General features: G+C 63.3%; 101 protein-coding genes and 1 tRNA gene (2 of these 102 only partly in view). 36 read left to right on the top strand and 66 right to left on the bottom strand.

Annotation, left to right across the window (positions count from 1 at the left end; translation table 11 throughout):
• The 4 genes from RFM52_RS07485 to RFM52_RS07470 form a co-directional block, all read right to left on the bottom strand.
• On the bottom strand, window positions 1-1,002 hold the 5' portion of the coding sequence (locus RFM52_RS07485) for an ABC transporter ATP-binding protein (RefSeq protein WP_320294858.1). The gene continues 618 nt to the left of window position 1, outside the view; the window shows 1,002 of its 1,620 coding nt (coding positions 1-1,002); its start codon is at window positions 1,000-1,002; its stop codon lies off the left edge, out of view.
• 1 nt (window position 1,003) lies between these two features.
• A complete protein-coding gene (locus tag RFM52_RS07480; protein WP_320294857.1) occupies window positions 1,004-2,128 on the bottom strand; it encodes an ABC transporter permease in 1,125 nt (374 codons plus the stop codon).
• Window positions 2,121-3,044: an ABC transporter permease subunit gene (locus RFM52_RS07475; protein WP_320294856.1), complete on the bottom strand. Its 924-nt coding sequence runs from the start codon at window positions 3,042-3,044 to the stop codon at window positions 2,121-2,123. The genes RFM52_RS07480 and RFM52_RS07475 overlap by 8 nt, the downstream gene beginning before the upstream one ends.
• 174 nt (window positions 3,045-3,218) lie before the next feature.
• Window positions 3,219-4,811, bottom strand: a complete 1,593-nt coding sequence (locus RFM52_RS07470) for a peptide ABC transporter substrate-binding protein (protein WP_320294855.1) — start codon at window positions 4,809-4,811, stop codon at window positions 3,219-3,221.
• A 374-nt stretch (window positions 4,812-5,185) separates the two neighbouring features.
• On the opposite strand from RFM52_RS07470, the gene RFM52_RS07465 reads away from it, so the two are divergent.
• Together RFM52_RS07465 and RFM52_RS07460 are read left to right on the top strand one after the other, a co-directional pair.
• Window positions 5,186-5,551: a TadE family protein gene (locus RFM52_RS07465; RefSeq protein ID WP_320294854.1), complete on the top strand. Its 366-nt coding sequence runs from the start codon at window positions 5,186-5,188 to the stop codon at window positions 5,549-5,551.
• 146 nt (window positions 5,552-5,697) lie between these two features.
• Window positions 5,698-7,440, top strand: a complete 1,743-nt coding sequence (locus RFM52_RS07460) for a TadG family pilus assembly protein (RefSeq protein WP_320294853.1) — start codon at window positions 5,698-5,700, stop codon at window positions 7,438-7,440.
• A 7-nt stretch (window positions 7,441-7,447) separates the two neighbouring features.
• Here the strand turns inward: RFM52_RS07460 and bglA are convergent, their stop codons facing one another.
• The 10 genes from bglA to RFM52_RS07410 all read right to left on the bottom strand — a co-directional run bounded on the left by bglA (window position 7,448) and on the right by RFM52_RS07410 (window position 23,667).
• The gene (gene bglA, locus RFM52_RS07455; RefSeq protein ID WP_320294852.1) at window positions 7,448-9,103 is read right to left on the bottom strand and encodes a beta-galactosidase BglA; all 1,656 of its coding nucleotides are present in this window, start codon (window positions 9,101-9,103) and stop codon (window positions 7,448-7,450) included.
• On the bottom strand, window positions 9,103-11,100 hold the full coding sequence (gene glgX / locus RFM52_RS07450; RefSeq protein WP_320294851.1) for a glycogen debranching protein GlgX: 1,998 nt from the start codon (window positions 11,098-11,100) through the stop codon (window positions 9,103-9,105). The genes bglA and glgX overlap by 1 nt, the downstream gene beginning before the upstream one ends.
• Before the next feature lie 199 nt (window positions 11,101-11,299).
• Complete coding sequence (locus RFM52_RS07445; protein ID WP_320294850.1) at window positions 11,300-12,928, bottom strand: alpha-D-glucose phosphate-specific phosphoglucomutase; 1,629 nt, start codon at window positions 12,926-12,928, stop codon at window positions 11,300-11,302.
• 3 nt (window positions 12,929-12,931) lie between these two features.
• Complete coding sequence (gene glgA, locus RFM52_RS07440) at window positions 12,932-14,377, bottom strand: glycogen synthase GlgA (RefSeq protein WP_320294849.1); 1,446 nt, start codon at window positions 14,375-14,377, stop codon at window positions 12,932-12,934.
• 58 nt (window positions 14,378-14,435) lie between these two features.
• Entirely contained in the window at window positions 14,436-15,701 is a 1,266-nt protein-coding gene (gene glgC / locus RFM52_RS07435) for a glucose-1-phosphate adenylyltransferase (protein ID WP_320294848.1), read from the bottom strand.
• Between the two features lie 63 nt (window positions 15,702-15,764).
• On the bottom strand, window positions 15,765-17,978 hold the full coding sequence (gene glgB / locus RFM52_RS07430) for a 1,4-alpha-glucan branching protein GlgB (protein ID WP_320294847.1): 2,214 nt from the start codon (window positions 17,976-17,978) through the stop codon (window positions 15,765-15,767).
• 104 nt (window positions 17,979-18,082) lie between these two features.
• Window positions 18,083-20,545 (bottom strand): glycogen/starch/alpha-glucan phosphorylase, encoded by a 2,463-nt coding sequence (locus RFM52_RS07425; protein WP_320294846.1) that lies wholly within the window; start codon window positions 20,543-20,545, stop codon window positions 18,083-18,085.
• Window positions 20,546-20,687: 142 nt separating this feature from the next.
• Window positions 20,688-21,470 carry an ATP-binding cassette domain-containing protein gene (locus RFM52_RS07420; protein ID WP_320294845.1) on the bottom strand — a complete coding sequence of 261 codons (783 nt, stop codon included), beginning with the start codon at window positions 21,468-21,470 and terminating at the stop codon, window positions 20,688-20,690.
• Between the two features lie 2 nt (window positions 21,471-21,472).
• Window positions 21,473-22,534, bottom strand: coding sequence for an ABC transporter permease (locus RFM52_RS07415; RefSeq protein ID WP_320294844.1), 1,062 nt, complete (start codon window positions 22,532-22,534; stop codon window positions 21,473-21,475).
• A 155-nt stretch (window positions 22,535-22,689) separates the two neighbouring features.
• Complete coding sequence (locus tag RFM52_RS07410; protein WP_430699240.1) at window positions 22,690-23,667, bottom strand: sugar ABC transporter substrate-binding protein; 978 nt, start codon at window positions 23,665-23,667, stop codon at window positions 22,690-22,692.
• Between the two features lie 268 nt (window positions 23,668-23,935).
• Between RFM52_RS07410 and RFM52_RS07405 the strand changes: the two genes are divergently transcribed.
• From RFM52_RS07405 to RFM52_RS07390, 4 genes are all read left to right on the top strand, one after another.
• Entirely contained in the window at window positions 23,936-25,159 is a 1,224-nt protein-coding gene (locus RFM52_RS07405; RefSeq protein WP_320294843.1) for an ROK family transcriptional regulator, read from the top strand.
• Between the two features lies 1 nt (window position 25,160).
• Window positions 25,161-25,607, top strand: coding sequence for an RbsD/FucU family protein (locus tag RFM52_RS07400; protein WP_320294842.1), 447 nt, complete (start codon window positions 25,161-25,163; stop codon window positions 25,605-25,607).
• Window positions 25,604-26,527 carry a carbohydrate kinase family protein gene (locus tag RFM52_RS07395; protein WP_320294841.1) on the top strand — a complete coding sequence of 308 codons (924 nt, stop codon included), beginning with the start codon at window positions 25,604-25,606 and terminating at the stop codon, window positions 26,525-26,527. The genes RFM52_RS07400 and RFM52_RS07395 overlap by 4 nt, the downstream gene beginning before the upstream one ends.
• Window positions 26,528-26,781: 254 nt before the next feature.
• Window positions 26,782-27,951, top strand: coding sequence for a DegT/DnrJ/EryC1/StrS family aminotransferase (locus tag RFM52_RS07390; RefSeq protein WP_320294840.1), 1,170 nt, complete (start codon window positions 26,782-26,784; stop codon window positions 27,949-27,951).
• A 217-nt stretch (window positions 27,952-28,168) separates the two neighbouring features.
• Here the strand turns inward: RFM52_RS07390 and cysQ are convergent, their stop codons facing one another.
• Genes cysQ through cysD form a run of 3 tightly spaced genes read right to left on the bottom strand, consistent with a single transcriptional unit; the run spans window position 28,169 to window position 31,804 of the window.
• The gene (gene cysQ / locus RFM52_RS07385; RefSeq protein ID WP_320295037.1) at window positions 28,169-28,948 is read right to left on the bottom strand and encodes a 3'(2'),5'-bisphosphate nucleotidase CysQ; all 780 of its coding nucleotides are present in this window, start codon (window positions 28,946-28,948) and stop codon (window positions 28,169-28,171) included.
• A gap of 10 nt (window positions 28,949-28,958) precedes the next feature.
• Complete coding sequence (cysN, locus tag RFM52_RS07380; RefSeq protein WP_320294839.1) at window positions 28,959-30,896, bottom strand: sulfate adenylyltransferase subunit CysN; 1,938 nt, start codon at window positions 30,894-30,896, stop codon at window positions 28,959-28,961.
• A 2-nt stretch (window positions 30,897-30,898) separates the two neighbouring features.
• Window positions 30,899-31,804, bottom strand: coding sequence for a sulfate adenylyltransferase subunit CysD (gene cysD / locus RFM52_RS07375; RefSeq protein WP_320294838.1), 906 nt, complete (start codon window positions 31,802-31,804; stop codon window positions 30,899-30,901).
• Window positions 31,805-32,261: 457 nt separating this feature from the next.
• On the opposite strand from cysD, the gene RFM52_RS07370 reads away from it, so the two are divergent.
• Window positions 32,262-33,554: an O-antigen ligase family protein gene (locus RFM52_RS07370; protein WP_320294837.1), complete on the top strand. Its 1,293-nt coding sequence runs from the start codon at window positions 32,262-32,264 to the stop codon at window positions 33,552-33,554.
• 144 nt (window positions 33,555-33,698) lie between these two features.
• On the top strand, window positions 33,699-34,496 hold the full coding sequence (locus RFM52_RS07365) for an NAD-dependent epimerase/dehydratase family protein (RefSeq protein ID WP_320294836.1): 798 nt from the start codon (window positions 33,699-33,701) through the stop codon (window positions 34,494-34,496).
• Between the two features lie 74 nt (window positions 34,497-34,570).
• On the opposite strand, the gene RFM52_RS07360 is transcribed toward RFM52_RS07365, so the two are convergent.
• The 3 genes from RFM52_RS07360 to RFM52_RS07350 all read right to left on the bottom strand — a co-directional run bounded on the left by RFM52_RS07360 (window position 34,571) and on the right by RFM52_RS07350 (window position 38,148).
• Window positions 34,571-35,107, bottom strand: coding sequence for a sugar transferase (locus RFM52_RS07360; RefSeq protein WP_320294835.1), 537 nt, complete (start codon window positions 35,105-35,107; stop codon window positions 34,571-34,573).
• Window positions 35,108-35,110: 3 nt separating this feature from the next.
• Window positions 35,111-36,022, bottom strand: a complete 912-nt coding sequence (locus RFM52_RS07355; RefSeq protein ID WP_320294834.1) for a glycosyltransferase family 2 protein — start codon at window positions 36,020-36,022, stop codon at window positions 35,111-35,113.
• 92 nt (window positions 36,023-36,114) lie between these two features.
• Window positions 36,115-38,148, bottom strand: coding sequence for a UDP-N-acetylglucosamine 4,6-dehydratase (locus tag RFM52_RS07350; RefSeq protein ID WP_320294833.1), 2,034 nt, complete (start codon window positions 38,146-38,148; stop codon window positions 36,115-36,117).
• A gap of 594 nt (window positions 38,149-38,742) precedes the next feature.
• Here RFM52_RS07350 and RFM52_RS07345 point away from each other — a divergent pair.
• The 4 genes from RFM52_RS07345 to RFM52_RS07330 are packed head-to-tail and all read left to right on the top strand — an operon-like array spanning window position 38,743 to window position 42,132.
• Entirely contained in the window at window positions 38,743-39,873 is a 1,131-nt protein-coding gene (locus RFM52_RS07345; RefSeq protein ID WP_320294832.1) for a DegT/DnrJ/EryC1/StrS family aminotransferase, read from the top strand.
• Complete coding sequence (locus RFM52_RS07340; protein WP_320294831.1) at window positions 39,870-40,808, top strand: glycosyltransferase family 2 protein; 939 nt, start codon at window positions 39,870-39,872, stop codon at window positions 40,806-40,808. Before RFM52_RS07345 ends, RFM52_RS07340 begins: the two co-directional genes overlap by 4 nt.
• Complete coding sequence (locus tag RFM52_RS07335) at window positions 40,805-41,749, top strand: WxcM-like domain-containing protein (protein WP_320294830.1); 945 nt, start codon at window positions 40,805-40,807, stop codon at window positions 41,747-41,749. Before RFM52_RS07340 ends, RFM52_RS07335 begins: the two co-directional genes overlap by 4 nt.
• Entirely contained in the window at window positions 41,746-42,132 is a 387-nt protein-coding gene (locus RFM52_RS07330) for a hypothetical protein (protein WP_320294829.1), read from the top strand. Before RFM52_RS07335 ends, RFM52_RS07330 begins: the two co-directional genes overlap by 4 nt.
• A gap of 289 nt (window positions 42,133-42,421) precedes the next feature.
• On the opposite strand, the gene RFM52_RS07325 is transcribed toward RFM52_RS07330, so the two are convergent.
• The 12 genes from RFM52_RS07325 to RFM52_RS07270 all read right to left on the bottom strand — a co-directional run bounded on the left by RFM52_RS07325 (window position 42,422) and on the right by RFM52_RS07270 (window position 55,651).
• Window positions 42,422-43,225, bottom strand: coding sequence for a glycosyltransferase family A protein (locus tag RFM52_RS07325; RefSeq protein WP_320294828.1), 804 nt, complete (start codon window positions 43,223-43,225; stop codon window positions 42,422-42,424).
• Between the two features lie 70 nt (window positions 43,226-43,295).
• The gene (locus tag RFM52_RS07320; protein ID WP_320294827.1) at window positions 43,296-44,060 is read right to left on the bottom strand and encodes a sulfotransferase family protein; all 765 of its coding nucleotides are present in this window, start codon (window positions 44,058-44,060) and stop codon (window positions 43,296-43,298) included.
• 21 nt (window positions 44,061-44,081) lie between these two features.
• Window positions 44,082-45,620 carry an ABC transporter ATP-binding protein gene (locus RFM52_RS07315; RefSeq protein ID WP_320294826.1) on the bottom strand — a complete coding sequence of 513 codons (1,539 nt, stop codon included), beginning with the start codon at window positions 45,618-45,620 and terminating at the stop codon, window positions 44,082-44,084.
• Complete coding sequence (locus RFM52_RS07310; RefSeq protein WP_320294825.1) at window positions 45,610-46,410, bottom strand: ABC transporter permease; 801 nt, start codon at window positions 46,408-46,410, stop codon at window positions 45,610-45,612. The genes RFM52_RS07315 and RFM52_RS07310 overlap by 11 nt, the downstream gene beginning before the upstream one ends.
• A 66-nt stretch (window positions 46,411-46,476) precedes the next feature.
• Window positions 46,477-47,313, bottom strand: coding sequence for a methyltransferase domain-containing protein (locus RFM52_RS07305; protein ID WP_320294824.1), 837 nt, complete (start codon window positions 47,311-47,313; stop codon window positions 46,477-46,479).
• Between the two features lie 2 nt (window positions 47,314-47,315).
• Window positions 47,316-51,182: a glycosyltransferase gene (locus tag RFM52_RS07300; protein WP_320294823.1), complete on the bottom strand. Its 3,867-nt coding sequence runs from the start codon at window positions 51,180-51,182 to the stop codon at window positions 47,316-47,318.
• A complete protein-coding gene (rfbD, locus tag RFM52_RS07295) occupies window positions 51,179-52,087 on the bottom strand; it encodes a dTDP-4-dehydrorhamnose reductase (protein ID WP_320294822.1) in 909 nt (302 codons plus the stop codon). The genes RFM52_RS07300 and rfbD overlap by 4 nt, the downstream gene beginning before the upstream one ends.
• Entirely contained in the window at window positions 52,084-53,238 is a 1,155-nt protein-coding gene (gene rfbB / locus RFM52_RS07290; RefSeq protein WP_320294821.1) for a dTDP-glucose 4,6-dehydratase, read from the bottom strand. The genes rfbD and rfbB overlap by 4 nt, the downstream gene beginning before the upstream one ends.
• Window positions 53,239-53,252: 14 nt before the next feature.
• Window positions 53,253-53,807: a dTDP-4-dehydrorhamnose 3,5-epimerase gene (gene rfbC, locus RFM52_RS07285; protein ID WP_320294820.1), complete on the bottom strand. Its 555-nt coding sequence runs from the start codon at window positions 53,805-53,807 to the stop codon at window positions 53,253-53,255.
• Entirely contained in the window at window positions 53,800-54,690 is an 891-nt protein-coding gene (rfbA, locus tag RFM52_RS07280) for a glucose-1-phosphate thymidylyltransferase RfbA (RefSeq protein WP_320294819.1), read from the bottom strand. Before rfbA ends, rfbC begins: the two co-directional genes overlap by 8 nt.
• Before the next feature lie 222 nt (window positions 54,691-54,912).
• Window positions 54,913-55,503 carry a biotin transporter BioY gene (locus tag RFM52_RS07275; protein ID WP_320294818.1) on the bottom strand — a complete coding sequence of 197 codons (591 nt, stop codon included), beginning with the start codon at window positions 55,501-55,503 and terminating at the stop codon, window positions 54,913-54,915.
• A gap of 22 nt (window positions 55,504-55,525) precedes the next feature.
• The gene (locus RFM52_RS07270) at window positions 55,526-55,651 is read right to left on the bottom strand and encodes a hypothetical protein (RefSeq protein WP_320294817.1); all 126 of its coding nucleotides are present in this window, start codon (window positions 55,649-55,651) and stop codon (window positions 55,526-55,528) included.
• 73 nt (window positions 55,652-55,724) lie between these two features.
• Between RFM52_RS07270 and RFM52_RS07265 the strand changes: the two genes are divergently transcribed.
• Entirely contained in the window at window positions 55,725-56,633 is a 909-nt protein-coding gene (locus RFM52_RS07265) for an MBL fold metallo-hydrolase (protein WP_320294816.1), read from the top strand.
• A 3-nt stretch (window positions 56,634-56,636) separates the two neighbouring features.
• On the opposite strand, the gene RFM52_RS07260 is transcribed toward RFM52_RS07265, so the two are convergent.
• Entirely contained in the window at window positions 56,637-57,422 is a 786-nt protein-coding gene (locus tag RFM52_RS07260; RefSeq protein WP_320294815.1) for a DUF1499 domain-containing protein, read from the bottom strand.
• A gap of 82 nt (window positions 57,423-57,504) precedes the next feature.
• On the bottom strand, window positions 57,505-59,133 hold the full coding sequence (locus tag RFM52_RS07255; protein WP_320294814.1) for a fatty-acid--CoA ligase: 1,629 nt from the start codon (window positions 59,131-59,133) through the stop codon (window positions 57,505-57,507).
• Between the two features lie 190 nt (window positions 59,134-59,323).
• On the opposite strand from RFM52_RS07255, the gene RFM52_RS07250 reads away from it, so the two are divergent.
• The gene (locus RFM52_RS07250; RefSeq protein WP_320294813.1) at window positions 59,324-59,680 is read left to right on the top strand and encodes a hypothetical protein; all 357 of its coding nucleotides are present in this window, start codon (window positions 59,324-59,326) and stop codon (window positions 59,678-59,680) included.
• Window positions 59,681-59,795: 115 nt separating this feature from the next.
• Window positions 59,796-60,185 carry a DUF427 domain-containing protein gene (locus tag RFM52_RS07245; RefSeq protein WP_320294812.1) on the top strand — a complete coding sequence of 130 codons (390 nt, stop codon included), beginning with the start codon at window positions 59,796-59,798 and terminating at the stop codon, window positions 60,183-60,185.
• A gap of 260 nt (window positions 60,186-60,445) precedes the next feature.
• Here RFM52_RS07245 and RFM52_RS07240 read toward each other — a convergent pair whose 3' ends face one another.
• From RFM52_RS07240 to ppdK, 3 genes are all read right to left on the bottom strand, one after another.
• Window positions 60,446-61,156 (bottom strand): polysaccharide deacetylase family protein, encoded by a 711-nt coding sequence (locus RFM52_RS07240; protein WP_430699239.1) that lies wholly within the window; start codon window positions 61,154-61,156, stop codon window positions 60,446-60,448.
• A 150-nt stretch (window positions 61,157-61,306) separates the two neighbouring features.
• On the bottom strand, window positions 61,307-62,404 hold the full coding sequence (locus tag RFM52_RS07235; protein ID WP_320294810.1) for a glycosyltransferase family 9 protein: 1,098 nt from the start codon (window positions 62,402-62,404) through the stop codon (window positions 61,307-61,309).
• A 524-nt stretch (window positions 62,405-62,928) separates the two neighbouring features.
• Window positions 62,929-65,616: a pyruvate, phosphate dikinase gene (gene ppdK / locus RFM52_RS07230; protein ID WP_320294809.1), complete on the bottom strand. Its 2,688-nt coding sequence runs from the start codon at window positions 65,614-65,616 to the stop codon at window positions 62,929-62,931.
• Between the two features lie 218 nt (window positions 65,617-65,834).
• Here ppdK and RFM52_RS07225 point away from each other — a divergent pair, with 218 nt between their 5' ends.
• The 5 genes from RFM52_RS07225 (at window position 65,835) to RFM52_RS07205 (ending at window position 70,028) form a co-directional block, all read left to right on the top strand.
• The gene (locus RFM52_RS07225; RefSeq protein WP_320294808.1) at window positions 65,835-66,179 is read left to right on the top strand and encodes a VOC family protein; all 345 of its coding nucleotides are present in this window, start codon (window positions 65,835-65,837) and stop codon (window positions 66,177-66,179) included.
• Window positions 66,180-66,281: 102 nt separating this feature from the next.
• Entirely contained in the window at window positions 66,282-67,706 is a 1,425-nt protein-coding gene (locus tag RFM52_RS07220) for a phosphomannomutase (RefSeq protein WP_320294807.1), read from the top strand.
• Window positions 67,707-67,804: 98 nt separating this feature from the next.
• Window positions 67,805-68,785, top strand: coding sequence for a GDP-mannose 4,6-dehydratase (gmd, locus tag RFM52_RS07215; protein ID WP_320294806.1), 981 nt, complete (start codon window positions 67,805-67,807; stop codon window positions 68,783-68,785).
• A complete protein-coding gene (locus tag RFM52_RS07210; protein WP_320294805.1) occupies window positions 68,782-69,765 on the top strand; it encodes an NAD-dependent epimerase/dehydratase family protein in 984 nt (327 codons plus the stop codon). Before gmd ends, RFM52_RS07210 begins: the two co-directional genes overlap by 4 nt.
• Before the next feature lie 188 nt (window positions 69,766-69,953).
• Window positions 69,954-70,028: transfer RNA gene (locus RFM52_RS07205), tRNA-Gln, on the top strand.
• Window positions 70,029-70,053: 25 nt separating this feature from the next.
• On the opposite strand, the gene RFM52_RS07200 is transcribed toward RFM52_RS07205, so the two are convergent.
• From RFM52_RS07200 to RFM52_RS07160, 9 genes are all read right to left on the bottom strand, one after another.
• The gene (locus RFM52_RS07200) at window positions 70,054-71,001 is read right to left on the bottom strand and encodes an acetamidase/formamidase family protein (protein ID WP_320294804.1); all 948 of its coding nucleotides are present in this window, start codon (window positions 70,999-71,001) and stop codon (window positions 70,054-70,056) included.
• 135 nt (window positions 71,002-71,136) lie between these two features.
• Window positions 71,137-71,937 carry an ABC transporter permease gene (locus RFM52_RS07195; RefSeq protein WP_320294803.1) on the bottom strand — a complete coding sequence of 267 codons (801 nt, stop codon included), beginning with the start codon at window positions 71,935-71,937 and terminating at the stop codon, window positions 71,137-71,139.
• Window positions 71,934-72,806, bottom strand: a complete 873-nt coding sequence (locus RFM52_RS07190; RefSeq protein ID WP_320294802.1) for an ABC transporter permease — start codon at window positions 72,804-72,806, stop codon at window positions 71,934-71,936. Before RFM52_RS07190 ends, RFM52_RS07195 begins: the two co-directional genes overlap by 4 nt.
• Window positions 72,803-73,903 carry an ABC transporter ATP-binding protein gene (locus RFM52_RS07185; RefSeq protein ID WP_320294801.1) on the bottom strand — a complete coding sequence of 367 codons (1,101 nt, stop codon included), beginning with the start codon at window positions 73,901-73,903 and terminating at the stop codon, window positions 72,803-72,805. The genes RFM52_RS07190 and RFM52_RS07185 overlap by 4 nt, the downstream gene beginning before the upstream one ends.
• Window positions 73,904-73,979: 76 nt before the next feature.
• Window positions 73,980-75,005: an ABC transporter substrate-binding protein gene (locus RFM52_RS07180; RefSeq protein ID WP_320294800.1), complete on the bottom strand. Its 1,026-nt coding sequence runs from the start codon at window positions 75,003-75,005 to the stop codon at window positions 73,980-73,982.
• A gap of 51 nt (window positions 75,006-75,056) precedes the next feature.
• Entirely contained in the window at window positions 75,057-76,055 is a 999-nt protein-coding gene (gene araD1, locus RFM52_RS07175) for an AraD1 family protein (protein ID WP_320294799.1), read from the bottom strand.
• Window positions 76,056-76,087: 32 nt separating this feature from the next.
• A complete protein-coding gene (locus tag RFM52_RS07170; protein WP_320294798.1) occupies window positions 76,088-76,861 on the bottom strand; it encodes an SDR family NAD(P)-dependent oxidoreductase in 774 nt (257 codons plus the stop codon).
• An 8-nt stretch (window positions 76,862-76,869) separates the two neighbouring features.
• Entirely contained in the window at window positions 76,870-78,597 is a 1,728-nt protein-coding gene (locus RFM52_RS07165) for an IlvD/Edd family dehydratase (RefSeq protein WP_320294797.1), read from the bottom strand.
• Window positions 78,594-79,388 (bottom strand): FadR/GntR family transcriptional regulator, encoded by a 795-nt coding sequence (locus RFM52_RS07160; RefSeq protein WP_320294796.1) that lies wholly within the window; start codon window positions 79,386-79,388, stop codon window positions 78,594-78,596. Before RFM52_RS07160 ends, RFM52_RS07165 begins: the two co-directional genes overlap by 4 nt.
• 87 nt (window positions 79,389-79,475) lie before the next feature.
• Here RFM52_RS07160 and RFM52_RS07155 point away from each other — a divergent pair, with 87 nt between their 5' ends.
• Both RFM52_RS07155 and RFM52_RS07150 read left to right on the top strand, forming a co-directional pair.
• Window positions 79,476-79,664 (top strand): hypothetical protein, encoded by a 189-nt coding sequence (locus tag RFM52_RS07155; RefSeq protein WP_320294795.1) that lies wholly within the window; start codon window positions 79,476-79,478, stop codon window positions 79,662-79,664.
• Between the two features lie 162 nt (window positions 79,665-79,826).
• Entirely contained in the window at window positions 79,827-81,539 is a 1,713-nt protein-coding gene (locus tag RFM52_RS07150; protein WP_320294794.1) for an HAD family hydrolase, read from the top strand.
• A 38-nt stretch (window positions 81,540-81,577) separates the two neighbouring features.
• On the opposite strand, the gene smc is transcribed toward RFM52_RS07150, so the two are convergent.
• From smc to RFM52_RS07135, 3 genes are all read right to left on the bottom strand, one after another.
• Entirely contained in the window at window positions 81,578-85,039 is a 3,462-nt protein-coding gene (gene smc, locus RFM52_RS07145; RefSeq protein WP_320294793.1) for a chromosome segregation protein SMC, read from the bottom strand.
• A 117-nt stretch (window positions 85,040-85,156) separates the two neighbouring features.
• On the bottom strand, window positions 85,157-85,903 hold the full coding sequence (locus RFM52_RS07140; RefSeq protein ID WP_320294792.1) for a DsbA family protein: 747 nt from the start codon (window positions 85,901-85,903) through the stop codon (window positions 85,157-85,159).
• 154 nt (window positions 85,904-86,057) lie between these two features.
• Window positions 86,058-86,567 (bottom strand): DUF721 domain-containing protein, encoded by a 510-nt coding sequence (locus RFM52_RS07135; RefSeq protein ID WP_320294791.1) that lies wholly within the window; start codon window positions 86,565-86,567, stop codon window positions 86,058-86,060.
• Between the two features lie 33 nt (window positions 86,568-86,600).
• On the opposite strand from RFM52_RS07135, the gene mutY reads away from it, so the two are divergent.
• Together mutY and RFM52_RS07125 are read left to right on the top strand one after the other, a co-directional pair.
• Window positions 86,601-87,758 (top strand): A/G-specific adenine glycosylase, encoded by a 1,158-nt coding sequence (mutY, locus tag RFM52_RS07130; RefSeq protein WP_320294790.1) that lies wholly within the window; start codon window positions 86,601-86,603, stop codon window positions 87,756-87,758.
• Window positions 87,755-88,366, top strand: coding sequence for an HAD family hydrolase (locus RFM52_RS07125; protein WP_320294789.1), 612 nt, complete (start codon window positions 87,755-87,757; stop codon window positions 88,364-88,366). Before mutY ends, RFM52_RS07125 begins: the two co-directional genes overlap by 4 nt.
• 36 nt (window positions 88,367-88,402) lie before the next feature.
• Here the strand turns inward: RFM52_RS07125 and RFM52_RS07120 are convergent, their stop codons facing one another.
• On the bottom strand, window positions 88,403-89,536 hold the full coding sequence (locus RFM52_RS07120; RefSeq protein ID WP_320294788.1) for a site-specific DNA-methyltransferase: 1,134 nt from the start codon (window positions 89,534-89,536) through the stop codon (window positions 88,403-88,405).
• Window positions 89,537-89,827: 291 nt separating this feature from the next.
• On the opposite strand from RFM52_RS07120, the gene RFM52_RS07115 reads away from it, so the two are divergent.
• Window positions 89,828-90,517 carry an HAD family hydrolase gene (locus RFM52_RS07115; RefSeq protein WP_320294787.1) on the top strand — a complete coding sequence of 230 codons (690 nt, stop codon included), beginning with the start codon at window positions 89,828-89,830 and terminating at the stop codon, window positions 90,515-90,517.
• Between the two features lie 16 nt (window positions 90,518-90,533).
• Here the strand turns inward: RFM52_RS07115 and RFM52_RS07110 are convergent, their stop codons facing one another.
• Entirely contained in the window at window positions 90,534-90,995 is a 462-nt protein-coding gene (locus tag RFM52_RS07110; RefSeq protein ID WP_320294786.1) for a cupin domain-containing protein, read from the bottom strand.
• A 109-nt stretch (window positions 90,996-91,104) separates the two neighbouring features.
• On the opposite strand from RFM52_RS07110, the gene RFM52_RS07105 reads away from it, so the two are divergent.
• On the top strand, window positions 91,105-92,664 hold the full coding sequence (locus tag RFM52_RS07105) for a winged helix-turn-helix domain-containing tetratricopeptide repeat protein (protein WP_320294785.1): 1,560 nt from the start codon (window positions 91,105-91,107) through the stop codon (window positions 92,662-92,664).
• A gap of 60 nt (window positions 92,665-92,724) precedes the next feature.
• Here RFM52_RS07105 and RFM52_RS07100 read toward each other — a convergent pair whose 3' ends face one another.
• The gene (locus RFM52_RS07100; RefSeq protein ID WP_320294784.1) at window positions 92,725-93,474 is read right to left on the bottom strand and encodes a hypothetical protein; all 750 of its coding nucleotides are present in this window, start codon (window positions 93,472-93,474) and stop codon (window positions 92,725-92,727) included.
• Window positions 93,475-93,602: 128 nt separating this feature from the next.
• On the opposite strand from RFM52_RS07100, the gene thrC reads away from it, so the two are divergent.
• The 4 genes from thrC (at window position 93,603) to RFM52_RS07080 (ending at window position 99,913) form a co-directional block, all read left to right on the top strand.
• Entirely contained in the window at window positions 93,603-95,000 is a 1,398-nt protein-coding gene (gene thrC, locus RFM52_RS07095; RefSeq protein ID WP_320294783.1) for a threonine synthase, read from the top strand.
• A gap of 14 nt (window positions 95,001-95,014) precedes the next feature.
• Window positions 95,015-96,307 carry a M16 family metallopeptidase gene (locus RFM52_RS07090; protein WP_320294782.1) on the top strand — a complete coding sequence of 431 codons (1,293 nt, stop codon included), beginning with the start codon at window positions 95,015-95,017 and terminating at the stop codon, window positions 96,305-96,307.
• Between the two features lie 118 nt (window positions 96,308-96,425).
• Entirely contained in the window at window positions 96,426-97,022 is a 597-nt protein-coding gene (locus tag RFM52_RS07085) for a GNAT family N-acetyltransferase (RefSeq protein WP_320294781.1), read from the top strand.
• 2 nt (window positions 97,023-97,024) lie between these two features.
• Window positions 97,025-99,913, top strand: a complete 2,889-nt coding sequence (locus RFM52_RS07080; protein ID WP_320294780.1) for an EAL domain-containing protein — start codon at window positions 97,025-97,027, stop codon at window positions 99,911-99,913.
• A 132-nt stretch (window positions 99,914-100,045) separates the two neighbouring features.
• On the opposite strand, the gene RFM52_RS07075 is transcribed toward RFM52_RS07080, so the two are convergent.
• A complete protein-coding gene (locus RFM52_RS07075; protein WP_320294779.1) occupies window positions 100,046-100,654 on the bottom strand; it encodes a YqgE/AlgH family protein in 609 nt (202 codons plus the stop codon).
• A 125-nt stretch (window positions 100,655-100,779) separates the two neighbouring features.
• Between RFM52_RS07075 and RFM52_RS07070 the strand changes: the two genes are divergently transcribed.
• The 3 genes from RFM52_RS07070 to RFM52_RS07060 all read left to right on the top strand — a co-directional run bounded on the left by RFM52_RS07070 (window position 100,780) and on the right by RFM52_RS07060 (window position 102,669).
• A complete protein-coding gene (locus RFM52_RS07070) occupies window positions 100,780-101,586 on the top strand; it encodes a protein-disulfide reductase DsbD domain-containing protein (protein WP_320294778.1) in 807 nt (268 codons plus the stop codon).
• A gap of 87 nt (window positions 101,587-101,673) precedes the next feature.
• The gene (locus RFM52_RS07065) at window positions 101,674-102,156 is read left to right on the top strand and encodes a peroxiredoxin (RefSeq protein ID WP_320294777.1); all 483 of its coding nucleotides are present in this window, start codon (window positions 101,674-101,676) and stop codon (window positions 102,154-102,156) included.
• Between the two features lie 36 nt (window positions 102,157-102,192).
• Entirely contained in the window at window positions 102,193-102,669 is a 477-nt protein-coding gene (locus RFM52_RS07060; RefSeq protein ID WP_320294776.1) for a DUF2938 domain-containing protein, read from the top strand.
• 3 nt (window positions 102,670-102,672) lie between these two features.
• On the opposite strand, the gene RFM52_RS07055 is transcribed toward RFM52_RS07060, so the two are convergent.
• The 13 genes from RFM52_RS07055 to coxB form a co-directional block, all read right to left on the bottom strand.
• A complete protein-coding gene (locus RFM52_RS07055) occupies window positions 102,673-103,263 on the bottom strand; it encodes a histidine phosphatase family protein (RefSeq protein WP_320294775.1) in 591 nt (196 codons plus the stop codon).
• A 41-nt stretch (window positions 103,264-103,304) separates the two neighbouring features.
• The gene (gene rnhA, locus RFM52_RS07050; protein WP_320294774.1) at window positions 103,305-103,850 is read right to left on the bottom strand and encodes a ribonuclease HI; all 546 of its coding nucleotides are present in this window, start codon (window positions 103,848-103,850) and stop codon (window positions 103,305-103,307) included.
• A complete protein-coding gene (locus RFM52_RS07045; RefSeq protein WP_320294773.1) occupies window positions 103,847-104,809 on the bottom strand; it encodes a homoserine kinase in 963 nt (320 codons plus the stop codon). The genes rnhA and RFM52_RS07045 overlap by 4 nt, the downstream gene beginning before the upstream one ends.
• 6 nt (window positions 104,810-104,815) lie before the next feature.
• Complete coding sequence (gene ispH / locus RFM52_RS07040; protein ID WP_320294772.1) at window positions 104,816-105,820, bottom strand: 4-hydroxy-3-methylbut-2-enyl diphosphate reductase; 1,005 nt, start codon at window positions 105,818-105,820, stop codon at window positions 104,816-104,818.
• A 76-nt stretch (window positions 105,821-105,896) separates the two neighbouring features.
• Window positions 105,897-106,652 (bottom strand): SURF1 family protein, encoded by a 756-nt coding sequence (locus tag RFM52_RS07035; RefSeq protein WP_320294771.1) that lies wholly within the window; start codon window positions 106,650-106,652, stop codon window positions 105,897-105,899.
• Window positions 106,649-107,035, bottom strand: a complete 387-nt coding sequence (locus tag RFM52_RS07030; protein ID WP_320294770.1) for a DUF983 domain-containing protein — start codon at window positions 107,033-107,035, stop codon at window positions 106,649-106,651. The genes RFM52_RS07035 and RFM52_RS07030 overlap by 4 nt, the downstream gene beginning before the upstream one ends.
• Entirely contained in the window at window positions 107,032-107,538 is a 507-nt protein-coding gene (locus RFM52_RS07025) for a L,D-transpeptidase family protein (protein WP_430699236.1), read from the bottom strand. The genes RFM52_RS07030 and RFM52_RS07025 overlap by 4 nt, the downstream gene beginning before the upstream one ends.
• A 136-nt stretch (window positions 107,539-107,674) precedes the next feature.
• Window positions 107,675-108,556: a cytochrome c oxidase subunit 3 gene (locus tag RFM52_RS07020; RefSeq protein WP_320294769.1), complete on the bottom strand. Its 882-nt coding sequence runs from the start codon at window positions 108,554-108,556 to the stop codon at window positions 107,675-107,677.
• 1 nt (window position 108,557) lies between these two features.
• Window positions 108,558-109,187: a cytochrome c oxidase assembly protein gene (locus tag RFM52_RS07015; protein WP_320294768.1), complete on the bottom strand. Its 630-nt coding sequence runs from the start codon at window positions 109,185-109,187 to the stop codon at window positions 108,558-108,560.
• Window positions 109,187-109,378 (bottom strand): hypothetical protein, encoded by a 192-nt coding sequence (locus RFM52_RS07010; protein WP_320294767.1) that lies wholly within the window; start codon window positions 109,376-109,378, stop codon window positions 109,187-109,189. Before RFM52_RS07010 ends, RFM52_RS07015 begins: the two co-directional genes overlap by 1 nt.
• The gene (locus RFM52_RS07005; protein ID WP_320294766.1) at window positions 109,375-110,319 is read right to left on the bottom strand and encodes a heme o synthase; all 945 of its coding nucleotides are present in this window, start codon (window positions 110,317-110,319) and stop codon (window positions 109,375-109,377) included. Before RFM52_RS07005 ends, RFM52_RS07010 begins: the two co-directional genes overlap by 4 nt.
• Window positions 110,320-110,395: 76 nt before the next feature.
• Window positions 110,396-112,045 (bottom strand): cytochrome c oxidase subunit I, encoded by a 1,650-nt coding sequence (gene ctaD / locus RFM52_RS07000; RefSeq protein WP_320294765.1) that lies wholly within the window; start codon window positions 112,043-112,045, stop codon window positions 110,396-110,398.
• Window positions 112,046-112,083: 38 nt separating this feature from the next.
• Window positions 112,084-112,968 carry a cytochrome c oxidase subunit II gene (gene coxB, locus RFM52_RS06995; protein WP_320294764.1) on the bottom strand — a complete coding sequence of 295 codons (885 nt, stop codon included), beginning with the start codon at window positions 112,966-112,968 and terminating at the stop codon, window positions 112,084-112,086.
• Between the two features lie 328 nt (window positions 112,969-113,296).
• Here coxB and RFM52_RS06990 point away from each other — a divergent pair, with 328 nt between their 5' ends.
• The 3 genes from RFM52_RS06990 to tldD all read left to right on the top strand — a co-directional run.
• Entirely contained in the window at window positions 113,297-113,836 is a 540-nt protein-coding gene (locus RFM52_RS06990; protein WP_140681830.1) for an invasion associated locus B family protein, read from the top strand.
• Between the two features lie 72 nt (window positions 113,837-113,908).
• Window positions 113,909-114,376 carry a YbjN domain-containing protein gene (locus tag RFM52_RS06985; RefSeq protein ID WP_320294763.1) on the top strand — a complete coding sequence of 156 codons (468 nt, stop codon included), beginning with the start codon at window positions 113,909-113,911 and terminating at the stop codon, window positions 114,374-114,376.
• A gap of 163 nt (window positions 114,377-114,539) precedes the next feature.
• Window positions 114,540-115,343: the 5' portion of a metalloprotease TldD gene (gene tldD, locus RFM52_RS06980; protein ID WP_320294762.1), read on the top strand. Its footprint extends 609 nt past the window's final position; 804 of the gene's 1,413 nt are visible here — the first part of the coding sequence; the start codon lies at window positions 114,540-114,542; its stop codon lies beyond the right edge, outside the window.

Genomic DNA, 115,343 nt, shown 5'->3' with positions numbered 1-115,343 from the left:
CCTGAGTAGCGCGCGGCCGAGCGTCGACTTGCCCGAACCGGACTCGCCGACGATGCCGATCGTCTGGTTGCGCTTCAGCCGGATCGAGATCCTATCCACCGCGCGCAGCATCAGCGGCTCGCCGCCTAGGAAGCCGCCGCCGATCTTGAAGACGACTTCGACATTGCGGCCTTCCAGCAGTACCGGCGAACTGGCGGGCGCCGCCGCCTTGGTGCCGGTGGGCTCGGCCGCGAGCAGCATCCTGGTGTAAGCATGCTGCGGGTTGGCGAAAAGCGCTTCCGCATCGCCCTCCTCCACCACCTCGCCCTGGCGCATGACATAGACCCGGTCGGCGAAGCGCCGCACGATACCTAGATCGTGGGTGATGAAGACGATCGCCATGCCGAGCTTGCGCTGCAGTTCGGCCAACAGCATCAGGATCTGCGCCTGGATGGTCACGTCGAGCGCCGTGGTCGGCTCGTCGGCGATCAGGATATCGGGGTCGTTGGCCAGAGCCATGGCGATCATGACGCGCTGGCGCTGGCCGCCCGACATCTCGTGCGGATAGGATTTCATCCGCCGTTCGGGATCGGGGATGTGCACCAGCCGCAAGAGCTTCAGCGCTTCTTCGCGCGCGGCGGCCGCGGAAAGTCCGCGATGCCGGCGGATCGGCTCCATAAGCTGGTTGCCGATGGTGTAGAGCGGGTCGAGCGAGGTCATCGGCTCCTGGAAGATCATGCTGATCTTGCGGCCGCGCACCTTGTTGAGATCGCTCTTCGACATGGCCAGAAGGTTCCGGCCGCGATAGTCGACCTGGCCCGTCGCCTCGCCGTTGGAAGACAACAGGCTCATCGCCGCCATCATCGTCTGGCTCTTGCCGGACCCGGATTCGCCGACGACGGCGACCGTCTCGCCGGCATTGACCTTGATGTTGATGCCCTTGACCGCTTCGACGGTGCCGTCGAGGGTCTGGAAGCGGACGCGCAGGTCCTTGACGCTGAGGATCGTTTCGGAAGCGGTCATCTCAGCGGTCCTTGGGGTCGAGCGCGTCGCGCAGGCCGTCGCCGACGAAATTCAGCGCGAACAGCGTCGAGACGAGAAAGAAAGCCGGGAACAACAGAAGCCAGTTGGCGTAGCCGATGTTCTTGGCGCCGACCGAGATCAGCACGCCCCAGCTGGTCATCGGCTCCTGCACGCCGAGACCGAGGAAGGAGAGGAAGCTTTCCAGGATGATGACCTGCGGCACCAGCAGCGTCATGTAGATGACGACCGGCCCGAGCAGATTGGGAATGACATGGCGCAACAGGATGCCGCGCTGGCCGACGCCCATGGCTTCCGCAGCCTGGACATATTCCTGCCTGCGGATCGACAGCGCCTGGCCGCGCACGATGCGCGCCATGTCGAGCCACAGCACGGCGCCGACAGCGAGGAACATCAGCACGAAGTTGCGGCCGAAGAACACCACCAGCATGATGACGAAGAAGATGAAGGGCAGCGAATAGAGCACGTCGACGATGCGCATCATCACCTCGTCGACCCTGCCGCCGGAGAAGCCCGCTGTCGCGCCGTAGATGACGCCGATGACGCCGGCGACGACGCCGGCGAGCAGGCCGATGGCCAAGGAGATGCGTCCGGCCATCAGCGTGCGCGAGAGCAGGTCGCGGCCGGTGTTGTCGGTGCCGAAGAAGAAATATTGCTGCTTCACGGCCGAGCTCATCGTCACTTCGAGGCCGTCGGGCGACTTGCTCTCGATCCTGGTGTCGTCGAAGGCGTCGGAGCGGTCGAGATAGCGGATGTTGCGGTCGTCGATCGGCTTGGTCGAGGTGACGGTGACGATGACGCGGTTGCCGTCCTGGTGCCACTCCTTGATGTCGGCGCGCATGCGCTTGATGGCGTCGCCCAGCGCACCCTGGATCATCTCAGGCTTCGGATAGGCCGAAACGCTCGGCGGCATGCGCACATAGTCGCCATAGATGGTGGTGTACTCATGCGGCACGACCCACGGACCGCAAATGCTGATGACGGCGATGAAAGCCAGGTAATAGAGGCTGAGCATCGCGGCGCGGTTGCGCTTGAGCCGCGCCCAGGCATTGCCCCAGAGCGAGCGGCCGACGATCGGCTCGGGTACGGCGACGGCGAGGTCAGTCATAGCGGACCCTCGGGTCGACGACCGCATAGAGCAGGTCGACGATCAGGTTGAAGACGATGGTGAAGAGCGCGATCACCACAACGGTTCCCATGACCAGCGTGTAGTCGCGGTTGAGCGCCGCATCGACGAAGTAGCGGCCGACGCCGGGGATGGAGAAGATCGTCTCGACGATGATCGAGCCGGTGAGCAGCGCGGCGGCCGCCGGGCCGGTGAACGAGACGATCGGCAGCACGGCGCCGCGCAGCGCGTGCTTGACCACCACCGACCAGTCGGACAGGCCGAGCGCACGCGCCGTGCGGATATGGTGCGAGCGCAGGCTCTCGATCATCGAGCCGCGCATCAGGCGGGCGACGATGGCGATCTGCGGCAAGGCCAGCGTCAGCACCGGCCCGACCTTGTTGATGAAGGCGCCGTCGCCCCAGCCGCCGATCGGCAACAGCTTCCAGGACAGCCCGAAGACGAGCTGGATCACCGGCGCGATGACGAAGGTGGGGATGGTGCTGCCGGCGGTGGCGAGCGCGATCACCGAATAATCGCCTATCTTGTTCTGGTTGAGCGCGGCGATGGTGCCGAGGATGGAACCCAGCAGCAGCGCCAGCACCAGAGCCGAGGTGCCGATCTGGATCGAGATCGGCAAGCCCTTGGCGAAGAGTTCGGTGACGGTGAAGTCAGGCAGATTGTAGCTCGGGCCGAAATTGCCGCGCAAAAGATTGCCGAGATAGTGGACATATTGCAGCCAGAGCGGATCGTTGAGGCCGAACTGGGCTTCGAGATTGGCCCTGATCTCGGGGCTCAAGCCCCGCTCCTGGTTGAACGGGCCGCCAGGGGCGACGCGGATCAGGAAGAACGCCACCGTCACGATGACGAAGAGCGTGGGGATGGCGGTCAACAGCCGCCGGAAGACATAACGCAGCATCGGCGCCCCGCTTCAGCCAGGGCAACGGCTCTCCAGACGAAGATCCGTGGCGCCGGCATCTCTGATCTTCGCACCGGCATTCCCGAAAATCCAACCCGATTTTCGGCCCGGCACGACGACAGACCGCGACCGCCGCTATCGGAAGATAGCGGCGGCGCGGCCAAGGGTTGATCGTCAGTCCTTGGAGATGAAGCGGGATGGATGAACGTCCATGACGTTGTCGGTGAAGCCATGCAGCTTCGAGGACACGATGTCGTGGTAGCTGTAATAGAGCAGCGGGATCTGGCCGACATCGTCGACGAGGATGCGCTCGGCCGCGGCGAGGTCCTTCATGCGCTCCTCGGGCTTGCCGCCGGCGGCGGCGGCCTTGTCCATGGCGGCCTCGTAGGCCGGGCTGTCGTAGTCCGAGTAGTTGTTGCCGCTCGCCTTGCGCGAGATGCCGAGGAAGGTCTCCGGATCCTTGTAGTCGGCGATCCAGGCAGCGCGGGCGACGTCGTAATTGCCCTTCTGCTCGAGGAAGCCGTAGTGGGTCTTGGTGTCGGTGTTGAGCAGCGTCACCTCGACGCCGAGCGGCTTCAGTTGTTCCTGGATGGCGACCGCCGTGTTCTTATGGTTTTCCGAGGTGTTGTAGCGGATTTCCATCTTCAGCGGATGCTCGGGCGTGTAGCCTAGCTTCTCCAGGATCTTCTTGGCCTCGTCCTCGCGGTCGATCTGCGGCATGTCCGCGTATTTGGCCATCGCCGGCGTGTAGCCCTCGATGCCGGGAGGCACCATGGAATATCCAGGCAGCATGGAGTTCTGCCAGACCTTCTCGGCCAGGAAGTCGCGGTCGATCGCCATCGAGATGGCATTGCGGAGCTCGACATTGTTCCAAGGCGCTTTGTCGGTCTTGATGGCGTAATAATAGGTGCCGAGATACGGGCCGACCTTGATCTGATCGCCGAACTTGGTCTTGAGGTCGGCCAACTGCTCGGTCGGCAGATCGTCATAGCTGTCGAGCTCGCCTGCCTCGAAGCGCTTCATGGCGGAGGAACGGTCCTCGGTCGGGATGTAATTGACGGTGTCAATCTTGACGCTGGCGGCATCCCAGAATTTCGGGTTCTTGACCAGCTTGAGGTGGTCGTTGGGCACCCATTCGGCGAGCGTATAGGCGCCGTTGGACACGAGCTTGCCGGGCTTGATCCAGTCGGCGCCGAGCTTGTCCATCGAGGCCTTGTTGACCGGATAGGTCGCCTGGTGGGTCAGCATCTCCAGGAAGTAGGGTGTCGGCGCCTTGAGCGTGACTTCCAGCGTGTTGGCATCGATCGCCTTCACGCCCATGTCCTCAGCCTTGCCCTTCTTGGTGTTGAAGTCTTCGGCGCCCTTCACCGGATAGAGCATCGAGGCGTATTCCGCGCCGGTCGCGGGATCTTCCAGGCGGTGGAAGGCAAAGACGAAGTCTTCCGCCTTCACCGGGGTGCCGTCGGACCACATGCCGTCCTTGCGCAGCTTGAAGGTATAGACGGTGCCGTCGTCCGAGACGGTCCAGCTTTCGGCGGCGCCCGGGATGAGATTGGCCTTCTCGTCCTGCATCACCAGTCCCTGGAACAGGTCGCGCAGGATGTTGGCTTCGTAGACGGTCGAGGTCTTGTGCGGATCGACAGATTCCGGCTCCGCGGCGCTGCCGCGGTTGTAGACCACTTCGGCAAAAGCATGCGTGTAAAAGGAGCCCGTGGCCAGAGCCATGGTGGTGGCGAACACCGTCGCCTTCAGCATATTTTTCAGCATGAAGTTCTCCCTGTCGGCGCAGCCCCTCAGCCGCGCCTCTTTAAGTTTTAACACCTCGGAACCGTTGAAACGGCCCCGTTTCAGGCGTGCCGCCGGTCCCTTCCGGCGGCTGGTGGCAGGAGACTAGACAGAGCGAAATCTTATTTCAACCATTGCCTGCTTGACGCAAAGTGAGCGTCATCACGCTAAAACAGCAAAACCTAAAGCTTAGAGCTTGCCTTCAACTTGGTACACCTGCCGGTTGTTCGAGGCATTTTCTGTTTTTGCAGGCAGGTTTTGGCATTCTCCGTATCATGCTGAAAAACCGAAAACTCCCTGTTTCCTGGTCTCGTTTCCCGGCAGACGCCGAGGGCACGTCAGCAATCGAATTCGCCATGCTGGCACCGATCTTCATCCTGCTTCTGCTCGGCATGGTTGCATATGGAATCTATTTCGGCGCCAGCCATTCCGTCCAGCAGATCGCCGCCGATGCGGCGCGCACGGCGATTGCCGGCCTGAACCAGACCGAGCGGCAGGCACTGGTCACCGATTTCATCGCTCACGATGTCTCGGGCTATCCGTTCGTCGACCCCAACAAGCTGACCGTCAACGCGCAGGACAGCGTCGCCGACGGCAGCCAGTTCGTCGTCTCGGTCACCTACGATGCGCGCAACCTGCCGATCTGGAATCTGTTCAAGACGCTGCCGCTACCGGGCACCACGATCCAGCGCCAGTCGACGATCCGGGTCGGAGGCATATGATGCCCATCAAGGGGGGGCTTAAGCGGTTTATCGTTTCCAGGAAACGCCAAACCGCTCCATCTGTTTTCCGTGACGCAATTGCGGACGGAAGGCTACGGCGAAGTCGCCGAACCGAACCGCTTCGCACTTTTCCTGGAATTGCTCTCATGGCGGCGACGCGAAGGCTCGTCGCCGACCGTAGCGCGAATTTCGCCGTCATGACGGCGCTATGCACGCCGGTGGCGCTGGCGCTGACCGCCTTCGCGATCGACGAAGGCTCGCTTTACAATGAGCGCCGCGCTGCGCAGTCGATCGTCGACCTTGCCGCCATCACCGCGGCCTCGAACATCACCCATGCGCAGCAGGCGGTGCTGACGACGCTCAGCGACAACGGCATCACCTCGGTCGCCGTGCAGGAGCAAGGCACCACCGTGGCGCCAACCGCCAGCAAGGCGGTCGTCCAGATCGTGCCGGGACGCTACACGGGCGTCAGCGCCATTGCCGCCGGCAGCCGGTTCGAGGCGGGCAAGCTGCCTTACAATGCCGTGCAGGTGTCGCTGAAGAAGCAGGGCACGCTCTATTTCGCCGGCTCGATCATGTCGCCGCCCACTCTCGGCACGACCGCTATCGCCAGCGCGCAGCCGCAAGCGGCTTTTTCGGTCGGCTCGCGGCTTGCCAGCCTCAATGGCGGCATTCTCAACGCGCTTCTCGGCGGCCTTCTCGGCGGCAACATCTCGCTCAGCGTGATGGATTACAATTCGCTGGTGTCGGCCGATATCGATGTTCTTTCGTTCACCGATGCGCTGGCCACGCAATTGCATCTGACCGGTGTCAGCTATTCCGACGTGCTCGCCTCCAAGGCAACGGTCGGCCAGATCGCCACCGCCATGGCCAACGTGCCCGGGCTGGACCACACAGCCAAGATCGCGCTCCAGACCATGGCCTCCAGCGCCACCAACACCGTCAAGATTCCGCTCAGCAGCCTCGTCGACCTGGGCTCGGTGGGCAACCTCGGCCTTGGACAAAAACCGGCCGGGCTGTCGGTCGACGCCAGCGCGCTCAGCATGCTGACGGCGGCGGCAGCACTTGCCAACGGCACGAACCAGGTCGCGGTCAATCTCGGCGCCACCATACCTGGGCTGGCATCGACCACGCTTGCCATCGCCATCGGCGAGCCGATGCAGAATTCGGCCTGGCTGGCGGTGGGAGAGGCAGGCACGGTGGTGCGCACTGCGCAGACGCGCATCAAGCTCAACGCCAGCGTCACGCTCGGCAATGCCAATCTCGGCGGCGGCATCAGTCTGCTTGCCGTCAACCTGCCGCTCAATGTCGAGGTCGCCTATGCGGAAGCCAAGCTGACCGACATCACCTGCCCGACCGGACCCTCCAGCATCAAGGTGTCGATCGCCGCGCAGCCGGGCGTGGTCGCGGCTCATCTGGCCAAGAGCAGCGCCAGCGGTTTCGCCGACTTCACCCAGCCGCAATCCTTCTCCGACGCAGAGATCGCGGATGTCAGCCTCAAGCTGCTGCTGATCAACCTCAATCTGCTGCAGATCAATGGGCAGTCGGCCTTTTCGGTCACGAACATGGCGCCGACCACCCTGACCTACAACGCCTCCGACATCGCCAACAAGGCGATCAAGACGGTGTCGACGAAGAACCTGACGCAGTCGCTGACGACATCGCTGGTCAACAACCTGTCGCTGTCGGTCAATGCGCCGGGGCTCGGCCTCGACGTGACCGCCCTGCTCGGCACCGTGAAGCCTGCAGTGACGACGCTGCTCAACGGCGTGACCGCGCCGGTCGACGACCTGCTCTACAATGTGCTTGGGGCGCTCGGTGTCCATGTCGGCGAGGCAGACGTGCGCGTAACCGGCGCGACCTGCGGGCGCTCGGTCCTCGTCCAGTAAGCCGCCTTCAGGTAATTCTGCCGACGAAGCACCCCACGGGCGGCAGTGCCAGGCCAATCTCCTCGAGGACACCGCCAAGAACGCCGGCAACGTCAGCGGCAAGAGCCGTTATCTCGGCATCCCTGATCTCGGCCGGCAGGGCCCAGCTCGACGGCTCCGCGGCGAAGTTGAAGACGCATAGCAATCTCTCGTCTTCGTGCTGGCGGATGAAAGCCAGCACATCGCCCTCGGCCTCGAGGAAACGGATAGAGCCAGCGATCAGCGCCGGATGGCGCTTGCGCAGGGCAAGGATCGAGCGATAAGCCGCCAGCACGGAGCCGCCTTCGCCATCCTGGACATCGACCGCACGCGCACGATGCGCTTGCGGCACCGGCAGCCAGGGCTTGGCCGTCGAGAAGCCGGCATTGTCCGCCTCAGCCTGCCAGACCATCGGCGTGCGACAGCCGTCCCTGCCCTTCACGCCCGGCCAGAAGCGGATGCCGACCGGATCACGCAGATCCTCATAGGCGAGTTCAGCTTCATCGAGGCCCAGTTCCTCGCCCTGGTAAAGGCAGATCGAGCCGCGCAGGCAGGACAAAAGCGCGATCGAGAACTTGGCCACCGCGTCCGGGCTCTCGCCAGGCCGTGTCCAGCGGCTGACATGGCGCACGACATCATGGTTGGAGAAGGCCCAGCAGACCCAGCCGTCCGGGGCGGTGGTCTCGAACGCCTCGACGCAGCCGCGCACATGGGCGGCGGAAAATTGCGGGCTGAGCAGGTCGAACGTGTAGCACATCTGCAGTTTGTCGCCGCCGGAGACATAGGCGGCGAGCGTCTGCAGCGAACGCTCCTCGTCCCCCACCTCGCCGACCGCGGCGCGGTCTTGATATTCGTCGAGCAGCGCGCGGAAGCGTTTCAGGAAGTCGAGGTTCTCGGGGCGCGTCTTGTCGAAAAGATGCTCCTGGAACCCATAGGTGCTTGTCGAGCCGTTGGTGCCGGCGACGCTTGACGCCAAGGGCGGGTTATCGCGCAGCCAGCGGTCATGGACATAGTAGTTGACCGTGTCGAGCCGGAAGCCGTCGACGCCGCGCTCCAGCCAAAAGCGCACGGTGTCCAAAAGCGCGTCCTGAACGTCCGGATTGTGGAAGTTCAGATCCGGCTGCGAAGCCAGAAAATTGTGCATGTAATATTGCCGGCGGGTGGCGTCCCATTCCCAGGACGGGCCGCCGAAAACAGACAGCCAGTTGTTGGGGGCGTTGCCGTCCGGCCTGGCGTCGGCCCAGACATACCAGTCGGCCTTGGCATTGTCGCGGCTGGCCCGGCTCTCGACGAACCATTCATGCTTGTCGGAAGAATGCGAGATCACCTGGTCGATGATGAGTTTCAGGCCGAGCCGATGCGCCTCGGCGACCAGCGCGTCGAAATCCTCCAGGCTGCCGAACATCGGATCGACGTCGCGATAGTCGGATACGTCGTAGCCCATGTCGGCCATCGGCGACTTGAAGAAGGGCGAGAGCCAGACCGCGTCGACGCCGAGCGAAGCGATGTGGGTGAGCCGCGCGGTGATGCCCTTCAGGTCGCCGCCGCCGTCGCCGCTCGTGTCCTGGAAGGAGCGCGGATAGACTTGGTAGATGACGCAGCCGCGCCACCATTCGGTCCCCTGCCCTGGATTGTCGCCAGCCATCACGAACCCTTCCCGCTGCGCGATTTGGCGGCACGCCGCTCGATCATGAAATTGACGCTGCGGCCGGGCAACGGCCGCGCGAGGTCGACCGGCTGAGTCTCGATTGCCGGGCGCCATTCAAATCCGTCCCGCGCCGGCAAGGTGAAGACACATTGGCGGCGGTCGCCATTGATCACGACGGCCAGGCGGTTGCCTTCGGTATCGCCAAGCAGCATGACGAGGCGATGCCGGCCGGGATCGTTCCAGTCCGTATCGCCGAGCGGCGCACCGGTCTCGGTCAGCCAGGCCACGTCGGGAATGTCCGCTCCGTCGGCCGGCTCGCCCGCCAGGAAGTGTGTATCCGCCAGAGCGGGAAAGACCCGGCGCAGCGAAGCGAGTGACGATGCATATTGCTCGAGCGCCCGATCGCGGCCTGTCCAGTCGAGCCAGGTGACGGCGTTGTCCTGTGCGTAGGCGTTGTTGTTGCCTTTCTGCGTGCGGCCGAACTCGTCGCCGGCGGTCAGCATGATGGTGCCGCGCGAGGCAAAGAGCGTGGCGAGCAGCGCGCACTGGTCGGCGAAGCGGGCCCTGGCGATCGCCTCCTCATCCGTCTCGCCTTCGGCGCCGTTGTTCCAGGACAAATTGTCGTTATGGCCGTCGCGGTTCTGCTCGCCATTGGCCTCGTTGTGCTTGCGCTCATAGGCGACGATGTCGGCCAGCGTCATGCCGTCATGCGCGGCGATGAAGTTGACCGTGCGGGTCGTCGGCCGGCCCTCCCGGCCGAAGACATCGGAGGAACCCGCCAGCCGCGTGGCGAGCGAGCCGATCGCGCCGGTATCGCCGCGCCAGAAGCGCCTGACATCGTCGCGGTAGCGGTCATTCCATTCCAGATAGGGCGGGCGGAAATTGCCGAGCTGGTAGCCGTTCGGGCCGATATCCCAGGGTTCGGCGATCAGCGCGCGGTCGGCGAGCAGAGGATCCCCGGCGATGGCCTGAAGCAACGGCGCTTCCGGCTCGAAGGCGCCGTCGATACGGCCGAGCACCGGCGCCAGATCGAAGCGGAAGCCGTCGACACCGGCGAAGCGGACGAAGTGTCGGAGCGTGTCGAGCACCATCTCGCGCATCACCGGATGGTCGCAGGCGACCGTGTTGCCGGTGCCGGTGTCGTTGACCAGCCTGCCGTCCTCCTGATGCCGGTAGTAGGCCAGCGCATCCAGCCCGCGCAGCGACAGCGTCGGGCCGAGCCGGTCGCTCTCGCCGGTGTGGTTGAAGACGAGATCGAGGATGGTGGCAATGCCGGCATTGCGCAGCGCGGCGACGGTATCGCGCAGTTCCTTGAGGCCGCCGGGCGCGAGACGCCGATCGAGCGCCATGAAGGTGACGGGATTGTAGCCCCAGGCGTTGCTCAGCCCTAGCGGCGGCAGATGCCGCTCGTCGATCGACGCGGTGACCGGCATCAGCTCGACCGCGGAGACGCCGAGATGCATCAGGTGCTCGACGACAGCTGGATGGGCAAGCGCCGCGACGGTGCCGCGCTCAGCCTCCGGCACGTCCGGATGCAGTCTGGTGAAGGAGCGGACGTTGAGCTCGTAGATCAGCCCGCCGGGCTGGAACAGCGGCGGCTTGGCCGGCACTGGTTTGAGCGGGGACCGCGCAATCGCCTTCGGCATCAGCGAGGCCGTGTCGGCGCCTTCGCTGCGTTTGGCGGCAAGCCGCCAATGGTATTGGTATGGACGATCGACCTCGACGGCATACGGGTCGGAGAGAAGCTTGTTCGGATCGAACCACAGGCCGCGCTCCGGCGCATAGTCGCCGTCGGCGCGAAAGCCGTAGCGGGTGCCGTCGCCAAGGCCGGGGACAAGCAGCGCATGCACGCCCTCGCCTTCCGGGTTGAGCTCCAGCCGATCGAGCTCGCGCGCGCCGGTCCCGTCGAAAAGCGAGACCCTGAGCCGTCGCGCCGATGAGGACCAGACGGCGAAGCGGATGCCTTCGGGAGTGATGGCGGCGCCGAGGGTCATGCAGGCGCCTTCCCTTCTCCCCTTGTGGGAGAAGGTGGATCGGCGCGCAGCGCCGAGACGGATGAGGGGTGTTGGAAGGAATGGGGCGCAGGTGTTCTGGACGCCGGTTTGCGCCAAGCTGGAGCACCCCTCATCCGTCGCCTTCGGCGACACCTTCTCCCACAAGGGGAGAAGGGGGAGCCGCGCGGCGCCGCCGCCCTCAAGTAATCACGCTCGGCTTGTTGCGGCCGGTGTGGCTCTTGATGCCGGCGATGTCGTCAGCGGCGGCGATGAGGTCGGCCAGCGCTTCCTGCGTGTCGAGGTCATGCCGCGCCTTGTCCGGCTCGTAGCGCTCGATATAGACGCGCAGCGTCGCGCCCGACGTGCCAGTGCCCGAGAGGCGCAGCACGACGCGCGAGCCGCCCTCGAACAGGATTCGTATGCCCTGATGCTCGCTCACCGAGCCGTCGACCGGATCGTGATAGGCAAAGTCGTCGGCCTTGGCGATCTTGAGGCCGCGCACGCTGGTGCCGGGCAGCGAGTTAAGCTTGGCGCGCAGCTCGTCGACCAGCGCATTGGCGCGGTCGCTCTCGACCTCCTCATAGTCGTGGCGTGAATAGTAGTTGCGGCCGTAGGTCGCCCAGTGCTCGGTGACGATCTGCTTGCAGCTCTCGCCGCGCGCGGCGAGGATGTTGAGCCACAAAAGCACCGCCCACAACCCGTCCTTCTCGCGCACATGGTTGGAGCCGGTGCCGGCGCTTTCCTCGCCGCAGATGGTGGCCATGCCGGCGTCGAGCAGGTTGCCGAAGAACTTCCAGCCGGTCGGCGTCTCATAGATGCCGACGCCGAGCTTTTCGGCGACGCGGTCGGCAGCACCACTGGTCGGCATCGAACGGGCAATGCCCTTGAGGCCGTCCTTGTAGCCCGGCGCCAGCTTGGCATTGGCGGCAAGCATCGCCACCGAATCCGACGGCGTGACGAAGATGCCTCTGCCGATGATCAAATTGCGGTCGCCGTCGCCGTCGGACGCCGCGCCGAAATCCGGCGCATCGGGGCCCATCATCTCGTCATAGAGATGCTTTGCGTGCACAAGGTTCGGGTCGGGATGGTGGCCGCCGAAATCCGGCAGTGGCTTGAAGTTGCGGCAGGTGCCGTCCGGGGCGCCGAGGCGGTGCTCGATGATCTCCTTGGCATAGGGGCCGGTCACCGCGTGCATGGCGTCGAAACGCATGCGGAAGCCCGACTTGAAGAGCTTCCTCAGCGCATCGAAGTCGAACAGGCTTTCCATCAATTCGGCATAGTCCTTGACCGGATCGAAGATCTCGACCGTCATGTCGCCGGCCTTGACGGTGCCGATGGTGTCGATGTCGATCTCGCCGATCTCGGCGATCTTGAAGCTCTTGATCTCCTTCGACTTGGCGAAGATCGCGTCGGTGATCTTTTCAGGCGCCGGGCCGCCATTGCCGGCATTGTACTTGATGCCGAAATCCTCGTGCGGGCCGCCGGGATTGTGGCTGGCCGACAGGATGATACCGCCGAAGGTCTTGTATTTGCGGATGATGTTGGAGGCGGCGGGCGTCGAGAGAATCCCGCCTTGCCCGACCATCACCTTGCCGAAGCCGTTGCCGGCGGCAATCGCGATGGCCTTCTGGATGACCTCGCGGTTGTAGAAGCGGCCGTCGCCGCCAATCACCAGCGTCTTGCCCTGAAAACCGTCCAGCGCATCGAAGATCGACTGGATGAAGTTCTCGGCATAGTGCTCCTGCTGGAACACCGGCACCTTCTTGCGCAGGCCCGACGTGCCTGGCTTCTGGTCGGTATAGGGTTTGGTGGGGACGGTTTTGATCATGCCTCAGGCAGCCCTTTTCGAAAGCAGCAAGCGATAGAGTTCGACGTATTTTTCGGCGCTCTTGTCCCAGGAGACATCGGCCTTCATGCCCTGGCGCTGGATCGAGGCCCAGGTCGCGGGCCGCGCATGCACCTCGACCAGCCGCTGGATGGCATGGAGCATCGCGCCGCCATTGTTGGGCGCGAACTGGAAACCGGTGGCGACACCAGCCGACAAGGCGGCCTCATTGGCGTCGATGATCGTGTCGGCCAACCCGCCGGTACGGGCGACGACCGGCACGCAGCCATAGCGCAGGCCATAGAGCTGGGTGAGCCCGCACGGCTCGAAGCGGGACGGGATGATGATGGCGTCGCAGCCGCCCTGCATGACATGCGAAAGGCCTTCGTCGTAACCGACGACGACGCCGACGCGACCGCGATGGCGGGCTGCGGCGGCAAGCAGCGTGCCCTCAAGACCGGCATCGCCCGAGCCGAGGATCGCAAGGCGCGCGCCGGCGGCGACGATGCCGTCGACGACCGCGGCGAGGATGTCCATGCCCTTCTGCCAGGTCAGCCGGCTGATGACGCAGACGATCGGGCTGCCGTCCGCCTCCAGACCGAAGCGCTCTTCGACCGCCTTGCGGTTCTTGGCCCTCGCCGCAAGCTTCTCGGCCGAATAATTGGCGACCAGGTGCTTGTCGGTCTCGGGATTCCAGATATCGACGTCGATGCCGTTGACGATGCCGTAGAGGTCGGTTGAGCGCATGTTGATCAGCCCGTCGAGACCCATGCCGAATTCGGGCAAGCGGATTTCCTGCGCATAGGTCGGGCTGACCGTGGTGATCGCCCAGGCAGCCTGGAGGCCGGCCTTGAGAAAGCCGACGCCGCCATAATATTCGACGCCGTCGAGCTGCATGGCCACCGCCGGCAGGCCGAGCTCGCCGAAGATGCCGGCGCCGAACTGGCCCTGGAAGGCAAGGTTGTGCACGGTGATCAGCGACGGCACGCCGACGGCCTTGCCGTAGCGCATATAGGCAAGCGTCATCGCCGACTGCCAGTCATGGGCATGCACGATATCGGGCTGGTAACCGGAGATCGCACCGCCGGCAATGTCGCCGCCAACCTGGCTCAAGGCCGCGAAGCGGCGCCAGTTGTCCGGCCAGTCGGCGCCGGAGGCGGTGCCGTAAGGGCCGCCCTGGCGATCGAAGAGATGCGGCGCGTCAAGCACGAAGAGGTCGAGATCGCCGACCTTGACGGCATGAATCGAAGCTTTGCCGCCCTGCAGCAGCGGATACTGGTAGACGGCCTTCTTCTTGGCGAAGGCCGCCATCACGACGGGATAGCCGGGGATCAGCGTGCGCATCGCCACGCCCTTGCCGGCCAACGCGATCGGCAAGGCGCCGGTCACGTCGGCAAGCCCGCCGGTCTTGATCAGCGGAAAGATTTCGGGCGTGACCGACAGAACCTGCATGCGCTCCACATTCCGATCTTAAAGTGACAGTTTGTCGATCAAGCTGACAACTTGTTGATCAAACTGACAACTTGTTGATCATATCTTGCGTGATCAGGCAGATGCCTTTTTCCGATACACGGAAGCGCTTGGCGTCGAGCGCCGGGTCCTCGCCGACCACCAATCCTTCCGGGATGTGGACGCCGTGATCAATGACGACGCGCTTGAGATGCGCGTTGCGGCCGACAGTGACGTCGGGCAGCATCACCACTTCCTCGAGCTTCGAATAGGAATTGATGCGCGCGCCGGTGAAGATCAGGCTGCGGCGCAGCGAGGCGCCGGAGACGATGCAGTCGCCGGAGACCAGCGAGGAGATCGCCTCGCCGCGGCGGCCGTCCTCGTCATGCACGAACTTTGCCGGCGGCTTCAATTCGGCATAGGTCCAGATCGGCCAGTCGCGGTCGTAGAGGTCGAGCTCGGGTGTAATGTCGGTGAGGTCGATATTAGCTTCCCAATAGGCGTCCACCGTTCCGACATCGCGCCAATAGGGTTCGGACTCATGCGAGGAGCGCACGCAGGATTTGGCGAAGCGATGGGCGATCGCCTTACCGTGCTGGACGATGTAGGGGATGATGTCCTTGCCGAAGTCGCGGCTGGAGCCGGGTTCGGCCGCGTCGCGGCGCAACTGTTCCATCAGGAACTTGGTCTTGAAGACATAGATGCCCATCGAGGCCAGGGCGAATTCCGGCTTGTCGGGAATGCCCGGCGGATCGGCCGGCTTCTCGACGAAGGCGATGATGTTGTCCTTCTTGTCGACATGCATGACGCCGAAGCCGGTCGCCTCCATGCGCGGCACTTCGAGACAGCCGACGGTGACATCGGCGCCGGCGTCGACATGCTGGCGCAGCATCAGCTCGTAGTCCATCTTGTAGATGTGGTCGCCGGCGAGGATGACCATGTATTCGGGGCCGTAGGCCTCGATGATGTCGATGTTCTGGTAGACGGCGTCGGCTGTGCCTTCATACCACTGCGTTTCCGAGACGCGCTGCGATGCAGGCAGGATGTCGAAGCTTTCGTTTCGCTCGGGCCGCAGGAAGTTCCAGCCGCGCTGCAGGTGGCGGATCAGCGAATGCGCCTTGTACTGGGTGGCGACGCCGAGGCGGCGGATGCCGGAGTTGAGCGCATTGGACAGGGCAAAATCGATGATGCGCGTCTTGCCGCCGAAATAGACCGCTGGCTTGGCGCGCCGGTCGGTCAGCTCCTTGAGGCGGCTGCCGCGGCCGCCGGCCAGCACATAGGCCATGGCATCGCGTGCCAGCGGCTGGGTTCTTTTGATCTCTGCCATTTTGTTACCCTCCCAAACAAGCTGCCCGGATTGTTGCAAGAGCAGGATGAGACATCATCTGCTTCAATCCGTGACGAATTCCAGCATGATCGTCGACAGCGGCGGCAAAAGCATCGTCGCCGATACGCCGCCTCCTTCCCCGCTCGCCTCGACCAGGCCGCCATTACCCATGCCGGAGCCGCCATAGACCTCGGCGTCGGTATTGATGATTTCGCGCCACTTTCCCGCCTTCGGCAGCGGCACGCGATAGTTCTCGCGCGGCACCGGCGTAAAATTGGAGATGACGGCAATCGGATTGCCGCCCGGCGCGCTGCGCAGCCATGCGAAGACCGAATTGTCGCGGTCGTCGACGATCAGCCAAGAGAAGCCTTCCGGCTCGCAGTCGCGCGCATGCAGCGCCGGGCGCGAACGATAGAGGTAGTTCAGGTCGCGCACCGTCTGCCAGACGCCGCGATGCGGTGCGAATTCGAGCAGGTTCCAGTCGAGCGCGCGCTCCTCGCTCCACTCGCGGCGCTGGGCGAATTCCTGGCCCATGAACAACAGCTTCTTGCCGGGATAGCCCCACATGAAGGCGTAATAGGCGCGTAGGGTGGCAAACTTCTGCCAGTCGTCGCCAGCCATCTTGTTGAGCAGCGTGCCTTTGCCGTGCACGACCTCGTCATGCGACAGCGGCAGCACGAAATTCTCCGAGAAAGCGTAGACCAGGCCGAAGGTGATGTCGTTGTGATGGTGCTTGCGGAAGATCGGCTCCTTGGAGAGATACTCCAGCGTGTCGTGCATGAAGCCCATGTTCCACTTGAAGCCGAAGCCGAGCCCGCCCTCGTGCACGGGACGCGACACTTTTGGCCATGAGGTCGATTCCTCGGCGATCGTCATCACGCCGGGATGGTGGCCGTAAAGCTCCTTGTTCATCTTCTGCAGGAAGGAGACAGCCTGCAGGTTCTCGCGCCCGCCCTTCTCGTTGGGGATCCACTCGCCCGCCTTGCGCGAATAGTCGAGGTAGAGCATCGAGGCGACCGCGTCGACGCGCAGGCCGTCGACATGGTATTTCTCGGCCCAGAACAGCGCGTTGTTGACCAGGAACGACACCACCTCGCTGCGGCCGAAATTGTAGATGGCCGTGTTCCAGTCGGGGTGAAAACCCTGGCGCGGGTCGGCATGTTCGTAGAGCGCCGTGCCGTCGAACTTCACCAGCCCATGCTCGTCGACCGGGAAATGCGCCGGCACCCAGTCGAGGATGACGCCGACGCCGGCGCGGTGCGCGCCGTCGACGAAGCGGGCAAAGCCGTCCGGATCGCCGAAGCGGGCCGTCGGGGCGTAGAGGCCGGTGGTCTGGTAGCCCCAGGACGGGTCGTAGGGGTGCTCCGAGATCGGCAGGAACTCGATATGGGTGAAGCCGGTGTCGATCACATAGGGGATCAGCCGTGCGGCGAGCTCGTCCCAGGAGAGGAACGTGCCGTCGTCGCGGCGCTGCCAGGAGCCGGCATGGACCTCATAGATCGAGATCGCCTCGCGCCTGGGATCGGCCTTTTGCCAGAAACCGCGATGCGCCTCGTCGCCCCAGCGATGCGCGATCGGCGGCGCCGTCACCGAGGCGGTCGCCGGGCGCAGTTCCGACTCGAAGGCGAACGGATCGGCCTTGAGCGGCAGGCGCACGCCGTCGGGCCCGATGATCTCGAACTTGTAGGGCTGGCCCGCGGCGAGATCGGGAATGAACAATTCCCAGATGCCGGTGTCCTTGCGGTCGCGCATGGTATCGCGGCGGCCGTCCCAGTCGTTGAACGCGCCGACCACGGAGACGCGCCTTGCGTTGGGCGCCCAGACGGCGAAATGCACGCCGGTGGCGCCCTCGTGTTCGATGATGTGGGCGCCGAGCTTGTCGAAGAGCCTGAGATGCGAGCCCTCGGCCATGTAATAGTCATCCATCGGACCCAACACCGGGCCGAAGGAATAGGGATCGGTCTGCCACCAGTCGCCGCCGGCATTCCTGGCGTGATAGCGCAGCGGCTGGCGCTTGCGGATCGAGATCTTGCCCTCGAAGAAGCCGGCGTCGTCACGGCGGTTGAGCTCGCCGGCCTCCTTGCCGGTCAGCGTATAGGCGGTGACGAATTCGGCGTTGGGCACGAAGCAGCGGGCGACGAAGCCTTTGCCGGCTTCCTGCACGCCCAGGACCGCGAAAGGATCGCCATGCGTTCCGGCGACAATCGCCGCGACATCGCCGGCTGGCGCCAGTCCGTCCGGCCCGCTTGTCGCAGCGGTCGCGCGCGGCTTCCTCATCAAGCGGTCGCCCTCCCCGGGCACCTTTGTTTTGGGTGCGCCCGCCCAGCACAGTTGGACAGAAGACACCTGGGCCACATTGTTCGTAGCCTCATGCAATCATATCAGACGGGTACGTTCCAGATTTCTTTCGCATATTGGCGGATTGTGCGATCGGACGAGAACCAGCCCATGCGGGCAACGTTGTGGATGGCGCGCGCGTTCCAGTCGGGGCTGTCGCGCCAGACGCGGTCCACCTCGCGCTGGCAGGCGGCGTAGGAATCGAAGTCGGCCGCCACCATGAACCAGTCGCTGCTGTAGAGCCCGTTCATGAGGTCGCGGTAGCGATCGGGGTCGTCGGGCGAGAAGACGCCGGACGAGATCGCCGCTACGGCCTGCGACAATTCAGGTGACGCCTCGATGATGCCGCGCGGGTTGTAGCCATTGCTGCGTCGTTCGGCGACCTCGGCGGTGGTCAGGCCGAAGATGAAGATGTTGTCGTCGCCGACATGTTCCTTCATCTCGACATTGGCGCCGTCGAGCGTGCCGATGGTGAGCGCGCCGTTCATGCCAAACTTCATGTTGCCGGTGCCGGATGCTTCCATGCCGGCGGTCGATATCTGCTCGGAAAGGTCGGCGGCGGGCATCAGCACTTCGGCCAGGCTGACATTGTAGTTCGGCACGAACACGACCTTCAGCAGGCCGCGCACCGACGGGTCGCCGTTGATGACTTTCGCGACGTCGTTGGCCAGTTTGATGATCAGCTTGGCGTTGTGGTAGCTCGGCGCCGCCTTGCCGCCGAATATCTTGACGCGCGGCATCCAGTCCCGCTCGGGATGCGAGCGGATCTGGTCGTAGAGCGCGATCGCCTCGAGGATGTTGAGCAGCTGACGCTTGTATTCGTGGATGCGCTTGACCTGGATGTCGAACAGCGCCGACGGGTCGAGCCGAATGCCCAGGCGGTCGGCAATCAAATTGGCGAGCTTCACCTTGTTCTGCCGCTTCACGGCGGCGAATTTTTCGCGGAAAGCCGCGTCGTCGGCGAGCGGATCGAGATCCTTGATCGCCTCGATGTCGTCCATGAAGCGGTCGCCGATCGCCTCGCGGGCAAGCGCGGTCAGGCCGGGATTGCACTGGATCAGCCAGCGCCTGGGCGTGATGCCGTTGGTCTTGTTGTTGATGCGCTCGGGATAGAGCTTGTGGAGATCGGCGAACACCGTCTCCTTCATCAGCTCGGTGTGGAGCGCCGAGACGCCGTTGATGGAATGCGAGCCGACAAAGGCCAGATTGCCCATGCGCACGCGGCGGTCGCCGTTTTCCTGGATCAGCGAGATGCGGGCGATCTGATCGCCCGAGAACTGGTTGGTGGCGCGGGCCTCGAGCAGCACCTGCGCGTTGATGGCGTAGACGATCTGCATGTGGCGCGGCAAAAGCCGTTCGAACAGCGGCACCGGCCAGCTTTCCAGCGCTTCGGGCAGCAGCGTGTGGTTGGTGTAGCCGAAGGTGCGCTTGGTGATGTCCCAGGCCTGGTCGAAGTCCATGCCGTGGACGTCCATCAGGAGCCGCATCAATTCCGGCACGGCGACCGCGGGATGGGTGTCGTTGAGGTGGATCGCCGCTTTGTCGGGCAATGATTTCAGGTCGCCATACTGGCTGAGATGGCGCTGGACGATGTCCTGCAGCGAGGCGGTGGAGAAGAAATACTCCTGCCGCAGCCGCAGCTCCTGCCCGGCCATGTGGGAATCGGCGGGATAAAGCACGCGCGACAGCGCGTCGGCTTTGTTGCTCTCGGCCAGCGCGCCGATGTGGTCGCCGGCGTTGAACTTGTCGAGCAGGATCGGGTCGATCGGCATGCCGGACCAGAGTCTCAGCGTGTTGACGCGCCTGGCATGCCAGCCGGCCACCGGCGTGTCGTAGGCGACGGCCAGCACATGCTCGGTCGGCTTCCAGACGTGGCGTTCGAGCCGACCGTCCTTGGAGGTGATCGATTCCACCGAACCGCCGAAGCCGACTTCGAAGGAGCGCTCGCGCCGCTCGAACTCCCAGGGATTGCCGTGATCGAGCCAGGTCTCAGGCAGCTCGACCTGCCAGCCGCCGTGGATCTCCTGGCGGAACATACCGTTGGCGTAGCGGATGCCGTAGCCATGGGCGGGGATGTCGACGGTCGCCATGCTTTCCATGAAGCAGGCGGCAAGGCGGCCAAGACCGCCATTGCCGAGTGCCGCGTCCGGTTCCAGCGCGGCGATGAGATCGAGATCGACGCCAAGCGAGGACAGCGCCTCGCGCATGTTCTCCATCAGGCCGAGATTGGAGAAGGCGTCGCGCATCAGGCGACCGATGAGGAATTCGAGCGAAAGGTAATAGACGCGCTTTTCCTGCTGGTCGTAGGCTTCCTTGGTCGCCTGCATCCAGTGGTCGACGATGCGGTCGCGCACCACCTTGATCGAGGCGGTCAGCCAGTCATAGGGCGTGGCGACGGTGGTGTCCTTGCCGACCCGGTATTTGAGCGACATCAAGACCTCTTCGGCGAGGGTCTTGGGGTCCGGGTTGTCGAGCACAGGGACTTCGATCGTCATGGCGGATGTCATTTCGCCTCTCGTGATTTTGCTACGATCATACCGGCTTTCATCGTTTCTCCCAGCCCATCGTACCGCATCGCAGCATACATTCAATCGATTTAGACGATCGACTCATCCGATCCCCCTGCGGCGATTTACCCATCGAGGCAGGTCAAGCCGCCAGGGCATCCTCTGGAGGCTTCTTGGCCCCGGTCATGAGGGCAACCGCATCCGACATGGAAATCTGCTTCGGATCGACGACGCAAAGGCGCTTTCCTAGACGGTGTATGTGAACGCGATCCGCGACTTCGAAGACATGCGGCATGTTGTGCGAGATGAGCACGATCGGCAGGCCGCGCTTCTTGACGTCGAGGATCAGTTCGAGAACCCGTCGGCTTTCCTTCACTCCAAGGGCGGCCGTCGGCTCGTCCATGATGACGACGCGGCTGCCAAAGGCGGCGGCGCGTGCCACCGCGACGCCCTGGCGCTGGCCGCCCGACAACGTTTCCACCGCCTGGCTGATATTCTGGATGGTCATCAAGCCGAGCTCGGTGAGCTTGTCGCGGGCGCGCTTTTCCATCGCCGGACGGTCGAGCATGCGAAACCAGCTGCCGAGCGGACCCGGTTTGCGGATCTCCCGGCCAAGGAACATGTTGTCGGCGATCGACAGCGCCGGCGACAGGGCCAGGTTCTGATAGACGGTCTCGATGCCGGCTTCCCGGGCCTCCATCGGCGACTTGAAGGCGACGGGTTTGCCTTCGAGCCGTATCTCGCCTTCATCGGGCACGACAGCGCCGGAAATCGCCTTGATCAGCGATGACTTGCCGGCACCATTATCGCCGATGACGGCAAGGATCTCGCCCGGATAGAGGTCGAAGTCGGCATTGTCGAGGGCAGTGACGCGGCCATAGCGCTTGACCAGACCACGAGCGGTGAGGATGGGTTCCTGGGTCATGATTATGCCGAAACCTTTCTGATCCATTGGTCGATCGCAACGGCGCCGATGATCAGCACGCCGGTGAGCAGCACCTTCCATTGCGGATCGGCGCCCAGCATATTGAGGCCCATCGAGACCACACCGACGATCATGGCGCCAAACAGGGTGCCGAGGATCGAGCCTCGGCCACCAAAGAGCGAGATACCGCCGATCACCGTCGCGGTGATCGCCTGCAGATTGTAGTCGGTGACGGCGGCGGACGGCGAAATCGAACCGTTGCGGCCGATGGAAACCCAGGCCGCGAAAGCGGCGATCAGCCCGGCAAGGGTGTAGACGGTCATCAGCACCTTCTTGGTCTGAATGCCCGACAGCTTGGCCGCCTCCTGGTCGTCGCCCACGGCATAGACATGGCGGCCCCAGGCCGTGTGATTGAGAACGTACCAGAGGAGCAGCACGAGCAGGACCATGGCGATCACGCCGGCGGTCAGCACCGCGCTGCCGACCCTGAAACTCAGCGCAAACAAATGCAGCAGCGGAGCCTGGGTGTCGACGTCGGTGTCGCGGATCGTCTCATTGGCCGAATAGATGAAATTCGTGGCCATGACGATGTTCCAGGTGCCCAGCGTGACGATGAAGGGCGGCAGTTTCATGTAGGCAACGAGCAGGCCGTTGAGCAGGCCACAAGCGGCACCGGCGGCAAGTCCGATGACCACGGCGAGCACGGCCGGCATGCCGTAACTGACCGCGCAATTGCCCATGATGACGGCCGAGATCACCATGATGACCCCGATCGACAGGTCGATGCCGGCAGTCAGGATGACCAGTGTCTGGGCGGCGCCGAGAATGCCGACGATGGCGATCTGCTGCAGGATCAGCGTCAGCGTGTAGGATGAAAAGAAACGTCCGCCGATAGCGATGCCGAAAATGATGATCGACAGAACCAGCACGATCAGCGGCACCGCCGCCGGCGTGGAATGCAGGAAATGCTGTGCGCGTTTGACGAAGGATTTGTGCTCGTCGAAAGCGGCAACACTGGTGTCGCTGTCCGAGAGGACCTTCTCGAATTCCTGAGCTTGAGCCATGTTTTCTCCCCTGGGCCTCGACCATACGCCGATGCCCGTCCACGCCTTTCCGGTCTGCCGCCGGGATTATTCGCGCTTATAGCGACACATCGTCCACCTGATGCGGCCGGGGATCAAGCCCCAGCCGCAAGCTTTATGAGCCATTCAGGCGAGCATCAGCCCCAGCACTTGGCGAGGCCTTCCTTGGTGTCGATCGACTTCACGCCGTTGGCCGGCTTGTCGGTGACGAGATTGACGCCGGTGTCGAAGAAGTTCTTGCCTTCGGTCGGCTTCGGTTTGGTGCCGTCCTTGGCATATTTTGCGATCGCCTCGATGCCGAGCGCCGCCATCTGCAGCGGATATTGCTGCGAGGTGGCGCCGATGACGCCTTCGGTAACCGACTTCACGCCAGGGCAGCCGCCGTCGACCGAGACGATCAGCACCTGCTTTTCGAGACCGACTGCCTTGAGCGCCTGATAGGCGCCGACAGCGGCGGGCTCGTTGATGGTGTGGATGACGTTGATGGTGTTGTCCTTCTGCAGAAGGTTTTCCATCGCCTTGCGGCCGCCTTCTTCGTTGCCGTTGGTCACGTCATGGCCAACGATGCGCGGATCGACCTCGTCGCCGATCTTGTTCGGATCCTTCACGTCGATGCCGTAACCCATCATGAAGCCCTGGTCGCGCAACACGTCGACCGTCGGCTGCGACGGGGTGAGGTCGAGGAAGCCGATCTTGGCGTCCTTGGCCTTGTCGCCGAGCGTGGCGGCGGCCCAGGCGCCGATCAGCTTGCCGGCTTCGAGATTGTCGGTGGCGAAGGTGGCATCGGCGGCATCGATCGGATCGAGCGGAGTGTCGAGCGCGATCACCAGCAGGCCGGCGTCGCGGGCCTTCTTGACAGTCGGCACGATGCCCTTGGTGTCGGACGCCGTGATCAGGATACCCTTGGCGCCGTCGGCGATGCAGCTTTCGATCGCGGCGACCTGGCTCTCGCTGTCGCCGTCGATCTTGCCGGCATAGGTCTTGAGATCGACGCCCAGTTCCTTAGCCTTGGCGGTGGCGCCTTCCTTCATCTTGACGAAGAAGGGGTTGGTGTCGGTCTTGGTGATCAGGCAGGCGCCGACGCCGGCGGCCGATGCCGACGAAGCGAACGCCATCAGACCCAGGCCGGCAGCCGCGAACACAGTGGACTTCAGCAGTGATTTGTTGGTCACGATTTCCTCCCAATGGAACTGTTCCGGACGCCGGCCACCCGGCGTCTCAAGCGCATCCACCGATTTTCTCCCAGAGTGGACACACCCCAAAAAACACCAGTCCGCAACGGCTGTCAATAATTAAATCACTCTTATTTATTATTGACACGCTTGCGCTGTTCACTCATTCTGAACGAAAAGCCATCGAGGGGAAACAGACGGGAGGAACAGGGTGGAGACCGGCATTGCGAGGCACGGTTCGCCCGAGGCTTTGGAAAGCCGGGTGCATCGCGGCACCAACCAGAGCGGCATGCGCGACCACAATGAGCGGCTCGTGCTGTCCCTGGTGCGGCAGCATGGCAGCCTGGCCAAATCCGACATCGCGCGCATGACCGGGCTGTCGGCCCAGACCGTGTCGGTGATCATGCGCGAGCTCGAGGAAGACAAGCTGCTCGTGCGCCAGGCGCCGCTGCGCGGCAAGATCGGCCAGCCTTCGATCCCGATGGCGCTCAACCCGGAAGGCGCCTTTTTCATCGGCCTCAAGATCGGCCGGCGCTCGGCCGAGCTCGTTCTGATCGACTTCCTGGGCAACGTGCGCGCCATGCTGCAGCACTCCTACCGTTACCCCGCACCGCGCGAGACCGTCGAGTTCGTCACCGCCGGCATCAAGACGATGCGCGGCGAGCTGACGCCGGCGCAGGACAAGCGCATCGCCGGGCTCGGCATCGCCATGCCGTTCGAGCTGTGGAACTGGGCCGACACGGCCGGGGCGCCGCGCGAGATCATGGACGAATGGCGCCATCGCGACATCCGCGCCAACATCCAGGCGCAGTGCGAGTTCCCTGTCTACCTGCAGAACGACGCGACGTCGGCCTGTGGCGCGGAGCTCGTCTTCGGGCGGGCGGGCGGAGCGCGCGATTTCGTCTATTTCTACATCGGCGCCTTTGCCGGCGGCGGCATCGTGCTCAACGGCCGCCTCTACAGCGGGCCCAACGGCAACGCCGGCGCGCTGGGCTCGATGCCAGTGCCGGGGCCGGACGGCAAGCCGACGCAGCTCATCGACGTCGCCTCGATCGCGATGCTGGAAAAGGCGATCTCCGCCAAGGGCATCGATGGCTCCTATCTGTGGACCTCGCCGCAAGAATGGGGCGAAATCGGCCCCGATCTCGACGAGTGGATCGCCAGCGCCTCGCGGGCGCTCGCCTATGCCATCGTCGCCGCCTCGTCGGTCATCGATTTCGAGGCGGCGGTGATCGACGGCTGGATGCCGCTCGATGTGCGGCGCCGGCTGGTCGATGCCGTCACGGAAGCGATTGCCGGCATCGATGCCGAAGGACTGAAGCTGCCTGTCGTGCGCGAGGGAACGGTCGGCATCCATGCACGCGCCATGGGCGGCGCCAGCCTGCCGCTCTCCGAGCGCTTCCTGATCGGACCGAACACGTCCGGGGGCGCCTGACATGCTGATCGGCATCCCGTCGCTGCTCGGGCCACAGTTCCTGGCGACGCTCAGGGCAATGGGCCATGGCGACGAGATCGCGATCGTGGACGGCAATTATCCGGCCGAGGAGCAGGCGCGGCGGCTGATCCGCGCGGACGGCCACGACGTTATAGCCGTCCTCGACGCCGTGCTCAGCGTGCTGCCGGTGGACGAAGCGGTGCCGGAGGCATTGTTCCGTGCCTCGGTGAAGGGCGACCCGGCGCTTGCCGACCCCGTGCATCGCGAGATGGAAGCTGTCTGCGCCAGGCGCGCACCGGGCCATAAGGTGGTTGCGCTGGCCGGGCCCGACTTCTATGCACGCGTCAAGGCCGCGCACGCAATCGTTGCGACCAGCGAACCCAGGCTCTTTGCCAACATCATCATCCGCAAGGGCGTGATCCATCCGCCGGAGACCAAGACGACATGATCCTTTGCTGTGGCGAAGCCCTGATCGACATGCTGCCGCGTACCACGACGGAAGGCGAAGCGGCCTTCGCGCCCTATGTCGGCGGCGCGGTGTTCAACTCGGCGATCGCGCTCGGCCGGCTCGGCGCCCCGGCAGGCTTCTTCTCGGGCCTCTCCTCCGACCTGTTCGGCGGCCAGTTCCGCGAAGCGCTCGGCGCCAGCAAGGTGAGTTCCACCTATGCGCACACCTCGCCGCGTCCGACGACGCTCGCCTTCGTGCGGCTCACCAACGGCCAGGCGACCTACACCTTCTATGACGAGAATACCGCCGGGCGCATGCTGACCGTCGAGGACCTGCCGAAGCTCGGCGCCGAGATCGAGGCGATGCTGTTCGGCGCCATCAGCCTGATCTCCGAACCTGCCGGATCGGCCTATGAGGAGTTCATGCGGCGCGAGCACGAGAGCCGGGTAATGATGCTCGACCCCAACATCCGGCCGAACTTCATCCCGGACAAGGCAAAGCATCTGCGGCGCATCCGCGAGATGATGGCGATGGCCGACATCGTGAAACTCTCGGACGAGGACCTCAAATGGTTCGACGAGGCGGGCTCGCATGAAGATGTCGTGCACAACTGGCTGGATCGCGGGCCGAAGCTGATCGTCGTCACCCATGGCAGCGAAGGCGCCGTCGGCTACAGCAGGGCGCACAAGGTCACCGTCATGCCGCGGAAGGTGAAGGTGGTCGACACGGTCGGCGCCGGCGACACCTTCAACGCCGGCATCCTGGCATCGCTGCATGAGCAGGGCCTGCTCACCAAGGCCGCCATCGGCGACCTGCCGGAAGAAGCGATCCGCAAGGCGCTGGAGCTTGGCGCCAAGGCGGCGGCGGTGACGGTTTCGCGAGCCGGCGCCAACCCGCCCTGGCGGAACGAAATCGCCTGATCCGGCGGCGGGATGGGCGTAACACTGCCCTCCCCGGCCGATCACTTTATGTTTCCCATCGATGGGACGTCGCGATAAGGCAAGCCGGGAAACACTCGTCAAAGCTCGGATTTCAGGCTTTTTCAGGCATTGCGCCGGCAAAATCCGTAACGGGTGCGACACATAAGCAATTTCGCCTGGCCGCCACCGGCTTTCTCAGCCGATCCAAGTCTGTTACCAGCGGGCCGGTTTTTACAGGCAGTTTCGAGGCCGACATGCAGTTCATCGATCTTGGCGCGCAGCGCGAACGTATCCGCGACCGGCTGAAGGTCGCCATCGACAAAGTCGTCGAGGAAGGCCGCTATATCCTCGGCCCGCAGGTCACCGAATTCGAGAACAAGCTCGCGGCCTATGTCGGCGTCAAGCATGTGGTCGCCTGCGCCAACGGCACCGATGCGCTGCTCCTGCCGCTGTTTGCCGCCGGCATCGGCCCGGGCGACGCGGTGTTCGTGCCGAGCTTCACCTTCGCCGCGACGGCCGAGGTGGTGGCGCTGGCCAAGGCCGAGCCTGTCTTCGTCGACGTCGACCGCGATACCTACAACATCGACATCGCCAGCCTCGAGGCGGCGATCGCGATGATCAAGAAGGAAGGAAGGCTGAAGCCGAAGGCGATCATTCCCGTCGACCTGTTCGGTCTTGCCGCCGACTACGAGGCGATCATGGCGATCGCCAAGCGCGAGAACCTTTTGGTGATCGAGGACGCCGCCCAGTCGATGGGCGGTTCCGCCGACGGCACGGCGATCGGCGGTTCCGCCGACGCCAAAATGTGCGGCGCCTTCGGCCATGTCGGCTCGACCAGCTTCTATCCGGCCAAGCCGCTTGGCTGCTATGGCGACGGCGGCGCCATGTTCACCAATGACGGCGCGCTGGCCGACAAGCTCCGTTCCTTCGCCTTCCACGGCAAGGGCGAGACGCAATACGACAATGTCCGCGTCGGCATCAATTCGCGCCTCGACACGCTGCAGGCGGCGATCCTGATCGAAAAGCTCGCCATCCTCGAGGATGAGATGGTGGCGCGCCAGGTCGTGGCCGACCGCTATGCCAAGGGCCTCGGCGATATCGTCAAGGCGTCGCGCAACCTCGGCCACGGCCGCTCGGCCTGGGCGCAATATGCGATCGAAACGCCGAAGCGCGACGGGCTCAAGGCCCATCTCGGTGAAAAAGGCATCCCGTCGGTGATCTATTATGTGAAGCCGCTGCACAGCCAAGTGGCTTACAAGGATTATCCGCGCACGCCGACGGGACTTGCTGTCTCGGAAGAACTGCCGAAGCAGATCCTCTGCCTGCCGATGCACGCCTATTTGAGCGAGGCCGACCAGGATCGCATCATCGAGACGATCCGCAATTATATCGGCTCGAACTCGGCGCATGTCGCGGCGGCTTAGAGGCCTAAAGGTCGGCGCCAGGCCCCCCTCTCTGCCCTGCCGGGCATCTCCCCCTCAAGGGGGGAGATCAGATGTCACGCAGGCTTTCGCCAACCTTAAACGTTGAAAGAATGAGCGGCGCGCTGAAGCTGCCAATCTCCCCCCTTGAGGGGGGAGATGTCCGGCAGGACAGAGAGGGGGGCTGTCCTGCCAACATCTACAATTGGCGACGCTGCGACTATGCGCTCTTCCCGCTCGCAATGAAATGCGGATTGGCGAAATCGCTGTCGCTCGCCTGGTTGCGCTTGCCGTAGACCAGCGGCCGTCCATCCAGCGTGCGCGTCATGCCGCCGGCGGCGCGCAGCACTGCGTCGCCCGCCGCTGTATCCCACTCCATGGTACGGCCGAAGCGCGGATAGACGTCGGCTTCCGCCGCGGCGAGCAGGCAGAATTTCAGCGACGAGCCGATCGAGACGATCTCGGCGGCGCCGAGATCGCGGATGAAGGCATCGGTTTCAGGCGTATTGTGCGAACGGCTGGCGACGACGGCGAGCGGCGTGCCTCCTGCCCGCACCGTGATCGGCCGGCGACCGAGAACGCGATAGTCGGCATCGACCTCCAGTGCCTCGGCCTTGCCGGGTCGCCCGGAGAAAAAGCGTCCCGTGCACGGCGCGAAGACGACGCCGACCTCCGGCACGCCGTGGCGGATCAGCGCGATGTTGACGGTGAAATCGGTGCGGCGGTTGACGAATTCCTTGGTGCCGTCGAGCGGATCGATCAGGAAGAAGGCGCCGTCGAGATCGGGCGTTGCGATGCCCGCCGCCACCTCTTCCTCGGCCACACAAGGGATGTCCGGATAGGCAGCGCGCAGGCCGGCGAGGATAATCTTCTCGCTTTCGCGGTCGGCTTCCGTCACCGGCGAAGAGTCGGCCTTGCTGTCGACGGCGCAGCCTTCGTGGAAGACACGCATCACCTCGCGCCCGGCCTCGAGCGCCAGGCGCTCGAAGACACCGAGCATCGCCTCGTCGTCAGATACCGCCGCCATTGTCGTATTGGTCTTCGGCAATGTCGCGCTCATTCAGCCAGTGCTCCAGGGCTTCCGCCATCTCCTCGGGCTTCTTGCCGAGCGTCTTGAGGTGGACTTCCGGATTCAGCGGCGCTTCATAGGGCGAATCGACGCCGGTGAAATTCTTGATCTCGCCGCTCAAGGCGCGCGCGTAGAGACCCTTCGGATCGCGGCGGGCGCATTCCTCGAACGGCGTGTCGACGAACACCTCTACGAACTCGCCCTCAGCCATCAGCTCGCGCGCCACGCGCCGTTCGGCGGCGAAGGGCGAGATGAAGGAAACGATGACGATCAAGCCGGCATCGGCCATCAGCTTCGCCACCTCGGCGACGCGGCGGATGTTCTCCACGCGGTCGGCGTCGGTGAAGCCGAGATCGCGGTTCAAGCCGTGACGGACATTGTCGCCGTCAAGGATGTAGGTGTGGCGCCCGGACGCGAACAGCTTCTTCTCGAACAGGTTGGCGATGGTCGACTTGCCGGAACCCGAAAACCCGGTGAACCAGAACACGGCCGGGCGCTGGTTCTTCAGGTCGGAGCGGCCACGCTTGCCGACGTCGAGCGACTGCCAATGGATGTTTTCGGCACGGCGCAGCGAATGCAGGATCATGCCGGCGCCGACCGTGGCGTTGGTGATGCGGTCGATCAGGATGAAGGCGCCGGTGGTGCGGTTCTCGGCGAAGGGATCGAAAGCGATCGGCGCGCGGGTCGAAAGGTTGCAGACGCCGACCTCGTTGATGTCGAGCGACTTCGCCGCCTCATGCGCGAAGTCGTTGACGTTGACCCGGTATTTCAGATCGGTGACGGTGGCGCTGACCTGATCGGTCTCGGTGCGCAACACATAGGAGCGGCCGGGCAGCAGCGCCTGCTCGTCAAACCAGACGATGTTGGCGGCGAACTGGTCGGCGACCTGCGGGCGTGCGGCCGGCGAGACCAGCAGATTGCCACGCGACACCTCGACCTCGTCCTCGAGAACCAGCGTGATCGCCTGGCCGGCGACCGCCTGCTCGAGATCGCCGCCCTGCGCGACGATGCGCTTGACCCGGGACGCCTTGCCCGACTTGGCGACCACGACTTCGTCTCCTTGCGAAACCGTGCCCGAAGCGATGGTGCCGGCGAAGCCGCGGAAATCGAGGTTCGGGCGGTTCACATATTGGACAGGAAAGCGGAAAGGCAGCTCGACGGCGGCCTCGTCGACCGACACGTTTTCGAGATGCTCGATCAGCGACGGCCCGGAATACCAGGACGTGCGCTCCGAGCGGCTGGTGACGTTGTCGCCGAAGCGCGCCGACATTGGGATCGGCACGACACTCACGAAGCCAAGGTCTTTCGCGAACTCGCCATAGTCGGCGACGATCTGGTCGAACACGGCCTTGTCGAAGCCGACGAGGTCGATCTTGTTGACCGCAAGAACGATGTGGCGGATGCCGAGCAGCGAGGCAATGATCGAATGGCGCCTGGTCTGGCGCAGCACGCCCTGACGTGCGTCGATCAGCACGATGGCGAGATCGGCGGTCGAGGCGCCGGTCGCCATGTTGCGCGTGTACTGCTCATGGCCGGGCGTGTCGGCGACAATGAACTTGCGCTTCGGCGTGGCGAAGAAACGGTAGGCGACGTCGATGGTGATGCCCTGCTCGCGCTCCGCCTCCAGCCCGTCGACCAGCAGCGCGAAGTCGATGTCGTCGCCGGTGGTGCCGTGCTTGCGCGAATCCTTCTCGAGCGCGGCAAGCTGGTCCTCGAATATCTGCTTGGTGTCGGAGAGCAGCCGGCCGATCAGCGTCGACTTGCCGTCGTCGACCGAGCCGCAGGTGAGGAAGCGCAGCAGCGACTTCTTCTCCTGCGCGGCCATGTAGTCGCGGATCGAATCGGTCGGGGCGAGGCTCTTGGCCATGATGTGGCGCATTATCAGAAATAACCCTCGCGCTTCTTCTTTTCCATGGAGCCTGCCTCGTCGCGGTCGATGAGGCGGCCCTGGCGCTCGGACGTGCGGGCGGTCAGCATCTCGCCGACGATGGCTTCCAGCGTGTCGGCATCGGACTCGATCGCGCCGGTCAGCGGATAGCAGCCCAGCGTGCGGAAGCGCACGAGCCGGTTCTCGATCGCCTCGCCGGGGCGCAGTTGCATGCGGTCATCGTCTTTCATGATCAGCATGCCGTCGCGCTCGACCACCGGCCGTTCCTTGGCGAAATAGAGCGGCACGATCGGGATGTTCTCCTGCAGGATGTACTGCCAGATATCGAGCTCGGTCCAGTTGGACAGCGGGAAGACGCGGATCGACTCGCCCGGCGCGATGCGGGTGTTGAAGATCTTCCACATTTCCGGCCGCTGGTTCTTCGGGTCCCAGGCATGCTGGGCGTTGCGGAAGGAAAAGATGCGCTCCTTGGCGCGCGACTTCTCCTCGTCGCGGCGGGCGCCGCCGAAGGCCGCGTCGAAGCCGTATTTGTCGAGCGCCTGGCGCAGCGCCACCGTCTTCATCACATGGGTGTGGGTGTTGGAGCCATGGTCGAAGGGGTTGATGCCTTCGCGAACGCCATCCTCATTGACGTGGACCAGGAGGTCGAAGCCGAGCTTCTGCGCCATCTGATCGCGAAAGGCGATCATCTCGCGGAACTTCCAGGTGGTGTCGACATGGAGGAACGGGAAAGGCGGCTTGGCCGGATAGAAGGCCTTCATCGCCAGATGCATCAGCACGGACGAATCCTTGCCGACCGAATAGAGCATCACCGGCTTGGAGAAAGACGCCGCGACCTCGCGGAAGATGTGGATGGATTCGGCCTCGAGCCGCTGCAGATGCGTGAGCGCGATATTCATGGAGCGTCGAGCATTCTTTCGTGCCGTCGAGCGGAAATCTTGCATTGCAGGCGCAATTCCATGCCGCCCGGGCGCAGATTTCACTTCGGACAAACTGTTTCGTGCGGGCGTTCTAACAGATCGGCGCCGCCGATAACAATGCAAGACCCGCGCGGCGCAAGGTGATTGGAGAACGAATTTTCCAAGCACAGCCGGCAAAGCGGAAAATCCTGCCAGAGCCACCGAAAACGCGGGAAGCGGGCAAAGGCCTTGGCGTCCAGGGAATTGCAGGGCTCCCCGATCCTCGCCGGATCGGGGGATTTCCGCCGCAAGATTGTCGACCGCACTATCGCAGGGCGGCGCCAGCCGCTATACGGGCTCGGGGAACGGGCAAGGCGCGGCAAACGGAGATCGGCGAGGCGGCCTCTGGCTGGCTCCGTGAATCCGGGCGCAACCTGGAAAATTGCGAAGCAAGCATTTGAACCCGTTTACAACGCTCCGGCGCCACCTCACGCCCGCACAGATCAACATCTATTTCTCGATCGCCTGCTTCTTCTCACCGCCGGTGCTTGGATCGCTGGTCAGCATCACCTTCAATGCCGGTGGTGTGTGGTCCGCGATGCTGCTGGCTGCGAAACGGCGGCGCCTCAACGTCGACCGGCCGATGCTCGCCATCACGGTGGCGATCTATGCCTATTGCGCAGCGATGGTTCTGGCTTCGATCGTCAACGGCACGCTGGCCGCCGATTTGCGGTTTTTCCTGCCGCTGATCACCTTCCTGCTGTTCCCCATCTCCTATTCGACCTGGAGCATCACCGAGAAGAGCGTGCTGGCACGCATCGCCATTCTGGCCAGCACCGCGGCCTGCTTCGGCGCGCTGGCGATGGCCGTGTTCCAGTATCATCGGCTCGGCGTGAGGGCGGAGGGTGGCGCCGGCAATCCGATCGTCTTCGCAACCGTTACCTGCCTCGCAGTCATGACATGCCTTGCCGGTGCGCTGTCGGGCATCGAGAAACGCTGGAAGCTGCTGGTCCCGGCGGCGATCGCCGGAGCCATTGCGATTGTCTATTCGGGGTCGCGCATGATCTGGGTGGCCGTGCCGATTGCCGGCATCGTCGTGCTTCTCATCAACCGCCGCCGGTTCACCGGCGCCAGCCTGGCGCGCTTCGTGGCGATCGGCGTCGTGATCGCCCTTGTGATCGCCGCCATCGGCTCTCACGCCATCCTGGATCGAGCCGACTTCCTGGTCAGCGACTGGGACGCGCTGAACGCCAATGGCGACCATTCGACGGCGCTCGGCCTGCGCGTGGCGATGTGGGAAATCGGCTTCAGCGCGTTTCGCGAGATGCCGATTTTCGGGCATGGCATCTCGGCGAGCCGGGCGCTGATGAAGCAGGGTTTTCAGGACCAGTACGGCCTGAGCCAGGGTTTCAGCCATTTCCACAATGGCTTCCTGACGGCGCTGGTCGAGGCCGGCCTGCTGGGGGCGCTGACCCTGGCGTCGATTTTCGTCGTCGCCGCCTGGAACGCGGCACGGACGCTGCGCCTCAGCGTCGACCCGGTGGAGCGGTTCGGCGCGACAATGGTCCTTGTCGCGGTCATCACCTATCTCACCGGCGGAATGGCCGGCATCCTCGTCGGCCACGACATTCTCGACGCCACGCTGATGGTATTCCTGATCTCGGGGACCTACCTTGCATCCGGGCGGACGGTGGCGCCGACCGGGAAAAGCGCGCCTGCGACGGCGCCGGACGCCAGCCGACACCCATGAAGGTCCTGGTCACCGGCGCGACAGGCTTCATTGGACGCCGGGTCGTCATCCGGTTGCGCGAGACCGGATTCGACATACGGATAGCCTCCCGCCTCCCGCAAGGGCTGGCCGGCGCGGACGACGCCGTCGCGCTGCCCGCCGCCGATGCGCCGCGGGGAAGCCTTCCTGGCGCTGACGCGCGATGTGACGCATGTCGTCCATTGCGCGGCGCTCAACAACGACCGTGGCGCCGGCGCGGCCGACTTGCGGACCGTCAACGCGACGCTGACCGGCCGGCTCGCCCAGGCGGCGGCGACGCGCATCGACGGCCGCTTCATCTATCTCTCCTCGATCCGCGCCGTGGTAGGCCCCGGTTTCAGCGGCACCATCGACGAGGCCACGCCCCCTGCCCCGCAATGCGCCTACGGGCGCTCCAAGCGCGAAGGCGAGATCAAAATGCTGGAGGCTTTCGCGGCGTCAGGGCACGGCGGGGCGGCGGCGCTGCGGCTACCGCCGGTCTATGGCGAAGGCATGAAGGGAAATCTGCGTGGGTTGATGCGGCTGGCGGACACCGGCCTGCCGCTGCCAGCAGCCGCCCTGACGGCGGTTCGCTCGCTCGTCTCGCACGACGCCGTGGCCGCCGCCGTGACGCATCTTCTGACCCGCCCCGTGCCGCCGCGCCCGACCTATGTGCTCGGCGACGCTTCGCCGGTTGCGATGTCCGAAATCATCAGAGCGTTCCGGCGCGGATACGGCCGGCCGGCGCGGCTTCTGCCCCTGCCTGCCTCGCCGTTGCAGCTGTTGGCAACGTTGGTTGGCCGGCGGGCGTCATGGCAGGCCTTCATGGCGACGCAGATCTGCGATCCGTCGCTGCTGGTCTCGGAAGGCTGGGGGCCGGAAACCGATACGCTCGGCCGGCTCGAGGAGCTGGCTCGGCAGGGGAGCGGTTTGCCGTTTCCGTGAACGGTCAAACGCTCTATCCCTTTGTTTTGCGCAATTCCGGACGGAAAACCGCTTACACTTTTCCTGGAATTGCTCTAGGCGCGAAAGACCGTGCCCAGCAATATCTTGAGGTCCAGACCGGTCGAGGCGGCCTTGACGTAGGCCGCATCGCTTTCCGCGCAAAGTCTTGGATCGGACATATCGATCCCCTTGATCTGCGCGAGCCCTGTGATGCCTGGAAGCGCTGTGAGCACGCCCAGTTCCCTGCGCCGCTCGATCAGTTCCGCCTGTGTCGGCAGGCATGGACGAGGGCCGACAAGGCTCATCTCGCCTTTGAGCACATTCCAGAGCTGCGGCAATTCGTCGATCTTGGTTGCGCGCAGAACCTTGCCGACCGCTGTGACCGAACCGGCCGGCGCCTCGTGTGTGGGCAGCGACGGCGTTCCCCGATGCATGGTGCGCAATTTGCGGCAGGCAAAGAGGGCTCCTCCCCGGCCGACGCGGACCTGCGAAAAGATGGCGGGGCCGGCCGACGTTGCCCGGATTGCCAGCATCGCGACAAGCAGGATGGGAGCCGCCACCACCAGCATCGGAACAGCGACCGCCAGGTCGAACGCGCGCTTGGCCGTCATGGCTCAGATCCGGCGCCAAAGGAAAGCGACGTAGAGCCCGAGCGTGCCCATGAATGTCTGCCGGTAGACGCCGCTTTTGTCGAGCAGGCCGAAACGCTTGAAGATGTTGCCTTTGCGCGCCCTGATGAACAGGCGAAGGCAAAGTGCTGCATCGCGCGCGATGAGCTCGCGGTTGACGGCGAGGCCGCGCAGATTGCTGTCCGTCCAGGTGGCGAACTGACCCTGGAACAGACGCCCCAGCCTTGAAAACCTCGCCCTCCACGAGACATTGGCGCCGACGAGGTTTGCCGCGTGCTGGCGGTATCTCACCAGCGGCCGCGGCTCGTAGCGGACCTTGCCGCCGGCGGCGGTGACGATGAGATAGGCCCACCAGTCATGGCTGACGAATTCGGTTCTCGCCGATGCTTTCGCCAGAAGCTGGCGTGCCGCGCGGTTGAAGAGCATCGTGTTGCCGCCGGCGATGCTTTGCACCAGCGCATTGCGGAAGGACGGGGGGCGACGAAACAGCGGCGAATAGCCGGCCGGAACGCCGGTCTGCGAAATGGTCGCCGTGCGCGAGCAGAACAGGAGCGGCGTTTCCATGTCCTCTCCCTCCATCCAGCGGATGGCGCTCTCCAGCCGATCCGGCTCCCAGACATCGTCCTGGTCGCAAAAGGCGTAGTAGTCGGCGTCGATGCGCGCATCGATGATCATCGAGCGGAAATTGGCGGCGAAGCCCCTTTGCGGGCCCTGCAAAAGTGTGAGCGACCCCTTGGTCCAGCGGGATCGCCACGTCTCGACGATTGCGGTCGTGGCGTCCGACGAGCCGTCGTCGGAGACCCAGAGATCGACGAGCGGCCAGGACTGTGCGAGCAAGGACTCCAATTGTTCGCCGATGTATGCCGCGCCGTCCTTCGTGCCCATGAGAACGGCCACGCGCTGATCTCTTCTGGTCACGGCTTTGGAGTCACTTGCCAGAAGGGTGCTTGAACAGGTTTCAATAGCCAATTGCGGGCGTACGGCACAGGTTAACCGACCTGTCCGGCCGTTTTCGGCACCACCTCTTCGCGCGCGCCGCGAATGTCTTCTTCCGCCCCATAGAGTCCGGCAAGGATGGCAAGCGCGGCGGCCTTGTCGCGATTGTGCATCGCGGCCACCAGCGCCGGCAGAACCGCCTCGATCCTCGGCCATTCAATGACGCCGGTCTTGAGGCCGAAGATCTTGGCGATGTCGAGCTTGACCACCTCCTCGTTCTCGGCGTGCAGCGCCTCGTGCAGCTTCTCGCCGGGCCTGATGCCGGTGAAGCGGATCGGAATGTCGGTGTAGGGGCTTTTGCCAGCCATGCGGATCATGGTCTCGGCGACTTCGAGGATCGGCACGGGCTTGCCCATGTCGAGCATGTAGATGGCGTAGTCATCCGCGCCCCGGCGCCGCTCGGCGTCGGCGGCCGACATGATGACGAGGTCGACGGCCTCGGCCACGGTCATGAAATAGCGGGTCATGCGCCGGTCGGTGATGGTCACCGGCCCGCCGGCCTCGATCTGCGCCTGGAAGATGGTCGCCACCGAGCCGTTGGAGCCGAAGACATTGCCGAAACGCACGGCGATGAATTTCGTGCCCGAATGACGTAGATCGGAGACGCCGGCATGGCCGTTCGCCGCGCCGGCGCGCGGCTGCGGCGACGTCGCCTGGGCTTCATGCAGCGAGGAGACGACCTGTTCGGCCGCCCGCTTGGTGACGCCCAGCACCGAAGTCGGGTCGACGGCCTTGTCGCTGGAAATCAGCAGGAACTGCGGCACCCCGCATTCGGCGGCGATCTCGGCGCAGGCGAGCGTGCCGAAGACATTCGTCTCGATCGCGGCTTCCCAGTTCTCCTCGAGCAGCGGCACGTGCTTGAGCGCCGCGGCATGGAAGATGATCGCGGGTTTGAACTCGCTGACCAGACGCGTCATGTGAGGCCGGTCGGTGACGTCGACAATGCGGCTGGTCAGCCGGTCGCGGTCGCCATCGTCGGTCTGCTGATCGAGCTGGAAAATGCCGAACTCGGAATTGTCGGCCACCAGCACCGCCTCGGCGCCCAGCTCCAGCGCGCGCTTGACGAGCACGCGGCCGATGGAGCCGGCACCGCCTGTGACCATGACGCGCTTGCCGCCGACGAAAGCGCCGATCCGCGTGGTGTCGGTGGCCACCGCCGAACGGCGCATGATGGTCTCCATCTCGACGGCATCGAGGACCAGCTTGCCGCCCTGCCCCAGTTCCGACAGGCCGGAAAACTGGACGACGCCGATGCCGCTGTGGCGGGCAATCCGCACCAGCTCGGCATAGTCCTCGATCTCGCGCTCGACCCCCTGGCCGAAGATCAGGAGGTCGAGGTTTTCCGTGCCCTTGACATAGTCCTCCAGCACTTCGACCAGGCGCGCCCGCAGCGCCACGACCGGAACGCCCTGGATCTGCGTGCCGAGCGGCGCCTCGCTCTCGGTGGCCATGATGCCGGCGATCGCGTATTCGGCGGGCTGGGCCGTGCGGGTGAAGCGGACGATCAGGTCCGCCTCGCTCAGCCGACCGATGAACAGTGCCTGTTTGGTCGAGGCATCGCCGGTGGCGCGGCGCAAAATGCGCCAGCTCGCGCCGTCGCGCAGGAAGCGATAGTAGAGCCTGGGCGCCGAAATGATGGTGAAGGAGACCAGGAAGAAGACGATGAACTGGCGCTCGTTGAGGCCGGCGACCGGCTGGAAGAAGAAGCGGAAGCCGAGCGAAGCCAGATAGAGAACCACCGTGAGGCTGCCGCAGCCCTTCAGGATATTGAAGAAGTCGGGCGTGGAGGCAAAGCGCCAGACGGTGTTGTAGAGACCGCAGGTGCGGAACAAAAGATGGGCGATGAGCACGATGAGCGCCCAGCAGGCCAGCCCACTGGCGGAGAACGCGTCGAAGGAAAGCCGCGACTGCGACAGGATCAGGCTAAGCGCCACCGCGACCAGGACCATGACGAGATCCTGGATCATGATGATGGCGCGCCGCATCCTTGGTCGGATACCCGATACGGCTTCTACGTATGCAGTCATTGGGTAGTACTGAACTCCAGGCGCCGGGATATGACTGCCAGAACAGCGCCGGACCGACCAGCGTCCGCCACCACTCTGGATTGCAAAGTCCCCAACCCCTTACCCGACTATCGCCTTAGCGCGGAGAGGGCGGGAGAGCCAGAGGTTTTTTGGGTGCATATGCGGTTGTGCAAATAATTTGTCTGGAAGCTGCAACAACTCAAGCCGGACTTGTTGGTCGCTTCAGAAAAGCCGCCGGAAGACACCCAATAGGTTCTGCTAATAAATAGCGCAGGATCGCGATTCGGCTTCACTAAGCCGCCATAAGCTTGTTGCAACGGCTATGCACGAAGAGACCAACGCTCAAAGGTGGTCGAGTGGCGTCGCTCACGGCGGCGCCGATCAAGCCTGCGGAGACGGCATTGACCAATACCGCAGCTTACCACGCTTCGCAAAGCAGTTGCGGCTGAGCCGGAATCTCAATAGTTGTGGCTCTGGTCTTGGCTTTCCCGCAGTGCCCTCGATGCAAGTATCGTCAGATGTGGTGCATCGGCAGCAGTTGAATTTTCTGGGTGTTTTGCCACGCAAGGATGCCGGAATGGATAAGAGTTGTTGATGACAACGCCCAATGCCGTTCCGATGAACGATCTCAAGCGCCTGTACCAGCGCTACGAGGCCAAGATCGCGCGCGAAGTGGCGAGCACGTTGCAGTCCGGATGGTGGCTCAACGGCGCGGCGGGCAAGCGATTCGCAGCGAACTTTGCGAAGTTTGTAGGAGCCGCCAATTGCATCCTTGTCGCAAACGGCACGGACGCCCTTGAACTCGCCTTACGCTCGATCGTCGGACTCGATGATGCGCACGGACGCGAGGTGATCGTGGCGGCCAATGCTGGGGGATATGCCAGTTGTGCCTGCTGGCACAACAACCTCATTCCACATTACGTCGACATCGAACCGGCAAGCCAACTTGTAAGCGTCCAATCCGTGCTGCAAGCGGTGAGTGTCGACACGGCTGCGATCGTCGTTACCCACCTTTACGGCGGGGTGGTCGACGTTACCGCTGTTCGGACGGGACTTATCGCTGCCGGCATGTCGCACATACCGGTCATCGAGGATTGCGCCCAGGCGCACGGTGCCAGCATCCGGGGTGAGATGGCTGGGTCACTTGGAGACATCGCCACTTTCAGCTTCTACCCGACCAAGAATCTCGGCGCGATGGGTGACGGTGGCGCGGTCCTCACCTCCAATCCAAGACTGGCAGAGCGCGTTCGTCAGCTTCATCAATATGGCTGGAGCTCCAAATATCATGTGGGTTTGCCTGGAGGGCGCAACTCCCGCATGGATGAGGTCCAGGCCGCGATTTTGGACGTCCTTCTTCCGGATCTGAACAGCCGCAATGAACAGCGTCGTGCCGTCCTCGGCCGATTCAAGGCCGCTGCCGGGCGCCGGCTCAAATTCCTCGACGGCGGCGCCGGCGCGGTTGCGCACCTTGCGGTCCTGCTCTGCGACGATCGGGATGCATTCCGGGCGTTCATGAAGGACCGCGGCATCGACACCGATATTCACTATCCCGTGCTCGATTGCGATCAGGTCGGTTGGGCAGACCTGCCCATGAAAGGGGTGCAGAACCTCGCGATCTCCAGGGCAAGCATAGGCCGTCTTTGTTCCGTCCCGTGCTACCCGGACATGTCGAATGACGAGATCGAGCAAGTCTGCAAGGCCCTCGGCGAATGGGAGGCAATGTGACAGCGCGTTCCATTGTTTTTCCCATCTATCGAAACGAGGCGAACATCCCTGCCCTGATGCAGGCGGTTGCCGGCTTTCACGGCAGGTACCAAGGCGATATCGAGTTCGTCTTCGTCATCGACGGATCGCCGGATGCATCCGGCGCGCTGCTGATCACGGCTTTGAAGGATACCGACTACGACTACAAGGTGATCTTCCACAGTCGCAACTTTGGCTCCTTCACGGCCATCAGAACCGGGCTCGAGCATGCATCGGGCAAGTATGTGGCTGCAATGGCGGCCGATCTTCAAGAACCGCCGGAACTCATCGTCGAATTCTTTTCAATACTGGAAAGAGACGCGACGGACGTCGTGTTCGGCAAAAGAGCGGGGCGAGACGATCCGCTGTTGACGCGGTTTCTTTCCCGGGCGTTCTGGGGCGTGTACCGCAGGCTGATCCTGCCCAGCATGCCAAGCGGGGGCGTCGATATTTTTGCCTGCAACCGCCAGGTGCTGGAAGCGATCCTGTCAATCGAGGAACCGAACAGCTCGCTTGTCGTGCAACTGTTCTGGGTAGGCTTCAGGCGGGAATTCGTGCCCTATCACCGCCGCGAACGGGAGCATGGGAAAAGCGCCTGGGGCATGGGGCGCCGACTCCGGTATATGATGGACTCGATCTTGTCGTTTTCCGACTTTCCGATCGTTCTTACACTCTGGGTGGGGATTGCCGGCTGCATTCTCAGCCTCGTGTTTGCGGTAATCACCGTCGTCGCCCGCTTGCTTGGCAAGATCGACCCGGCCGGGTACACGACACTGGTGCTGCTCATCGTGGGATTTGGGTCGGCGATCCTCGCGGTGCAGGGCATCCTGGGCTGTTATCTTTGGCGAGCGGTTGAAAATACCAAATCGCGCCCACTGCGGATAATAAGTCGCATTGTCGATGGGACGTCTGCATGAACGACAAGACCTTTTTTGTTCATGACCGCGGCATCTGCGAAAGCACGAACGTCGGCGACGGCACGCGCATATGGGCATTCGCCCATGTCCTTCCGGGTGCCGTGATCGGCGCCAATTGCAACATCTGCGATCATGTGTTTGTCGAGAATGATGTGACGGTCGGCGACGACGTCACCATAAAAAGCGGCGTTCAGTTGTGGGATGGCGTGCGCATCCGCAACCGCGTCTTCGTCGGGCCGAATGTTGCATTCACCAACGACCGCTTCCCGCGCTCGAAGCACTACCCGGAGACGTTTCTCCAGACGATCGTCGAGGACGGCGCTTCGATCGGGGCCAATGCAACGATCCTGCCGGGAATAACCATCGGCCGCCAGGCAATGGTCGGCGCTGGCGCCGTGGTGACCAAGAATGTGCCGGCCAACGCCGTGGTCGTCGGAAATCCGGCCGTCATCGTCGGCTATCAGACCGGTCCGCAGGTTGAACCGACCATAATGCAAGCGACACCCGGCGCCGCCGGCGACAGGATGGCGCTGGACGTCGGCGGCTGCGAGCTCTGGCGGTTGCCGCATTTCAGCGACCTGCGCGGCGAACTGGCCCCGCTCGAGTTCGGACGGAACCTGCCCTTCAAGCCGTTGCGCTCGTTTCTCGTTTATGGCGTTCGTTCCGACAAGGTCAGGGGTGAGCATGCGCACCGCCAGTGCCACCAATTCCTGATTGCCACCCATGGCCGCCTCTCGGTGGTCGTCGATGACGGCCGCGAAAGGAAGGAAGTGTTGCTGGCGGATCCCTCGATCGGTCTCTACCTGCCGCCCGGGGTATGGGGCATCCAGTACAAGTTCCAGCCGGATACGGTTCTGCTGGTCATGGCCTCGCATCCATATGACGCAAGCGATTACATCAGGGACTATTCGGATTTCCTCGCGACAGTCCAAGCCGGATGAGCACTGACCGGATAGGCCCGGATGCGCTGCGTTTTCTCGCGGCGGGCGGGTTGAACACCGCATTGACGAGCGCCGTCTACTTTGCCGGCCTGACAGTTCTGTCGTCAGGCGTTTCCTACACGATTGCCTGGCTGGCGGGCCTCGCATTCGTGATGGCGTTCTATCCGGACCGCGTCTTTCCAGGCGGGCGTACCGGCTTCGCGGACCGGCTGGCGGTCGGCGGTTCGGTCGTCGCGGTGTTCGTGGCCGGCCTGGCAACCCTTCATCTTCTCGAGCGAGCGCTGCAAAGCCGCACGGCGGCCTTCTTTGCAACGCTTGCGATCACGACGACGCTCAATTTCCTGGTTTCCCGATGGATCCTGCGCAGACACGCCCCTCCTTGATCCGGGCGGTTATCAGGCTGTTTGCGATCTTTGTCGCAGATGTACTTTTCCGAGCCGGCCTCTTTTTCGCTGTCCATTGAAGAGGAGGTAGCTGCGACCAGGACCATGACGACGGGCCGCACCCTCGGACCGACCAGCGCCCGCTGCCGCTGGATTGCAAAATCCACGACCACTTACCCGGCTATCGCCTTAGCGCGGGAGATTGGGCGAGAGCTAGGGATTTGGATCTTTTCGCGTTCCGGTTGATTAGTGGATGGGCGCGCATGCGCTCCGAGACCGGTTGCCTATGCTATCGCGATTGAGTGATGAAGATGTGATTCTTGTGTGGTTGTGTCCTGTTCCATTCCGTCTGCACCGCGTGTTCAAACATCTGCCCGCGGCTAGGCAAGCGGACCATCTCGTCACGGAACTTCGCTCGCCAACCGTGCCATCCGCGATTGCGAACCTCCTCTTCCGAGTAGCTCCGTTGAACTGAATATTTCCTTCGGGCATGGGCCGCGCTTAGCACAATATAGTGCCGAAGTACAAAGCTCTGCGGGAACAACCACCTTCCCTCAAAGTTTGCCTCATGTCCACCAGACTCCGCCAGTTCTATATCCAGTGCCTTCTTCCAGCACCGGACAAGCCTGACAGGATGCGGCTCGAAGAAATAGTAGTGGCGCATGCGCTCGACATAATCCGTCCCCTCAAAGGACTCCGATTCATCGGTCGGAACAAAAACAAACTCGTCAAAATTGATAGCGTTGAAGCCAGCCGCATCGACGGAGGCGATCGCATCGGCAAGGAGGACATTAGCAACGGGCGATTCCATGATCTCGTCCGCGTCGTGGTGAATGAACCAGTCCGCATCAATTTCGATTGCTAGTTGCTGCTTCAGCTTCAGCAATCCCACCCAATCATAAAAGCCTGGGTATTCAGCAGGCACGATGCGGATCAAACCTCGACCCAGATAGTCCTTGGCCGCCTCCACAGTCCGGTCAGTAGAGCCATTGTCGATAAGGCAAAATTCGATACCATTCCGGCACAGATGCTCCAGGCAACGGCTGATGTAGAGTTCTTCGTTTCGGACGGCGATAAGAGCAACGATGCGCACTGGGTCTCCGTTGTCAGTCGATGTAACATCCCGGTCGAACCGCCGCGTGGAGGCGGCCCACCATTTGAACCTACGAAAGGTAGGTGGATAGATGCCGCTCTACCAATTCGATTTCGCTGTCGGCAAGCTCGGCACGGCCACGCCCAACACTCCTTGAGTGGACAACGGCGTGCTTTGAAGATTTGGGATCTTCTATCCCGCCTCGCCGCTCCGGCGCATTCAAACTGACAAGCATCTGTGCCTCGAAGGGCTCACCAAGGTGCTCTGCCAAGGTCATGACCGCATCCTCAGGTGAGTTCACAAGATCATCGTAGTCAATCTCGATGCTCGTCGCCGGATTGGTAGAACAGTACGCATCACCAGCCTTTCGAAATCGTTCATACAGATAAACCTTGTTCTCGAATTCGATTGGCACCGCCTTCTCAAAGCCGATCTCGACAAGCGACGCCAGGGCATCCAATGGATTTCGAACCACGTGAACGAACAGAAAACCGTTAGGCAAAATCGCGTCCCATTCCCGTAGATACAAAACATTCTCTGGGTTTTTGTCGGCCCAGCGTTCCTTTCCGGAGAGCCTTGCTGCCTCCTCGTGAAACGCGATGAATGCCGCCCCGAAAATCGAGAGCAGCTGCGTGTCCGGCAGCCCGTAAGATCTTGCGGTTGAGAACAGGCGCACATGCGCCAATGGATCATTTATATAATCGCCAAAAAAATCCTTGAAGAACTTCACTTCAGGGCCGCAATGAATATGACTATGAGAATCCAAAATTCTTCGAACCAGCGTGGTCCCTGATCTGTAAAATCCGCCGATGACAATGGGTTTTGCAGGCTTCATCGAATTTACGCCAAAGGCTGCTTAGAGGTCAGGAAGATTTGACGCGGCTTGAGATTTTTTCTCGCAGGCCAAGCTAAGCCTTGCACCAAGATCGATTCTGCCAATCGCGACGATGTCTGCCTCTGGAGCAGTACGCGACATCAGTGCATCAATGATCCTGTGCATTACTATTTGTTCCGCGCCAACGGTCCCAAAAACACCACAGGTAAAGAAGTATGTACCAGGAAGAGTTAGACAAGAAAACTCAATTGCGACACTTATGGTCTCTCCCTTTGCCACCTTCGGGGTACGTTGTGACGGGGAGTTAATAGACTGCACGCCAGCCAGACCAAGGCCGTCGACAGTTCGAATCCACATCCCGAATCCTACGTTTGTAGCATCAACGTCGAACTCGACGGAGTACTGGAAAATATAGCGTTTACCCAAACGCAATACGTTCGCGACATGTCCGTGAAGCGTGGTTATCCTGACGTCGCGGATTTTGGCGCCTCTTTCCTCAAGTACCACCGTGGATTTCGAAACGAGGTTGGCATCAAAGTAGTCAGCAAGGCCATCTTTGTCTGGCCCATCCTGCGTGACACTAGCTTCGTGCTCGCTTACCTGCGGTGCGGCCATGGAAAGATCGGACCATCTTTCGATGTTAGACTTGGTCGATTCTGCAAGAGGCGCTCCGTCGACATCCGATCTTAGAAGGCCGCCCACTGGTCCGAAGTCGTCGTTCATTTGCAAAATAGCAGCTCGGATTTCCGTAGCTCCTGCGGAACTGGCATTCGCTAGTCGCTGGTATTGGCTCACCACCGCTTTCGGCATGCCTTCGAATATCTTCTCCCCACCATCAATAAGCATCGCCCGTGTGCATAGCTGAACGATTGTCGAAGCACCATGGCTCACGAACAGGATGGTACCACCCTTGTCCTTGATATCCTCGATACGGGCGAAGCATTTGCGCTGAAACGCCTCATCGCCCACTGCAAGCGCCTCGTCCACCACGAGGATGTCTGGATCAACGTTGATGGCAGTGGCGAAGGCGAGCCGCACATACATGCCCGACGAATAAGTCTTCACTGGCTGGTCAATGAACGGACCGATATCGGCGAAGCGGGCAATGTCATCAAAGCGCCACTCCATCTCCTTGCGTGGCACGCCTAGGATCGAGGCGTTGAGAAAGACGTTCTCGCGCCCGGTGAATTCTGGATTGAAGCCGGCGCCAAGTTCGAGCAGAGCGGCGATACGGCCATTGACCTCGACCGATCCGCTGGTCGGCTGAAGGGTGCCGCAAATGATCTGCAATAGCGTCGACTTGCCGGAACCGTTTCGGCCGATAATGCCGACCGTCTCGCCTCGTCCGACTTCAAAGGACACGCCTGACAGAGCGGCGAAATCGCGAAAGTAGCGTCGGGGCGGGCGGCCAATCAGGCGTTCGAGGCGCGGGACCACCATCTGCTTGAAGCGGTCCTCCGGCCGCCCGAACATGACATAATGTTTCGAAACATCGCGCACGCGAATGGCGACGTCCGAACGGCCATCTAAGGCAACGGCAACAGATCTATCAGAGGACATCGGCAAAACCCCTGCGTGTCGTCTGGAAAAACTGATAGCCAAGAACTGCTACCAGAATCGACACAAGCAAGTAGCTACCAAGCGCCGTCCAATTCGGCTGTACGCCGAAAATGACTACATTGCGGAAGCTCTCGACCGGCACGGCAAGCGGGTTCAAAGAAAGATAGGGCTGCAACCCAACAGGCAGTGCTGTACGCGGAAACAAGACGGGTGACAGAAACAAAGTGGCCGTGAGTACCGGCGGCACAATCAACCCGATATCGCGAAAATAGACTCCGACGGCTGCTAGCATCCAAGCTACGCCTAGGACCATAACGGCCATTGGCGCAATCACCACAGGCGCAAGAATGACGGTCAGGTGAATGCCACCGAACACGAACCCCGCGAAGCAGAGCAACACCAGCAGGCTAACGCAGGCGTGAAAAAGAGCGGCACCAACCGAAATGGCAGGCAGGATATGAATCGGAAAAACAATCTTCTTCACATAATTACGATTATTTAAAACTAGACTAGGAGCTGTGGACAGCACTTCAGAGAATACCTGAAACACTATGAGGCCCGAAAACAGGACGACGGAGAATTCGGCCATTGAATGCTCTGTATTTGTGGCGCTTGGAACGCTCCATCGCGACTTCATTACGAAGCCGAATACGAAGGTATAGACCGCCAACATGAACAGCGGCGTGAGCAGCGACCACAGCAGGCCAAACGCCGAACCGCGGTATCGACCAGTGATTTCGCGACGTGTGAGGGAGAGGAGAAGAGGCATTGTTTTCGAATAATTCGCCATCAATCGGTCTCGCGGAATTGCTTTGGCAAAGGTCACCTGCCGACTGAGTACTCGAGCTGCGAGCGTTCAATCTCCATGAAGGAAGACCCCTTCCTGATTTCGTTGATAGCCTGATTTTATGGTCGCAGGGTCCGGTGCCGCGAACGGCACGAACCGACCATGCTTGCGAAGCACAAAATCGAAAGACATGGCAAACTCGTAGGTGTCCAACTGCTGCAGGTCTGCCTTGGAACTCCAATGCTCTTTATAGAGCCGCCGGATTAGATCGGGCGTCGGGTTCCATTTATGGCCGAATGGAGCTCGGTCGTTCCGAGAGTCCCAGGTAAAACGCCAATCGGGCACAATGATCCCGATACCGCCACCAGGCTTAACGATATCAAGCCAATGGTTGATCGTACCCACCGGGTCTTCCACATGCTCAAGCATATGAAGCGCCACAATGTAGTCGATGGTGTTTGGCCTAAACGGAAGATCATCCGAAAGCGCTAAAAAGGCCGAGGCATTTAGCTGGGAATGTTCGCCGGACGCCTTTCCGAGAGAGCCTTGCCGCATGATGTCGACCGACAGTAGATACGGCGAAATTGTCCGAGTCCCGCAACCTACGTTCAGGCCCACGAGAGCCTCAGGGCGATAGCCTAGCGGCGCCGAACTCATTGCGGCTAGTTCTTCAGCTTTGACTACCTCCGGCACCTCGTCTCCAAAGTAGAGAACGACTGACTTTGTAGCTCGTGAAAACTGTTCACGTTGGCGACGAGTCAGCGGCGACAACAACGCCACATTCTTTGCGTCCGTGATCGGCTGAACAAGGCGGGCATGCAGGCGTTCAATCTCTTCGTCAGTAAGTGGTCCACCATGGGGGGAGAACGTCCAATCTCTCTTTCGATTCACAAAATTTATCTGCATATTCATTTTCCAGAGTCAGAAATGACGTTGTTCATCGCAGTAAACGATCGCTCCCAGGTCCACTCTCTTACTGTCTTTCGCCCTCCATCGATCAGCTTTGCTCTGAGTTCTTCGTCCATCAGAAGGCGACGCACTGCATCTTTCGCTGCGGCGACATCCCCCGTATCGACGACTAAAGCGTTCCGACCGTCAACGATGTATTCGTCGTATCCAGTTACCTTTCCTACAACGACCGCACACCCACAAGCCATCGCTTCCATTGGCGGGCCGAAGAACCCCTCAATGCGGCTCATCTTCAGAAAGACATCGCAAGACGAATAGATCTCACCCATTTTTCCGAACTCAACACCTTCAAAGAACCTGTCGACCCGCCAGTCCTGCGGCGGTTGCCCGGCGGAACTCACCACCCAAATCTCGCAATCCAGGTCATGAATGGCACTATAGGCATCCGCCATCCCTTTAAATGGAACGTTGATAGGCCCCTCTAAAAGAACCCGCTTCCTGCTGCGTCGCGCAGACGTCGCCCTCCCTTTTGAGTGAAAAATAGTCTGATCCAAACCATTAGGAACATAGGCGGCAGATTTCCCGAATTCCTCCTTCAGGAAGCGACGAATCCAATGCGCTTCCGTAAGGAACTCGAAAGGTAAATGGTAGCCATCGGCGATACGTTTCCTTGTCGTTTCATCATCAACGAAGCGCCGCTCGTCCGACTGCACAAAGTACATCTTTCGCGATGCAGGGAGCTGTTCCACAAAATCAACAGTTTGCCATCCTGTGGCGAAAAGAGCATCAATGTTCCTAAGGATGTATCCGTCCACCATGCTGGCTTTGTATACCGGAACCGTCAGCCCGGGATACCAAGACGCGTCCGAATGCTCTCCAATGTTTATAATTGTAACATCGTGTCCAAATGCGAGGAGCATCATTGCGTGCTTGAAAACAACAGCTGTCCCGCCGCCAATTCCAACCCCAGGCAGAACGAAAACTATCTTTTTGAATATTGGCGCTCTTACTTGAAATTCCTGTTCAAATCTTTCGAGCCAATACTCATCATTCGCCTTGAAGGCCAACTCGTTATTTCCAGCATGAATTCTTAGTTTGCTCAAAACTTGAGGAAGAGCGACGAACTCGTGCCCGAAGTAAGCCATCCTAGCCCATAGCTCGTGATCTTCCCTGTATTCCATCTGAGGCTTAAGAACCCCAGACGCCGAGAACGCTTCTCTTCGGACCGCTACCGTACTCTGACATGGCACACATACACGCTTCAGCATCTCAAGGTCGCATGGGGGGCTAAAGACAACCTGCCCGTCCTCCAAACCCTCAACCGTACGGGATCCGTCCACGATCGCCTGCCAACCGCCATAAACGACATCAGCGCCCGTTTCAGCAAAGGCGGCCTCGGTCAAACTCAATCTGTTGTTGATAGCGACGTCATCACTGTCCAAAAATGCAACATACTCGCCACGAGCCTCTAAAATTCCCTTGTTTCGACCACGGACTGCGTTTCCCGATGGCATCGGGTAACTAAAAATCCTTACCCTATGGTCATTTTTGAATTCATTTACGACTTCAACAGTTTCCGAAGGAGATCCATCTAATACCAATATTAGCTCAAAGGATTTGTTGTCTTGCGATAGAATTGAACCTATGGCTTCTCTCAACTCCCATGTTCTGTCATATATGGGAATAACAACAGAGAACCGCGGATCGCTTGCGTCATTCTCTTCTCTTTTGGACAAAACTACTGCTAACTCGGCAGCAGCGGTCGCAGCCCGACGAGCTGAATGCGCCGCAGCTTTCCAGTGCACTAGACGCAAAAGGCTTGGTGCGTGCTTGGACACCAGCCAAGAGATTTGGCGTCGAACGGTCAGGGGCAGAGGCAGAGATCTGTAGATGGTATAGATGGAGCCAGGTAAATCATCCAAAATCATGGCTGTATGCGCCACAGGCGGCGTTTGTTTTGCAGGAGGGTCCGCCAGCGCTTCTGTGCCACCGTGAGCACCGCTACGCCGATTCGCTAACCCGCCTTTGCTGTGGGTTATAAAATGAGCTAGCGGATTTAGCCCGGTGCGTGCAGCATCGGGGTTATCGCGCAGATAGTTGTTACTACTGAACCACGGATTTGGATCGCGCCCCTCACGGGCACCGAAGACAACGTAATGCCGCAGGGGGTCAATACGCCATCCAGCAACATCGGGATTGTTCTTGAGATACCATTCCCTATCGAAAGTTCCAGATTTTCTAATGATTCCCGCAGCCCGGACCTCGCGTATCGGCGCAAGAGAGCGCTTTGTGGCAACTTTCCACAGAACAGAAAGAGGATAGCCAATGCCGAACGATGTATGCTTAGCGAAGCGACCTATCGATCGCAGCGGGGACGTTATTCGCCAAGATGTACTATCTTGGATGGCTTCAAGGCGCACCCGATGATCGGCGAGAATTTCATCTCGCTCCATCAGCATATTCGTGTGTCCAACGCGAAGAGTATCCAACTCCTGGGTCAAGCGACGCAATCGATCTTCCGCCTCCGACGCGCGGTGTCTTTCGCGCTCGACTTCCATCTGCAATTCAGCCGTACGCGCGGCAAATTCCTTCTCTTTTGTATCGGTAGGCATCTCAGCTTTGGCGGACAGCTCGTCCGTCAGACGCCTGACCGCGTCCCGCTGCTGGGCCAACTCAGCATCCTTTCGTGCAACCTTTGCCTGAAGTTTTTCGACGTCGGCTGTACGGCGATGCGTATCTGCCGCGTGTTCATCAACCAAATGCTGAAGGGCTACCTGCTGCTGCGTTAGCTGCGCATTTTTTTCTCCCATCTCTTGATGAAGGGCCGTCAGATCCGCCGCCTGCCGATCAATCTCCGCAGCGCGCTCGTCCGCAAGACTCTGCAGCTGAGAATTTGCCCGCTCCGATATTGAGGCACGCGCCTCGATCTCCTGGAAGAAAGCTTCCCCAAACACCGGGGTGAAGCTGTCGAAGGAAGTTCGTATGGTATCCAGCTGAGCCATTGCCATGGCATCAAAAGGATCAGCCTCCAGATCCTTCAGCGCCGAGTACGCCTGCTTGATCCAATCTACGATGCGTGGATCGGCATAAAGCAGTTCCGCACTTGCCGAATGATGTTGGTGGTCGGATGAAAAGTGCGTGGAAATGGCTTCGCCCGATGGCTGTGGCCACGCCACTTGTAGAGCTTTGGTAACCTTGTCGATACCCACCCGCCAGTCCTCAAGCATCGCTTCATACGACACGAATACGCGCGGCTTTCCGCGCGTTGCACGTTCTGCCTCCAACTCATGCCGCAGCCATAGGAGAGCACTGAAACCGGATGTGAACCCATCGCGTTTTTCCAACGAAGCAATCACGGCTAAAGGATTGCGCTGGGTCAGGACGTAGCAAACGTCGATGTCCAACTGCTTCAATATCTCTGCATAAAGCGGCACGAAACGCGAGATTCTGGGCTCCTTGAGAACGAAAAGCGGTGCGCTGCCGTATTCCTCGTCTATTAGCTTCGCGATCTCGGCCTTGTAAAAACGCAGCCGCGCGGCACCGAGATCAGTTTGCTCGAAGGGACGCCAGTCATCCCAACGACTTCCAGCTTCTGCCAACATCTGCTCGTGCAGATCTATCAACCGCAGCGGCTCCCAATGGCCGGCAGGGTTGGTTGGATTTGCTCCAAGCATGTTCTTCGGCAACGCCGCGCCAAGCAGGCTGATCGCTCTCGTCAGCGCGCTGGTGCCCGAGCGGTGCATGCCAAGAACCATGATGCATGTGCGCTTCGCGGGCTTGGCCTTGGCGCGCTTCTTCGGCGCCGCTTGATCGGCCGGCTGCGCGCTCGCATCGCGCAGTTGCTCCGGTGATGGATTCTCGTTCATGCACTCAATGCCTGTTTCGTCTCGCTGCCCCCCAGCCGCCGAACCACGCTTTCCACCGATACCCTCCACCCCGGCGCCTTCCACCCAAACACGCCTTCAAACTTCGCGCTCGACAGCCGCGAATTGGCCGGCCGCCTGGCCTTGGTCGGATAGTCGCTCGTGGCGATGTCGCGCACGCTCGCGTGCGGGCCACCAAACGCCCGGCTTGTGTCGAGGATGTGACGGGCAAAGCCGCTCCAGTTGGTCTCGCCGCCGCCCGCCAGGTGATAGACGCCGAAGGCGGCGAAATTCCTGTCGGTTTGCAGTCTCGCCGCCGCATGCAGGATCGCCTCGGCGATGTCGAGCGCCGATGTCGGGTTTCCCCACTGATCGGCAACGACCGAAATCTCGTCTCGGCTGGCGGCAAGCCGAAGCATCGTCTTGACGAAGTTGTTGCCGAAGGGGCTGTAGACCCAGGCCGTGCGCAGGATGAGATGGCGCGGGTTGGCGGTCGCTACCGCCTCTTCGCCGGCGAGCTTGGAGGCGCCGTAGACGCCGAGCGGCGCGGTCGGGTCGGTCTCGACATAGGCGCCGTCCTTGGTGCCGTCGAAGACATAGTCGGTCGACAAATAGATGACCGGAACGCCGAGCCTTGCCGCCGCTTCGGCCACCTTGCCGGCGCCGGTTGCGTTGACGGCAAAGGCCAGGTCCTTCTCGTCCTCGGCCTGGTCGACGGCGGTGTAGGCGGCGGCGGAAACGACGATGTCGGGCCTTGCCGCTTCAAGTGCCGCGAACACCGTGTCCGGCCGCGCCAGGTCGAGCGCCGGCCGGCCGACGGCGACGACTTCGAGGCCGTCACGGCCCCTTGCCGTCTCTACCAGGCTTGCGGCAACCTGGCCCTCGCGTCCGGTGACGGCAAGCCTCACGTGGCCACCTTCCTGCTCCCGGCCTTGCTTCCGGTCGGGCTGCTTTCGCTCTTTGCGTTTTCGATCGGGGCGCTTGCGGCCGGGCGCGTTTCCACCCTGCCCCGGCCCAGCCGTTCGCCGTCATAGCGCTGCTCGCGGATCGGGCCCCACCACCATTTGTTGTCGAGATACCAGTCGACGGTCCTGGCCAGGCCGCTGTCGAAATTCTCGCGCGGCGCCCAGCCGAGGTCGCGCGCGATCTTGGCGGCGTCGATCGCGTAGCGCCGGTCATGGCCGGGGCGGTCGGTGACGAAGGTGATCAGATCGCGGTAACTTTTGCCGCCTGCGCGCGGCCGCTTCAGATCGAGCAGGCCGCAGATCGTCTCGACGACGCCGAGATTGGTGCGCTCGGAATTGCCGCCGACATTGTAGCTCTCGCCCGGCTGTCCCTTGGTGGCCACCAGTTCCAGCGCGCGCGCGTGATCCTCGACGAACAGCCAGTCGCGCACATTGGCGCCGGCGCCGTAGACGGGCAGCGGCTTCTCGTCGAGCGCGTTGAGGATGACCAGCGGGATCAGCTTTTCCGGGAAATGGTAGGGCCCGTAATTGTTCGAGCAGTTGGACAGCACCACCGGCAGGCCGTAGGTCTCGTGCCAGGCCCGCACCAGATGGTCGGACGCCGCCTTCGACGCCGAATAGGGCGAGGACGGCGCGTAAGGCGTCTCCTCGACGAACATGCCGCCATCGAAAGGCAGGTCGCCGAACACCTCGTCGGTCGAGACATGATGGAAGCGGAAGCCGGGCTTGCGCTCCTCGGACAGCCCACGCCAGTATTCCAGCGCCGCATTCAGGATGCGGTAGGTGCCGACAATGTTGGTCTCGATGAAGGCGCCGGGGCCGTCGATCGAGCGGTCGACATGGCTCTCGGCGGCGAGGTTCATGACGATGTCGATGTCGTCTCGGCGCAATATCTCCAGCACCGCGCGCTCGTCGCAGATGTCGGCCTGCTCGAAACGGTAGTTGTGCGCGTTCTCGATCGGCCTGAGCGAAGCGAGGTTGCCGGCATAGGTGAGCTTGTCGAGATTGGTGACGCGGTAGGCCGGATTGGCGCACAGATGCCGGCACACGGCCGAGCCGATGAAGCCGGCGCCACCGGTGACCAGAAAGTTCATGCCGCCGTCCCTCCTCACGCGAAGACCTCCGCCGCGCCAAGCAGAGGCGCCTTGCGATCCTTGTCCGAAAGCTGGAACCCGCCGGCAATTGCCGGCCATTCGATACCGATTGCAGGGTCGTCGAAACGGATCGACCGGTCATGCTCGGGCGAATAGGTGTCGGTCACCTTGTAGAGCACCTCGGTATCCGGCACGAGCGTGACGAAGCCGTGCGCGAAGCCTTGCGGCACCAGGATCTGGTTGCCCTTCTCGGCCGATACTTCCAGCGCCTCCCATTTGCCGAATGTCGGCGAGGTGCTGCGGATGTCGACCACGACATCGAGCAGGCTGCCCCGGATGACGCGCAGCAGCTTGGCTTGCGCGCGCGGCGGCAGCTGGTAATGCAGGCCGCGCAGCACGCCTGCCGCTGCGGAATAGGAATGGTTGTCCTGAACGAAGACGAGATCGATGCCGGCCTCCGCGAAGCGTTGGGCATTCCAGGTCTCGCTGAAAAAGCCGCGCGCATCGCCATGCCGCTTCGGCACGATCTCCAGCACGCCGTCGAGGCCGAGCGGCCTGACCTCAAGCACCACGTTCCTCCATCAGGTCGGCCACCCGCCGGCGCAGATAGGCTGCATATTCGTTCTTGCCGAGCCGTGCGGCGCGCTCCAGCACCTTGTCGGCGCTGATCCAGTCCTGTTCCAGCGCAATCTCCTCCGGGCACGCGATCTTGATGCCCTGGCGATGCTCGATCGTGCGCACGAAAGACGATGCCTCGAGCAGGCTGTCATGCGTGCCGGTGTCCAGCCAGGCATAGCCGCGGCCGAGGCGGTGAACATGCAACTCGCCACGCTCGAGATAGACATTGTTGACCGCGGTGATCTCGAGCTCGCCGCGCGCCGAAGGACGGATCGTCGAGGCGATGTCGACCACGTCGTTGTCGTAGAAATAGAGACCGGTCACGGCCCAGTTGGACTTCGGCTTTTGCGGCTTCTCCTCGATCGTCAGAGCCTTGCCGGTAACCTTGTCGAAGGAGACCACGCCATAACGCTCGGGATCATCGACATAGTAGGCGAAGACCGAGGCGCCGCCATCGCGCGTCGCAGCCTCGCGGCACAGCTGCGGCAGGCCGCCGCCGAAATAGATGTTGTCGCCGAGGATCATCGACACGCTGTCCTTGCCGATGAAGTCACGGCCGATGATGAAGGCTTCGGCGAGGCCGTTGGGCTGCGGCTGCTCGGCATAGGACAATTCCAGCCCGAATTCGGAACCGTCGCCCAGCAAAGCCTGGAAGACCGGCAAGTCGCGCGGAGTTGAAATGACCAGAATCTGGCGAATTCCCGCGAGCATCAGAACGCTCAGCGGGTAATAGATCATCGGCTTGTCGTAGATCGGCAGTATCTGCTTAGAAACCGCTAATGTAAGCGGATAAAGGCGTGTTCCGCTGCCACCCGCAAGGATAATTCCTTTCAACAAGCTCTCCTTGAACTACCGCGGCCCCCGCCTCGACGCCAAGTTGCCCGTGCTTAGGTTTCGGGCGCTGGCTTGTCAATGTCGGCTTTGACTGCTTCCCGACGCTGGTTCACCACTTTCTATCATCCGGCATGCGCTGGTTTCGAGCGAAATCCGACCGCGCCATGAAAAAGGGCCGGCGGGCGCCTGTCGCCCGCCGGCCCCTTTTCTCGTCGATCGTTCTCAGCCGCGCTTGAGCAATGCCCACACGGCCGGCACCAGGCTGGCGGCCAGAGCCACCTTGATCAGGTCGCCGACGATGAAAGGCAGGACGCCGAACTGCCAGGACTTTTCCGGCCCGATGAGGATCGCCAGCCAGGCAAAACCCATCGCCATCATCACGACCTCCGCCGTCAGCATGGCGCCGAACAGCTTGAACGGATTGCGGTCCCAGCCGCGATCGGCCGCCCAGCCGGCGATCGCCGCCATGACCACGAAGCCGGCGAGATAGCCGCCCGTCGAGCCCAGCATGTAAACGATGCCGATGCCCTTTTCCGGCGTGCCCTGGAAGACCGGCAAGCCGAAAGCGCCTTCGGCGAGGTAGAGAAGAAGCGTGGCGACGGCCAGCCGCAGGCCGAACGCCGAGGCGATCAACAGCACGGCGAGCGTCTGCAGCGAAAGGTCGACCGGGCCGAGCACCACTTTGGTCTTGGCCGAAAGCGTGAGCAGCAGGGTTCCGGCGAGCGCCAGGAAGAGCTGCGTCGCGAGCCGGGCAGCGCCCCGATCCGGCAGGGTGAGAGAAACAAGCGGGCGCATCGTGGTTGCAGTTGCCATGGTCTTCCCCGTTCTGGCTAATTCACTGGGTGGCTGATTTGCCGGCTTTAAAGCGCATCACGCAAGAGCGGATTGAGGCGATGCGCTTCAAAAATTTGTCTTGATGCGTGTCGTTCTCCCAAAACCGCTGCGCAGTTTTGGGCGACATGCATTGATTTTCCTATATTGGCTTCCGTATCGGGCGGCAATCACTTTGCCGCATTGCAGCGGAGCTAGCCGGCATGGCCCTTGAATTCGACACCAGCTTCGATCCCGCCTATGGCCGGGCGGTTGCGGTTGCACCGGACGTGCTGCGCGTCACCGCCAGAAATCCGAGCCCGTTCACCTTCCACGGCACCAACAGCTATCTCGTCGGCCGCGACACGCTGGCGGTGATCGATCCGGGGCCGCAAGACGATGCCCATCTCGAAGCGCTGCTTACGGCGATCGCCGGCCGCCCGGTCAGCCACATCTTCGTCAGCCACACCCATCGCGACCATTCGCCGCTCGCGGCGCGATTGAAAGAGCTGACCGGCGCGCCGACGCTTGCCGAAGGCCCGCACCGGCCGGCGCGGCCTTTGCGCATCGGCGAGGTCAATCCGCTCGACGCCAGCGCCGACCTCGGCTTCGCTCCCGATGTCGTGCTGGCCGACGATGCGCTGACCCAGGGCGACGGCTGGGCAATCCGAACCGTGCTGACGCCCGGCCACACCGCCAACCACGCCGTGTTTGCCCTCGAAGGAGCCGGAACCCTGTTTTCAGCCGACCATGTCATGGCGTGGTCGACCTCGATCGTTGCGCCGCCGGACGGCGCCATGGCCGACTATATGAGCTCCCTCGACAAGCTCTTGGCGCGCGACGATCGCTTGCTGTTGCCGGGCCATGGCGGACCTGTTACCGCGCCGCAAGGGTTCATGCGCGGTCTCAAGACACATCGCAAGATGCGCGAAAGGGCGATCCTGGAACGCATCCGCGCCGGAGACCGGACGATCGCGGAAATGGTCGCGGCGATCTATCGCGACACAGACCCGCGGCTGCATGGCGCGGCCGGCCTTTCGGTGCTTGCCCATATCGAGGATCTGGTCGCGCGCGGCTTGATCATCACGGACGGCGATCCGGCCATAGACGGCGTTTTCGCGCCCGCTGCGTAGGCTCTATTCGGCTGGCGCCGCTCCGACTTGCCCGGCGACCTCCTGGTCGAGCTCGCCAAGGAAATCCGTGATGCGGGCGGCATTGTCGCCGAGGTCGTAGCGGCCGTAGCGCGAGGCCGAGCGCATGTCGACGATGACCTGCTCGCCGTCGTCGGTGACGCGGATGGCGACGTCGGCCGGCAGTCCGAGCACGAAGCCCTTGGCCAGCGCATTGATCGTCGCCTCGCTCTGACCGTTGATGTCGGGATAAGGCGCCGTCAGCTGCCAATCGCGGCGGTCGAGCACGGTTTCGACAGCGTCGACGACGGTTTCGAAAGGCAGGTTGTAGCTGCGCCCGCTAACCAGCGGATAGGCATCGGCCTGCAGGCTCTGTTCTCCCGGGGTCGGCAACGACAGCTCGTTCATGTCGGCGGTGCGATCGCTGGTGTCCAACACCGGCGGATCGTCGAGATCGGTCGAGATGTCGCGCAGCGGCGGATAGATCGTCGCCCAGTAGACGGCGACGCCGTAGGGCGCCAGCACCAGAAGCGCCAGCAGCGCGCCGATCGAGAGATCGCGGCCGCCGCGATCGCCGAAACTCCAGACCCTGGACAAACCGAGACCGGCCAGCAACAGGGCAAGCGCCGCCAGCAGCGCCACGAGCGCCAGCACCCACAGGAAAGGCGGCGTCTCGACGAGACCCAGCCTATAAGCGGCAATGACGGTGAGCAAAAGGACGAGGGAAAATGCCCCGATCCGCCGCGACCAGCCGGCCGCGCTTGACGTCTGCCGTTCAGGAATAGATGCCATTCTTTGCCGTGTCGTCCCAACCCGGGCCGAGAGTTAGCGGTTTTTGGCGCCGGCTTGAAGCCGAAAGATCGAACATTTTTCGTCAATCCGTCGGCAGGCGGTAATCCTTGAACTGGTCGCGCAAGCTGGTCTTCTGGATCTTGCCGGTGGCGGTGTGCGGAATTTCGCCGACGAAGGCCACGTCGTCGGGCATCCACCACTTCGCCACCTTGCCGCTCATGAAGGTGAGGATGTCGCCCTTGCTCGGCTGCCTGCCGGGCTTGCTCACGACGACGAGCAAGGGCCGCTCACCCCATTTCGAATGCGGGATGCCGATGGCCGCCGCCTCAGCCACGTCCGGATGGCCGACAGCGAGATTCTCGAGATCGATGGTCGATATCCATTCGCCGCCCGATTTGATGACGTCCTTGGCGCGATCGGTGATCTGCATGTAGCCGCTGGCGTCGATATGGGCGACATCGCCGGTGTCGAACCAGCCATCGGCATCGAACTGCTCGGCGCCGGCGCCGCCATAATAGGCGCGCGCCACCGCGGGGCCGCGCACCTTGAGATGTCCGAAGGTCTTGCCGTCCCAGGGCAGCGCGTTGTCGTCGTCGTCGGTCACTTTCATTTCGACGCCGAAGGGCGGAAAACCCTGCTTACCCTGGACATCGAGCCGCGCCTCGCCGGTCAGCGTCTCATATTGCGGCTTCAGGGTGCAGAGCGTGCCCAGCGGCGACATTTCGGTCATGCCCCAGGCATGCACCACCTGCACATCGTAATTTTCCTGGAACTTCGCGGTGATGGCGCGCGGACAGGACGCCCCGCCGATGACGACCTTCTTCAGGTAGGGCAGCTTCTTGCCGGTCTCCTCCAGATATTGCAGCAGCATCATCCACACGGTCGGCACGGCGGCGCTGAACGTCACCTTTTCGGTGTCGAGCAATTCGTAGATCGAAGCGCCGTCCATCCTGCAGCCGGGCATCACCAGCTTGGCGCCGATCATCGGCCCGCTCTGGCCGAGACCCCAGGCATTGGCGTGGAACATCGGTACGACAGGCAGGATCACATCCCGGGTGGATATGCCCATGGCGTCAGGCATGGCGGCCATCATGGCGTGGAGAACATTGGAGCGGTGGCTGTAGAGCACGCCCTTCGGGTCGCCCGTCGTGCCCGAGGTGTAGCACATGCCGGCTGCGGTGTTCTCGTCGAAGGTCTTCCAGGCGAAGGCGCCGTCGGCCTCGGCCAGCCATTCTTCATAGGCGACGGCATTTGCCAGCGAGGTTTGCGGCATATGCGCCCGGTCGGTCAGCACGATCACCTTTCTCAGCGACCGGACCGCACCGGCGATCTTTTCCAGGAGCGGCACGAAGGTCAGATCGACGAAGATCGCCTTGTCCTCGGCATTGTTCATGATCCAGGCGATCTGCTCGGGAAACAGCCTCGGGTTGAGCGTATGATAGATCGCGCCGATGCCCATGATGCCGTACCAGGCCTCGATATGGCGAGCCGTGTTCCAGGCAAGGGTCGCGATGCGGTCGCCAAGCGTGAAGCCGTCACGATCCAGCCGTTGCGCGACCTTGAGCGCCCGGTGATGGATTTCGGCAAAGGTGGTGCGCACGATCGGGCCTTCGATCGAACGCGACACGACCTCCCGGCTGCCGTGCTGGCGTTCCGCATGGTCGATCAGCTTGTGGCAAAGCAGCGGCCATTCCTGCATCAATCCGAGCATCTGTTCCTCCCCTTCGCGCATTCGCGTCGTTTGTTTCACGCATTGTGGAACGAACCGGCGGTTTGTCCAGCCGCCATAAGTCGAAGCCCGTGGATGGATCGAAGAACCGGAAAAACCGCCATAATCCGGCCATCGTCGCCGTTAAGTTTCATTAACGGGCTGGGTGAGATTGGCGAATGGAGTGGTTCGCATGGACGCGCAGCTCGACGATAAAGCCCTCGAAAGCACGCTTGCCGAAAGTCTGGACGATTTGACGCCGGACACCAAAATTGTTTCCGATGATGAATTTGCCGAAGTCGTCGGCGGCGCGCTGGAGGCCGTCGGCGGAACGTTACTGTTCAAGATGCGCGTCGAAAACGGCGCCGAGGGCGAGCATGTCGCCGCGGCCTGCATCGGCAATGCCGACAATCGTCAGTTCCTGCTGCTCACGCTGCCGGCCAGCGGAGGCGCGCTAAAGGTCGAGACCGCGGCGAGGAGCACCAATCCGGTGGCGGGCATTGCCGCCGCCTATGCCGGCCTCATGGATGCCTTCAAGACGGCCGCCTGACGCCGACTCGCCCGGGGCGACAGACGTTCAATGAATGGTGATGGCGCCTTGCGCGGCGCAAGCTTGCACGAGGCGGGTGCTCGACACATGTAAGTCTCCCCCAAGGAGACCATTCATGGACAAGCTTGCCAATCCAGCCCCCGGCTTTCAACGCAATCCCGACAAGGTGATCACGGTCGAATCTTATCGCGGCACCGTCACTGTCCGCGCTGGCGACAGGATCATCGCCACATCGACTGCGGCAAAGATTCTCTCGGAGCCACCTTACCCGGCCGTTTTCTACATCCCGTTCGACGATATCGATTTCGGCAAGCTCGCCCCGACCGACCATTCGACACATTGCCCATACAAAGGCGATGCCAGCTACTGGAGCGTCCAGCCGGCCGGCGAAGCCGGCAAGAATGCGATGTGGGCTTATGAGCATCCGTTCGACGAAATGGTCGAGATCCGCAATCACGGCGCGTTCTACACGAACAAGGTGACGGTCGAAGCCACGCCCGGTTGAGCGACAGGCTGGATTATCACAGACGTTTGAGATCGGCCGAAACGCCTTTCCGTCGTCATTCTATGGCGAAGCAAGGAGCGAAGCGACGCGGCGATGACCATAGAATCCATTCCGTGACTTCGAAGCCACGCCATGGTCCGGAATTCTGCTCCGCTGCGCCCTATGATTAAGGTAACGGAACGGATTCCAGGGTCTTCGCGACGGAGCTGCGCTCCTGCTCCGCCCTGGAATGACGAGGCTACGACCCCTCGCCCCGCCCCTCAATCCGTCGTGCCGTCATTGCCTACGGCATCGTCGAGGCGCACGAAGGTCATGCCCTTCTGCTTCAAGGCGAGCAGCCCCTGGACCACGCCCTCGCCGGCCGCATGGGTCGGCTGGTTGATGTGGGCGATGATGACGTCGCCGTCCTTGGCGGCGCCGATGCGGCGCGCCGTTTCCTTCGCGCCGAGCAGCGAGCCGCCGTCGCCATTGACCGAGAAGCCGGCGACCTTGAAGCCCAGCTTGCGGATCATGGCGATCGCCGAGGGGCTGTATTCGGCGGTTGCGCCGCGAAACCATTTCGGCGCCGGCCCGCCTGCGCCGGCCAAGGCGGCAGCGCCGGATTCAACCTCGGCCTGCACGGCGTCCGGACTGCCGGCGCTGCGGATGCCATAGATCTTCTGCGGCGTATCGACCGCCGGAATGTGGCGGCCGCCGTGGTTTTCCAGTTCGAACAGATCGGGATGGGCCCGCATGATCTCGACGGCTTCGGCATTGCGCTTCAGCCAGATGCCGGTGACGAAGATCGTCGCCGGTATCCTGTTGTCGACGAGCGCCGAGAGTATCCTCGTGTCGGTCTTTCCGCCGCAGGCATCGAGCGTCAGGGCGACGCGCCCGCCGCCGCCCTCGACGCCCTGCGGCTTCACATGAAGCTTCGGTTCGAGCAAGGCAGTGGCATTGCCCGCCGACGCGGTGAACACCGACAGCGCCATCGCGCAAAGAGCGTTTCGAAACACGCGCATTCCTTATTTCAAGTCCTTCATATCGAACGTTTTGCCACATGAAAACCGCGCCCAAAGGCGACCGGCATCAAGGCGAAAATCAGGATGCCCAACCCGCAAACGCGGAATTTTCCCGCAATATCAAACCGTGCTGTTGAGGGCCACCTCTGTCCGCGACAGAAGCTCGCGCACGGCATCGACGACCGAGGCCACTTCGACGCGCCAGACGCAGCATGCCTTGCTCGGATCGGTCCGGTGACACAGGTCGCCGCCCACGCAGTCGCAAGGCATGGATGGTCGCATCGAAATGCTGGGCGCACCGACCGGCCCCCACCGGATCGGGTTGGTCAGACCAAACAGACCGACCACCGGCGTGCCGGTTGCCGCCGCCATGTGCATCGGGCCGCTTTCGTTGCCGAGAAACATCCGTGCCTCCTGGAGCAGCGCCAGCAACGTTTCCAGCGATAGTGCCCCTACCAGATTGACGACCGGCGTGCTGACCATGGCCATGATCTGATCGTTCGCCTCGGCCTCATCGGGACCGCCAACCAGAACGACGGAGAGACCGGTTTCGGTCGATATCGTGTCGATGGCTGCGGCGAAGCGCTCGGGCAGCCACCGGCGCCCCGGGAAGCTTGCACCGGCATGCACCACCATGAAGGCTTTGCGCCGAAGACCGGAGTTGTCCAGCAAGGCCAGGGCCCGCGCCGTTTCCAGCGGCAGCGGCTGGATTGAGGGAGCCTTCACACGTAGATCCACGCCAAGCGCCTCCAGCGGCGAAAGATAGCGATAGAGAAAATGCCTCTCGCCGTAGCCGAACGGCTTTGCCTGGACATTGATGGATTGGCGCTCGAAACGACGCAATGGGTGTTCCGACGGATAGTAGCCGACCCGGGTCTTCGCATTGACGACCATGGCGATGAAATGCGACGTTCTTGAATCGGTCAGGTCGATGGTCATATCGAAGCCGAACCGGCGTAGATTGCGGATTACTCGCCAGAGTTCCAGGCCGCGCTGCAATATAGTGCCGCGCGCACTGCCACGCCTGAAAGTAACGGTCTCGGACGCGATCCCGTGTGCGGTCAGGAAGCTTCCGAAACGGGCCTCGCAAAGGAAGACAACCCTGGCGCCGGGATATGCGATCTGGAGATTCTTCGCCAGCGCGGAGGCAAGAATGAGATCGCCGATGTACTTCGTTTGCAGGATCAGGATCGAGCGGACGGGGCCAACCGGCAACATCCTTGACCGGGCTCCGGACGGATCGGACTCCAGGGAGCTGGGCTGGGACATCGACATGCGGGACCATCACGCGTATTTCAAGGTGATCTCATATACAGGACGATCAGGCCCTGGGCCACAACGACTCTTGCGAGCCACCAAGCGCCTCGAGGCGGCCGACGGGCGGCAGCTCGCGTTCCCGCCCGAGCGGCGAACCGCGCACCAATAAATTCAGTGTCGAAATGTGCCTTGAAACGGTGTCGAGATTCAGGGCCGTGACACGCACGTTCGCGTGACATTGCATACAAAATCGTAAGGTACCCGAATGTCCTTAAAGCGCGCCGCGCCGAAACGGATTCAGGCGGTGCGCTTCAAGTCTTTGTTTTGACGCGTGTCCCAGAACCGCTGCGCACTTCTGGGCGACATGGTCTTTGCCTCGATACATGTCGTTGTCCCGGAACCGCTGCGCACTTCTGGGCGACATGGTCTTTGCCTCGATACATGTCGTTGTCCCGGAACCGCTGCGCACTTCTGGGCGACATGCATTAGGAACCGCGTATTGGAGCGCTCTTCGCCGCCGCCACGGCAGCCTGCGCGGCGGCCAGCCTGGCGATCGGCACCCGGTAGGGCGAGCACGACACGTAATCGAGGCCGACCTCCTCGCAGAAACGGATCGAGGCCGGATCGCCGCCATGCTCGCCGCAGATGCCGAGCTTGATGCCGGGCCGCGTCGCCCTGCCTTTTTCTGCCGCGATCCGCACCAGCTCGCCGACGCCGTCGATGTCGAGCGACACGAATGGATCCTGCTCGATGATGCCCTTCTGCCGGTATGTTTCGAGGAAGGACGCGGCATCATCGCGAGAGATACCAAAAGTCGTCTGCGTAAGATCATTGGTGCCGAAGGAGAAGAATTCGGCCGCTTCGGCAATGACATGTGCGCGGATCGCTGCGCGCGGCAGTTCGATCATCGTACCGGTCAGGTAGTCGATCTTGGTGCCGGTCTCCTGCATGACGCTCTGCGCGACCGCATCGATGCGCGCCTTGACATATTCCAGCTCCTTCACGAGGCCGACCAGCGGCACCATGATTTCCGGCACCACCAGCGCTCCGGCCTTGTGGCCGGCCTCGACCGCCGCCTCGAAGATGGCGCGTGCCTGCATCTCGGCGATCTCCGGATAGGAGACGGCGAGCCGGCAGCCGCGATGGCCGAGCATCGGGTTGAATTCGTGCAGCGCATCGGTGCGCTGCCTCAGCTTGTCGGCCGACACGTTCATGGCCGAGGCGACCTCGGCGAGCTCGGCCTCGGTCTTCGGCAGGAACTCGTGCAGCGGCGGGTCGAGCAGGCGGATCGTCACCGGCAGGCCGGCCATGATCTCGAACAGTTCGAGGAAGTCCGAGCGCTGCATGGGCAGCAGCTTGTCCAGCGCCGCTCGCCTGTCCTTCTCGGTGTCGGCGAGGATCATCTCGCGCATGGCGACGATGCGGGCGCCATCGAAGAACATATGCTCGGTGCGGCACAGCCCGATGCCCTCGGCGCCGAAGGAGCGCGCCATGCGCGCGTCGAGCGGCGTTTCGGCATTGGTGCGCACCTTCATGCGACGCGCGGCGTCGGCCCATTCCATGATGGCGGCGAAATCGCCCGACAGCTCCGGCTGCAGCATGGCTACAGCGCCTTTTAGCACCTGGCCGTTGCCGCCGTCGATGGTGATGGTGTCGCCCTTGCGGAAGGTCTGGCCCATCGAGAGCAGCGTGCCGGCCTTGTAGTCGACGCGCAGCGAGCCGGCGCCCGACACGCAGGGCTTGCCCATGCCGCGCGCCACCACCGCGGCATGACTGGTCATGCCGCCGCGCGTGGTGAGGATGCCTTCGGCGGCATGCATGCCGTGGATGTCTTCGGGGCTGGTCTCGATGCGCACCAGGATGACTTTACGCCCTTGCGCCCTGGCGTCCTCGGCATCGGCGGACGAAAAGACGATCTCGCCGGTGGCCGCACCCGGCGACGCCGGCAGGCCCATGCCGATGACATCGCGCGCAGCCTTCGGGTCGATGGTCGGATGGAGCAGTTGATCGAGCGAGGCGGGATCGATGCGGGCGACGGCCTCCTCCTTGGTGATCAGCCCGTCCTTCGCCATGTCCACGGCGATCTTCAGCGCCGCCTTGGCGGTGCGCTTTCCAGAGCGGGTCTGCAGCATCCACAATTTACCGCGCTCGATGGTGAATTCGAGGTCCTGCATGTCGCGGTAGTGCTTTTCCAAGCGGTCGGAGATGTCGACGAAAGCCTGGAAGGCGTCGGGCATGAGCTTCTGCAGCGACGGCTTGTCGGAACCGGCGGCGATGCGCGCCGCCTCGGTGATGTTCTGCGGCGTGCGAATGCCGGCCACCACGTCCTCGCCCTGGGCGTTGACCAGGAACTCGCCGTAAAGCTGCCTGTCGCCGGTCGAGGGATTGCGGGTGAAGGCGACGCCGGTCGCGGATGTCTCGCCCATATTGCCGAACACCATGGCCTGGACGTTGACGGCCGTGCCCCAGCTTTCCGGGATGTCGTGCAGGCGCCGGTAGGTGATGGCGCGGTTGTTCATCCAGCTCGAGAACACGGCGCCGATCGCGCCCCACAGCTGCTCCCGCGGATCCTGGGGGAAAGGCTTGCCGAGCTCTTCCTCGACCTTGGCCTTGTAGAGCGAAATCACGCTCTGCCATTCCTGGGCCGAAAGCCCGGTGTCGAGCTCGTGGCCGAGGCTTGCCTTCTGGTCCTCGAGGATTTCCTCGAACACCTCGTGGTCGAGGCCCATCACGACGTCGGAATACATCTGGATGAAGCGGCGGTAGCTGTCGTAGGCAAAACGCGCATCGCCAGAATCGGCGGCCAAGGCCTCGACCGTCTCGTCGTTGAGGCCGAGATTGAGCACCGTGTCCATCATGCCGGGCATGGAGGCGCGGGCACCGGAGCGCACGGAGACCAGGAGCAGCTTCGACGTATCGCCGAAGCGGCGGCCGGTGATCCGGCCGATATGGTCGAGGGCGGAGACGACATCCGCCTCGAGCCCGCCGGGATAGGTGCGGCCGTTGGCGTAATAGGCGTTGCAGACTTCGGTGGTGATGGTGAAACCGGGCGGCACCGGCAGCCCGAGGCTGCACATCTCGGCCAGATTGGCACCCTTGCCGCCGAGAAGATTGCGGTCACCGGCACGGCCTTCGGCGGCACCGTCGCCGAAGGTGTAAACCCACTTGGTCATGCTAGCCCTCCAGTTCGTGGAAGATAGAACACCCCGGACGATGGCCCGGTTCCCCGCCTTCCCCGACCCGAGCGATAGGATGCTGCAGTGCGAAAGGCAAGGCACTGGCCTGATCGCCGCCGAAACTACAATCGATTAAGCAAAAGCTGCGTCAAAAAGACTTGCCGGACGGGTCCGGCGCGATATAGAACATAACAGGAACATATTGGAGTAGCGTGATGAAACTCAACGGAAAACTCGACTATCTCGAACTGCCGGCGACGGGCGGCACGCTGGACAGCGTCAAGTCCTTCTACAGCGCCGCTTTTTCATGGTCATTCACCGACTACGGCCCGACCTATGCCGCCTTTGCCGAAGGGCTCGACGGCGGCTTCCAGACAGACGCCGGCGAAGCCCCGGCCAAGCCACTGCCCGTGCTCTATTCCGAAAACCTTGAGGAAACGCTGGACGCGGTCGAGAATGCCGGCGGCGTCATCGTCAAGCCGATCTTTTCCTTCCCAGGCGGCAGGCGGTTCCACTTCACCGATCCGGCCGGCAACGAACTGGCCGTTTGGGGACATTAGGAAAGACACGGGATTTCGAGTTGTTTTTTGCTGTTGACAGCCGGGGGGCAGCCGGGCTCATTCCAATGAGCGGCGGCAATCTTCCAACAGCAAAGCAGACTGATGAAATTCGGCTCAAGCGGCGTTCGGGGTTTGGCTAGCGAATTGGTTGGAAGGCCAAGCGGACTTTATACCGAGGGTTTCGCCCGGCGCTTGCGGTCGACTGGATTTCAGCAGGGCAAGGTCTTCGTCGGGCGTGACCTGCGCGACAGCAGCCAAGCGATTGCGCAAGACTGCATGGCGGCGCTGGCCGCAAGCGGCTTCCAGCCGGTCGATTGCGGCCCCATCCCAACGCCCGCGCTTGCCTATTTTGCCCGCCTGCACGGTGCCGCGGCGCTGATGGTGACCGGATCGCACATTCCCGCCGACCGCAACGGCATCAAGTTCTATGGGCCGAAGGGCGAGATCGACAAGGCGGACGAGGCCTCAATCACGCAGGCGGTCGCCGAGTTGTCGGACCACTATCCCTGGCCGCCGGCCCATGCGGACTGGCAAAGCGGCCATGAACAGGCGCTCGCGGCCTTTCGAGACCGGGTTGGCGGCATTCTCGCCCCTGGCGCCCTTTCGGGCATGAGGCTCGGCGTCTACCAGCACAGCACCGTCGCGGGCGAGTTGCTGGTCGAGGTCCTGAGATCCTTTGGCGCCGACGTGATGCCGATCGGGAAAACGGACGTTTTCGTGCCTGTCGACACGGAGGCCGTCGGCCCGGAAACGATGGCGAAGGTGAAGGACTGGGTGCGCGAATTCAAATTCGACGCCGTGCTTTCCGCCGACGCCGATGCCGACCGTCCTCTCGTCATCGACGACGAGGGCGAGCTGTTCCGCGGCGACCTGATCGGGCTGGCGACGGCGCTCTTCCTCAAGGCCGACATGGTGGTGACGCCCGTAACGTCCAATTCGGGCATTTCACACGCTTTCGGCTTCGAAGTGGTGAGAACGAAGGTTGGATCGCCCTTCGTCATAGCGGGCATGGAGGCCGCGCAATCGACCGGCGGCATCGTCGTCGGTTTCGAAGCCAATGGCGGGGTTCTCCTGGGCTCGGACTGCCTGGTGAACGGCAGGACCTTGTCGGCGCTGCCGACGCGGGATTCGTTCTTGCCCATCCTGGCGGTTCTGGGCACGGCGGGATCGACGGGCAAATCGCTTTCGGGCCTGCGCAAAACCTGGAACCTTCCGGTCTGCGCCAGCGAACGGCTCGAGAATTTCCCTGTCGAGGCATCGCGCGGCTTGATGCGCAAGCTCGCCGACCGCGATGCGTTGCGGCAATTCCTTGCCCCCTTCGGCACCGTCGCGGATGTCGATGAGACCGACGGTCTCAGGGCACGGATGACCAGCGGCGAGATCATCCATCTGAGGCCTTCCGGCAACGCCCCGGAATTTCGTTGCTATGCCGAGGCCGCCAGCGCCGACAAGGCGACCGAAATTGTGGCAATGGCGCTGGAACGGGCGCGGGACACCACACTGGCGGATGAACCAGAGGCCGTGTAACGAAAGTGGCGCCGGCGGTTGCCGCAGGCCTGAAGCGCGGCTGGTTAATAACAAGGGGGCTCGCGCACCCGCATCTCGCTCGATCCCAGAAAGCATCCATGACAAGGACAGCATTGATAACCGGCATTACGGGGCAGGACGGCGCCTATCTGGCCCAACTCCTGCTTTCGAAGGGTTACAGCGTCCACGGACTGGCGCGACGGTCGAGCACGGCCGTCAACACCGCGCGGCTGAAATGGCTGGGCATCGAGAACGACGTGCGGATCGTGGACGGCGATCTCACGGACCTGTCGGGCCTGACCCGGACCATGCGCGACGTAAGGCCGGACGAGGTCTACAACCTTGCCGCTCAGTCTTTCGTCAAATCCTCATGGCAGCAGCCGATCCTGACGGGCAACGTCACCGGCATCGGCGTCACGAATGTTCTCGAGGCGCTGCGTCTCGAAATCCCCGAGGCGCGTTTCTATCAGGCTTCGTCTTCGGAGATGTACGGCCTTGTCCAGGAGCCGGTGCAGTCTGAGACCACGCCTTTCCATCCCCGCTCCCCTTATGCGGTGGCGAAGGTCTACGGTCACTGGATCACCGTCAACTATCGCGAAAGCTTCGGCCTGCACGCTTCGAGCGGCATCCTGTTCAATCACGAATCGCCGCTGCGCGGCATCGAATTCGTGACACGCAAAGTCACCGACACCGTCGCGCGCATCAAGAAGGGCCTGGCAAGGGAACTGCGCCTGGGCAACATCGACGCCAGGCGCGACTGGGGCCACTCCAGGGACTATGTCCGCGCCATGTGGCTGATGCTGCAGCAGGACCAGCCCGACGACTATGTGGTCGCCACCGGCAGGACGACGACGGTGCGCGACATGTGCAGGATCGCGTTCGAGCATGTCGGGCTGAACATGGACGACCATCTCGTCATCGATCCCGACCTGTTCAGGCCGGCGGAAGTCGAAATCCTGCTCGGCAATCCGGCCAAGGCAAAGGCGAAGCTTGGATGGGAAGCGACGATCTCCCTGGAAGAGATGATCCGCGAAATGGTGGACGCAGATCTGGCGCGCCACTTCGCCGCCAGGCGTTGAAGGAAGCGGCCGGCATGCGCGTTTTGATAACCGGTGCCAACGGGTTCGTCGGCCCCTATGTGCGCGACGCGCTGCGTAGCGTTTGCGGCGATGGCGTTGCCGTTGCCGCGACCTCCAAAGATGGCGGTCCGCATCCCGCCTTCGGCCAGGTCGAAGAGCTGGACGTGACGGACCCGGCCGCCGTCCAGGATGCCATTGTCCGTCACCGGCCCAGCCATGTCATTCACCTGGCGGCGGTCGCGGCCCTGGGCGCCGCCCAGGCCGATCCCCGCAACACCTGGCGCATTCATGTGGGCGGCGCGCTCAACGTGGCCAATGCCATAATCGACAAGGCTCCGGGCTGCTGGCTGGTTCATGTCGGGTCGGGCCTGGTCTATGGCGAGAGCGCCAAGACCGGGCGGCCGCTCGACGAAGGCACGCTTCTTGCTCCGATCGACGACTACGCCGTGACCAAAGCCGCGGCTGATCTCGCGCTCGGCGCGCTTTCACGCCAGGGGTTGAAGTGTGTCCGGATGCGCCCCTTCAACCATACCGGCCCGGGTCAGACCGAAGCATTTGCCGTGCCGGCTTTCGCCATGCAGATTGCACGGATCGAAGCAGGCCTGGCTCCGCCGGTCATCCGCGTCGGCAATCTCGATGCGCGGCGCGATTTCCTAGATGTGCGCGACATCGCCGACGCCTATGCCCGCGCGGTGCTGAACAGCCGCGACCTCGCCCCGAACAGCATTTTCAATGTCGCATCCGGCGTGTCCTGGCGGATGGGAGACATCCTCGATCGGCTGCTGGCCTGGAGCAGCGTCAAGATAGCCACGGAGCAGGATCCCCTGCGGCTGCGACCGAGCGACCTGCCATGCATCGTCGGCGACGCGACCCGCGCCCGGACCCTGCTTGGCTGGGCGCCCGGGCATTCCTTCGAGGATACGCTCGCGGCCGTCCTGGAGGATTGCCGCGCGCGCGTGGCCGAGGTCCCGGAAGCCTGAGCTGACCTGCTCACGGCCGGCACAAGCGCGAAGCCGCGTGGGGCTTGCGATCCATCCCCGGCGATCGTGGCGACCAACCGGCCGGGAATGGCGGCCCTTATCGCTGCCGATTTTAGTTGATCTCCCGGCATTGAGCTTTGCCTCGCCTCGTCCTATAAGGCCGCGCGCAGCGGGCATGCCCCGCATGCTGGGGCGTCGCCAAGTGGTAAGGCATCGGTTTTTGGTACCGACATTCCCAGGTTCGAATCCTGGCGCCCCAGCCAACCGTCATCGAGCAAATCCGACCGGTCAACGACTTGATGGTGTTGTCCCGTCAGCCGATGGAGGCCGGTTCGAAAGCCATCGCTTTTCGACCAGGCAGACCATCGTATAGGCAGGGTCAAAAACGTTTCCGACGTGATAGCGGACAACCTGCCCCATCAGATGCGACGCGGCCGTCGCGGACAATCCATAGTCGCTGGTCAACCAGTTCAGCATATCCGTCGTTGCGTGCTGAAGAGCCTGGTCAAGTGGGCGTGCGTTGCCGACAGAGAAAATGTGCGTCTCGTTCTCACCGCGAGGCCATACCAGCCGCCTGCTTTTTTCCACAGTCAAGCGTAGCTCGACTTCAAAGCAGGTTTCGATCCCGGTTCCGACGATCTCACCATCGCCCTGCGCTGCATGACAATCGCCCGCGAAGAAGAGCGCACCCTCCACGGCAACGGGAAACCAGACGGTCGCGCCGGGCCGAAACCCGCGGTAATCCATGTTCCCGCCATTCTCCGCGCTTGTCGCGGTGGAGAAAGCCTGACCCATCGACGGCGCCACGCCAAAGCAGCCGATCATCGGCTCGAGCGGCAAAACGAAGTTCTCGAGACCTGGCGGCGGCTCCTGCAGCCTCACCGTCCGCGATTCGAGGTCGATCCGCCAGGTGACTGTATCCCGTGCCGGCAGTCCACGAGCAGCCTCAGGATCGACGACGTTTGCGGCCAATGACGAGATCGTCCAGCCGGAGGGGCGGATCGGGTCCATGCGCAGGATGTCCACGCGCAACGCGTCACCAGGCTCGGCCCCCGTCACGAAGATCGGGCCGTTCATCGGGTTTGGACCATGAGCCGGCCGCCCACCGTTCTTGTCGAAGCCCCGAGCGTCGAGCGTTTCCGTGATCACGATATCGCCGGACGCGATTGTGAGCGCCGGCGTGATCGTACCGAGGACATTGTGCCAAGTGGAGTTGATCAGCTTGTGCGTTGCCATCAGATGGCAGTAACGAAGGCTTTGCCGCGCGGCAAGTGGGTGGATTGAGCTCCTGGTGCCCCGCCTGCTGGGGCGCCGCCAAGTGGTAAGGCATGGCTTGCCTCCGGCGTGATCCGGCGCTGGGTTGGCCTCGTTTCAGCTGCGCTGCGTGGCGACCTGCCTCGGAATGAGGAACCTTGCCGCAAGAGCGCAGAGCAGGACGGTAAACATCAGGATCAGCGCCACCAGCGCGTTGATATCCGGCGAGAAACCGAGTCGCATCATCGCCCACAGGCGCACCGGCAGCGTCGTCTGAGTGCCGGTGACCAGAATGGTGATCATGGTCTCGTCGAACGAAAGGGCGAAGGCCAGGATGGCGCCGCCGATCATCGCGCTCGACAGGTTGGGCAGGATGACGCGCCAGAAAGTCTGCCATTTGGTCGCGCCGAGGTCGTAGGAGGCCTCGACCAGCGTGCGGCTCATCGACTGCAAGCGCGTCAGCACCGTGCGGTAGACGATGGCGAGCACGAAGACCGTATGGCCTATGACGACCGTCAGCAGCGAGCGTTCGAGCCCGATCTCGCGGAAGAAGATCAACAGCGCCAGGCCGCTGATGATGGGCGGCATCAGGAACGGCAGGAAGACGATGAACTGCAGCAACGAGCGGCCGGCGCCGCGGCCGTGATAATAGAGGGCCAGCAGCGTGCCGCTGACCACCGCAAGCACGACCGTGCATAGCCCGACGACAAGCGTGGTGCGCAGGGCCGCGAGTATCTCGTGGTTCCCGGCCAGCGCGGCATAGGTCGAAACGGTCGGCGAGGACCAGTCGACCTCGCCACGCGCCACCGGAAAAAAGGACGACACGATCGGCACGAAGAGCGGGCTGTAGAGCAGCACCGCGACCAGCGTGGTGACAGCGGCGAGAAGTATCGTGGACAGGCGCGGCGCGACGATCAAAGCGAAGCCCCCCGATTGCGCCCGAACCGCTCGCCGGCAAGGATGGCGGCGATGACCACCATGGCCAGCGCCACCGAGAGGGCGGCACCGAATGGCCAGTTGAAGGCGGTGCCGAACTGGCTGTAGAGGATGCGGCCGAAAGTGAAGCCACTGATCCCGCCGACCATCTGCGGCGTGAGGAAGTCGCCGATCGCCAGCACGAAGACGAAGCTCGCCGCCGAGGCGACACCGGGCAAGGAAAGCGGCAGGGTGATCCTCAGGAAAGTCTGCAGGCTGCTTGCGCCGAGGTCGTCGGATGCGCGCAGCAACACCTGCGGTATGCGCTCCAGCGCCAGGAAGATCGGCAGGATCGCGAACGGGATCAAGAGCAGCGTGAGCGTAAGCAGGATTGCGTTCATGTTGAAGACGAACAGCGTCGACGGCTCGGCGATGATGCCCAGCCCCACCAGCGCCTTGTTGAGAAAGCCATTGAGGCCGAGGATGCTGCGGATCGCGTAGATCTTGATGACGTAGCTCATCAAGAGCGGCACCATCAGCAGCATCAGCAGCGCGTAGCGCCAGCGGCCGCGCAGCGTGGTCAGGAAATAGGCCGTCGGATAGGCGAGCAGGATCGAGATCGCCGCCACGGAAAGGCAAAGCATGATCGTGCGCCAGAACACCGGGAGGAAGACCGGGTCGGTGAAGAAGCGAGCATAGTTGGCAAGCGTCGGCGCATAGACGATCTGGCCTTGGTCCACGCTGAAGAAGCTGTAGACGAGGAAGATCGCCAGCGGCGCCAGGACGAACACCACCGGCAGCGCAAAGGCAAGCGCGGTGACCAGCGGCGACCAGCGGATGGCGACGGGACGCGCCAGGCCTGCGCTTCTCATGCCAGCACCAGGTGGCCTTCATGCGGCGCGAAGGAAAGCGCCACGGTGTCGCCAACCCTGAGGGCGCTGCCGTCCACCCGGCTCGGGAAGCGCAACCTGAGGCGCTGCGCGGCATCGCCGCCAGCCGTAATGGTGGCTACCGTCGAGGAGCCTGCAAAGGCAAGATCGGCAATGGTGCCGGAAAGACGATTGTCGACATCGCCGTCGCCGGCAATGTGCAGTGCTTCGGGGCGGAACGCGGCGAAGCCGCGCGCGCCGGTGGCCGCAGCCTTGAGATGCGGCTGGCCCGCGACCGAACAGACGAGCCGGCCGAGCACCGTCTCGATCGCGCGGAATTCGCCCTGCGCCTCGCCGAGCGTCCCGGCCACGAGATTGTTCTCGCCGAAGAAACGCGCCACGAACTCGCAGTTCGGCTTGTAGTAGAGGTCATGCGGCGCGCCGAGTTGGCGGATGTGGCCGGCCTCCATCACGCAGATCCGGTCGGCCATGCCGATGGCCTCCTCCTGGTCGTGGGTCACGAACAGGAAGGTGGTCTTGACCTCGCGCTGGATCGACTTGAGGAATTCCTGCATCTGCCGGCGCAGTTCGAGGTCGAGCGCCGCGAGCGGTTCGTCGAGCAGGACAAGTCGCGGCTGACAGATCAGCGCACGCGCGAGTGCTACGCGCTGTCGCTGGCCGCCCGACAACTGGGCCGGAAAGCGTTCGGCGAAGCGCCCAAGCTGCACCAGCTCCAGCGCCTTGGCGACGCGTTCCGCGATCTCCTGGCGCGGCACGCGGCGAACCGACAGGCCGTAACCGACATTGCCGGCGACGGTAAGATGCGGGAACAGCGCGTAGTCCTGGAACACGGTGTTGAAGGGCCGCCGGTTGATCGGCATGCCGCTGATGTCGCGGCCGTCGAGCCGGATTTCGCCCGAGGTCAGCGGCTCGAGGCCGCCGATCAGCCTGAGCACCGTGGTCTTGCCCGAACCGGACGGCCCGAGCACGGTCAGGAATTCGCCATCGCGGATCGCGAGATCGATGTCGTGCAGCACGGGAACCGTGCCGTAGGATTTCGAGACGGAGCGCAGCGTGAGCAGGTCGCTGTTCAGGTTCATCACAAACTTCCAGAAATACGCTGTTGGCGGCCCGATGCCCGGACCGCCAGGTCCTTGAAAGCTCGGCGGAAGGATATCAGGGCGTCGCCTTGATCTCGTTCCACAGGTCGGAGCGCTTGGTCGGGTCCTCGACATTGTTGAGCCAGACCAGCTTGTCGTTGCTGCCGGCGCTGCTCGATTCGACCACGGTATTGCCGAAGCCGGTCCGCTCGGACAGCGCGCCGCTGACCTTCTTGCTGAGCATGAAGTCGATCCACTTCTCGGCCGCCTCCTTGTCGCGAACCCCTTTCGAGATGACCCAGTTGTCGAGCCAGGCGAGCGCGCCTTCGCTCGGATTGATGTAGGCGACGTGGGCGCCGATCTTCTGCAGGGCCTTGACCTGCTGCTGACCGTAATTGGCCCAGATCAGGGCGACGTCGTTGTTCTGGTAGATCTGCTGGGCCTCGTCGGCGGTGGTATAGAAGCTGAGCACGTTGCGCTTCAGCTCGACCAGCTTGGCCTTGACCGCCGCCATCTGCTCGGCGTCGAGATTGAATGGGTCCTTGTAGCCCAGCGTCAACGCGGTGAAGGAGAAATTGTGCTCGCCATTGTCATAGGCCAGCACCTTGCCTTTGTAGGCCGGATCCCACAGCACCGACATCGAGGTCGGCGCCGGCTTGACCTTGTCGGTGTCGTAGATCAGTCCGATGGAATCGAAGCAGAACGGAATGCCGTAGACCTTGCCGTCCTTGGTGTCGCCGCTGACCTGCGTGAGGTCGCGGAAGCGCGGCAGCACCTCCTTCTGGTTGGGAAGCTTGGCAAGGTCGATCGGGTTGACCAACTCGGCCTTGATGTAGCGCTGCAGTTGCGCGGTGTTGACGGCGAAGACATCGAAGTCCTGCCCTTCGCTGCCCTTGATCTTGGCCCAGATCTCGTCGTCGCTGCCGATGAAGACGACATCGACGCCGATGCCGGTTTCGGCGGTGAAGTCCTTGACCCAGTCCGCATCGGCGTAGCCGTCCCAAGCCAGCACGCGCAGGTTGGCGGCGAGCGCCGACGAGGCCATCAGGCCGATGCCCAGGCCGACACTCGCTATCCCTAGAAGCAGTCTCTTCAACAGCATGATCATTCTCCCATTTGTTGTTGTGATGATCTCAGTCCGCGGGTCTTGCCGTCACAGCGGGGTGACGGCCACCAGCCCCTCGTCCGGCACCGCCTGCATCCGGTTGCGCAACGGCTTGCCGAATTCCGGTGCCTGGATTTCGTATTCGTCGCCTGGTGCCGTCTTGATGCCAGAGGCGTAGCTCATCACCGCTGCGCCGAAGAAATAGGCGTGCAGATCGCCCGGCCGGCGGTGCATCGGGTAGCGGAAATGGTAGTGCTCGAGATTGGCGATCGAATGCGACATGTGCGCTTCGCCGGAAAGGAATTCCTGCTCCCAGATGACAGCGCCGTCCCGCCGGATGCGGGAATGTCCGCGCACCTCCCGCGGCAGCTCGCCGATCAGCAGCTCGGGACCGATCGAGCAGGAGCGGAGTTTCGAGTGCGCGAGGTAGAGATAATTCTCGGCCTCGGTCACGTGGTCGGAATACTCGTTGCCCAGCGCGTAGCCGATGCGATAGGGGCGGCCATCCGGTCCGTTGAGGTAGAGGCCGACGATCTCGGCCTCCTCGGCACCCGCCTTGGCGAAGGCCGGCAGCGGCAACGCAGCACCAGGCGGGACGACGCAGGTGCCGACGCCCTTGAAGAACCATTCGGGCTGGACGCCCAGCTCTCCCGGCGCGGGTTTGCCCCCCTCCAGCCCCATGCGAAAGATCTTCAGCGAGTCGGATTCGGCGGCGTCCTTGCCGTGGGTCAGCACATGCATCTTGTCGCGCGCGGCGGCGCTTCCCGTATGCGTCAGGCCGGTGCCGGTGATGAGGAAACGCGCCGGCTCCGGATGGTCGACCGGTGCGAGCACGCGGCCTTCACGCAGCAGCTGGTCGTAATCGACTTTCCCGCCGCCGGTCCGCTCCTCGACGAGCGACGCAATGGACCTGCGCTCGGCGATGGCCGCCGTGGCAAGTTCGAGGACGGTTTCGGTTCCGACCAGGAGGTTGAGGTGATCGCCATCGGCGCTGACGCGGCCAACACGACGGCTGCCATCGGGCAATTCGAACTGAACGAGACGCATGATGCTACCTTTTTGCTGCGGTCCGATGGCGGTCACACCCAGCCGCCATCGACGATGAATTGCTGGCTCGAGCACATGCGGCTGTCATCGGCGGCAAGAAACAGCGCCATGCGCGCAATGTCGGAAGGCTGCAGCCTGTCGGGCAGGCACTGCCTTTCCTCGATCTGACGCTCGCCGGCCGGCGTCAGCCACAGACGCATCTGGCGCTCCGTCATCACCCAGCCAGGCACCATGCAGTTGACGCGGATGCGCTCGGGGCCCAGTTCGCGGGCGAGCGCCCGCGTCATGCCGTAGACGGCCGCCTTCGCCGTCACATAGGCCGGGCAATCCGGATCGCCGACCATCCAGGTGATGGAACCGAAATTGATGATCGAGCCGCCGCCAAGCGCCTTCATCTGCGGGCGCACGGCCTGGGCGGCGAAGAACTGGTGGCGCAGGTTGACGGCCATGCGGTCGTCCCAATAGGCGACGCTGACATCGGCGGTCTGGTGGCGGTCGTCATTGCCGGCATTGTTGCAGAGTACCTGGATGGGGCCATTTCGCTCTCTCGCCTGTTCGACGGCTGCCTGCAGGGCCTCGACATTGCGCAGATCGCAGGGAATGAAGAACGGTTCCGGATGGCCTTGGGCCGCGATCGCCGCCATCAGCCGCAGGGAAGGCTCCGCCGCCGCATCGACGAAGGCGACGCGGCTGCCTTGCGCGCAGAAATGGCGCACGAGGCTTTCGCCGATGCCGCTGCCACCGCCGGTTATGAAGACACTGCGGCCCCTGAGGCTGGGGTAGACGGCGTAGGTCTCGGTGGTCATCGCGGCACCTAATGCGAATGGCGGGGAATGCCGACGTCGCGGCGGCCGACGAGGAAATCGAAATCGCAACCCCTGTCGGCCTGCAGGACACGTTCGACGTAAAGGCTCTGGTAGCCGCCCTGGGGTGATGCCGGCGGCTTCCAGTCGCCCCGGCGGGCGGCAAGCTCCTCCTCGGAAACCAGCAATTCGAGACGCCGGCCAGCCACGTCGAGCTCGATGAGGTCGCCATCGCGAACCAGGGCAAGCGCGCCGCCCGCCGCCGCTTCCGGAGCGACATGCAGGACCACGGTGCCATAGGCGGTGCCACTCATGCGCGCATCGGAGATGCGCACCATGTCGGACACGCCCTGCTTCAGGAGCTTGGCCGGCAGCGGCATGTTGCCGACCTCGGCCATGCCAGGATAGCCGCGCGGCCCGCAATTCTTGAGCACCATGACCGAGGAGGCGTCGATATCGAGGTCGGGATCGTCGATGCGGGCGTAATAGTGCTCGATATTCTCGAAGACGACCGCCCTGCCCCGATGCTGCATCAGCGCCTGGGTCGCCGCCGACGGCTTTATGACGGCGCCATTGGGGGCGAGATTGCCGCGCAGCACCGATATGCCGCCTTCCCTGGTCAGCGGCCGGTCGAGCGGCCGGATCACCTCGCTGTTGTAGTTCGGCGCGTCGTCGACCAGCTGGCCGATGGTCTTCCCACTGACGGTCATGGCGTCGCGATGAAGAAGCCCCACTTCATCAAGCGACGCCATGACCGCAGCCAGCCCCCCGGCATAGTAGAAATCTTCCATCAGGAACCGACCCGACGGCATCAGATCGACGATGGTCGGCACATCGCGACCGAGGCGATCCCAGTCGTCGAGGCTGAGATCGACGCCGACGCGATGCGCGATCGCTATGAGGTGCAGCACCGCGTTGGTCGATCCGCCGATGGCGCCATTGACCCGGATGGCGTTCTCGAAGGCCTGCCGGGTGAGGATCTGCGAAATCGTCACGTCCTTGTGGACCATGTCGACGATCTGCCGGCCGGCCAGCTGCGCAAGCACGCTGCGACGCGAGTCGACTGCCGGTATCGCCGCATTGTCGGGCATGCCGATGCCGAGCGCCTCGACCATGCTGGCCATGGTGGAGGCGGTACCCATGGTCATGCAGCTGCCGGCCGACCGGCTCTGGCCTTGCTCGGCCGCCAGGAAATCCTCGACCTTCATGCGGCCGGCCTTCACCTCCTCGGCGAATTTCCAGACATGGGTGCCGGAACCGATATCCTGGCCGCGGAACTTGCCGTTGAGCATCGGCCCGCCGGACACCGCGATGGTCGGCAGGTTGCATGACGCCGCCCCCATCAGGAGGGCCGGCGTGGTCTTGTCGCATCCGACCAGAAGCACGACGCCATCGATCGGGTTACCGCGGATGGACTCCTCGACATCCATGCTCGCCAGGTTGCGGAACAGCATGGCCGTTGGGCGCATATTGCTTTCGCCGAGCGACATGACCGGGAATTCCACCGGCAGGCCACCGGCCTCATAGACGCCGCGCTTGACGTGATCGGCGAGCGCCCGCAAATGCGCATTGCATGGGGTCAGTTCCGACCAGGTGTTGCAGATGCCGATCACCGGGCGGCCGTCGAACGCGTCGGCCGGAATACCCTGGTTCTTCATCCAGCTGCGATGCATGAAGGCGTTCTTGCCTTCACCGCCGAACCATGCCGTCGATCGCAGCTTTCGCTTCTGCTCGCTCACGATTTCTGTTCCTTACGGCGCCTGTTGCGGTTCTCGACACTGCGGCGAACATCTTCCTCGGCGTTGTCGATGAGCACGAGAAGAGCCTGCTGTGCACCGCCTCCATCGCCGGCGGCGATCTTCTCGGCCACCTCGCGATGCAGCGGCAGCGAGTGGCGCTGCCCCTCCGGATTGTCGTTGGAGAGACGGAAGCTCATCATCAGGGCTGTCTCCACCAACGCCGCCAGAGAGCCGATCAACTCATTGCCCGTCATGCGCAGGATGGTCTGGTGGAAGACGAGGTCGGGCTTGGCGAAGCGGTCGCCGTCGTCACCCACGGCCTCCATTTCGGCGAGGGCGGCGTTGAGATCGGCAAGCTGTGCCGGCGTCGCGCGCTTGGCCGCGAGCGCTGCCGACATCGGCTCGATCGCCCGGCGCAGCTCGAAAAGGGCCGTGACATCCTCGGCGCTGACGCCCGCCGCGTAGCGCCATGAAAGGACGTCGGGATCAAGGAAGTTCCAGTCGGAGCGCGGGCGCACCCGCGTGCCGGTCTTCGGCCGCGACTCGACCAGCCCCTTGCCCGCCAGGACCTTGATCGCCTCGCGCAGCACGGTGCGGCTGACGCCAAGCATCTCACTGGAATCGTCAGCATTGGGGAGCGCCTCGCCAGGCAGGAAATCGCCCTGCACGATGCGCAACCCGATCTGCTCGACGACCGTCGCATGCAACGCCGTCGAGCCGCTGGCGACCGCCGCGACGACCCGCGACGTGCGGGCGGTGCTGAAGGATTTCGTATTCTTCATACTATTCATATGATATGTCTTTATCCGGCCGGCGATGAGAGTCAAGCCATTGGAGGGAGGATGGACGGGAATTTTGAGACGAGAGGATCGCGTGGGATGGTCGCGATCGCCGATGGCCTGGCGACGGTCGAGATCGCCCCGACCGTCGGCGGCGCGCTGGCATCGTACCGCTGGCAGAAAAATGGGCATTCCGTCGACTGGCTACGTCCCGCTGGGCCCTCCGCGCTCGACAGCCGGTCGGCAAACGTCCGCTTCATGCCGTCGGAAACGACCTCGACGCGATAGCCTCGGCCGGGCCGACCGCCCGCTGCAACCTCGACCTGTCGCGGCGCGGCGCCCCCGGTCGTGATCGCTACGGCCCGGCATGTCGGCCTAAACCTTTTCCACCGACAGGCGTTGTTCGTTCCAGACTAACCGAACACGACAGCTCACGGAGAGGCTCAATCGATGTATTTCGCGGCTTTGGCCACCGACTATGACGGCACGCTGGCGCATGACGGGCTGGTCAACGCCAGCACAATCTCGGCGCTGGAGGAGCTCAAGAAATCGGGGCGAAAGCTGATCCTCGTCACAGGTCGCGAATTGCCCGATCTCAAGGAGGTTTTTCCGGAACTTTCCTTGTTCGACAAGGTGGTCGCCGAAAACGGCGCGCTGATCTACACGCCGGCCAGCGAGGAAGAACGCACGATCTCGCCCTCGCCTTCCGTCGATCTCGTCGACAGGCTCAAGAAGCGCGGCGTGAAACCGCTGTCGGTCGGTCGTTCCATCCTCGCCACCTGGGAGCCGCACCAGGCGACCGTGCTCGACGTCATCAAGAAGCTCGGGCTGGAGCTGGAGATCATCTTCAACAAGGGCGCGGTGATGATCCTGCCTTCCGGCATCAACAAGGCGACCGGGCTGGCGGCTGCGCTGGAAGACCTGAAACTGTCGCCGCGCAATGTCGTGGCCGTCGGCGACGCCGAGAACGACCACGCTTTCCTGAGAGCCTCGGGCTGCAGCGTCGCGGTCGCCAACGCGCTGCCCGCCGTCAAGGAAACCGCCGACCTCGTCACCAAGGCGCCGCGCGGCAAGGGCGTCGAGGAACTGATCCGCAAGCTGATCAAGCGCGATCACCGGATCGCCAAAAAGCGCCCGCGCGGCGTGTTGCTCGGGACCTCGCGTGGCAAGGAGATTTACCTGTCGCCAACGGAGACGGTGCTGATCGCCGGAAGCTCGGGCATCGGCAAATCGACCCTGGCCACGGCGCTGACCGAGCGGCTGGTCGAGAAAGGCCTGCAGTTCTGCATCTTCGATCCCGAAGGCGACTATGACGGGCTGAAAGGCGCGGTGCCGCTCGGCAACGGCTCGACCGCGCCGAACAAGGAACAATTGCTGGAATTGATCGAGAAGCCCGGGACCAATGTCGTGGTCAACGGGCTGGCGCTGAAGGTCGACGAGCGCCCGGACTTCTTTGCCGAATTGCTGCCTGGCCTCGGCAATGTCCGCTATCGCACGGCCAGGCCGCACTGGCTGATCATCGACGAAGCGCATCATTTGATGCCCAAGCGACGCTGGGATACGCGATCCGTGCTTTCGATCGAGCTACCCGGCACGGTGCTGATCACCGTGCATCCCGAAGCGATTTCCACCGATGCGTTGCGTCTGGTGACGGCAGTGATCGCGCTCGGACCCAAGGCCAAGGGCGTGATCAAGACCTTCTGCAAGGAAACCGGGCTCAAGGCGCCGAAGGACATTCCGCTGCCCAAGGGCGACCGCGTGCTTTTCTGGCGGCCGCATGAGGCCAAGAAGCCGTTCACGGTGAAGGCGATCGAGCCCAGCCAATCGCTGAAACGGCACAGCCGCAAATATGCCGAGGGCGAGCTCGACGAAGCGGGCAGCTTCTATTTCACCGGACCGAAGAAGGCGATGAATCTGCGGGCTCACAATTTCATCATCTTCGCCCGGATGGCCGAAGGCATCGACGACAAGACCTGGGAATATCACCTGCGCGCCGGCGACTATTCCAAATGGTTCCGTCACCAGATCAGGGACAAGGACCTCGCCCGCGAAACAGCCGAGGCGGAGAAGGACAAGACGCTATCGGCCGACGAGAGTCGCAAGCTGGTGATCGACGCCGTGCGGAGGCGCTATACCGCGCCGGCCTCCGCTCCGGAGAAGTAGATTTGACCGCTACAGCTTAAGGGAACCGCGGGTCGAGCTCAGCTCGCCTCGCGCATCGCTTCGGCGGCCTGCAGGTCGACCGAGACCAGCTGGCTGACGCCCTGCTCGGCCATGGTGACGCCGAACAGCCGGTCCATGCGCGCCATGGTGATCGGGTTGTGGGTGATGATGACGAAACGCGTCTCGGTGGTCTTCGACATCTCGTCCATCAGATTGCAGAAGCGTTCGACATTGTGGTCGTCGAGCGGCGCGTCGACCTCGTCCAGGACGCAGATCGGCGCCGGATTGGTCAGGAACACGGCGAAGATCAGCGACATCGCCGTCAGCGCCTGCTCGCCGCCCGAAAGCAGCGTCATCGTCTGCGGCTTCTTGCCAGGCGGACGGGCGAGGATTTCCAGCCCCGCCTCCAGCGGATCCTCGGACTCGATCAACTGCAGCTCGGCCGTGCCGCCGCCGAACAGATGCGAGAACAGCCGCTGGAAATGGCCGTTGACAACCTCGAAGGCCGAGAGCAGCCGCTCGCGGCCCTCGCGGTTGAGGCTCTGGATCGCCTGGCGCAGTTTTCTGATCGCCTCGATGATGTCCTCTCGCTCGGAGACGATGGTTTCCAGACGCTCCGACAATTCCTTCTGTTCTTCCTCGGCGCGCAGATTGACCGCACCGAGCCGCTCGCGCTCGATCTTCAGCCGGTCGAGCTGGCGCTCGATCTCGACCATGTCGGGCATCGGATCGTCGGCTTCGAGGCCCGTATGCTTGATGACCAGATGCGGCGGCGTGTTAAGCGCCTCCTGGATGCGCGCCTCGACCTCGACGCGGCGTTCATCGGCCGCGGTGAGCCGCTCCTCGGCGCGAACGCGGGTTTCGCGCGATTCGGCGAGCGACTGGATGGCGGCGGTAGCCGCCTTGTCGAGCTCGGCCTGCCTGTTCTCCGCCTCCTGCAGGCGGTCGCCTGCGGCCTGGCGCAACGCCTCGGCCTCGGAGAGCTGAGTCAGCAAGGCGCGCCGCTTGGCGTCGATCTCGTCGGGCGCATCGGCCAGCCTCTCGCGCTCGGCTTCGGCCTCGGCCTTGCGCTCGCCAAGGGCGGCGATCTGCGTCGAGGCGTTTTCGGCGCGTTCCAGCCAATTCTTGCGCTCGGCGCCGATGGCATCCAACCGGCGAATGCGCGCCTCGGCTTCGCGCCGCAGCCCTTCATGCACGGCGCGCGCATCGGCAAGCGTGGCGCGATCGCGCGACACGTTGGCGGAGGCCTGTTCGAGTTGCAATTGCAGATCGCCGAGATCGGGCGCGTCCTTCAGCATCTCCTCGGCTTCGAGGAAGGCGGCCTGCGTCTCCTCATGGCTATCGACGATGCGAGCGCGTGCCTCTTCAAGCGCGGCGCGCCGGCTCAACAGCTCGCCGCCGGCCTTCTCGGCCTCGGCCAGCGCGTTGCGCGCGGCGTCCAGCGCATGCTGGGCGTCGCGGCCGGCCTGGCGTGCATTGCGCTCGGCCTCGCTTGCCTGGCGCATCGCCTGCTCGGCATGCGCCAGCGCTTCCTCGGCCTCGCGCACGACGCGCGTCGCCTGCACGGCTTCGGCATCGAGCTCGGCCAGGCGGTTCTTCTGCGCCAGCCGCAGCGCGGCGGCGGTCGGGGCGTCGGCGCTCGCGGTCAGGCCGTCCCAGCGCCACAGCGCGCCGTCGCGGCTGACCAGCCGCTGGCCAGGCGCCAACAGCGCTTGAAGACGGCGGCCATCGGCGGCTTCGACGATACCGATCTGCGCCAAGCGGCGCGCAAGCTGCGCCGGCGCGCGCACGACGCTTGCCAGGCTCTTCACGCCTTCGGGCAGCGACGCATCGCCGGGCTGCACCGCGCTTTCGCCCCAGTGCACCGGGGCGCTGCGGTCGAGCGGAACATCGAGGTCCTCGCCAAGGGCTGCGCCAAGCGCGGTTTCATAGCCGCGCTCGACGCTGATCTGCTCCAGCACCGAAGGGAAAAGATCGCCGCCGCTGGTGGCGTTGAGTATCTTGGCCAGCGTGCGCGCTTCGGTCTCGATGCGCGCCAGTTCCGCCCTGGCGTCCTGCAGCGGAGGCCTTGCGGCGCTTTCGGCGGCGCGCGCCTCGGCGACGGCCTGCTCGGCGGCGATGGTGCCGGCCTCGCTCTCTTCCAGCCGGGCAAGCGCATCTTCGACCAAAAGCCGCTTCTCGGCCGGATCCGGCAGGCCGGAAATGCGCGCGACGATGTCGGAAAGCTCGCGGTCGACCTCGGCGAGCTGGCGGGCGAAGCGGTCGCGACGCTCGGCTGTCTCGCGCAGGCTGCGCTCGATCTGGTGGCGCGAGGCGGCCGCCTCGGCGCGTTCGGCGGTCAGCGCAGCAAGCTTGGCTTCGCTTTGCGACAGCGTCGCGCCGGCCTGTTCGAAAGCGGCGCGCGTGGTCGCCTCGCGCTCGGCGGCACCGGCGTTTTCTGAATTGAGCTCGGCTTCCTCGGTGCGCAGGCGCTCGAGGATATCGGCGTTGTCGCGCACCATCCGCTCCTCGCGGGCGATGTCGGCGTCCAGCTGCTGCAGTCGGCGTTCAAGCTCGGTCTGGCGGGCGCGGATGCGGCCGGCCTCTTCCTCGATCTGCGTCTTGGCGATCGACAGGCGCTGGAAGGCGGCAGCGGCGGCGGCTTCCGCGTCGCGCAGGTCCGGCAGCCGATGCGCGGCGATGCCCTGCTCTCTTGCCGCGGCCATCTGGGCGGCGGCCCGGTCGCCGACCAGCGTGGTGGCGACGGCAAGCGCGGAACGCGCCTCGCCTTCCTGGGTCTTCGCCAGCGTCCAGCGCAGATGCAGCAGCGTCGCTTCGGCCTTGCGGATATCGGCCGACAGGTTCTTGAAGCGCGAGGCCTGGCGCGCCTGGCGCTTCAGGCTCTCGATCTGGCCTTCGAGCTCGCCGACGACGTCGTCCAGGCGCTCGAGGTTCTGCTCGGCCGCCTTGAGCCTGAGTTCGGCCTCATGGCGGCGCGTATGCAGGCCGGAAATGCCGGCGGCTTCTTCCAGCAGCGCGCGGCGGGCCTGCGGCTTGGCCTGGATCAGCTCGCCGATGCGGCCTTGCCCGACCATGGAAGGCGAACGGGCGCCGGTCGACTGGTCGGCGAACAGCAACTGCACGTCCTTGGCGCGCGCTTCCTTGCCGTTGATGCGATAGAGCGAGCCCGCCTCGCGCTCGATGCGGCGTGACACCTGCAATTCATCGGCATCGTTGAAGGCGGCGGGCGCCGTGCGGTCGGTGTTGTCGAGGAAAAGCGTGACTTCAGCGGTGTTGCGGGCCGGGCGCGCGCCGGAGCCGGAGAAGATCACGTCGTCCATGCCGGACGCGCGCATGTTCTTGTAAGAGCTTTCGCCCATCACCCAGCGCAAGGCTTCGACGAGGTTCGACTTGCCGCAGCCGTTCGGCCCGACAATGCCGGTCAGCCCGCGTTCGATGACGAACTCGCCGGGCTCGACGAAGGATTTGAAACCGAGGAGGCGAAGGCGCGAAAATTTCATTCGCGCCGCCCCTTAAGCGGGTTCCGCAAAAGTGTTCCGCGGTTTTGCGACAAGAACCCGCGACAAGACAAAGGCCCGCGCGCGCCGAAGCCGGACCGCTTCGGCGCGGCCTGGATGTCAGAGCAGAGGGTCGATGATGGCCGACATTTCCTCAATCGACATCGCCCCTTTGTAGGTCTTTCCGTTGATGAAGAAGGTCGGCGTCGAGTCGACCTTGAACTCGTCCGCTCCGCGTTTCTGGACTGCTCTCACATCGTCCAGAAGTTTCTGGTCCGTCAAGCAGGACTCAAAGGACTCCTGTGTAAAACCGGCCAGCTTGGAGATCTGCAGCAGCGCTTCCTTGGTGTTGTTGACGCCAACCCAGCTCGGCTGCTGCTTGAACAGCACGTCGACCATGGCGAAGTAGTTGTCCTTGGAGCAGCGCGCCAGCATGAAGCCGGCCTCGGCGCTCGGATCGAACGGGAACTCGCGCAGGATGTAGCGGGCCTTGCCGGTGTCGATATACTTGGTCTTCAACTCAGGGAAGGTGGTCATGGCGAAATGCGCGCAATGCGGGCAGGTCATAGACGCATATTCGACGATTGTGACCTTGGCGTCATCCTTGCCGAGCTGCTTTTCGGGCAGGGCGCCAGGCTTCAGCAGCTCGGCCATGTCGACGTCGCCGCTCGATTGCGGAACCTGAGCCGCAGCCGGAGTAGCGGCCGGCTTGGCGGGCGTCGACGGATCGGCCGGCTTCACATCGGCGGCCTTCGCCTCCTCGCCGGAGTTGCTGCATGCGGCAAGCAACGCCACCGCAGGAACAGCGGCCAGCGTGGTCAGTACGTTTCTGCGGGACAAGCTATTGCCAAACGGGGCGCGGTTCATGCGAATCACCTGATATGAGTTGGATTTTGCAATGCAGCGGCTAGAAAAGGCGAGAGTTGGCGCGAATTAAGGCATCGCGTTCCCCAATCCAATCGCGAAACTCGGTCATGAGCATCACGAATGCGCGAGATTGGTGACGCATTCATGACGTTTCTTACGACCCTTTGCGCTTCCTTTCACCCATAATCGTGGCGCCGAGCCGCTCCAGCGAAGCGCGCAGGCCGTCATCCTCGATCTTGCCGACCAGATGTGAGAGCTTCGATTTCTCCGCCTCGCTCAAAGGGAGCGGCGCCGGTTTCGGCCGCGCCTTTTGCGAAAGCACCGGCTTTTGCAGGATCTTGATGCGGCCGACCGCGTTGAAACCCAGGAAGGCGTTGACGCGGTTGATCACCTCGCCTGCCTCATGCTGCAGATGCAATGCCGCCATGCCTTCGCAAGCGATGATCAGCGTCGCCGGCTCGAAAGGATCGTCCTCGTGCAGGCGGCGTGGCCACTGGATCTTTTCCGGCCGCGAGTGGGTGGCGAGCCGCGGCCCGGCGATCTCTTCCCAGGACTGCACCAGCCCTATCGAGATGCCGGCGCGCTTCTTCAGCACCGGATCGAGTATCTCGGTGGCGAGATCGCTCACCGGAACGGGATTGCCGAAGGGCCTTTTCCCTGCCATGTGCGTTCTCCAGTTCCCCAGTTCATCCGATCAATGGCACCGCTCGACAAGACCCGCAAGGCATCACAGAAGGCCGCATCCGGCGATGCCGGATCCGGAGATACCAGCAAAGCTGGATACTTGGATATCGGACCCCGCCTGCTTGCCTGGTATGACGCGCATCATCGCGACCTGCCCTGGCGCGTCACGCCGGTCGCGTTTGCGCGTGGCGTGAGGGCCGATCCCTATCGCGTCTGGATGTCCGAGGTGATGCTGCAGCAGACCACGGTCGAGGCGGTGAAAGCCTATTTCCGCAATTTCGTCGAGAAATGGCCGACGGTCGAAGCGCTGGCCGCGGTGCCCGCCGAGGATGTAATGAAGGCCTGGGCCGGTCTCGGCTATTATTCCAGGGCACGCAACCTGAAAGCCTGCGCGGACCTCGTGGCGCTCCGGGGCGGCCGCTTCCCTGATACCGAGGCGGGCCTGCGCGAATTGCCGGGGATCGGCGCCTATACGGCGGCGGCGATCGCGGCAATCGCCTTCGACCGGCCGGCGGCGGTCGTGGACGGCAATGTCGAGCGGGTCATGACCCGGCTCTACGCGATCGAAACACCGCTTAGCGAAGCCAAGCCGCAAATCCGCGCGTTGGTCGAGAAGCTGGTGCCGCAAAACCGGCCCGGCGATTTCGCCCAGACGATGATGGACCTCGGCGCCACGATCTGCACACCGAAGCGGCCGCGCTGCATGCTCTGCCCGGTGCGCGAAGATTGCAGCGCAATCCTCACCGGCGACCCGGAACGGTTTCCGGTCCGCCTGCCGAAGGATGACAAGCCGCTGCGCAAGGGTGCGGCCTTCGTCGCCGAGCGCGAGGACGGTGCCATCCTTATGCGTAAAAGGCCGGAGAAGGGCCTGCTCGGCGGCATGACCGAGGTGCCGACGACCGGCTGGACGGCGCGGGTCGACGGCGCCACGACCGCCGACGCCGCGCCCTTTCACGCCGATTGGCGGCGTGCCGGCCAGATCGGACATGTCTTCACCCATTTCGCGCTCGAACTCGAAGTCTTCCATGCCCAAATCAAGGGCGATGCGCCGGCAGGACATTTCTGGTCGCTGGCCCATGAAATTTCCGGGGAAGCGCTGCCCACCGTCATGAAAAAGGTAATCGAAGCGGCGATACCGGGCGCGACCAAGAAACCGAAAGGCCCGCAATGACCGAAATCCGCCATATCGTGTTCGACATCGGCAGGGTGCTGATCCACTACGATCCGAATATCCCGTTCAGCCGCCTTATTCCGGATGCCGACGAGCGGAAATGGTTCTTCGACAATGTCTGCACGCATGACTGGAACATCGAGCAGGATCGCGGCCGCACATGGGAAGATGCCGAGGCGCTGCTGATTGCCGAGCATCCCGATCACGCCGAGAACATCCGTAATTTCCGCCGCCATTGGCACGAGATGGTGCCGCATGCCTATGACGACAGCGTCGCCATCATGCTCGGCTTGATCGAGCGCGGCCACGATGTGACCATGCTGACCAACTTCGCCGCCGACACGCTTGCCGAAGCCAGGCAGCGTTTCGACTTTCTCAACCGGCCGCGCGGCGTGACCGTGTCGGCCGACATCCGCCAGATCAAGCCCGACCGCGCCATCTACGATCACCACGTGAGCGCATTCGGCCTCGAGCCATCGGCCACGCTGTTCATCGACGACAGCCAGAAGAATGTCGACGGGGCCAAGGCCGCCGGCTGGCAGTCGGTGCTGTTCACCGACGCCAGGACGCTTAAAGCAGACCTTGAGCGGTTCGGGATTGCAGCTTGAACTGAATCGCTTGCGGCGATCCGTTGAAGTGTTGATTCAGGCCCCTGCCCGCTCCATGCCGAGGCGGGCGATGCGGCGCAATTCGTCGATCGGGGTCAGGCCGCCGCTGCGCTCATAGTGCCAGAAGGTCCAGCCGTTGCAGGCGTCGAGACCCTGCACTTCGGCGCCGATCTTGTGGATAGAGCCGGCGCTGTCGCCGATCGCCAGCGTGCCGTCGGCGCGCACTTTCGCGGCCCAGCGCTTCTTGGCGTCGTAGAGCGTGGCGCCCGGCGTCACCAGGCCGTTGTCGATCAGGCTGATGAAGGCGACGCGCGGTTCGGCGCGCTTGCCCGAAAGCACGGTGAGATCGGCGTTTTCCAGCGGGCGCACCGCGGCGATGCGCTCATTGGCGGCATCGATATAGGCCTGCTCGCGCTCGATGCCGACGAAGTGGCGGCCGAGGCGCTTGGCGACGGCGCCTGTGGTGCCGGAGCCGAAGAAGGGATCGAGCACGATATCGCCCGGCTTGGTCGAGGCCATCATGATACGGGCCAGCAGCGCCTCCGGCTTCTGCGTCGGATGCAGCTTGTTGCCGTTCTCGTCCTTCAGCCGTTCGCCGCCGGTGCAGATCGGGAACAGCCAGTCGGAGCGCATCTGCAGGTCGTCGTTCGAGGCCTTCAGCGCTTCGTAATTGAAGGTGTAGCCCTTGGCCTTCTGGTCGCGCGAGGCCCAGATCATCGTCTCATGCGCGTTCTGGAAGCGGCGGCCGCGGAAGTTCGGCATCGGGTTGGTCTTGCGCCAGACGACGTCGTTGAGGATCCAGAAGCCGAGATCCTGCATGCGGGCGCCGACGCGGAAGATGTTGTGGTAGGAGCCGATGACCCAGATGGTGCCGCTGGGCTTCAGCACGCGGCGCGCCGCGAGCAGCCAGGCGCGGGTGAAGGCGTCATAGGCCTCGAAACTCTCGAACTGGTCCCAATCGTCGTCGACGGCGTCGACCTTTGACTGGTCGGGCCGATGCAGGTCGCCGTCGAGCTGGAGATTGTAGGGCGGGTCGGCGAAGATGATGTCGACCGACTTTTCCGGCAGCCTGTCGAGGGCGGCGACGCAGTCGCCCTTCAGGATGGTGTCCAGCCATTCGGACTGCTGGGGAGCGTGGGAAAGCTCGTCGAGAAGACGCACGGCTGACATCAAAACACCCAAAGGAACGCGTTACGGTTTACTGGCTGTTATGGTTACCGATCAGCGTAAACATTCGGTGAAGACCTGAGACCCGGCTCACGCGGTTTGCGCCCGCCCGCCCGTTGGTGTATGCCGCGCCCGCCTAGAGCCGGATTCAGATTTCAGGTCGACATGACCTGAAATCTGAATCCGGCTCTGGATCAAAGAAATGGAGCATGATGTCGTCCGAAAACCGCTCCACACTTTTCGGCATCATGCTCTAAGCCAGTCAGGCCCTTCCCCAATTTCTTTCGGATTGCCATGCCCCAGCCAGATCTTGTCATTTTCGATTGCGACGGCGTGCTCGTCGATTCCGAAATCGTCGCCGCGCGCGTCGAGGCCGAGCTTTTGACGTCGGCCGGGTTCGAGATATCGGCCGAGGAGCTTGCCGAGACCTATGCCGGCCTGACCTTCAAGGACATCATGCTGCGGGTCGAGGAAAAGTCGCAGATCCCGTTCCAGGCCTCGCTGATCGACCGCGCCGAGGAACTGGTCGACCGCAAGCTGCGCTCGGACGTGCGCATCATCGACGGCGCCCGCGAGGCGGTCGCCGCCGTCACCGCACCGCGCGCGGTCTGCTCCAATTCGTCGACCGAGCGGGTCGAGTTCATGCTTGAGAAGGTCCGGCTGCTGCCGTTCTTCGCCGGCCGCATCTTTTCCGGCCTCGATATCCCCAGCAAGAAGACCAAGCCGGCGCCGGACGTGTTCCTCTACGCCGCCGAGAAGCTCGGCGCCAACCCGAAGAACACCTTCGTCATCGAGGATTCCGTGCATGGCATCGCCGGCGCCAGGGCGGCCGGCATGCGCGTCATCGGCTTCACCGGCGCCGGGCACAGCTATCCCGGCCACGCCGACGCGCTGACCGAGGCAGGCGCCGAAACGGTCATCCGGCGCTGGGCGGAACTCAACAGCACGATCGCGGCGCTGTCGGAGTGGTCGGAAGACGCCTAGAAATTGACGGACCTGGCTACGAACGCGTCGTCAGCGTCGACAGTTGGTCGGTGTCGTAGCGGTTTCGCAGATCAGCGAGCGCTTTCGGATCCGGCGCACCCTGCGCCGCAAGTTTGGCGAGCTCCTCGAAATAGTGCTCGTGACCGGGCGGAGAGACGGTCATCAGCACGCGAGCAGGCTTCTCGCTGACATTGGTGATGTTGTGCGGCACTCCCGGCGGGATGAACAGAAAGGTTCCGGGCGTTGCCCGGATCGTCCTGTCGCCGACATGCCATTCACACTCGCCCTCGAGCAGGTAGAAAGTCTCTTCCTGCACCCGGTGAACATGCCGCCCGGTCGCGAACTCCGGCGGGATCGTCCAGTCGAACATGCTCGTATGCCTGGTATTTTCGTCGGTGACGAGGAAAGCCATTGGATAGCCACGCAGCGTGACGCCCTTCTTCTCGTCGGGCATGCGGATGACGGCATCGGCGTTCATATGATCCTCCTTTGACAGGGCGCTTGTTTCCGGCAAGCGTTCGCGCAACATCGGCCGCTCACACCGGAAAGTCGTGAATCCGTTCCCAAAAATTTGCTAAAAGAATAAAATGACCGTCAGGGGCGACCTCTATCAGTTCGGCCCGTTCCGCCTCGATCCGGAGGTGGGCATTCTCTTTTGCGGGGCCGAGCCGACCATGCTCGGGCAGCGCGCCGTCGCACTGCTGCGGCTGCTGATCCAGAACGCCGGCGTCCCTGTGTCCAAGGACGCGCTGATCGACGCCGGCTGGGGCGGATCGGCGGTTGCCGATAACAATTTGACGGTTCAGATCGCAGCCTTGCGCCGGGTGCTGGCTGACGCCGCGAATGTCGAGAGCTGGATCGAAACATTGCCGCGCCGCGGCTATCGCTATGTCGGACCGACCGCCGTCACGGTTCCCGAAACCTCGGCCGCCACCCGCGCTAAGTCGGCGCCGAGCTTGCCTGAGAAGCCCTCCGTCGCGGTCCTGCCGTTCTCGAATTTGAGCGGCGATCCGCAGCAGGAGTATTTCGCCGACGGGATGGTGGACGACATCATCACAGGCTTGGCACGCATCAAATGGCTGTTCGTCGTCGCGCGAAACTCGACCTTCAGCTATAAGGGTCGCGCCCTCGACGTGAAGCAGGTCGGCCGCGAGCTTGGCGTTCGCTACGTCCTTGAGGGCAGCGTGCGCAAAGCCGGGGACAGCGTGCGCGTCACCACGCAGATGATCGACGCGTCGACCGGCGCGCATGTCTGGGCCGAGCGCTACGACCGCAATTCCGACGACATCTTTGCGCTGCAAGACGAGATCGCGCTGGCAGCGGTGGGCGCGATTGCGCCAAGCGTGCGGAAAGCCGAAATCGAACGTGTCAGGCGCAAGCGTCCTGACAGTCTCGATGCCTATGATCTCGTGCTGCAGGCCCAGCCTGACGTCGATTCAGGCATGCCGGAGCAAGTGACCAGGGCGCTGGTGCTCCTCGAGCGTGCGATCGCGCTCGAACCGGCCTATGCGCTGGCGCATGGCAATGCCGCGATGTGCCATCATTGCCTGTTCCTTCGCGCCGGCCTGCAGGAGATCAACCGCGCGTCTTCGATCCGCCACGCTCGGGCTGCCCTTGTTCATGGACAGGATGATGCGCTCGCCCTGACGTGGGCGGGCTTTTCCATCGGGATGGACGCGCATGATCGCGCCGCTGCGTTCGCGGCATTGGAAGCCGCCCTCGCCATCAGCCCGTCATCGGCGCTGACATACATCCTTGGCAGCGTCATTCTTGGATGGAGTGGTGAAGCGGAGCGCGCGATAGAGTGGAGCGAGCAGGGTCTGCGGCTAAGCCCGTTCGATTCGTGGGCCTGGGCCGCATTCGACGCCCAGGCAATGAGCCATTTGCTGCGCAGCCGTTACGACGAAGCTTGCCGGGCGGCCTACAAGGCCGTTCAGGCCAATCCGGCGCACAGCATCACTTATGTGCAGTTATCCGCCGCGTTGGCCAAGCTTGGCCGGTTGGATCAAGCAAGGACGGCAGCCGCTCGGGTGATCGAGCTGCAGCCGGCCTTTCGCTGCAGCCGCCAGTTTGCCGGCGTAAATTGCGCGCCCGCGCTGGCGGAGGTTCTTGGCAGTGCGCTACGGGCAGCCGGATTGCCTGAATAGACGACGAACCGCGTGTGTTTCTTTGGCAAGCGATACGCCGTCGTTGTTTCCTGGCCTTGCTCAGTTCGTAGCGGCGGCGTGCTTTCTCTTCCTCTTGCCTTTCGACTTATCCGCCGAGGCGACCGGCGTGTTCTCGTCATAGCCGGCATAGGCTTGATAGTCGCGCGCGGAAGGCTCCGGCACCACGACATTGCTGTCGACGAAGACGAACTGGGTGGCGGCCGAAGGGTCGGTGACCTGCACCTGGTACTGATGCAGCTGCGAATAAAGCACCTCGTTGCCATGCTGAACCGCGATGCGGATCGGCATGGTGACGGTGCCGGGCGTGAACACCGGCCCCGGCACGACCTTGCCGGCGACGGCGATCTTCATCGACATCTGGCCGTTGGCATGGGTGCAATCGCGCGTCACGTCGGTGATCGAGGCCTGGTAGATGACCTTCGACGGATCGTGATCGGGATCGATCGGCTGGCCGTTGGGACCGGTCTGGGCGGCCGCGGCGGCTGCCTCGGCCTCGGCTTGCGCCGCGGGATCAAGCTTCTTTTTCTTCGGCTTCGCCGCGGTGCCCTTGGCGTAGGTGTTGAAATAAGCGGTGCCGTCGCGCAACGTCACCTTCGGGCAATAGGCGCGCAACTGGCTGGCGAGGATCTTGGGATCCTGCGGCGGCGGCGGCGCGGTCGGATCGCTCTTCTTGCCAAAACCCAGGTCCAGTATGCCATTGTCGCCCGATTGGCAGCCGGCGGCGGCGAGCATAAAGCCGGTGAGCGCCAGACCCGCGACAAGACGACGGTTGACCGAATAAAACGCCATGAAACTGCACTTCCCTCTCACAAAGCCGGTGACGTATAGCAACCGCGCGGCAAAAATGCGACTGAGCCGGCTCGGAAAATTAACCAATTGCCGTGGATGACGCGACCGGCAGCAATGGGCCTTTGACGATGCAATATGTGAGTACCCGCGGGGATGCGCCCGCGCTTGGATTTTCCGACGCGGTGCTGGCCGGGCTGGCGCGCGACGGCGGGCTTTACGTGCCGCGCGAGTGGCCGCACTTTTCGGCAGCCGACATCCGCGCAATGCGCGGGCTTGCCTATCCGGATCTTGCCATCCGCGTGCTGACGCCCTTCCTCGGCGGCGACATCGCGGCGCCCGTCTTCGAGCGGCTGGTGCGCGAGGCCTATGCGACTTTCCGGCACGAGGCCGTCTGCCCGCTGGTGCAGACCGGCAAAAACACCTTCGTCCTCGAGTTATTCCATGGCCCGACGCTGGCCTTCAAGGACGTGGCGATGCAGTTGCTGGCGCGGCTGATGGACCATGTGCTTGCCGAACGCGGACAGCGCGCCACCATCGTCGGCGCGACCTCGGGCGACACCGGGGGTGCCGCGATCGACGCCTTCGCCGGCCGCGACCGCACCGACATCTTCATCCTTTTCCCGCACGGCAAGGTCTCGCCGGTGCAGCAGCGCCAGATGACGACGTCGAGCGCGGCAAACGTCCACGCGCTGTCGGTCGAAGGCAATTTCGACGATTGCCAGGGCCTGGTGAAGGACATGTTCAACGATCACGCCTTCCGCGACCGAGTGTCGCTGTCGGGCGTCAATTCGATCAACTGGGCCCGCATCATGGCCCAGATCGTCTATTATTTCTCGTCGGCGCTGTCGCTCGGCGCGCCGGACCGGCCGGTTTCCTTCACCGTGCCGACCGGCAATTTCGGCGATATTTTCGCGGGCTACGCCGCCAAGCGCATGGGCCTGCCGATCGAGCGGCTGATCATCGCCACCAACGACAACGACATACTGGCGCGCACACTTGCGAGCGGCGAATACCGCACCAAGGGCGTATTCGCCACGACCTCGCCGTCGATGGATATCCAGGTGTCGTCGAATTTCGAGCGGCTGCTGTTCGAGGCGGCCGGTCGCGACGCCGAGACGGTCACGCGTTATATGAACGGGCTGAAGCAGTCGGGCGCCTTTACCATCGAGGGAGGCGAGCTCAAGCGCATCCGCGCCGAGTTCGACGCCGGCCGCGCCAGTGTCGACGAGGTCGCCGCCACCATCCGTACGACGCTGGAAGCGAGCAACTACCTGCTCGATCCGCACACGGCCGCCGCCGTTCATGTCGCGGCCGCGCACGCCTCCGGTCCGGTGCCCATGGTGGTGCTCGGCACCGCGCACCCGGCGAAATTCCCGGCAGCGGTCGAGGCCGCGAGCGGCATCGCTCCTGCCCTGCCCGCATGGCTAGGCGGCTTGATGACAGCCGACGAAAAATACACGACACTTCCCTCCGACTTGAAAATGGTGGAAGATTATGTGAACCGCCACTCGCGGGCGGCGCGTTAGGGAGTACTTGCCATATGGGTGTTGAGGTAAGCCGTCTGTCGAACGGCCTGACAGTCGCCACCGAAACCCTTCCAAGCATCGAATCGGTCGCCCTAGGTGCCTGGGTGAAGTCAGGCGCTCGCAACGAGCGCGACGAAGAGCATGGCATGGCCCATCTGCTCGAGCACATGGCGTTCAAGGGCACGAAGCGCCGCAGCGCCTTCGAGATCGCCTCGGAAATCGAGAATGTCGGCGGTGAGATCAACGCCGCCACCAGCGTCGAGACGACCTCCTACTACGCCAGGGTGCTTTCCGGCGACGTGCCGCTGGCGGTCGACATACTGGCCGACATCCTGCAGGAGTCCGAATTCGATCCCGAGGAGCTCGAGCGAGAGCAGCATGTGATCCTGCAGGAGATCGGCGCCGCGCACGACACGCCCGACGACATCGTCTTCGACCGTTTCACCGAAACCGCCTTCCGCCACCAGACCATCGGCCGCTCGATCCTGGGCACGCCGGAGACGGTCAAATCCTTCACCTCCAAGCAGCTGCACGACTTCATCGAGCGGCAATACGACGCCGAGCGGATGGTCATCGTGGCCGCCGGCGACGTCAAGCACGACGCTTTCGTGCGCGAGGTGGAAAAGCAGCTCGGCGGCTTCCGCGCCAAGGCGGCGGGCAATATCCCGCAATATGCCCAATATGTCGGTGGCGACTTCCGCGAGGACCGCGACCTGATGGATGCGCAGATCGTGCTCGGCTTCGAGGGCCGCGCCTACCATGTGCGCGATTTCTACGCCTCGCAGGTGCTGTCGATGATCCTGGGCGGCGGCATGTCGTCGAGGCTGTTCCAGGAGGTGCGCGAGAAGCGCGGCCTCTGCTACTCGGTCTATGCCTTCCATTGGGGTTTTTCCGACACCGGCATCTTCGGCGTGCATGCCGCAACCGGGCAGAGCGACATCGCCAAGCTGGTGCCGGTGATCATCGACGAATTGCAGAAGGCCGGCGAGAGCATCCAGCAGGAAGAGCTCGACCGGGCGCGGGCGCAATACCGCGCCGGCCTCATCATGTCGGCCGAAAGCCCGGCCAGCCGCGCCTCGCAGATCGCAAGGCAGCTGCTGTTGTTCGGACGGCCGATCGCCAAGGAGGAATTGATGGAGCGGCTTTCGGCGCTGACCGTCGAGCGGCTGACCGACCTCTCCTCGCGGCTGTTCTCGACCAAACCGACCCTTACGGCGGTCGGCCCCGTGGGCACGCTTGCGCCCTACGAAGCGATCCTCGAATCGCTTGCGGGCCCGCAGACGGCGGCCCGCCGGCTCGCCGTCTGACCCTAAGCAGGTTGCGCAAAAGTGTCCCACGGTTTTGCGATCAAAACCTTCGAGAAACCAGGGAATCTAGGCAGATATTCGTGGGGCATCCCACGAATATCTGCCTAGAACTGCTCCCGTGTTCGCGCTCCCTTTCTTTCGCCGCGACCTGCCGGCACTGAAGGGCGAAAAGGTCACGCTGCGCGTGCCCCTGACCAACGACTACCGCGAATGGGCGGCGGTACGCGGCGAAAGCCGCGCCTTCCTCGAACCCTGGGAGCCGCGCTGGCAGCCGGACGAGCTCGACCGCACCGCATGGCGCCTGCGCATCAGCCGCTACCGCGAAGATTACGCGCAAGGCACGGCGATCGCCTTCTTCATCTTCGAAAAATCGAGCGGCAAGCTTGCCGGCGGCATCACGCTCGGCAACATCCGTCACGGCGTCGCGCAGAGCGGCCATATCGGCTACTGGATCGGCGAACGCTTCGGCGGCCACGGCCTGATGACCGAGGCGGTCAAGCTGGTGTCGCGCTTCGCCTTCGATACGCTGCGGTTGCACCGGATCGAAGCTGCCTGTATCCCCGAAAACGCCCGGTCGATCCGTGTGCTTGAAAAAGCCGGATTCCGGCGCGAAGGACTCTTAAGATCCTATCTCAGGATCAACGGCATCTGGCAGGATCACTACCTCTACGCCCGGATCGCGGACGATCCGCCGGGCGATGGAACGAAGGGCTGAATGTGACGAATTTTCCGCGATTCGCGTCGCTGTTCGCCCTTATCCTGGCGGTCGTTGTCACGTTTTTCGCGGCCATGCCGGCTTTCGCCGTCGAGCCGATCAAGATCGCGCGCGACGACAAGGCGCTGGACCTTTCGCGCGCCTTCGACCTGTACCCGAATCAGGGTGAGAATTTCCAGGTCTCGACCGCGCCCGGACCCGACGGCATCGTGCGGCGCATCGAGGTGGAGGCCAAGGACACGCGCTCGAGCGGCGACTGGGCCGTGTTCGCGCTTGCCAACACCACCGACCAGCAGCTCGACCGGCTGATCGTCGCACCGCATTTCCGCCTGGTGAACTCCGGCATCTTCTGGCCCGATCTCGGCTCGACCCGCATCGCCGCCATCACGCCCAGCGAGGGCTTCGCGCTTGACCGCCAGACAAGTCCCGACGCCGATGTGTTCCGGGTGACGCTGAACCCCGGGACAGTGGTGACCTTCATCGCCGAGCTCGCCTCGCCGAAGCTGCCGCAGATCTATCTCTGGGAGCCGGATTCCTACAAGGACTCGGTCAATTCCTACACGCTGTTCCGCGGCATCGTCATCGGCATTTCTGGCCTTCTGGCGCTGTTCCTGACGATCCTGTTCGTGGTCAAGGGAACCTCGATGTTCCCGGCGACCGCGGCACTCGCCTGGGCGGTGCTGGCCTATATCTGCGTCGACTTCGGCTTCCTCAACAAGATCATCGAGATATCGCCTGGCAACGAGCAGATATGGCGGGCCGGCACGGAGGTGGCGCTTGCGGGAACCTTCGTGGTGTTCCTGTTCGCCTATCTCAACCTCAACCGGTGGCATGGCCATTTCAGCTACGGCGCGCTGGTCTGGATCCTCGGACTGCTGTTGATCGCGGGCGTGGCCATCGTCGACCCGGCAGTCGCCGCCGGCATTGCCCGCATTTCGTTCGCCGCCACCGCGCTCACCGGCCTCGGCCTCATCATCTTCCTCGGCATTCGCGGCTATGACCGCGCGATCATGCTGGTGCCGAGCTGGGTGATGGTGCTCCTGTGGCTATGCGGGTCGTGGATGGCGATCACCGGCATGCTCGACAACGACATCGCCCAGCCGGCGCTGGGCGGCGGGCTGATCCTGATCATCCTCCTGATCGGCTTCACTGTCATGCAGCACGCCTTTGCCGGCGGCGCGCTGCACCAGGGCCTGTTCTCCGACCTCGAGCGGCAGGCGCTGGCCGTCGCCGGCTCGGGCGACATCGTCTGGGACTGGGACGTGCTGCGCGACCGCGTGGTCACCAAGCCGGACATCAGCCTGCAGCTCGGCCTTGCGTCCAACAGCCTTGGAGGGGCTGCCCGCAACTGGCTGCCGGTGCTGCATGCCGACGACCGCGACACGTTCCGCACCACGCTCGACGTGGTGCTGGAGCACCGCCGCGGCAAGGTGGCGCAGAACTTCCGCCTGCGCGGCGCCGACGGCCACTATCACTGGTTCTCGCTGCGCGCCCGCCCGGTGATCGGCTCCGACGGCGAGGTGATCCGCTGCGTCGGCACCATGGTCGACGTCACCGAGCAAAAGAAGTCCGAGGAAAGGCTGCTGCACGACGCCGTGCACGACAATCTGACTGGACTGCCGAACCGCGAATTGTTCATGAACCGGCTGGAGGCGATCATCTCGATCGCCCGCACCGAGGACAAGGTGCGGCCGACCGTCTTCATCATCGACATCGACCGCTTCAAGCAGGTCAATGACGGTCTCGGCATTTCCGCCGGCGACACCATTCTTCTCACCGTCGCACGCCGGCTGCACCGCATCTTGAAGCCGAAGGATTCGCTGTCGCGCTTTGCCGGCGACCAGTTCGCGCTGATGCTGCTTTCGGAGCAGGATCCGGCCCGCATCGCGGCAATCGCCGACGCCATCAAGCATGCGATCAACAATCCGATCACTTTCGCCAAGCGCGAGATCGTGCTGACCGCCTCGATCGGCCTGATCACCTGGACGACGGCGCAGACCTCGGCCGAGGACATGGTCAAGGACGCCGAGCTTGCCATGCACCAGGCCAAGCGCTTCGGCGGCGACAGGATCGAGCCGTTCCGGCCCGCCTTCCGCACCGTCGGCACCGACCGGCTGCAATTCGAATCAGACCTACGCCGCGCCATCGAGCGACGCGAGTTCACGCTTGCCTACCAGCCGATCGTGCGGTTGGAGGATGGCAGCGTCGCCGGCTTCGAGGCCCTGCTGAGATGGGACCATCCGCGCCGCGGCATGATCCCGCCGGGGGACTTCATCCCGGTGGCCGAGAATTGCGGGCTGATCGTGCAGCTCGGCCTGTTCGCCATGCAGCAGGCGGCCGAGGACCTCGCGGGCTGGCAGAAGCAGATCGGCGACGCGCCGCTGTCGATCTCGGTCAACCTGTCGAGCCGCCAGCTCATCCGCCGCGACCTGGTCAGCGATGTCCGCTCGGTCATCGCGCGCGCCAATCTGAAGCCGCGCTGCTTCCGGCTCGAGCTCACCGAATCCCTGGTGATGGACAATCCCGAGCAGACCGCGCATGTGCTGACCAAGCTGAAGCAGCTCGGCATCGGGTTGTCGCTCGACGATTTCGGCACCGGCTATTCCTCGCTTTCCTATCTGACGCGCTTCCCCTTCGACACGATCAAGATCGACAAGAGCTTCGTCGACGACTCGACGCCGAAGCGCGCGGTGCTGCTCAAATCCATGGTCAACATGGCGCATGAGCTCGGGCTTTCGGTGGTAGCGGAAGGCATTTCGGACGAGAGCGACGCGCTGGAGCTGCGCCAGATGGGCTGTGAATATGTCCAGAGCTTCATGTTCGGCGCGCCGATGCCCGGCGACCAGGTGCTGAAGACGCTCAGGGAGCAGTATCCGCTGACCAAGGCTTAGAGGCCCATCAGCGCTTGGCGGAGACCTCCAACATCGTCATTCTAGGGTCTGCGCGCGTCGCTTCGCTCCTGCTTCGCCCTAGAATGACGACGTTGGGGAAGCTCGCGCTAACCTAACAGGATGACGAGCGCGCTATGCGTGGCCGGCGGCGGCGCTGAGATGAGCAAGGTCGATGCCGATCGAGGCGAGGATACGGTCGTATTTGCGCTCGATGTCGGTGTCGAAGAGAAGCTCGGGCGTCGCGGGACAGGTGAGCCAGCCGTTCTCGGCGATCTCGGTTTCGAGCTGGCCGGCGCCCCAGCCGGAATAGCCGAGCGCCATCAGCGCACGACGCGGCCCGCGGCCGGTGGAGATGGCGCGCAGGATGTCGACGGTTGCCGTCAGGCAGATATCGTCGGAGACGTTGAGCGAGGACTCCACGCGATAGTCGCCCGAATGCAGCACGAAGCCGCGGCTGCGGTCGACCGGCCCGCCATTGCGCACGACGAAATCGCGCGTGTGCGCCGGCAGGCGGATCGCTTCCTGCTCATTCATGATGCCGAGCTGCACAAGCAGGTCCGGAAACAGCATCTGCTGCGTCTGGTTGATGATCAGGCCCATCGCGCCCTCGTCGCTGTGGGCGCAGATGTAGATGACGGAGCGCGCGAAACGGTCGTCCTTCATGCCGGGCATGGCAATCAGGAACTGGTCGTCGAGGAAACCGCGTCCGGCGGCTCCCTTCTTGTGGCGCAGCAAGTCCATGGCTTGAGCGTAACGCGTTTCGGCCGCGCCGAAAAGATGGCGCCGGTCCCGGATGTAACGCAAATATGATACCGGAAAAGCGATGAAGTCATTGCGCGGCCAAGAACGGACGGTCAAATCACCGCATGCGATACATGAAAATACTGGTTCTCGGCGTCGTTTTCGGGTGGGCTGCAAGCCTCCCGGCCGAGGCCTCCTCCTCGATCTGGTACAACAGTGAAGGCGGCAAGGTTCGGCTGGTGACCACCGGCAAGCCTGACGAGGCCGGCAAGATCCACGGCGTGCTCGACATCGCCTTGAAGTCCGGCTGGAAGACCTATTGGCGCGATCCGGGCGACGCCGGCGTGCCGCCGCAGCTCGACATATCCGGCAGCACCAACATCGCCGACGCCCAATTGTCGTTCCCGCCGCCGCAGCGGCATGACGACGGCTACGGCAAATGGGCCGGCTACGACCGTCCGGTATCGCTGCCGGTGACCTTCACGCTGTCTTCGCCCGACCAGCCGGCGACCATCGACGCGCATGTCTTCCTCGGCATCTGCGAGACGATCTGCATTCCGGTGCAGACCCGGCTCAGCGTCGACCCCGGGGCCGATCCGGACAACGCGACCGACGCGGCTCTGGTGAAAACCGCGCTCGCGACGCTGCCCTCTCCGGCCCGGTCCGATTTCGGCGTCAGCGTGCTGCCCGGCGACCACGAGACGCTTGTCGTCCAGGCGCAGTCGCCCGGCGACCCGGCATCGGTCGATTTCTTCATCGCCGGCGAGCGGGACTACATGTTCGGCGCGCCGGTGCGCAGCGAGAAGGACGGCAAGCTCGTCTTCACCGTGCCGATCCTCGACCGGCCGTCAGCGACGCCGACCGATGGCGGGCTCTATTACACGTTGACCAGCGCCGAGGGTTCGGTGGACGGGCTGTTGCCTTTCCCTTGATCCAGCATTTGGTCAGCGGTTGCGGGAAATCGTCCGGTCCGATATCGAAGGCATCTACCCTTCCATATCCCCCAAGCGAGGCTCCCCATGACCATAGCGGTTGGCGAAAAACTGCCCGACGTGACCTTCAAGACGATGACCGCCGATGGCGCGAAGGACATAAAGGGCAACGAGATCTTCGCCGGCAAGAAGGTGGTTCTGTTCGGTGTTCCCGGCGCCTTCACGCCGACCTGCAGCAACAACCATTTGCCGGGCTATCTCGAAAACCATGACGCCATTCTGGCGCGCGGCGTCGACACGATCGCCGTCGTCTCGGTCAACGACGTGCATGTCATGGGCGCCTGGGCACGCTTCTCCGGCGGCGAAGGCAAGATCCTCTATCTCGCCGATGGCAGCGGCGATTTCGCCAAGGCCGTTGGGCTCGACAACGATCTTTCCGCAACCGGCATGGGCCTGCGCTCCAAGCGGTTTTCGATGATCGTCGACGACGGCAAGGTCACCGCGCTCAATGTCGAGACAAAGCCCGGCGTCAACGAGAGCGGCGCGGCCAAGATCCTCGAGCAGCTCTAGATCAGGATGACGTTTCGTTGACGGGATCATGCTCTGATGTTTGACACAATCTGGCGCGCGGTGGCGATCGGCATCGGCGCCACGGTGTTCATGGATATCTGGGCGATTATCCTCAACAAGGCGATCGGCCAGCCTTTACCCAATTGGGGCATGGTTGGACGCTGGGTCCGGCATCTGCCCGAGAAGGTCTTCCACGACGATATCGGCAAGGCCGCACCCTATGCGCATGAAAAGGCGCTCGGCTGGGCCTTCCACTATCTGGTCGGTATCCTCTACGGCGTGATCCTGGTGGTGCTCGCCGGCGCAGGCTGGCTGGCGGCGCCGACCTTCCTGCCGGCCTTCATCCTCGGCATCGTCACGGTCGGAGCCGGCTGGTTTCTGCTGGCTCCAGGCATGGGCGCCGGCTGGGCGGCATCCAAGCTCCCCAACCCGACGAAAGTACGTGCGCTCAATCTCGTGGCGCACACGGTGTTCGCGCTCGGCATGTTCTCGACGGCGCTGCTGATCCGCTGACGATCAAATGCAGTGACGCGGCGCCGGTTCGATGGGGCGCCAACCGTGCAGGATGCGGCGCGCCTCAATGTCATAGGCGAAGTAGTTGCCGCCGCCCGCCGGCTGATCAGCGATACGGCTGATCTCTCTGCCATCGAGCAAAAGCAGCAGAAGCGTCCCGACGCCTCCGTGGCCAACGAAAGCAATGTTCCCGACGTGATTGGCGGCGAGCGCCGCATCGACCTCGCTCATGATACGTTGCTGCGCGTCTATCGCCCGTTCCCAGCCACGGATGCTGACATGCGGGTTGGCGAAGAACTGATCGGCAACCGCCTCGAATTCCGGCGGCGGCAGGAAGCCGGTTGCCGACCGGTCGTTTTCGTGCATCCGCTCGCGCACCTCGACCGCAAGGCCGAGGTGGTACGCCAAGGTTTCCGCGGTTTCGATCGCCTTGCGTTCGGCGGACGACACGACGCGCCGGATCGAGCCGATCCAGGGCTGATCGAGCATGGCGACGGCCCTTGCCCGGCCGATGTCGGACAATCCCCATTCAGGCACGGGAACGCCGGCGTCGATGCGCACCTGCGGGTGTGTGATGTAATAGGCTATCGGCACGACATGCTTCTCCGGTCAGAGTGCAAGCCAGCCTGCCGAAATCAATAGCTCTGGGTGGAGCGACGTGCCCTTGGGGTTGCCGGCTGGCTTGCCGGTGTGGCCGGCCTCGGCGCCGCTGCCGGCTTCGGCATTGCAGGGGTGGCCGGCCCTTTCTTGAACGGCGCCATGCCTTCGCGCGCGAGCTCGTCGGCGCGCTCGTTCTCGGGATGACCGGCATGGCCCCTGACCCAGTTCCAGGTCACCTTGTGGCGCCGGTTGGCTGCGTCGAGCGCCTGCCATAGTTCGCCGTTCTTCACCGGCTTCTTGTCGGCGGTCTTCCAGCCGTTCTTCTTCCAGCCATGGATCCATTTGGAAATACCGTCCATGACGTATTTGCTGTCGGTGTAGAGATCGACCGTGCAAGGTTCCTTCAGCGCATCGAGCGCGGTGATGGCGGCAAGCAGCTCCATGCGGTTGTTGGTCGTCTCGGCCTCGCCACCCGACAATTCCTTGGTCTTGCCGTTGAAGCGCAGGATGGCGCCCCAGCCGCCCGGCCCCGGGTTGCCGGAGCAGGCGCCGTCGGTGAAGATTTCAACGTGCTTGCTCATGTCAGTCCGTATTCGGAAGGAGATCGGATCGCGCGGTGAAAGCGCATGCGGCGGATATATTCGGTCGGATCGCGCTTCATCACCAGCCCGCCATCGGGAATGGTCAGCCAGTCATAGAGGCGGGTAAGCATGAAGCGCAGCGCCGAGCCGCGCGCCAGCATCGGCAGCGCCGCCTTCTCGTCACCCTGAAGCGGCCGCACCGACTGGTAGCCGGCGAGCAGCGCCGCCCCCTTTGTCAGGTTGAAGGAAAAATCCTTCTCGAAGCACCAGGCGTTGAGGCAGGTGGCGACATCATAGGCGTAGAGGTCGTCGCAGGCGAAATAGAAGTCGATCAGCCCGGACAGTTTCTCGCCGAGGAAGAAGACATTGTCCGGGAACAGATCGGCGTGAATGATGCCTTGCGGCAGGCCCGCCGGCCAGTTGCGCTCGAAATCCTGGAAGTCGGCGTCGACCTCGGCCGCCAAGCCCGGCTCGACCTCGTCGGCGCGTTCGCGCGAGGCAGCCCAGAGCTTGCGCCAGCCGTCGATCGCCAGCGCGTTCGGCCGTCTCATCTGGAAATCCTGGCCGGCGAGATGGAGACTGGCGAGCGCCTTGCCCACTTCCGCGCAATGCGCGGCCGTCGGCCGCCTGAGCGACAGGCCTTCGAGGAAGGTGATGATGACGGCGGGCCGGCCGGCAAGCGTGCCGATGACGGTGCCGTCATGCGCGGTGACCGGCAGCGGGCAGGAAATGCCCTTCCTGGCGAGATGGCCCATCAGGCCGAGAAAGAACGGCAGGTCGGCCTTGTCGACGCGCTTTTCGTAGAGCGTCAGGATGTAGGAGCCGGTCGAGGCGTGGACCAGGAAGTTGGAATTCTCGGTGCCTTCGGCGATGCCCTTGTAGGAGAGCAGCTCGCCGACCGGATAGGCCTTCAGGAACGCACTGAGTTCGTTCTCGTTGACGTCGGTGTAGACGGCCATCCGTTTTCACGCCGCTCCATTGACGAAGGCCATGTCGGCCGCCGTCAGTTCGACATCGCGCAACACCCGCATCACCGGAAAATCCTCCGTTTCCGTGGCCGTTATGGCCAGATCGATGGTGACGTCGAAACGCTGCCGGAACGCGTCGATGATCTCATCGACAATGATCTCCGGCGCCGAGGCACCGGCCGACAGGCCGAGCGTCCTGATCCCCGCGATCTCTTCCCACGGAATTTCCGCGGCGCGCTGCACGAGAAGCGACATCGTCGCGCCCGCGCGCTCCGCCACTTCGACAAGGCGACGGGAGTTGGACGAATTGGGAGCGCCGACGACAAGGAAAAGATCGGCGCCCGCCGCCGTCTCCTTCACCGCTTCCTGGCGGTTGGTGGTGGCGTAGCAGATCGATTCGGCCGCGGCCGCGTGCAGTTCGGGAAACCGCTCCTGCAGCGCCCGGATGATGCCGGCGGTGTCCTCGACGGACAGGGTCGTCTGGGTAACGAAGCCGAGGGCAGAGGCATCGACCGGCACGAAGCGCGCCGCATCGGCCTCGGTCTCGATCAGCGTCACGGCGCCTTCCGGCAATTGGCCCATCGTGCCGATCACTTCCGGGTGCCCGGCGTGGCCGATCAAAAGCACATGGCGACCGAGCCGCTGGTGACGCATCGCCTGCTTGTGCACCTTGGAGACCAGCGGGCACGTGGCATCGAGGTAGAAGAGATTGCGCGCCTCGGCATCCGCCGGCACCGACTTCGGCACGCCATGCGCGGAAAATACCACCGGCGACTGACGATGCTCCGGCGGAATCTCGGACAGTTCCTCGATGAAGACGGCGCCCAGGCTCTGCAGGCCTTCGACGACGTAACGGTTGTGCACGATCTCGTGGCGGACATAGACCGGCGCGCCGTATTTCTTCAGCGCCAGCACGACGATCTGGATGGCGCGATCGACGCCGGCGCAGAAGCCGCGCGGCTGGCAGAGCCTGATCGTAAGCGGTGGCTTTTTCTCAGTCATGAATGCGAGGCCGGTTCAGTCGGAAAGCTGGAGGGAAATGAGGCGTGCACCCCTGCCCTGTCAAGAGCGGCAGGCTTCACGCTTCCTTCGCTGGACGGCGAAGCCTGAGGATGAGAACCGCTGCAAGGGCGGCGGCCAAGCCATACCAGGTGACCGCGTATTGCAAATGGTTGTTCGGGAGGTCGATGATGGTGACGCCGCCGACCGGCAGGCCGCCCGGGTTCGGCGTCTTGTCGGCATCGATGAAGAACGGCACCAGCACGAAGCCGGCAGGCAGGCCAGCGGTCGCCCCCATGACGTCGCGATCCTTCCAGAAGAAGATATTCTTGGCGACATCATTATCGGGGAGCATCATCGACGGCTTTGCGGGCAGCGGATTGCGGGCAAGCCCTGTCAGCGTCACCTTGCCGGCAACCTCACCTTGTTGGCGCTTGGCAGGATCCTTGAGATCGTAGGGAACGAAGCCTCGGTTGACGAGCACGAAGCGGCCGTCCTCCAACTGCAGGGGCGTGTAGACGTTGAAGCCGCTGTCGCCTTGCCAGGTGGAAAAGAAATGGCGCTCGCCCCGGTGCAGGAAAGTGCCGGTCACCGTCACCGGCGTGTAATCGACATCGTGGGAAGCGGCGAATTCCTTCTCGACGTCAGCCAGCGGCAGCGGCGCGGAATGAGTGCGCTTGTCGATGGTCGCGAGCAGGCCTTCCTTCCAGTGCAGGCGCTGCACCTGCCAGGTGCCGAGCCCGATCAGGGCGGCGAACAGCACGAGGCCAAGGCCGAGCAGCAACGCCGAGCGCGGCCGCGAACGGCCGGCGGCCAAACCGGTCGCCTCGGTCATTCGCTGGAATCCAGCCTGCCCTCGGAGGCCTTCCTCGAATACTGCAAGGTGATCAGCACGCCCTTGATCAGGCGCAGCGCCGTCAGGCAGAGCACCAGCGCCAGTGGTATCCACAACATGAAGTGCAGCCAGAGCGGCGGACTGAACGTCACCTCCATCCACAGCGCGAGGCCGACAACGACGAAGCCGATGATCAGGATGACGAACACCGCCGGGCCGTCGCCGGCATCGGCGAAGGAATAGTCGAGCCCGCAATTGTAGCAGCGCTTGCCGACGGTGAGGAAACCCGAGAACAGCTTGCCTTCGCCGCAGCGCGGGCAGCGGCCATGCAGACCGGCAGAGATCGGATCGATGGGTGGCCAGATCGCCTTGTCTTCACTCATTTTATGATCTCGATCGGTGTGCCGTCGGCCGCCATTGTCCAGATTTCATCCATATCGGAGTTCGTAACTGCAATACAGCCGTCGGTCCAGTCGACCATTTGAAGCAGCCTGCCCAGCCAACCGAAACCATTCGGCTGGCCGTGGATCATGATGAAGCCGCCGGGATCGACGCCCAGCGCTGTCGCCGCCGCCTTATCGTCGGCATTTGGATAGGAGATATGGATCGACCTGTGCGCGACGCTGTTGGGGTTGCGCCAGTCGAGCACATAGCGCCCCTCCGGCGTTCGCTCGTCCCCCTCGCGGTGCTTGTGGCCGACCGGATCGCCGCCGAGCGCGATGCTGTAGCGGCACAGGATCTGGCCGCCGCCGATCAGTTGCAACTGCCGTTGCGATTTCTCGACACGCACCAGGTCGACCGTTTGTCCGGGCCACATACCCCTGTCGAGCAGTGAGGTTGTGGTGATCAGATACGCGCAGATGATCAAAGGAATCTTCGCCCACATGACCTAGCGATGGCCGGCCATTGCGCCGAAAAGAAGAAGGCGGCCGCGTCGCCGCGGCCGCCTTCCAAAACTCCTGAAAAACTGCTGAAAGCAAATTCGGGAAAATCGCTACGCGCCTTTCCGGAATTGCTTTTTATCAGTGGCCTTCGATCAGCGCGCCGTTCGAGGCCCAGACATAGATCGCGCTGAACAGGAACAGCCAGACCACGTCGACGAAGTGCCAGTACCAGGCTGCCGCCTCGAAGCCGAAATGCTGCTTCGGCGTGAAGTCGCCGCGCATCGCACGCACCAGGCAGACGAGCAGGAAGATGGTGCCGATGATAACATGGAAGCCGTGGAAGCCGGTCGCCATGAAGAAGGTGGCGCCGTAGATCGAATCCTTGAACGCGAAGGGCGCGTGCATGTACTCGTAGGCCTGCACCATGGTGAACAACATGCCGAGGCCGACAGTCAGCACCAGGCCGTTGATCAGGCCCTTGCGGTCGCCATGCAGGAGCGCGTGGTGCGCCCAGGTCACCGTCGTGCCCGACAGCAGCAAGATGATGGTGTTGTAGAGCGGCAGGTGGAAGGGATCGAGAACCTCCAATCCCTTCGGCGGCCAGACGCCGCCGGTGAAGGCGGTGCGGGCATATTGCGAGGCTTCGCCGGGAAACAGGCTGGCGTCGAAGAAGGCCCAGAACCAGGCGACGAAGAACATCACCTCCGAGGCGATGAACATGATCATGCCATAGCGCAGGTGCAGCGACACGACGCGCGTATGGTGACCCTCATGCGCTTCCTTGATGGTGTCCGACCACCAGGCGAACATCGTGTAGAGCACGATGATCAGGCCGATGAAGAACAGCCACGGATTGGCGATGTTGTGGCCGAAGACCGGGAAGTTGCCGGCCTTCAGATACTGCATCAGGCAGACGCCGCCGACGGCGGTGACCAAGGCGCCGATCGAACCCAGGAAAGGCCACGGGCTGGGGTTGACGAGATGGTAGTCGTGTTGTGGTTTTGCGTGCGCGTCTGCCATATCAACCCCCGAGGCTTGCTTCGGAATCTGGAACTTTGTTGCTGCTGCCAGCGGCCGGCGCCGACGAGGCAACCGGCTGTTTCTTTTCGACCGGGAACATCGTGTAGGACAGGGTGATGGTCTTCAAGTCCTTGAGTTCCGGCACGTTGACGATGTCTGGATCGACATAGAACACGACCGGCATGTCCAGCGTCTCGCCAGGCTTCAGCGTCGTGTCGGTGAAGCAGAAGCACTCCACCTTGTTGAAATAGGCGCCAGCCATCTCCGGCTGCACGTTGAACGAAGCGCGGCCGGTGATGGCGCGGTCGAACTTGTTGGTGGCGCTATAATGCGCCTGCGCCGTCGCGCCGATCTTGATCGTCACCGAGCGGGCGACGGGTTCGAACTGCCACGGAATACCGTTGGTGTTGGCATCGAAGCGGATGGTGATGTCGCGGTCGAGCACGCGGCCGGCATATTGCTTCTCGGCGCGCTGCGTGGTGCCGCCATAGCCGGTGACCTGGCAGAACATCTTGTAGAGCGGCACCGCCGCATAGGCCATGCCGACCATGCCGGTGAAGAAGGCCAGGCAGACGGCGGCGACGATGCCGTTGTTGACCTTGCGGGGCTTGCTGCTGGTCTCGCCGCCCATCAGCCGCCTCCCAACAGGCCGGAGCCGGTGATGCTGGCCCCGCTGTGGCCGAAGCGCACGATTGTGGCGGCATAGAAGATGATGACCAATGCCGCCAGCGCGATGCCGATGGCGATGGAGCGGTTGCGGCGCGCCTTCTGCTGGCGTTCGGTCAGCGTGACCAGCTCGAGTTTCTTGTCGGCCACGGTCACACTCCCCCCATCATGAGGGCGCGACCGACCACGCAGTCGACGAGATAGGCGGCAAAGATGGCGAAGAGATAGAGCAGCGAGTAGCCGAACAGGGCCTTGGCCGGCTTCATCGCACGGTCGTCATCAGCCATGGCAAGCACTTTCCAGGCATACCAGACGAAGCCCGCGCCGAGGACCGCCGAGACGACGCCATAGCCGGCCGTGGTGTAGCCGAGCGCCCAGGGCAGCACGCCGACCGGCGCCAGGATCAGCGCATAGGCAAAGATTTGCCGACGGGTAGAGGCCTGGCCGGCGACATTCGGCATCATCGGGATGCCGGCGCGGGCGTAGTCGTCGGACTTGAACAGCGCCAGCGCCCAGAAATGCGGCGGCGTCCAGAGGAATATGATCAGGAACAGGATCACGCTTTCGAGGCTGACCGAGCCGGTCACCGCGGCCCAGCCGATCACCGGCGGGAAAGCCCCGGCGGCGCCGCCGATGACGATGTTCTGCGGCGTCCAGCGCTTCAGCCACATGGTGTAGATGACGGCGTAGAAGAAGATGGTGAAGGCGAGGAGCGATGCCGACAGCCAGTTGACCAGCACGCCGAGCGTCATCACCGACAGCACCGACAGCACCAGGCCGAAGCTCAACGCCTCGCCCGGCGTGACACGGCCGGCCGGCACCGGACGACCGGCGGTCCTGGTCATCACCGCGTCGATATCGGCGTCGTACCACATGTTGAGCGCGCCGGAAGCGCCGGCGCCGATGGCAATCGCCAGGATGGCGATCATCGCCAGCAGCGGGTTGATGGCAACGGGCGCCGCGACGAGGCCGACAAAGGCCGTGAAGACGACCAGCGACATGACGCGCGGCTTCAACAGGGCGAAGAAATCGCCCGCGGTCGCTTCCGACATGCGAAAGCCCGCTTCCTCCATCAATCCGTCTTCGGCAAGGGCCATGCGTACTTAAAGTCCATCATTCCGTTGGCCAAGACCGCCAGACAAGCCGGCGGTCTCGTATGCGTCGGGACGCTGCCTACTTGATCTTCGGCAGCTGTTCCCACTGGTGGAACGGCGGCGGCGAAGGCAGCTGCCATTCGAGCGTGGTGGCACCCTCGCCCCACGGATTGGCGCCGGCGACGCGCTTCTTCTGGAAGGCCTCGAACACGCCGTAGAGGAAGATCGCAACACCGACGGCCGCGATGTAGGAGCCGTAGGAAGACACCATGTTCCAGCCGGCGAAGGCGTCCGGATAGTCGACGGTGCGGCGCGGCATGCCGGCGAGGCCGAGGAAATGCTGCGGGAAGAAGATCAGGTTGACGCCGACGAACGTGACCCAGAAGTGGGTGTTGGCGATCATCGGCGAGTACATGTAGCCGGTCATCTTCGGGAACCAGTAGTACCAGCCGGCGAAGATGGCGAACACGGCGCCCAGCGACAGCACGTAGTGGAAGTGGGCGATGACGAAATAGGTGTCGTGCAGCGAGCGGTCGAGGCCGGCATTGGCCAGCTGAACGCCGGTCACGCCACCGATGGTGAACAGGAAGATGAAGCCCAGCGCCCACAGCATCGGCGGCTTGAAGGAGATCGAACCGCCCCACATGGTGGCGATCCAGGAGAAGATCTTCACGCCGGTCGGCACCGCGATGACCATGGTGGCGAACACGAAGTAACGCTGCGTGTCGAGCGACAGGCCGGTCGTATACATGTGGTGCGCCCAGACGATGAAGCCGACGGCGCCGATCGCGACCATGGCGTAGGCCATGCCGAGATAACCGAAGACGGGCTTCTTCGAGAAGGTCGAGACGATGTGGCTGACGATGCCGAAGCCCGGCAGGATCAGGATGTACACTTCCGGGTGGCCGAAGAACCAGAACAGATGCTGGAAGAGGATCGGGTCACCGCCATTGTCCGGCACGAAGAAGGAAGTGCCGAAATTGCGGTCGGTGAGCAGCATGGTGATGGCGCCCGCCAGGACCGGCAGCGACAGCAGCAGCAGGAAGGCGGTGATCAGCACCGCCCAGGCAAACAGCGGCATCTTGTGCAGCGTCATGCCGGGAGCGCGCATGTTGAAGATGGTGGTGATGAAGTTGATGGCGCCTAGGATCGACGACGCGCCGGCGATGTGGATCGACAGGATCGCCAGATCCATCGCAGGGCCAGGCTGGCCGGAGGTCGAGAGCGGCGGATAGATCGTCCAGCCGCCGCCGACGCCGAATGCGCCCGGCGCGCTCGGCAGGAACATCGAGGAGAGCAGCAGGATGAAGGCCGGCGGCAGCAGCCAGAACGAGATGTTGTTCATGCGCGGGAAGGCCATGTCCGGCGCGCCGATCATGATCGGCACCATCCAGTTGGCGAAGCCGCCGATGAGCGCCGGCATGACCATGAAGAAGATCATGATCAGGCCGTGCGCGGCGCCGAAGGCGTTGTACATGCTCTTGCCGCCGTCGATGGCGGCATCGCCCTGCATGCCGTAGACCATCTGGGCAAGGCCGCTGAAGATCTGGATGCCCGGCTCCTGCAGCTCCATGCGGATGGCGACCGAGAGCGCGCCGCCGACGATGCCGGCCATGATCGCGAAGATCAGGTAGAGCGTGCCGATGTCCTTGTGGTTGGTCGAGTAGACCCAGCGGACCCAGCCATGCGGCCTGTGGTCGCCGTGATCGTGAGCTGCAGCCTCTGCCATGTTCCGCTCCGTTCCCTAAATCCTGCTAACCCGCGGCATCAGTTGCCGGCGGCCGCTACCTTGTTGGTACCATCGATCTCGGCCATCAGCGCCTTGTTGGCGGCGGGCACGTTGGTCTTGGCCGTGTCCAGCCAGGTCTTGAACTGCGCGTCGGACACGACGCGCACCGCGATCGGCATGAAGGCATGGTCCTTGCCGCAGAGCTGCGAGCACTGGCCGTAATAGAGGCCTTCCTTCTCCGCCTTGAACCAAGTCTCGTTGGTGCGGCCAGGAACGGCATCCATCTTGATGCCGAAGGACGGCACGGCGAAGGAGTGGATGACGTCGGTGGCGGTGATCAGCACGCGGGTCGTGGTGTTGACCGGGACAACCAGCTCGTTGTCGACCGCCAGCAGCCGCGGATAGAGGGCGCGATCCTCCTTGCCGGCCTTGGCGCGGTCGGCATCCTGAAGCACCGCCGAGTTGAACGAGAAGGTCTTGTCGACCTGGTACTCGTAATCCCAGTTCCACTGGTTGCCGGTCGCCTTGACGGTGAGCTTGGCTTCCTCCGGCGGCGTGTACTGCGCGGTGAGCAGCTGGAAGGAGGGAATGGCGATAAGCAAGAGCACGATCACCGGCCCGACCGTCCAGATCACTTCGATCAGCGTGTTGTGGCTGGTCCTGGATGGCACCGGATTGGCGCTGGCGCGGAACCTGACGATGCAGACCAAAAGCAGCAGCAGCACGAGGATGGTGATCGGGACGATGAACCACATGGTGTAGTTCCCGAACCGCTCGATCTGCCGCATCATGTCGGTCGCGGGAGCCTGGAAGGTCATCTCCCATTCCCGCGGCTGGTCGGCACGGGCCGCAGCACTGGAGAAGAGCACGGCCGAAGCTGCCGTACCTGCCAAGAATTCAGCGCTTGCCAGGAATTTCCTCATCGCCCTCTCGTCTCCCACTTCCCGCGATCTGATCGCACCAATAACGGACGACGCCGGAATTGGGAATCCCGGTCTGTCCCTAGGCTGGTTCAAACCATACTCTATTTCCCTCCGCAAGAAAGGAGCGGAGGAAACCGTGCGGCATTTTTGCGCGCAGGCCGAAGGCCGTGTTCGGCGCTCGCCATGCGATATGCGCGTCGGTCGCAATTCGGGCGAATTTGCTTTGGAAAAGCATGGAATTGCCGGTATCGGGGCGGACCGGCGGCGGTCTCGTCCTTTACTTGGCCCCGGCGCAGCTTAAAGTGCCGTGATTCGCAATGGAGCCGTTATGACTTCCTGGCTTTCGAGAACCCTGGCGAAGGTCGTCCTTGCCGTCGCCTTGCTCGGTGTCGGCGTAGCCGTCGGCGCCGCCGCCTCGCCGAACAACGCCTCGCCGCCGAGCGGCACGGTGAAGTCGACGCATGGCGCATGGTCGATCATCTGCGATACGCCTGCCGGTGCTACCTCCGAACAATGCGTGATGATGCAGAATGTCGTCGCCGAGGATCGCCCTGAAATGGGGCTTTCGGTCGTTGTGCTGCGCACCGCCGACAACAAGGCCGAGATCCTGCGCGTGCTGGCGCCGCTCGGCGTGCTTTTGCCCAACGGCCTCGGCCTCAATGTCGACGGCAAGGATATCGGCCGCGCCTATTTCGTGCGCTGCTTCCAGGACGGCTGCTATGCCGAGGTGATCCTCGAAAAGCCGCTGCTCGACACGCTGAAGAGCGGCACCTCGGCCACCTTCATCGTCTTCCAGACGCCCGAGGAAGGCATCGGCATTCCCGTCGATCTCAAGGGCTTTGCGGACGGCTTCGCCGCCCTACCTTGATCTTCTTGCCCATGCGCCGCTCCTGACGCTGAGGTCCGGTGGCGAATGCGCGTTTGGCGGCCAGGAGTTCAAATGCGCGCGAATTTATCCGCTTTCATTACCGGCCTGGCGTTGGCCGGCACGGTTTCGGCCGTACGGGCCGAGGATGCCGAAATCCTCCAGACACCCGACCCGGCGGCGATCCTCGATATCGCCAAGGGTTTCGGCTCGGCCAGGATGGACAAGGACGACAATGGCGATCCGATGATTTCGGGGCGGATCGAGGGCGTCAAATACGTCATCTATTTCTACGGCTGCGAAGACCACGAGAACTGCAAATCGCTGCAATTCTCGACAGGCTACACCGACCCGCTGAGCGCCGACCAGGCCAACGCCTGGAACGCGAAATACCGCTGGGTGAAGGCCTATGCGGGCGACGGCTCGAATTTCAGGATGGATGTCAGCTTTGCCGGCGGCATCACGAGGGCCAATGTCGAGGAGCAGTTTTCCAACTGGAACGCGATGGCCGCCAACATCAGGGACTTCGTCGCCGGCAAGTGACGGCGACGCAATCGTCAGCTTGATCCTGTTGGCGATTGTGCAACGGCGGCTTCGCGCCTACATCCCCCAGATCAAAGAGGTAGAGCATGATGTCGTCCGAAAACCGCTTCACACTTTTCGGCATCATGCTCTAGAACGATTTGTTTCCACGAATGGATTTGCCATGACCAGCCTGATCGGCCAATTCGACATTTCCGACGATCGCGTCAAGGAGATCGTCGCCGACACAATCAAGGGCGCCGACGACGGCGAGTTGTTCCTCGAATACAGCGAGAGCGAAGCGCTGATGTTCGACAATGGCCGGCTGAAGACGGCCAATTTCAACACCGACCAAGGGTTCGGCCTGCGCGCCGTGGCCGGCGAGGCCAGCGGCTATGCGCATTCCAGCGATCTCTCCGAAGCCTCGCTCAAGCGCGCGGCCGACGCCGTCTCGGCGGTAAAGGGCGGCTATTCCGGCCAGCTCGCCGGCGCGCCCGCACGCACCAACCGTCACCTCTATGGCGACGAGAACCCGATCCCCTCGCCTTCCTTCGAGGCCAAGGCCAAGCTCTTGCAGGAGATCGACGGCTGGCTGCGGGCGAAGGATCCGCGCGTGCGCCAGGTGACGGCGTCGCTCGCCGCCTCGTGGCAGCATGTCGAGATCGTGCGCGGCGACGGGCAGATCGTGCGCGACATCCGCCCGCTGGTCCGGATCAACGTTTCCGTCGTGGTCGGCGATGGCGACCGGCAGGAGAGCGGCTCCTACGGCATGGGCGGCCGCAAGAGTTTTGGCGAGTTCGTCAGTGAGGAAAGCTGGAAGCATGCGGCCAGCGAGGCGCTACGGCAGGCGCTGGTCAACCTGGAAGCGGTCCCGGCGCCCGCCGGCACGTTCGACATCGTGCTGTCCAGCGGCTGGCCGGGCGTGATGCTGCACGAGGCGGTCGGCCACGGGCTGGAAGGCGACTTCAACCGCAAGAAGACATCGGCC

It is taken from the genome of Mesorhizobium humile (genome assembly GCF_033977215.1).
Lineage (GTDB): Bacteria > Pseudomonadota > Alphaproteobacteria > Rhizobiales > Rhizobiaceae > Mesorhizobium > Mesorhizobium humile.
The sequence above is the reverse complement of the archived record's forward strand: the minus strand, read 5'-3'. Positions and strand labels throughout refer to the sequence as shown.

Bases quoted from the DNA above. Each gene is read 5' to 3' on its own strand.
- RFM52_RS07480 (WP_320294857.1), bottom strand. From the start codon at position 2,128: ATGACTGACCTCGCCGTCGCCGTACCCGAGCCGATCGTCGGCCGCTCG.
- RFM52_RS07475 (WP_320294856.1), bottom strand. From the start codon at position 3,044: ATGCTGCGTTATGTCTTCCGGCGGCTGTTGACCGCCATCCCCACGCTC.
- RFM52_RS07470 (WP_320294855.1), bottom strand. From the start codon at position 4,811: ATGCTGAAAAATATGCTGAAGGCGACGGTGTTCGCCACCACCATGGCT.
- RFM52_RS07465 (WP_320294854.1), top strand. From the start codon at position 5,186: ATGCTGGCACCGATCTTCATCCTGCTTCTGCTCGGCATGGTTGCATAT.
- RFM52_RS07460 (WP_320294853.1), top strand. From the start codon at position 5,698: ATGGCGGCGACGCGAAGGCTCGTCGCCGACCGTAGCGCGAATTTCGCC.
- bglA (WP_320294852.1), bottom strand. From the start codon at position 9,103: ATGGCTGGCGACAATCCAGGGCAGGGGACCGAATGGTGGCGCGGCTGC.
- glgX (WP_320294851.1), bottom strand. From the start codon at position 11,100: ATGACCCTCGGCGCCGCCATCACTCCCGAAGGCATCCGCTTCGCCGTC.
- RFM52_RS07445 (WP_320294850.1), bottom strand. From the start codon at position 12,928: ATGATCAAAACCGTCCCCACCAAACCCTATACCGACCAGAAGCCAGGC.
- glgA (WP_320294849.1), bottom strand. From the start codon at position 14,377: ATGCAGGTTCTGTCGGTCACGCCCGAAATCTTTCCGCTGATCAAGACC.
- glgC (WP_320294848.1), bottom strand. From the start codon at position 15,701: ATGGCAGAGATCAAAAGAACCCAGCCGCTGGCACGCGATGCCATGGCC.
- glgB (WP_320294847.1), bottom strand. From the start codon at position 17,978: ATGAGGAAGCCGCGCGCGACCGCTGCGACAAGCGGGCCGGACGGACTG.
- RFM52_RS07425 (WP_320294846.1), bottom strand. From the start codon at position 20,545: ATGACATCCGCCATGACGATCGAAGTCCCTGTGCTCGACAACCCGGAC.
- RFM52_RS07420 (WP_320294845.1), bottom strand. From the start codon at position 21,470: ATGACCCAGGAACCCATCCTCACCGCTCGTGGTCTGGTCAAGCGCTAT.
- RFM52_RS07415 (WP_320294844.1), bottom strand. From the start codon at position 22,534: ATGGCTCAAGCTCAGGAATTCGAGAAGGTCCTCTCGGACAGCGACACC.
- RFM52_RS07410 (WP_430699240.1), bottom strand. From the start codon at position 23,667: ATGGCGTTCGCTTCGTCGGCATCGGCCGCCGGCGTCGGCGCCTGCCTG.
- RFM52_RS07400 (WP_320294842.1), top strand. From the start codon at position 25,161: ATGCTGATCGGCATCCCGTCGCTGCTCGGGCCACAGTTCCTGGCGACG.
- RFM52_RS07395 (WP_320294841.1), top strand. From the start codon at position 25,604: ATGATCCTTTGCTGTGGCGAAGCCCTGATCGACATGCTGCCGCGTACC.
- RFM52_RS07390 (WP_320294840.1), top strand. From the start codon at position 26,782: ATGCAGTTCATCGATCTTGGCGCGCAGCGCGAACGTATCCGCGACCGG.
- cysQ (WP_320295037.1), bottom strand. From the start codon at position 28,948: ATGCTCGGTGTCTTCGAGCGCCTGGCGCTCGAGGCCGGGCGCGAGGTG.
- cysN (WP_320294839.1), bottom strand. From the start codon at position 30,896: ATGCGCCACATCATGGCCAAGAGCCTCGCCCCGACCGATTCGATCCGC.
- cysD (WP_320294838.1), bottom strand. From the start codon at position 31,804: ATGAATATCGCGCTCACGCATCTGCAGCGGCTCGAGGCCGAATCCATC.
- RFM52_RS07365 (WP_320294836.1), top strand. From the start codon at position 33,699: ATGCGCCGCGGGGAAGCCTTCCTGGCGCTGACGCGCGATGTGACGCAT.
- RFM52_RS07360 (WP_320294835.1), bottom strand. From the start codon at position 35,107: ATGACGGCCAAGCGCGCGTTCGACCTGGCGGTCGCTGTTCCGATGCTG.
- RFM52_RS07350 (WP_320294833.1), bottom strand. From the start codon at position 38,148: ATGACTGCATACGTAGAAGCCGTATCGGGTATCCGACCAAGGATGCGG.
- RFM52_RS07345 (WP_320294832.1), top strand. From the start codon at position 38,743: ATGACAACGCCCAATGCCGTTCCGATGAACGATCTCAAGCGCCTGTAC.
- RFM52_RS07335 (WP_320294830.1), top strand. From the start codon at position 40,805: ATGAACGACAAGACCTTTTTTGTTCATGACCGCGGCATCTGCGAAAGC.
- RFM52_RS07330 (WP_320294829.1), top strand. From the start codon at position 41,746: ATGAGCACTGACCGGATAGGCCCGGATGCGCTGCGTTTTCTCGCGGCG.
- RFM52_RS07320 (WP_320294827.1), bottom strand. From the start codon at position 44,060: ATGAAGCCTGCAAAACCCATTGTCATCGGCGGATTTTACAGATCAGGG.
- RFM52_RS07315 (WP_320294826.1), bottom strand. From the start codon at position 45,620: ATGTCCTCTGATAGATCTGTTGCCGTTGCCTTAGATGGCCGTTCGGAC.
- RFM52_RS07310 (WP_320294825.1), bottom strand. From the start codon at position 46,410: ATGGCGAATTATTCGAAAACAATGCCTCTTCTCCTCTCCCTCACACGT.
- RFM52_RS07305 (WP_320294824.1), bottom strand. From the start codon at position 47,313: ATGCAGATAAATTTTGTGAATCGAAAGAGAGATTGGACGTTCTCCCCC.
- RFM52_RS07300 (WP_320294823.1), bottom strand. From the start codon at position 51,182: ATGAACGAGAATCCATCACCGGAGCAACTGCGCGATGCGAGCGCGCAG.
- rfbB (WP_320294821.1), bottom strand. From the start codon at position 53,238: ATGAACTTTCTGGTCACCGGTGGCGCCGGCTTCATCGGCTCGGCCGTG.
- RFM52_RS07275 (WP_320294818.1), bottom strand. From the start codon at position 55,503: ATGGCAACTGCAACCACGATGCGCCCGCTTGTTTCTCTCACCCTGCCG.
- RFM52_RS07270 (WP_320294817.1), bottom strand. From the start codon at position 55,651: ATGTCGCCCAAAACTGCGCAGCGGTTTTGGGAGAACGACACGCATCAA.
- RFM52_RS07265 (WP_320294816.1), top strand. From the start codon at position 55,725: ATGGCCCTTGAATTCGACACCAGCTTCGATCCCGCCTATGGCCGGGCG.
- RFM52_RS07260 (WP_320294815.1), bottom strand. From the start codon at position 57,422: ATGGCATCTATTCCTGAACGGCAGACGTCAAGCGCGGCCGGCTGGTCG.
- RFM52_RS07255 (WP_320294814.1), bottom strand. From the start codon at position 59,133: ATGCTCGGATTGATGCAGGAATGGCCGCTGCTTTGCCACAAGCTGATC.
- RFM52_RS07250 (WP_320294813.1), top strand. From the start codon at position 59,324: ATGGACGCGCAGCTCGACGATAAAGCCCTCGAAAGCACGCTTGCCGAA.
- RFM52_RS07245 (WP_320294812.1), top strand. From the start codon at position 59,796: ATGGACAAGCTTGCCAATCCAGCCCCCGGCTTTCAACGCAATCCCGAC.
- RFM52_RS07240 (WP_430699239.1), bottom strand. From the start codon at position 61,156: ATGGCGCTGTCGGTGTTCACCGCGTCGGCGGGCAATGCCACTGCCTTG.
- RFM52_RS07235 (WP_320294810.1), bottom strand. From the start codon at position 62,404: ATGTTGCCGGTTGGCCCCGTCCGCTCGATCCTGATCCTGCAAACGAAG.
- ppdK (WP_320294809.1), bottom strand. From the start codon at position 65,616: ATGACCAAGTGGGTTTACACCTTCGGCGACGGTGCCGCCGAAGGCCGT.
- RFM52_RS07225 (WP_320294808.1), top strand. From the start codon at position 65,835: ATGAAACTCAACGGAAAACTCGACTATCTCGAACTGCCGGCGACGGGC.
- RFM52_RS07220 (WP_320294807.1), top strand. From the start codon at position 66,282: ATGAAATTCGGCTCAAGCGGCGTTCGGGGTTTGGCTAGCGAATTGGTT.
- gmd (WP_320294806.1), top strand. From the start codon at position 67,805: ATGACAAGGACAGCATTGATAACCGGCATTACGGGGCAGGACGGCGCC.
- RFM52_RS07200 (WP_320294804.1), bottom strand. From the start codon at position 71,001: ATGGCAACGCACAAGCTGATCAACTCCACTTGGCACAATGTCCTCGGT.
- RFM52_RS07190 (WP_320294802.1), bottom strand. From the start codon at position 72,806: ATGAGAAGCGCAGGCCTGGCGCGTCCCGTCGCCATCCGCTGGTCGCCG.
- RFM52_RS07185 (WP_320294801.1), bottom strand. From the start codon at position 73,903: ATGAACCTGAACAGCGACCTGCTCACGCTGCGCTCCGTCTCGAAATCC.
- RFM52_RS07180 (WP_320294800.1), bottom strand. From the start codon at position 75,005: ATGCTGTTGAAGAGACTGCTTCTAGGGATAGCGAGTGTCGGCCTGGGC.
- araD1 (WP_320294799.1), bottom strand. From the start codon at position 76,055: ATGCGTCTCGTTCAGTTCGAATTGCCCGATGGCAGCCGTCGTGTTGGC.
- RFM52_RS07170 (WP_320294798.1), bottom strand. From the start codon at position 76,861: ATGACCACCGAGACCTACGCCGTCTACCCCAGCCTCAGGGGCCGCAGT.
- RFM52_RS07160 (WP_320294796.1), bottom strand. From the start codon at position 79,388: ATGAATAGTATGAAGAATACGAAATCCTTCAGCACCGCCCGCACGTCG.
- RFM52_RS07155 (WP_320294795.1), top strand. From the start codon at position 79,476: ATGGTCGCGATCGCCGATGGCCTGGCGACGGTCGAGATCGCCCCGACC.
- RFM52_RS07150 (WP_320294794.1), top strand. From the start codon at position 79,827: ATGTATTTCGCGGCTTTGGCCACCGACTATGACGGCACGCTGGCGCAT.
- smc (WP_320294793.1), bottom strand. From the start codon at position 85,039: ATGAAATTTTCGCGCCTTCGCCTCCTCGGTTTCAAATCCTTCGTCGAG.
- RFM52_RS07140 (WP_320294792.1), bottom strand. From the start codon at position 85,903: ATGAACCGCGCCCCGTTTGGCAATAGCTTGTCCCGCAGAAACGTACTG.
- RFM52_RS07135 (WP_320294791.1), bottom strand. From the start codon at position 86,567: ATGGCAGGGAAAAGGCCCTTCGGCAATCCCGTTCCGGTGAGCGATCTC.
- mutY (WP_320294790.1), top strand. From the start codon at position 86,601: ATGGCACCGCTCGACAAGACCCGCAAGGCATCACAGAAGGCCGCATCC.
- RFM52_RS07125 (WP_320294789.1), top strand. From the start codon at position 87,755: ATGACCGAAATCCGCCATATCGTGTTCGACATCGGCAGGGTGCTGATC.
- RFM52_RS07120 (WP_320294788.1), bottom strand. From the start codon at position 89,536: ATGTCAGCCGTGCGTCTTCTCGACGAGCTTTCCCACGCTCCCCAGCAG.
- RFM52_RS07115 (WP_320294787.1), top strand. From the start codon at position 89,828: ATGCCCCAGCCAGATCTTGTCATTTTCGATTGCGACGGCGTGCTCGTC.
- RFM52_RS07110 (WP_320294786.1), bottom strand. From the start codon at position 90,995: ATGAACGCCGATGCCGTCATCCGCATGCCCGACGAGAAGAAGGGCGTC.
- RFM52_RS07105 (WP_320294785.1), top strand. From the start codon at position 91,105: ATGACCGTCAGGGGCGACCTCTATCAGTTCGGCCCGTTCCGCCTCGAT.
- RFM52_RS07100 (WP_320294784.1), bottom strand. From the start codon at position 93,474: ATGGCGTTTTATTCGGTCAACCGTCGTCTTGTCGCGGGTCTGGCGCTC.
- thrC (WP_320294783.1), top strand. From the start codon at position 93,603: ATGCAATATGTGAGTACCCGCGGGGATGCGCCCGCGCTTGGATTTTCC.
- RFM52_RS07090 (WP_320294782.1), top strand. From the start codon at position 95,015: ATGGGTGTTGAGGTAAGCCGTCTGTCGAACGGCCTGACAGTCGCCACC.
- RFM52_RS07075 (WP_320294779.1), bottom strand. From the start codon at position 100,654: ATGGACTTGCTGCGCCACAAGAAGGGAGCCGCCGGACGCGGTTTCCTC.
- RFM52_RS07070 (WP_320294778.1), top strand. From the start codon at position 100,780: ATGCGATACATGAAAATACTGGTTCTCGGCGTCGTTTTCGGGTGGGCT.
- RFM52_RS07065 (WP_320294777.1), top strand. From the start codon at position 101,674: ATGACCATAGCGGTTGGCGAAAAACTGCCCGACGTGACCTTCAAGACG.
- RFM52_RS07060 (WP_320294776.1), top strand. From the start codon at position 102,193: ATGTTTGACACAATCTGGCGCGCGGTGGCGATCGGCATCGGCGCCACG.
- rnhA (WP_320294774.1), bottom strand. From the start codon at position 103,850: ATGAGCAAGCACGTTGAAATCTTCACCGACGGCGCCTGCTCCGGCAAC.
- RFM52_RS07045 (WP_320294773.1), bottom strand. From the start codon at position 104,809: ATGGCCGTCTACACCGACGTCAACGAGAACGAACTCAGTGCGTTCCTG.
- ispH (WP_320294772.1), bottom strand. From the start codon at position 105,820: ATGACTGAGAAAAAGCCACCGCTTACGATCAGGCTCTGCCAGCCGCGC.
- RFM52_RS07035 (WP_320294771.1), bottom strand. From the start codon at position 106,652: ATGACCGAGGCGACCGGTTTGGCCGCCGGCCGTTCGCGGCCGCGCTCG.
- RFM52_RS07030 (WP_320294770.1), bottom strand. From the start codon at position 107,035: ATGAGTGAAGACAAGGCGATCTGGCCACCCATCGATCCGATCTCTGCC.
- RFM52_RS07025 (WP_430699236.1), bottom strand. From the start codon at position 107,538: ATGTGGGCGAAGATTCCTTTGATCATCTGCGCGTATCTGATCACCACA.
- RFM52_RS07020 (WP_320294769.1), bottom strand. From the start codon at position 108,556: ATGGCAGACGCGCACGCAAAACCACAACACGACTACCATCTCGTCAAC.
- RFM52_RS07015 (WP_320294768.1), bottom strand. From the start codon at position 109,187: ATGGGCGGCGAGACCAGCAGCAAGCCCCGCAAGGTCAACAACGGCATC.
- RFM52_RS07005 (WP_320294766.1), bottom strand. From the start codon at position 110,319: ATGGCCCTTGCCGAAGACGGATTGATGGAGGAAGCGGGCTTTCGCATG.
- ctaD (WP_320294765.1), bottom strand. From the start codon at position 112,045: ATGGCAGAGGCTGCAGCTCACGATCACGGCGACCACAGGCCGCATGGC.
- coxB (WP_320294764.1), bottom strand. From the start codon at position 112,968: ATGAGGAAATTCCTGGCAAGCGCTGAATTCTTGGCAGGTACGGCAGCT.
- RFM52_RS06990 (WP_140681830.1), top strand. From the start codon at position 113,297: ATGACTTCCTGGCTTTCGAGAACCCTGGCGAAGGTCGTCCTTGCCGTC.
- RFM52_RS06985 (WP_320294763.1), top strand. From the start codon at position 113,909: ATGCGCGCGAATTTATCCGCTTTCATTACCGGCCTGGCGTTGGCCGGC.